This is a genomic window from Kitasatospora sp. NPDC059577 (genome assembly GCF_042735475.1).
Lineage (GTDB): Bacteria > Actinomycetota > Actinomycetes > Streptomycetales > Streptomycetaceae > Kitasatospora.
In genome coordinates, this window is record NZ_JBHWBZ010000005.1 from 87,639 (window position 1) to 199,505 (window position 111,867).

The 111,867-nt window shown below is 73.7% G+C and carries 102 protein-coding genes and 1 pseudogene (1 of these 103 cut by a window edge); 53 read left to right on the forward strand and 50 right to left on the reverse strand.

Annotated elements, in window-relative coordinates:
* Positions 1–121: 121 nt before the first annotated feature.
* The gene (locus ACFV0O_RS06980) at positions 122–1,255 is read right to left on the reverse strand and encodes a hypothetical protein (RefSeq protein ID WP_380337423.1); all 1,134 of its coding nucleotides are present in this window, start codon (positions 1,253–1,255) and stop codon (positions 122–124) included.
* Between the two features lie 628 nt (positions 1,256–1,883).
* Between ACFV0O_RS06980 and ACFV0O_RS06985 the strand changes: the two genes are divergently transcribed.
* From ACFV0O_RS06985 to ACFV0O_RS06995, 3 genes are all read left to right on the forward strand, one after another.
* On the forward strand, positions 1,884–3,122 hold the full coding sequence (locus tag ACFV0O_RS06985) for a cytochrome P450 (protein ID WP_380337426.1): 1,239 nt from the start codon (positions 1,884–1,886) through the stop codon (positions 3,120–3,122).
* A gap of 96 nt (positions 3,123–3,218) precedes the next feature.
* Positions 3,219–3,740, forward strand: coding sequence for a carboxymuconolactone decarboxylase family protein (locus ACFV0O_RS06990; RefSeq protein ID WP_380337429.1), 522 nt, complete (start codon positions 3,219–3,221; stop codon positions 3,738–3,740).
* Between the two features lie 233 nt (positions 3,741–3,973).
* Complete coding sequence (locus tag ACFV0O_RS06995; protein ID WP_380337432.1) at positions 3,974–5,716, forward strand: penicillin-binding transpeptidase domain-containing protein; 1,743 nt, start codon at positions 3,974–3,976, stop codon at positions 5,714–5,716.
* A gap of 77 nt (positions 5,717–5,793) precedes the next feature.
* On the opposite strand, the gene ACFV0O_RS07000 is transcribed toward ACFV0O_RS06995, so the two are convergent.
* On the reverse strand, positions 5,794–6,360 hold the full coding sequence (locus ACFV0O_RS07000) for a hypothetical protein (protein WP_380337435.1): 567 nt from the start codon (positions 6,358–6,360) through the stop codon (positions 5,794–5,796).
* 163 nt (positions 6,361–6,523) lie between these two features.
* Between ACFV0O_RS07000 and ACFV0O_RS07005 the strand changes: the two genes are divergently transcribed.
* Together ACFV0O_RS07005 and ACFV0O_RS07010 are read left to right on the forward strand one after the other, a co-directional pair.
* Complete coding sequence (locus ACFV0O_RS07005) at positions 6,524–7,645, forward strand: hypothetical protein (protein ID WP_380337438.1); 1,122 nt, start codon at positions 6,524–6,526, stop codon at positions 7,643–7,645.
* Between the two features lie 82 nt (positions 7,646–7,727).
* Positions 7,728–8,312 (forward strand): GNAT family N-acetyltransferase, encoded by a 585-nt coding sequence (locus ACFV0O_RS07010; RefSeq protein ID WP_380337440.1) that lies wholly within the window; start codon positions 7,728–7,730, stop codon positions 8,310–8,312.
* 126 nt (positions 8,313–8,438) lie between these two features.
* Here ACFV0O_RS07010 and ACFV0O_RS07015 read toward each other — a convergent pair whose 3' ends face one another.
* Positions 8,439–8,879, reverse strand: coding sequence for a nitroreductase family deazaflavin-dependent oxidoreductase (locus tag ACFV0O_RS07015; RefSeq protein WP_380337827.1), 441 nt, complete (start codon positions 8,877–8,879; stop codon positions 8,439–8,441).
* A gap of 236 nt (positions 8,880–9,115) precedes the next feature.
* Between ACFV0O_RS07015 and ACFV0O_RS07020 the strand changes: the two genes are divergently transcribed.
* Positions 9,116–9,799 carry a TetR/AcrR family transcriptional regulator gene (locus tag ACFV0O_RS07020; RefSeq protein ID WP_380337443.1) on the forward strand — a complete coding sequence of 228 codons (684 nt, stop codon included), beginning with the start codon at positions 9,116–9,118 and terminating at the stop codon, positions 9,797–9,799.
* Positions 9,800–9,905: 106 nt separating this feature from the next.
* Here the strand turns inward: ACFV0O_RS07020 and ACFV0O_RS07025 are convergent, their stop codons facing one another.
* The 3 genes from ACFV0O_RS07025 to ACFV0O_RS07035 form a co-directional block, all read right to left on the reverse strand.
* Positions 9,906–11,177: an RNA polymerase sigma factor gene (locus tag ACFV0O_RS07025; protein ID WP_380337445.1), complete on the reverse strand. Its 1,272-nt coding sequence runs from the start codon at positions 11,175–11,177 to the stop codon at positions 9,906–9,908.
* Entirely contained in the window at positions 11,174–11,545 is a 372-nt protein-coding gene (locus ACFV0O_RS07030; RefSeq protein WP_380337447.1) for a YciI family protein, read from the reverse strand. The genes ACFV0O_RS07025 and ACFV0O_RS07030 overlap by 4 nt, the downstream gene beginning before the upstream one ends.
* A gap of 222 nt (positions 11,546–11,767) precedes the next feature.
* On the reverse strand, positions 11,768–12,142 hold the full coding sequence (locus tag ACFV0O_RS07035) for a DUF6210 family protein (RefSeq protein WP_380337449.1): 375 nt from the start codon (positions 12,140–12,142) through the stop codon (positions 11,768–11,770).
* Between the two features lie 161 nt (positions 12,143–12,303).
* On the opposite strand from ACFV0O_RS07035, the gene ACFV0O_RS07040 reads away from it, so the two are divergent.
* From ACFV0O_RS07040 to ACFV0O_RS07060, 5 genes are all read left to right on the forward strand, one after another.
* Complete coding sequence (locus ACFV0O_RS07040) at positions 12,304–13,932, forward strand: hypothetical protein (protein WP_380337452.1); 1,629 nt, start codon at positions 12,304–12,306, stop codon at positions 13,930–13,932.
* Positions 13,933–13,943: 11 nt separating this feature from the next.
* Positions 13,944–14,351: an Imm7 family immunity protein gene (locus tag ACFV0O_RS07045; protein ID WP_380337454.1), complete on the forward strand. Its 408-nt coding sequence runs from the start codon at positions 13,944–13,946 to the stop codon at positions 14,349–14,351.
* Positions 14,352–14,512: 161 nt separating this feature from the next.
* Positions 14,513–15,238: a DUF2625 family protein gene (locus ACFV0O_RS07050; protein ID WP_380337456.1), complete on the forward strand. Its 726-nt coding sequence runs from the start codon at positions 14,513–14,515 to the stop codon at positions 15,236–15,238.
* 69 nt (positions 15,239–15,307) lie between these two features.
* Positions 15,308–15,877 carry a hypothetical protein gene (locus tag ACFV0O_RS07055; protein WP_380337458.1) on the forward strand — a complete coding sequence of 190 codons (570 nt, stop codon included), beginning with the start codon at positions 15,308–15,310 and terminating at the stop codon, positions 15,875–15,877.
* Positions 15,878–16,118: 241 nt separating this feature from the next.
* Entirely contained in the window at positions 16,119–16,475 is a 357-nt protein-coding gene (locus ACFV0O_RS07060; RefSeq protein ID WP_380337460.1) for a hypothetical protein, read from the forward strand.
* Between the two features lie 129 nt (positions 16,476–16,604).
* Here the strand turns inward: ACFV0O_RS07060 and ACFV0O_RS07065 are convergent, their stop codons facing one another.
* From ACFV0O_RS07065 to ACFV0O_RS07085, 5 genes are all read right to left on the reverse strand, one after another.
* A complete protein-coding gene (locus ACFV0O_RS07065; protein ID WP_380337463.1) occupies positions 16,605–17,324 on the reverse strand; it encodes a hypothetical protein in 720 nt (239 codons plus the stop codon).
* Positions 17,325–17,506: 182 nt separating this feature from the next.
* Positions 17,507–18,637 (reverse strand): nucleotide disphospho-sugar-binding domain-containing protein, encoded by a 1,131-nt coding sequence (locus ACFV0O_RS07070; RefSeq protein ID WP_380337464.1) that lies wholly within the window; start codon positions 18,635–18,637, stop codon positions 17,507–17,509.
* 28 nt (positions 18,638–18,665) lie between these two features.
* Positions 18,666–20,048 (reverse strand): acetyl-CoA carboxylase biotin carboxylase subunit family protein, encoded by a 1,383-nt coding sequence (locus ACFV0O_RS07075; RefSeq protein ID WP_380337466.1) that lies wholly within the window; start codon positions 20,046–20,048, stop codon positions 18,666–18,668.
* A gap of 187 nt (positions 20,049–20,235) precedes the next feature.
* Complete coding sequence (locus tag ACFV0O_RS07080; RefSeq protein WP_380337468.1) at positions 20,236–22,341, reverse strand: PEP/pyruvate-binding domain-containing protein; 2,106 nt, start codon at positions 22,339–22,341, stop codon at positions 20,236–20,238.
* A 334-nt stretch (positions 22,342–22,675) separates the two neighbouring features.
* Positions 22,676–23,167, reverse strand: a complete 492-nt coding sequence (locus ACFV0O_RS07085; protein ID WP_380337470.1) for an FBP domain-containing protein — start codon at positions 23,165–23,167, stop codon at positions 22,676–22,678.
* A gap of 394 nt (positions 23,168–23,561) precedes the next feature.
* On the opposite strand from ACFV0O_RS07085, the gene ACFV0O_RS07090 reads away from it, so the two are divergent.
* From ACFV0O_RS07090 to ACFV0O_RS07100, 3 genes are all read left to right on the forward strand, one after another.
* Positions 23,562–24,365: a glycerophosphodiester phosphodiesterase gene (locus ACFV0O_RS07090; protein WP_380337472.1), complete on the forward strand. Its 804-nt coding sequence runs from the start codon at positions 23,562–23,564 to the stop codon at positions 24,363–24,365.
* Between the two features lie 107 nt (positions 24,366–24,472).
* Entirely contained in the window at positions 24,473–25,786 is a 1,314-nt protein-coding gene (locus tag ACFV0O_RS07095; RefSeq protein ID WP_360252432.1) for an MFS transporter, read from the forward strand.
* Positions 25,787–26,033: 247 nt separating this feature from the next.
* Positions 26,034–27,422, forward strand: coding sequence for an NUDIX domain-containing protein (locus ACFV0O_RS07100; protein WP_380337475.1), 1,389 nt, complete (start codon positions 26,034–26,036; stop codon positions 27,420–27,422).
* A 66-nt stretch (positions 27,423–27,488) separates the two neighbouring features.
* Here ACFV0O_RS07100 and ACFV0O_RS07105 read toward each other — a convergent pair whose 3' ends face one another.
* Positions 27,489–27,854: a hypothetical protein gene (locus tag ACFV0O_RS07105; protein WP_380337477.1), complete on the reverse strand. Its 366-nt coding sequence runs from the start codon at positions 27,852–27,854 to the stop codon at positions 27,489–27,491.
* Positions 27,855–28,290: 436 nt separating this feature from the next.
* Positions 28,291–28,875 carry a CGNR zinc finger domain-containing protein gene (locus ACFV0O_RS07110; RefSeq protein ID WP_380337479.1) on the reverse strand — a complete coding sequence of 195 codons (585 nt, stop codon included), beginning with the start codon at positions 28,873–28,875 and terminating at the stop codon, positions 28,291–28,293.
* Between the two features lie 80 nt (positions 28,876–28,955).
* On the opposite strand from ACFV0O_RS07110, the gene ACFV0O_RS07115 reads away from it, so the two are divergent.
* A complete protein-coding gene (locus ACFV0O_RS07115; RefSeq protein WP_380337481.1) occupies positions 28,956–30,623 on the forward strand; it encodes an FAD-dependent monooxygenase in 1,668 nt (555 codons plus the stop codon).
* 48 nt (positions 30,624–30,671) lie between these two features.
* Here the strand turns inward: ACFV0O_RS07115 and ACFV0O_RS07120 are convergent, their stop codons facing one another.
* From ACFV0O_RS07120 to ACFV0O_RS07140, 5 genes are all read right to left on the reverse strand, one after another.
* Positions 30,672–31,310 (reverse strand): response regulator, encoded by a 639-nt coding sequence (locus tag ACFV0O_RS07120; RefSeq protein WP_380337484.1) that lies wholly within the window; start codon positions 31,308–31,310, stop codon positions 30,672–30,674.
* The gene (locus ACFV0O_RS07125) at positions 31,307–32,611 is read right to left on the reverse strand and encodes a sensor histidine kinase (protein WP_380337487.1); all 1,305 of its coding nucleotides are present in this window, start codon (positions 32,609–32,611) and stop codon (positions 31,307–31,309) included. The genes ACFV0O_RS07120 and ACFV0O_RS07125 overlap by 4 nt, the downstream gene beginning before the upstream one ends.
* 81 nt (positions 32,612–32,692) lie before the next feature.
* On the reverse strand, positions 32,693–33,421 hold the full coding sequence (locus tag ACFV0O_RS07130) for an ABC transporter permease (protein WP_380337831.1): 729 nt from the start codon (positions 33,419–33,421) through the stop codon (positions 32,693–32,695).
* Between the two features lie 53 nt (positions 33,422–33,474).
* Complete coding sequence (locus ACFV0O_RS07135) at positions 33,475–34,377, reverse strand: ABC transporter ATP-binding protein (protein WP_380337490.1); 903 nt, start codon at positions 34,375–34,377, stop codon at positions 33,475–33,477.
* Between the two features lie 524 nt (positions 34,378–34,901).
* Positions 34,902–35,651 carry a hypothetical protein gene (locus ACFV0O_RS07140; protein WP_380337493.1) on the reverse strand — a complete coding sequence of 250 codons (750 nt, stop codon included), beginning with the start codon at positions 35,649–35,651 and terminating at the stop codon, positions 34,902–34,904.
* A 179-nt stretch (positions 35,652–35,830) separates the two neighbouring features.
* Here ACFV0O_RS07140 and ACFV0O_RS07145 point away from each other — a divergent pair, with 179 nt between their 5' ends.
* Entirely contained in the window at positions 35,831–36,478 is a 648-nt protein-coding gene (locus ACFV0O_RS07145; RefSeq protein WP_380337496.1) for a DUF6368 family protein, read from the forward strand.
* 72 nt (positions 36,479–36,550) lie between these two features.
* Here ACFV0O_RS07145 and ACFV0O_RS07150 read toward each other — a convergent pair whose 3' ends face one another.
* Positions 36,551–37,060 (reverse strand): ATP-binding protein, encoded by a 510-nt coding sequence (locus ACFV0O_RS07150; RefSeq protein ID WP_380337499.1) that lies wholly within the window; start codon positions 37,058–37,060, stop codon positions 36,551–36,553.
* Between the two features lie 548 nt (positions 37,061–37,608).
* On the opposite strand from ACFV0O_RS07150, the gene ACFV0O_RS07155 reads away from it, so the two are divergent.
* Positions 37,609–38,529, forward strand: a complete 921-nt coding sequence (locus ACFV0O_RS07155) for a transcriptional regulator (RefSeq protein WP_380337501.1) — start codon at positions 37,609–37,611, stop codon at positions 38,527–38,529.
* Here the strand turns inward: ACFV0O_RS07155 and ACFV0O_RS07160 are convergent.
* The 5 genes from ACFV0O_RS07160 to ACFV0O_RS07180 form a co-directional block, all read right to left on the reverse strand.
* On the reverse strand, positions 38,510–39,169 hold the full coding sequence (locus ACFV0O_RS07160) for an HAD family hydrolase (RefSeq protein WP_380337504.1): 660 nt from the start codon (positions 39,167–39,169) through the stop codon (positions 38,510–38,512). The two genes, ACFV0O_RS07155 and ACFV0O_RS07160, sit on opposite strands and share 20 nt — an antisense overlap.
* Before the next feature lie 35 nt (positions 39,170–39,204).
* Complete coding sequence (locus ACFV0O_RS07165; protein ID WP_380337507.1) at positions 39,205–39,900, reverse strand: hypothetical protein; 696 nt, start codon at positions 39,898–39,900, stop codon at positions 39,205–39,207.
* Entirely contained in the window at positions 39,897–44,186 is a 4,290-nt protein-coding gene (locus tag ACFV0O_RS07170) for an NEW3 domain-containing protein (protein ID WP_380337510.1), read from the reverse strand. The genes ACFV0O_RS07165 and ACFV0O_RS07170 overlap by 4 nt, the downstream gene beginning before the upstream one ends.
* Before the next feature lie 37 nt (positions 44,187–44,223).
* Complete coding sequence (locus ACFV0O_RS07175) at positions 44,224–46,689, reverse strand: discoidin domain-containing protein (protein WP_380337512.1); 2,466 nt, start codon at positions 46,687–46,689, stop codon at positions 44,224–44,226.
* 260 nt (positions 46,690–46,949) lie between these two features.
* A complete protein-coding gene (locus tag ACFV0O_RS07180) occupies positions 46,950–48,062 on the reverse strand; it encodes a LacI family DNA-binding transcriptional regulator (protein WP_380337515.1) in 1,113 nt (370 codons plus the stop codon).
* 256 nt (positions 48,063–48,318) lie between these two features.
* On the opposite strand from ACFV0O_RS07180, the gene ACFV0O_RS07185 reads away from it, so the two are divergent.
* The 7 genes from ACFV0O_RS07185 to manA all read left to right on the forward strand — a co-directional run bounded on the left by ACFV0O_RS07185 (position 48,319) and on the right by manA (position 58,462).
* Positions 48,319–49,608, forward strand: a complete 1,290-nt coding sequence (locus ACFV0O_RS07185; protein ID WP_380337518.1) for an ABC transporter substrate-binding protein — start codon at positions 48,319–48,321, stop codon at positions 49,606–49,608.
* Positions 49,609–49,720: 112 nt separating this feature from the next.
* Positions 49,721–50,593, forward strand: a complete 873-nt coding sequence (locus ACFV0O_RS07190; RefSeq protein WP_360251971.1) for a sugar ABC transporter permease — start codon at positions 49,721–49,723, stop codon at positions 50,591–50,593.
* A 4-nt stretch (positions 50,594–50,597) separates the two neighbouring features.
* The gene (locus ACFV0O_RS07195; protein WP_380337522.1) at positions 50,598–51,542 is read left to right on the forward strand and encodes a carbohydrate ABC transporter permease; all 945 of its coding nucleotides are present in this window, start codon (positions 50,598–50,600) and stop codon (positions 51,540–51,542) included.
* A 41-nt stretch (positions 51,543–51,583) separates the two neighbouring features.
* Positions 51,584–52,840, forward strand: a complete 1,257-nt coding sequence (locus ACFV0O_RS07200) for a glycosyl hydrolase (protein ID WP_380337525.1) — start codon at positions 51,584–51,586, stop codon at positions 52,838–52,840.
* 120 nt (positions 52,841–52,960) lie between these two features.
* Positions 52,961–56,002, forward strand: a complete 3,042-nt coding sequence (locus ACFV0O_RS07205; protein ID WP_380337528.1) for an alpha-mannosidase — start codon at positions 52,961–52,963, stop codon at positions 56,000–56,002.
* A 137-nt stretch (positions 56,003–56,139) separates the two neighbouring features.
* On the forward strand, positions 56,140–57,072 hold the full coding sequence (locus ACFV0O_RS07210) for an ROK family protein (protein WP_380337530.1): 933 nt from the start codon (positions 56,140–56,142) through the stop codon (positions 57,070–57,072).
* 19 nt (positions 57,073–57,091) lie between these two features.
* The gene (gene manA / locus ACFV0O_RS07215; RefSeq protein ID WP_380337533.1) at positions 57,092–58,462 is read left to right on the forward strand and encodes a mannose-6-phosphate isomerase, class I; all 1,371 of its coding nucleotides are present in this window, start codon (positions 57,092–57,094) and stop codon (positions 58,460–58,462) included.
* Positions 58,463–58,501: 39 nt separating this feature from the next.
* Here the strand turns inward: manA and ACFV0O_RS07220 are convergent, their stop codons facing one another.
* From ACFV0O_RS07220 to ACFV0O_RS07250, 7 genes are all read right to left on the reverse strand, one after another.
* Positions 58,502–58,897, reverse strand: a complete 396-nt coding sequence (locus tag ACFV0O_RS07220; RefSeq protein ID WP_380337536.1) for a DUF2267 domain-containing protein — start codon at positions 58,895–58,897, stop codon at positions 58,502–58,504.
* Between the two features lie 320 nt (positions 58,898–59,217).
* Positions 59,218–59,772, reverse strand: coding sequence for an acyl-CoA thioesterase (locus tag ACFV0O_RS07225; protein WP_380337539.1), 555 nt, complete (start codon positions 59,770–59,772; stop codon positions 59,218–59,220).
* Entirely contained in the window at positions 59,769–60,080 is a 312-nt protein-coding gene (locus ACFV0O_RS07230; RefSeq protein WP_380337542.1) for a hypothetical protein, read from the reverse strand. The genes ACFV0O_RS07225 and ACFV0O_RS07230 overlap by 4 nt, the downstream gene beginning before the upstream one ends.
* A gap of 264 nt (positions 60,081–60,344) precedes the next feature.
* Positions 60,345–61,304: a DUF6528 family protein gene (locus ACFV0O_RS07235; protein ID WP_380337834.1), complete on the reverse strand. Its 960-nt coding sequence runs from the start codon at positions 61,302–61,304 to the stop codon at positions 60,345–60,347.
* Positions 61,305–61,481: 177 nt separating this feature from the next.
* Positions 61,482–62,870, reverse strand: coding sequence for an NAD(P)/FAD-dependent oxidoreductase (locus tag ACFV0O_RS07240; protein WP_380337544.1), 1,389 nt, complete (start codon positions 62,868–62,870; stop codon positions 61,482–61,484).
* Positions 62,871–62,976: 106 nt separating this feature from the next.
* Positions 62,977–63,468 carry a flavoprotein gene (locus ACFV0O_RS07245; RefSeq protein ID WP_380337547.1) on the reverse strand — a complete coding sequence of 164 codons (492 nt, stop codon included), beginning with the start codon at positions 63,466–63,468 and terminating at the stop codon, positions 62,977–62,979.
* Positions 63,469–63,483: 15 nt separating this feature from the next.
* Positions 63,484–63,933, reverse strand: a complete 450-nt coding sequence (locus ACFV0O_RS07250) for an ATP-binding protein (protein WP_380337549.1) — start codon at positions 63,931–63,933, stop codon at positions 63,484–63,486.
* A gap of 180 nt (positions 63,934–64,113) precedes the next feature.
* Between ACFV0O_RS07250 and ACFV0O_RS07255 the strand changes: the two genes are divergently transcribed.
* Together ACFV0O_RS07255 and ACFV0O_RS07260 are read left to right on the forward strand one after the other, a co-directional pair.
* Positions 64,114–65,358 (forward strand): helix-turn-helix domain-containing protein, encoded by a 1,245-nt coding sequence (locus ACFV0O_RS07255; RefSeq protein WP_380337552.1) that lies wholly within the window; start codon positions 64,114–64,116, stop codon positions 65,356–65,358.
* Between the two features lie 15 nt (positions 65,359–65,373).
* Positions 65,374–65,730, forward strand: a complete 357-nt coding sequence (locus tag ACFV0O_RS07260; protein WP_380337555.1) for a hypothetical protein — start codon at positions 65,374–65,376, stop codon at positions 65,728–65,730.
* A gap of 35 nt (positions 65,731–65,765) precedes the next feature.
* Here ACFV0O_RS07260 and ACFV0O_RS07265 read toward each other — a convergent pair whose 3' ends face one another.
* Positions 65,766–68,015 (reverse strand): FUSC family protein, encoded by a 2,250-nt coding sequence (locus ACFV0O_RS07265; RefSeq protein ID WP_380337558.1) that lies wholly within the window; start codon positions 68,013–68,015, stop codon positions 65,766–65,768.
* A gap of 256 nt (positions 68,016–68,271) precedes the next feature.
* Here ACFV0O_RS07265 and ACFV0O_RS07270 point away from each other — a divergent pair, with 256 nt between their 5' ends.
* Positions 68,272–69,495: a GNAT family N-acetyltransferase gene (locus ACFV0O_RS07270; RefSeq protein WP_380337561.1), complete on the forward strand. Its 1,224-nt coding sequence runs from the start codon at positions 68,272–68,274 to the stop codon at positions 69,493–69,495.
* Positions 69,496–69,655: 160 nt separating this feature from the next.
* Here the strand turns inward: ACFV0O_RS07270 and ACFV0O_RS07275 are convergent, their stop codons facing one another.
* Positions 69,656–70,396, reverse strand: a complete 741-nt coding sequence (locus tag ACFV0O_RS07275; RefSeq protein ID WP_380337564.1) for a hypothetical protein — start codon at positions 70,394–70,396, stop codon at positions 69,656–69,658.
* A 275-nt stretch (positions 70,397–70,671) separates the two neighbouring features.
* A complete protein-coding gene (locus tag ACFV0O_RS07280) occupies positions 70,672–71,157 on the reverse strand; it encodes a cysteine/serine endopeptidase inhibitor (protein ID WP_380337567.1) in 486 nt (161 codons plus the stop codon).
* 298 nt (positions 71,158–71,455) lie between these two features.
* On the opposite strand from ACFV0O_RS07280, the gene ACFV0O_RS07285 reads away from it, so the two are divergent.
* The 3 genes from ACFV0O_RS07285 (at position 71,456) to ACFV0O_RS07295 (ending at position 73,124) form a co-directional block, all read left to right on the forward strand.
* Positions 71,456–71,650 carry a hypothetical protein gene (locus tag ACFV0O_RS07285; RefSeq protein ID WP_380337570.1) on the forward strand — a complete coding sequence of 65 codons (195 nt, stop codon included), beginning with the start codon at positions 71,456–71,458 and terminating at the stop codon, positions 71,648–71,650.
* 315 nt (positions 71,651–71,965) lie between these two features.
* Positions 71,966–72,619, forward strand: a complete 654-nt coding sequence (locus ACFV0O_RS07290; protein WP_380337572.1) for a 4'-phosphopantetheinyl transferase — start codon at positions 71,966–71,968, stop codon at positions 72,617–72,619.
* A gap of 121 nt (positions 72,620–72,740) precedes the next feature.
* A complete protein-coding gene (locus tag ACFV0O_RS07295) occupies positions 72,741–73,124 on the forward strand; it encodes a barstar family protein (RefSeq protein ID WP_360252022.1) in 384 nt (127 codons plus the stop codon).
* 176 nt (positions 73,125–73,300) lie between these two features.
* Here ACFV0O_RS07295 and ACFV0O_RS07300 read toward each other — a convergent pair whose 3' ends face one another.
* Positions 73,301–74,077, reverse strand: coding sequence for a polysaccharide deacetylase family protein (locus tag ACFV0O_RS07300; protein WP_380337576.1), 777 nt, complete (start codon positions 74,075–74,077; stop codon positions 73,301–73,303).
* 383 nt (positions 74,078–74,460) lie between these two features.
* On the opposite strand from ACFV0O_RS07300, the gene ACFV0O_RS07305 reads away from it, so the two are divergent.
* A complete protein-coding gene (locus ACFV0O_RS07305; RefSeq protein ID WP_380337578.1) occupies positions 74,461–76,128 on the forward strand; it encodes a CehA/McbA family metallohydrolase in 1,668 nt (555 codons plus the stop codon).
* A gap of 264 nt (positions 76,129–76,392) precedes the next feature.
* On the forward strand, positions 76,393–76,887 hold the full coding sequence (locus ACFV0O_RS07310) for an ATP-binding protein (RefSeq protein ID WP_360252031.1): 495 nt from the start codon (positions 76,393–76,395) through the stop codon (positions 76,885–76,887).
* Between the two features lie 65 nt (positions 76,888–76,952).
* On the opposite strand, the gene ACFV0O_RS07315 is transcribed toward ACFV0O_RS07310, so the two are convergent.
* Positions 76,953–77,411 (reverse strand): DinB family protein, encoded by a 459-nt coding sequence (locus ACFV0O_RS07315; RefSeq protein ID WP_380337837.1) that lies wholly within the window; start codon positions 77,409–77,411, stop codon positions 76,953–76,955.
* A gap of 222 nt (positions 77,412–77,633) precedes the next feature.
* On the opposite strand from ACFV0O_RS07315, the gene ACFV0O_RS07320 reads away from it, so the two are divergent.
* Entirely contained in the window at positions 77,634–78,206 is a 573-nt protein-coding gene (locus tag ACFV0O_RS07320) for a carboxymuconolactone decarboxylase family protein (RefSeq protein ID WP_380337582.1), read from the forward strand.
* A gap of 188 nt (positions 78,207–78,394) precedes the next feature.
* Positions 78,395–79,270, forward strand: coding sequence for a class I SAM-dependent methyltransferase (locus ACFV0O_RS07325; protein ID WP_380337584.1), 876 nt, complete (start codon positions 78,395–78,397; stop codon positions 79,268–79,270).
* 121 nt (positions 79,271–79,391) lie between these two features.
* Here the strand turns inward: ACFV0O_RS07325 and ACFV0O_RS07330 are convergent, their stop codons facing one another.
* On the reverse strand, positions 79,392–80,657 hold the full coding sequence (locus ACFV0O_RS07330) for an alpha/beta hydrolase (RefSeq protein ID WP_380337587.1): 1,266 nt from the start codon (positions 80,655–80,657) through the stop codon (positions 79,392–79,394).
* Positions 80,658–80,784: 127 nt separating this feature from the next.
* On the opposite strand from ACFV0O_RS07330, the gene ACFV0O_RS07335 reads away from it, so the two are divergent.
* Positions 80,785–81,243 (forward strand): MarR family transcriptional regulator, encoded by a 459-nt coding sequence (locus ACFV0O_RS07335; protein WP_360252043.1) that lies wholly within the window; start codon positions 80,785–80,787, stop codon positions 81,241–81,243.
* A gap of 385 nt (positions 81,244–81,628) precedes the next feature.
* Here ACFV0O_RS07335 and ACFV0O_RS07340 read toward each other — a convergent pair whose 3' ends face one another.
* Entirely contained in the window at positions 81,629–82,948 is a 1,320-nt protein-coding gene (locus ACFV0O_RS07340; RefSeq protein ID WP_380337591.1) for an MFS transporter, read from the reverse strand.
* Positions 82,949–83,198: 250 nt separating this feature from the next.
* On the opposite strand from ACFV0O_RS07340, the gene ACFV0O_RS07345 reads away from it, so the two are divergent.
* The 4 genes from ACFV0O_RS07345 (at position 83,199) to ACFV0O_RS07360 (ending at position 87,896) form a co-directional block, all read left to right on the forward strand.
* A complete protein-coding gene (locus ACFV0O_RS07345; RefSeq protein WP_380337594.1) occupies positions 83,199–84,677 on the forward strand; it encodes a non-ribosomal peptide synthetase condensation domain protein in 1,479 nt (492 codons plus the stop codon).
* A 34-nt stretch (positions 84,678–84,711) separates the two neighbouring features.
* Positions 84,712–85,881 carry an alkene reductase gene (locus ACFV0O_RS07350; protein ID WP_380337597.1) on the forward strand — a complete coding sequence of 390 codons (1,170 nt, stop codon included), beginning with the start codon at positions 84,712–84,714 and terminating at the stop codon, positions 85,879–85,881.
* Between the two features lie 21 nt (positions 85,882–85,902).
* A complete protein-coding gene (locus ACFV0O_RS07355; RefSeq protein ID WP_380337599.1) occupies positions 85,903–86,871 on the forward strand; it encodes an NAD-dependent epimerase/dehydratase family protein in 969 nt (322 codons plus the stop codon).
* 185 nt (positions 86,872–87,056) lie between these two features.
* Positions 87,057–87,896 (forward strand): aminoglycoside N(3)-acetyltransferase, encoded by an 840-nt coding sequence (locus ACFV0O_RS07360; RefSeq protein WP_380337601.1) that lies wholly within the window; start codon positions 87,057–87,059, stop codon positions 87,894–87,896.
* Between the two features lie 81 nt (positions 87,897–87,977).
* Here ACFV0O_RS07360 and ACFV0O_RS07365 read toward each other — a convergent pair whose 3' ends face one another.
* The 6 genes and pseudogenes from ACFV0O_RS07365 to ACFV0O_RS07390 all read right to left on the reverse strand — a co-directional run bounded on the left by ACFV0O_RS07365 (position 87,978) and on the right by ACFV0O_RS07390 (position 93,052).
* Positions 87,978–89,504 (reverse strand): M1 family metallopeptidase, encoded by a 1,527-nt coding sequence (locus ACFV0O_RS07365; RefSeq protein WP_380337604.1) that lies wholly within the window; start codon positions 89,502–89,504, stop codon positions 87,978–87,980.
* Positions 89,505–89,691: 187 nt separating this feature from the next.
* Entirely contained in the window at positions 89,692–90,564 is an 873-nt protein-coding gene (locus tag ACFV0O_RS07370; RefSeq protein WP_380337607.1) for a sulfurtransferase, read from the reverse strand.
* A gap of 136 nt (positions 90,565–90,700) precedes the next feature.
* On the reverse strand, positions 90,701–91,570 hold the full coding sequence (locus ACFV0O_RS07375; protein WP_380337840.1) for a class I SAM-dependent methyltransferase: 870 nt from the start codon (positions 91,568–91,570) through the stop codon (positions 90,701–90,703).
* Positions 91,547–91,782: pseudogene (locus ACFV0O_RS07380) on the reverse strand (transcriptional regulator); the annotation flags it as partial. The gene ACFV0O_RS07375 and the pseudogene ACFV0O_RS07380, both read right to left, overlap by 24 nt.
* Before the next feature lie 168 nt (positions 91,783–91,950).
* Positions 91,951–92,274: a hypothetical protein gene (locus ACFV0O_RS07385; protein WP_380337610.1), complete on the reverse strand. Its 324-nt coding sequence runs from the start codon at positions 92,272–92,274 to the stop codon at positions 91,951–91,953.
* A gap of 154 nt (positions 92,275–92,428) precedes the next feature.
* Positions 92,429–93,052: a polysaccharide deacetylase family protein gene (locus ACFV0O_RS07390; protein ID WP_380337613.1), complete on the reverse strand. Its 624-nt coding sequence runs from the start codon at positions 93,050–93,052 to the stop codon at positions 92,429–92,431.
* A 566-nt stretch (positions 93,053–93,618) separates the two neighbouring features.
* Here ACFV0O_RS07390 and ACFV0O_RS07395 point away from each other — a divergent pair.
* On the forward strand, positions 93,619–94,476 hold the full coding sequence (locus ACFV0O_RS07395; RefSeq protein WP_380337616.1) for an SAM-dependent methyltransferase: 858 nt from the start codon (positions 93,619–93,621) through the stop codon (positions 94,474–94,476).
* Positions 94,477–94,581: 105 nt separating this feature from the next.
* Here ACFV0O_RS07395 and ACFV0O_RS07400 read toward each other — a convergent pair whose 3' ends face one another.
* Positions 94,582–95,451 carry an Fpg/Nei family DNA glycosylase gene (locus tag ACFV0O_RS07400; RefSeq protein ID WP_380337619.1) on the reverse strand — a complete coding sequence of 290 codons (870 nt, stop codon included), beginning with the start codon at positions 95,449–95,451 and terminating at the stop codon, positions 94,582–94,584.
* 152 nt (positions 95,452–95,603) lie between these two features.
* Between ACFV0O_RS07400 and ACFV0O_RS07405 the strand changes: the two genes are divergently transcribed.
* The 5 genes from ACFV0O_RS07405 (at position 95,604) to ACFV0O_RS07425 (ending at position 99,138) form a co-directional block, all read left to right on the forward strand.
* Positions 95,604–96,107: an SRPBCC family protein gene (locus ACFV0O_RS07405; protein WP_380337622.1), complete on the forward strand. Its 504-nt coding sequence runs from the start codon at positions 95,604–95,606 to the stop codon at positions 96,105–96,107.
* Between the two features lie 98 nt (positions 96,108–96,205).
* Positions 96,206–96,865 carry a hypothetical protein gene (locus ACFV0O_RS07410; protein WP_380337625.1) on the forward strand — a complete coding sequence of 220 codons (660 nt, stop codon included), beginning with the start codon at positions 96,206–96,208 and terminating at the stop codon, positions 96,863–96,865.
* Between the two features lie 162 nt (positions 96,866–97,027).
* Positions 97,028–97,822, forward strand: a complete 795-nt coding sequence (locus ACFV0O_RS07415) for a DsbA family protein (RefSeq protein ID WP_380337628.1) — start codon at positions 97,028–97,030, stop codon at positions 97,820–97,822.
* Complete coding sequence (locus ACFV0O_RS07420; RefSeq protein ID WP_380337631.1) at positions 97,819–98,475, forward strand: vitamin K epoxide reductase family protein; 657 nt, start codon at positions 97,819–97,821, stop codon at positions 98,473–98,475. Before ACFV0O_RS07415 ends, ACFV0O_RS07420 begins: the two co-directional genes overlap by 4 nt.
* Before the next feature lie 75 nt (positions 98,476–98,550).
* On the forward strand, positions 98,551–99,138 hold the full coding sequence (locus ACFV0O_RS07425) for a dihydrofolate reductase family protein (protein WP_380337634.1): 588 nt from the start codon (positions 98,551–98,553) through the stop codon (positions 99,136–99,138).
* Here the strand turns inward: ACFV0O_RS07425 and ACFV0O_RS07430 are convergent.
* Positions 99,119–100,207 carry a hypothetical protein gene (locus ACFV0O_RS07430; RefSeq protein ID WP_380337637.1) on the reverse strand — a complete coding sequence of 363 codons (1,089 nt, stop codon included), beginning with the start codon at positions 100,205–100,207 and terminating at the stop codon, positions 99,119–99,121. The two genes, ACFV0O_RS07425 and ACFV0O_RS07430, sit on opposite strands and share 20 nt — an antisense overlap.
* A 220-nt stretch (positions 100,208–100,427) precedes the next feature.
* The gene (locus ACFV0O_RS07435) at positions 100,428–101,426 is read right to left on the reverse strand and encodes an adenosine deaminase (RefSeq protein ID WP_380337640.1); all 999 of its coding nucleotides are present in this window, start codon (positions 101,424–101,426) and stop codon (positions 100,428–100,430) included.
* Positions 101,427–101,620: 194 nt separating this feature from the next.
* Here ACFV0O_RS07435 and ACFV0O_RS07440 point away from each other — a divergent pair, with 194 nt between their 5' ends.
* Together ACFV0O_RS07440 and ACFV0O_RS07445 are read left to right on the forward strand one after the other, a co-directional pair.
* Complete coding sequence (locus tag ACFV0O_RS07440) at positions 101,621–101,902, forward strand: DUF6158 family protein (protein ID WP_363567510.1); 282 nt, start codon at positions 101,621–101,623, stop codon at positions 101,900–101,902.
* A gap of 141 nt (positions 101,903–102,043) precedes the next feature.
* The gene (locus tag ACFV0O_RS07445; protein WP_380337644.1) at positions 102,044–103,432 is read left to right on the forward strand and encodes an NADP-dependent succinic semialdehyde dehydrogenase; all 1,389 of its coding nucleotides are present in this window, start codon (positions 102,044–102,046) and stop codon (positions 103,430–103,432) included.
* A gap of 33 nt (positions 103,433–103,465) precedes the next feature.
* Here ACFV0O_RS07445 and ACFV0O_RS07450 read toward each other — a convergent pair whose 3' ends face one another.
* Together ACFV0O_RS07450 and ACFV0O_RS07455 are read right to left on the reverse strand one after the other, a co-directional pair.
* Positions 103,466–103,747: a hypothetical protein gene (locus tag ACFV0O_RS07450; RefSeq protein ID WP_360252109.1), complete on the reverse strand. Its 282-nt coding sequence runs from the start codon at positions 103,745–103,747 to the stop codon at positions 103,466–103,468.
* 50 nt (positions 103,748–103,797) lie between these two features.
* Positions 103,798–104,835, reverse strand: coding sequence for a Ku protein (locus ACFV0O_RS07455; protein WP_380337648.1), 1,038 nt, complete (start codon positions 104,833–104,835; stop codon positions 103,798–103,800).
* A gap of 148 nt (positions 104,836–104,983) precedes the next feature.
* Between ACFV0O_RS07455 and ACFV0O_RS07460 the strand changes: the two genes are divergently transcribed.
* From ACFV0O_RS07460 to ACFV0O_RS07470, 3 genes are all read left to right on the forward strand, one after another.
* Entirely contained in the window at positions 104,984–105,250 is a 267-nt protein-coding gene (locus ACFV0O_RS07460; RefSeq protein WP_360252115.1) for a hypothetical protein, read from the forward strand.
* 230 nt (positions 105,251–105,480) lie between these two features.
* Positions 105,481–106,917 (forward strand): amino acid permease, encoded by a 1,437-nt coding sequence (locus tag ACFV0O_RS07465; protein WP_380337651.1) that lies wholly within the window; start codon positions 105,481–105,483, stop codon positions 106,915–106,917.
* Positions 106,918–107,145: 228 nt separating this feature from the next.
* On the forward strand, positions 107,146–108,351 hold the full coding sequence (locus ACFV0O_RS07470) for a helix-turn-helix domain-containing protein (protein WP_380337654.1): 1,206 nt from the start codon (positions 107,146–107,148) through the stop codon (positions 108,349–108,351).
* Between the two features lie 245 nt (positions 108,352–108,596).
* Here ACFV0O_RS07470 and ACFV0O_RS07475 read toward each other — a convergent pair whose 3' ends face one another.
* Complete coding sequence (locus tag ACFV0O_RS07475) at positions 108,597–109,364, reverse strand: S1 family peptidase (RefSeq protein ID WP_380337657.1); 768 nt, start codon at positions 109,362–109,364, stop codon at positions 108,597–108,599.
* Between the two features lie 162 nt (positions 109,365–109,526).
* On the opposite strand from ACFV0O_RS07475, the gene ACFV0O_RS07480 reads away from it, so the two are divergent.
* The 3 genes from ACFV0O_RS07480 to ACFV0O_RS07490 all read left to right on the forward strand — a co-directional run.
* On the forward strand, positions 109,527–110,363 hold the full coding sequence (locus ACFV0O_RS07480; protein ID WP_380337660.1) for an EI24 domain-containing protein: 837 nt from the start codon (positions 109,527–109,529) through the stop codon (positions 110,361–110,363).
* A 540-nt stretch (positions 110,364–110,903) separates the two neighbouring features.
* Positions 110,904–111,581, forward strand: coding sequence for a transglycosylase SLT domain-containing protein (locus tag ACFV0O_RS07485; RefSeq protein ID WP_380337663.1), 678 nt, complete (start codon positions 110,904–110,906; stop codon positions 111,579–111,581).
* 219 nt (positions 111,582–111,800) lie between these two features.
* On the forward strand, positions 111,801–111,867 hold the start of the coding sequence (locus ACFV0O_RS07490; RefSeq protein ID WP_380337666.1) for a glycosyltransferase family 2 protein. It continues 938 nt past the right edge of the window; the window shows 67 of its 1,005 coding nt (coding positions 1–67); the start codon lies at positions 111,801–111,803; its stop codon lies beyond the right edge, outside the window.

A 111,867-nucleotide genomic window follows, 5' to 3' on the forward strand; every position in this document is an offset into this window, starting at 1 on the left:
GGCGCCCGGCCGGGGGGCCCGGGGGGTCCCGGGTGCCCCCGCCCGCCCCTCTACCGCCGCCGCGCCGGGGCCGGGGGGGGGCGGGCCCCGGGGCGCAGCGGTGCTGTCGGGGGTCGGCTGGTCAGCCCGGGTGGAACGCGACCCGGACGGTGGCGTCGAAGGGGAGGATCAGCCCGTTGCCGCTCTCCCAGGTCCAGTCGCGCGGGACGAGGAACATCCGGCCGCCGGAGTGGGCCAGCAGCCGCAGGCCCTCGTAGCGGTACCGGAACCTCGCCCCCTCCTCCACGTCGGGCAGCACCGTCTCCCGCACCCCCGCCCACCCCAGGTGGAGCCGCTCCGAGGTGTCCAGGACGACCGCCGGACGCCGGTAGAGGTGGTGGGCGAGCTGCTCGGCGTCGGCCGTCCCCTTCTGCTGGGCGTAGCCGCCGACCGCCCAGTACGAGCAGAGCACGATGATCGCCACGCTGATGCCCAGCGCCGCGCGCTCCCCGGTGAGCGGGTAGTCCGCGCCGGTGCTGCGCACGTACATCAGGCGGGCCAGCACCGCGAGCAGTAGCGCGCCGCCGATCAGCAACGGGGTGCCCATCGGGCCGGCGTCGACCACCTCGAAGCCGGCCAGGAAGCCGACCACCAGCAGCGGGAGCACCAGCACGGTGACGGCCAGGCACATCCACCGGACGGTCCGGGCGCCGCTTTTGCCGTCTCCGGCCGCCCTGGTCGCGAGGTGGTAGCCCAGTGCGCCGACCAGCGCACCGACCAGCGCCACCCCGGCCGGGACGTAGAGCGCGGGCGAGCTGCGGATCAGCAGGTCCTGGGTGGTGAAGCCGATCGTGCCGGCGTCGATGCCGAAGTAGGCGTAGAGCGAGCTGGTGTAGGCGTAGCCGAAGAAGAAGAGCAGCGCGGTGAGGAGGGTGGTCGGGGCGACCCAGGTGGCGAGCTTGGCGATCCAGTCGGTCCAGGGCCGTGCCTCCGGCTGCTTCGGCCCGTCCGGGAGCTCGTGCGGGGGCTCCTCCTCCTCGCCAGAGCTCAGGAGTTGCTCCCGGCGGAGACGCCACCGTATGACGGGCTCGCCCCGCCACCGGGGGTGGAGCCGTTGCCGGAGGTGGAGCCGCTGTCGGGGGTGCTGTTGTTGTCGGGGGTGCTGTTGTTGTCGGGGGTGATGATCTCCACGGCACCCTCGGCCTGGACCGACTTGCTGGCCCCGTCGACCGTCACCGTCAGGCAGATCGTGCGGCTCGTGGTGCCCGGCTTCCACTGCGGAAGGGTGAACCCGACCCGCTCGGTCTCGCCGTCGACCACCTGGACCGTTTGCGAGGTGGGGGTCGCGAACGCCGTGGTGTGGCAGTCGGCGACCTTGCTGATCGTGGCCTTGAAGCTGGTCTTGGACGTGAAGGACAGCTTGATCAGGGCGGCGTTGTCGGTGCCCTGGACGTTCGCCGACGGCTCGCCGGCGGTCCGGAACCCGCCCTGGTTCCCGGAGTCCTGGGTCCGCTGGTCCCCGGTCTGCCCGCCGTTGCCGTTCTGGCCGTTGTCGCTCTGGCCGTTGCCGTTCTGACCGCTGTCGCTCCGCTGGGCCGAGGCGGAGTCGCCGCCACCGCCGCCGCAGGCCACCAGGGCCGGTACGAGCATGGCGACCGCCAGCCATCGGGCCTCTCGGCCGGACCTGCCGCCTCCGATGTGCCGGGTCCCGGGCATGCGTTCTCCCATCCGCGCAGCGAGCGGGGCCGGTCGGCCCCGCCGCACGGTACCCGTTCGCACACGGCGGGACCGGGCACCGCGCGGGCCCCGGCCCGGCCCGCCACCCGCCCGGCGCAGCCTCCCCGGCACGCGACGGCATAGAGTCACAGCGGACGTACCGTCAGCAGCCCGGAAGGACCACACCCGTGAGCACGGACACCCGCCCGGTACCGGAACTGGACCCCGCGGCCGTCGAGCAGTGGCGGGCCGAAGGGGCCGAGCTCGTCGAGCTGCTGGCCCGGGCGCAGCGCGCCGTCGGCGGGCTCGCCGCGGTCCGGCTCGGCCCGACGCCGACCGTGCTGGTCACCGACCCGGAGGCGGTGCAGCACGTCCTGGGCCGCCACCCGGACCGGTACGTCAAGCGCTCCCACCGCGCCCGGATGCTCGTCGGGGACGGCGTGCTGTCCGCCACCGGGGACGCCTGGAAGCGCCAACGGCGGCTGCTGCAAGCGCAGTTCACAGGACCGGGGATGCGCAGGTACGAGCAGCGGATCGCGGCGGCCGCGCGCCGGACCGCCGACCGCTGGGAGGGGTACCGGCGCAGCGGGGAGGTCTTCGACGTCGGCGAGGAGATGCGCCGCTTCGCCCTGGACACCGTCTGGCGGGCACTCACCGGGCTGCCGCTGGACGACCGGACGGACCACGAACTCCGCTCGGTGGAACGGGTGGTGGCCGCCATGCCGAAACTGCCGAGCAACGCGGCGGACGCCCGCGACGCGGTCGCCGGGGACCTGGCCCGGGTCGACGCGGTGGCGCACGCCGCGATCGAGGCGGCGCGGTCGGCCGGCCCGGTGGCGGAGCCGGGGGTGCTCCGGGTCCTGCTGGAGGCGGGCGACCGGTTCCCCGAGTACACCGACACCCTGATCCGCGACGAACTCGTCACCCTGCTCGTCGCCGGGCACGAGACCACCGCCACCACGCTGACCTGGCTCTTCCTCCTGCTCGACCGCCACCCCGGGGCCCGGACCGCCGACCCGCAGGCGCTGGTGAGCGAGACCCTGCGGCTCTACCCCTCCGCCTGGCTGCTCCCCCGGCACGCCGTCGAGGACGACGTCGTCGCCGGCCACCGCATCGCCGCCGGAACGGACGTGCTGGTCTGCCCGTACCTCACCCACCGCGACCCGGCCCTGTGGCCCGACCCCGAGCACTTCGACCCGGCCCGGTTCGCCCCCGGCTCGGAACGCCCCGGCCACCTCGGCGCCTACATCCCCTTCGGCCTCGGCGCCCGGGCCTGCCTGGGCACCCAGTTCGCCCTGCGGGAGACCACGGCGCTGCTCGAACTCCTGCTGCCGACGGGCACGGTGGAGTTCCGCGCCAGGCCGACGGGCGCCGCCTACAGCATCACCGTGCGGCCGGACGGACCGACGCCCGCGGTCCTGCGCTGAGGAACGGGTGGGTCCGCGGTGTCACACCACCGCGCCGGGATCCGTCGGACCGGTGACGGCACCCGCCGATCACCCGATCCCGAGAGGACCGCACCGATGACCGACCGAACGATCACCGACCGACCGATCACCACCGAGATCCCGCTGCGCCCCCGCATGGCGCAGGACCCGGTGCGGCTCGTACCCGAACTCGCCGAGGTCTCGGCCGCGTTGTTCAGGGCCACCGGCAACCGCTCGGTGTCCCGCGGCACCATCGGCCTGGTCCAGCTGCGGGCCGGTCAGCTCGCCGGGAGCACCTACCTGACCGTCCTGCACACGGGTCTCCTCCGCAAGGCCGACGAGAGCGAGGAGCGGATCGCCTCGGTGGCCACCTGGCAGGACTCGCCGTACTTCACCGCCGCCGAGCGGGCCGCGCTCGCCCTGACCGAAGCCGCCCTCCGGCCCGCCGGGCAGGGGGAGCGGGTCAGCGACGCGCTGTACGCCGAGGTCGCCGGGCACTACGACGAGAAGGCCCTGGCCACCCTGATGATCGCCATCGGCCAGGTCAACTTCTTCACGCCCGTCGCCCTGATCGCCAAGCCCGTCCCGGGCCGCGCGTTCACCGACCCCTGGGCCTGACGGTCCCGGTGGCCCTGGTGGCCGGTTCCGTCCGGCCCACCGGGGCCGCTCCGCCCGGCGGGCCGTCCCACTGTCGCGATCACCCGCCCCCGCATAGGCTGGTCCGCGCCCGAACGGATGCGCGACCAGCCGTCCGGGCCGCGGGCCGGGACGCCGGAGGGGGCAGGTCCGCACGACACGCGGCACCGCGCGCCACCGCGGGGTGCCACGAAGGACACAGGGGGGACGAGGAAATGCGAGAGGACCGCGAACCCGACGGGTACGCCGGATACGCCGAGCTCGACGACCACGACGTCGAGTCCGAGGAGGAGGGGGCGCAGGCCCCGCGCCGCTCGGGCGGGCGCCGGGCCGTCCTGGTGGCGGTGGGCGGGGTGTTCGCCGCGCTGCTCGCCGTCGGCGGGTACGGCGCCTACACCATCGTGGACGCCGTCTCGAACGGCAGCGGCTCCCCGGGCGGCAGTGGCGGCCAGGGGTCCGAGACCGCGGCGAAGGGCCCGCAGGAGCCGCCGACCGCCCAACAGGCCGAGGCGGCGGGGAAGGAATTCCTGGCGGCCTGGGGCCGCGGGGACGTGACCGCCGCTTCCGCGCTGACGGACCGGCCGGAGACCGCGCGCGCCGCGCTGACCGCGTTCCGCGAGAACGTCCCGACGCGCGCGTTCGCGCTGACCGGGACGGGCCCCGCGGCGTCCGGCACGCCGGCCGAGCCGGCCCTCGGCTTCCGGGTGAAGGCCGAGTTCGAGGGCGCGACGGGCGCCTGGGAGTACGACAGCGCGCTCAGCGTGATCCGGGCCCAGGACGGCCGGGCCGTCGTGCACTGGGTGCCGACCGTGATCCACCCGCAGCTCGGCCCGGGCCGGACGATCGCCGTGAAGGCCCTGCCGGACCCGGTGTCGAAGCCGGCCGACCGCAACGGCAAGCCGCTCGAAGGCTTCCCGTCGCTGAGCGCCGTGCTGCCCCAGATCGCGCCCGCCGACGGCGCGGCCGTCGTCACCGGGCGGGCCGTGACGGTCTCGGGCGGCTCCGGGAAGGAACCCGAGCAGCTGTTCGTGCTGACCCCGCCGAGCGCGCCGCAGGTCAAGCTCACGCTGGACGCCGACCTCCAGCAGGTCGCCGAGGAGGCGGTCAAGCAGCAGTCGGCGGGCGGCAAGCCGGCCTCGCTGGTGGCGGTCCAGCCGAGCACCGGCGACATCCTCGCGATGGCCTACTCGCCGAGCGGGTTCAACCGCGCGGTCGCGGGCGGGCAGCCGCCCGGCTCCACCATGAAGGTGATCACCTCCGCCGCGCTGCTGGAGGCCGGGGTGACCCCGGACACCGTGGTGCCCTGCAAGGACACCACCTACTCCCCGCGCCCCTGGCGCAACGACGACCCCGGCGACTTCCCCGCGTACACGCTCACCGACGACTTCACCCACTCCTGCAACACCGGCTTCATCGACAAGGGCCTGGAGAAGCTGCAGCCCGGCACGCTGGCCACGGTGGCCCGCGAGCAGTTCGGCCTCGGCCTGGAGTGGCACATCGGCATCCCGAGCCGGGACGCCACCATCCCGCTGCCGGGCACCAAGGACGAGGCCGCCGCCGCGTACATCGGCCAGGGCCGGGTCCAGGTCAACTCGCTGCTGATGGCCTCGGTCGCGGCCACCGTGCAGAGTGGAACGTTCCGCCAGCCCGTCCTGCGGGAGGACGCCAAGCGCGTGTCGGCGCCCGGGAAACTGCCCGCCGACGTCGCCCGGAACCTGCGCGCGATGATGGCGAAGACCGCCACCCAGGGCACCGCCCGTGCCCCGATGTCCGGCCTGTCCGGACAGATCGGCGCCAAGACCGGCACCGTCGAGGCCGGCGGCAAGGCCACCAACAGCTGGTTCATCGCCTACCGCGGCGACCTCGCCGTCGCCGCCGAGGTCGAGGGCGGCGGCCACGGCAACAGCGCGGCCGGCGTGGCCGCCGCCCAGGTCCTGAAGGCGGGCGGCAAGGGCTGACGCCCACCCCCGCGCGACCGCGGCCCCGGCGCGACCGCCGGAACCCGTGCTGCGGTCGCGCGGGGCCGACCGCCGGGCTACCGCGCCCCGGATCGCCAGCGGGGCGCCTCGTCGTCCGGGGTGTCCGGGCTGGCGAAGTGGAACGGGACGGACAGGTGCTCGGCCAGGGCCCGGCCGGCCCGCTCGGCGGCCTCGGCGGCGGCGAGGCGTCCGGTGGTGACGCCCTCCCGGTCCAGCCAGCGCCTGCCCGAGGTGGTGGTGACGGTCGCCAGCGACCGTTCCTCCGCCGGGTCCTCGGTGACCGCCACCAGGACGGTGAACCAGTCGTGGACGGTGTCGCCGTCCCAGATCACCTCGACCGCCACGATCCGGCTGCCGGACCCGGCGGCGCGGCGGGCCAGCGACTCCAGGTCGAGCGGGCTGTCCGGCCTGTGGGCGACCCGATCCCCGTAGTGCTGGTAGCGGTCGCCGGCGATCATCTGGGCGGTCCCCACGCCGATGCCGTCGGACCGGAAGCCGATGTCGGTGATGACCCGTACGGCACCGAGCAGGGCGTCCTGGAGGACGTACCCGTCGATCTCGTCGCGGATCCCCTGCGGCAGTCCCTCGAACCACGCTTCCCTGGCCGCCTGGTGCATGGCCATCCCCGGCCCCCTTCCCCCCAGCCCCACAGCAGGGCGCCCACGGTGGGGCACCCACGGCAGGGCCCCGCGCCACTGTAGCCGGACCGGAAAACCGCTTGCGCAGGCGGAGTTCGGGTGCCACCATCGGCGCCATGATCACGAGAATCGAGCCCCTCACCCGCTGGTGAGCGCGACCTCCGGGCCCCCGTCGCCCGAACTCCGACCCAGCCTGTACGAGCACGCCGTGCGCCTGCACCGGCTCACACCGGACGGCCCGCTCCCCCGCGACGGGGAGCCGTACCCGGACGACGATCGGCCGCGCCCCGAGGCGCCCGAGGACCGGCGGCAGGCGGGCGTCCCGGTCGCCCGCGTGCTGGACGAGCACTTCGCGAAGCCGTCCGGGCCTCAGCCGCTGGCCGACGCCGTCCGGGACCTCGACGTCCCGATCCACCCCAACGACGACATCGCCGCGGCCGCCCGCCGGGCCGACGCCGAACGCGTCCGGCATACAGGGCGGTGGCTGGTGCGCCACGGGACCTCCGAGGGCACCGTCACCGTCGGGCTCGCCCTGCTCGCCGAGGCCGGCACGACGGACGACGCCCCACTGATCCGGACCATCGGACTGCTGTCCAACACCTTCGGGCCGCTCGCGGCCCGCGCCCTCGAACGCCTCGACGGCGGTACGGAGCAGCTGCTCTGGCTGGCCGACCGGGTCACCGGCTGGGGACGGGTCAGCGTCGTCGAGGCGCTCTGCCGGCTCGACGACCCGGCCGCCCGCCCCTGGCTGCTGCGCAGGGCGATCGACGGCGATTTCCTCAACGGCTACTTCGCGGGCAAGGTCGCCATCGCGGCCCGACTGCACGAAGCGGTCACGGAGTTGGGGCGGGACGTCGAACTCCTCGACCACACCGGACGCCTCCTGTCCATGCTGACGCACAGCTCGGGCATGGGGATGACCCTGCGTCACTACCCTTACGCCGCCGCCGTCCTGGAGGCTCACGCCCACCACGCCGGCGGCGCGCCGCCGACCGTGCGGCGCTTCGGCGTCGTCGCCACACTGGCACTGCACCTGGCCACCGAACCGGTCGAGGACTCCGGCTGCACCGAGGCCCGGCGCGACGCGCTCCTCGCCTCGTACTGCGCGCTCCTCGACCGCGAGGACTGGTGCGGGACGGCCCGCGCCGCCCTGGCCGCGGGCGACGACTGGCTCCACTGGTTCGCGGGCCACAGCGCGTCCCGGCTGCCCCTGCGGGCCTTCGAGGGCCGGCGGACGGCCACCGACGACCCCGGGGAGGAGAACCGATGACCCGGACGACCCGCACGCACTCGGCGGCGGAGGCGGTGCGCCCACCCGGCGAACCCCACGCCGCCCGGCCGGAGCTGCGACCGTGACCGCGGCCGTGACCGCGGCCGGCGGAACGCCGCCGCCCGCCGCCGCACTCCGCCCGGCCCCCGCACTGGTCGACCCGACCGCCCGGCTGCGGAGGTCCTTCCTGGCGGCGGTGGCCGAGTACCGGGCCGACCCCGGCCGCCCCGTCCCCTGGTTCGTCACCGACGTCGACCCGCCGGCGCTGACCGACGCCGCCGCCTTCGACGCGTACGTCACCCGGCTGCTCGCCGAGCGCACCGAGGCGGGCGCACGCCCGGACGCGGCCGTGCCGATGACGACGCTGTGGTGGGCCGACGGCGACGACCTGCTCGGCAGGATCGCGGTCCGGCACCGCCTGACCCCGCGACTGGCACGGATCGGCGGGCACATCGGCTACGACGTACGGCCGGGCGCCCGACGCCGGGGGCACGCGACGGCGATGCTCGCCGCCGCCCTGCCGGTCGCCGCCGCGCTCGGCATCGCGGAGGCGCTGCTGACCTGCGACGAGACGAACACCGCGTCCCGGCAGGTGATCGAGGCCAACGGGGGCCGGCTCACCGGCTCGGATGCCGGCAAGCTCCGCTACCTGCTGCCGACGGCCTGAGGGCACTCGGCCGCGCCCGGAACGGCCGGCAGTCGGCAGTCGGCCGCCGGTCACCGGTCACCGGTCACCGGTCGCCGGTCGCCGGTCGCCGGTCGCCGGCAGTCGGCCGCCGGTCGAGTGGCCCGTTCAGTGGCGGGTGAGCCGGAAGACCGGGTATCCGGGGGCGACCCGGAGCAGGTCCTCGGCCGGGGCGTCCGGGCCGATCCCATCGAAGAAGTAGCCGACCTCCCACTTCCAGTGGCGCAGGTAGGCGCGCAGCACCTCCGGCTTGTCGGCGTCCGGGAGTTCGACGGCGTGGAAGGCCTCGGTGCGGCGCCCGACGCGCAGTTCGCCGGTGCCGGCGACCCGGAGGTTGCGGACCCACTGGGTGTGGCCGCGCGGGGCGACCAGGTAGCGCTCACCGTCGTGGGTGAGCAGGTTGACCGGGTTGGTGCGCCACTCGCCGCTCTTGCGGCCGCGCACGGCGAGCACCCGGGAGCCCCAGAGGCTGATGCCGGCCCGGGTGAGCGCGGCGACCGCGTCGTTGAGCAGCCGGAGGGCGACGGCGCCGAGGCGGCTGGCCGGCATCACCACCCGGGTGGCGGGGTCGGCCGGCTGCCGCTTCTTCTCCGGGTTCTCGTTCCGGGTCATCGGTGTCCCTCGATTCCGTGAGGCTGTGCGATTCCGCGAGGCGCGCGACTGCTGATCCTTTTCGAGAGCACTGCTCTCGCTTCGACGTCTCCAGCATGACACCGGCGGGCGATCCGGGCAAGAGCAGTGCTCTCACTTGTGTGCACCGATCCACCCTGTGGCAGGCTGTTCCCATGCCAGCGATCCGGACCGCCCGCGAACGGGCCCGCGAGGAACTCACCCGCGAGATCAAGCAGGAAGCGCGCCGCCAACTCGCCTCCGTCGGCGCCCAGCAGCTGTCGCTCCGGGCCGTCGCCCGCGAGCTGGGCATGGCCTCCTCCGCGCTGTACCGCTACTTCGCCGGCCGGGACGAGCTGCTCACCGCGCTGATCATCGACGCGTACGACGAACTCGGCGACGTCGCCGACCGCACCCTGGCCGGGGCCGCGCAGGACACCCCGCGCGACCGCTGGTGCGCCCTGTGGTCCGCCACCCGCGACTGGGCCCGCGCCAACCCGCACGAGTTCGCCCTGGTCTACGGCACCCCCGTACCCGGCTACTCCGCGCCCCGCGCCACCGTCGAACCCGCCGCCCGGCTGCCCCTCGCCCTGCTCGGCGTCGTCCGTGACGCCCCCCTGCGGCCCACCCCGCCCGGCCCGCCGCCACGGGGCGCCCTGCCCGACCAGCTCAGCGCGCTCGCCGCCGCCCTCGCCCCCGGCCTCCCCCCGCACGTCCTCGCCCGCGCCGTGTCGGCCTGGGTCCAGCTCGTCGGCCTGATCGGCTTCGAACTCCACGGCCACCTGGTCGGCTCGCTCGACCCGGCAGGCGACCTGGTCGCCTGGACCGCCGAGCAGACCGCCGACGCCCTGGGCCTCTGACACCCGCCGGCGCGCCGTCGGCACCCTCGGCCTCTGACACCCGCCGGCGCCGCCGGCACCCGCCCGGACCGCGACCACGGACCCGGCCCGGCCACGGGCGCAGGCCTCAGCGCGGCCGCACCCGCCCCGCCCGGCCCTCCAGGTACCGCTGCTCGGCGAGACTGGGCGTGGCCCGGGCGGCACGGCGGTAGTGCTCGTACGCCCCGGCCGGGTCGCCGCCCTTCTCCAACAGGTGCGCCCGGACCGACAGCAGCCGGTGGTGCCCGGCCATCCGGGCGTCCGCATCCAGGGTCGCCAGGAGCGCCAGCCCGGCCTGCGGGCCCTCGACCTCGGCCAGTGCGACGGCCCGGTTCAGGGTGACCACCGGATTGGGCGCGACCCGCTCCAGGATCAGGTAGAGCCCGTGCACCTGCCGCCAGTCGGTGTCCCCGGCGGAGGCCGCGTCGGCGTGCGTGGCCGCGATCGCGGCCTGCAGCCGGTACGGCCCCAGCGACGGCACGGCCAGCGCCTCCTTGGCCAGCGCGGTGCCCTCGTCGATCAGCGCGCGGTCCCACGCCGTACGGTCCTGCTCCTCCAGCGGGACCAGATCACCGGCGGCCGTCGTCCGGGCCGGCCTACGGGCGTGGGTCAGCAGCATCAGCGCGAGCAGCCCGGCCACCTCGCCGTCCCCGGGCAGCTGCGCGTACACCGACCGGGTCAGCCGGATCGCCTCGCGCGCAAGGTCGGCGCGGTCCAGCTCGCCGCCCGACGACGCGGTGTACCCCTCGTTGAAGATCAGGTAGAGCACGTGCAGGACGACCCGCAGCCGCTCCTCGCGGTCGGCGTCCCCGGGCAGGACGAACGAACTGCCCGCGGCCCTGATCCGCTGCTTGGCCCGGCTGATCCGGGCCGCCATCGTCGCCTCCGGGACCAGGAAGGCGCGGGCGATCTCCGCCGTGGTCAGCCCGCCGACCGCCCGCAGCGTCAGGGCGGTCTGCGAGGCGGCGGTCAGCGCCGGGTGGCAGCACAGGAACAGCAGCAGGAGCGTGTCGTCGGTGTCCGGCACCTCCTCCGGCACCACCTCGGCGGCTGCCGTCGCCGACTCCCGCTCGCGCCGCGCGCGGTCGCTGCGCACCTGGTCGACCAGCCGCCGGGAGGCGACCGTCACCAGCCAGCCCCGCGGATTGTCCGGCACTCCCTCGGACGGCCACTGCACGGCAGCGGCGAGGACCGCTTCCTGGACCGCGTCCTCGCACCCCTCGAACCGGCCGTACTTCCGCACCAGCGTGCCGAGGACCTGCGGCGTGAGCCCACGCAGCAGGTCCTCGATGCCCGGTCCTCGCCCTGGTGCCGGCGGGATGGGTGGTGCCGGTGTCGGTGGTGGTGTCGGTGCTGTCATGCCTCCAAGTTTCCGTCGGAGAACATCACCTGTCGCACCTCGACACCCAGGCCCTCGATCCGGGTGTCCGGGATCCGGGCCGCCAGCTCGACCGCCCGGTCCTTGTCCTCGCAGTCGATCAGGTAGAAGCCGCCCAGGAACTCCTTCGCCTCCAGGAACGGCCCGTCGGTCACCACCGGCTGCCCGTTGCGGACCGTCACCACGGCGGCCTGCGACGGATCGACCAGCGCCTGCGTCAGGATCAGCTCACCCGACTCCTTCAACTCCTCGATGAACCGGCCGTGCCCGACGCCGATCGCCTCCTTCTCCTCGTCGGTCAGCGCGTCCAGCACGGCCGGGTTGATGTGCAGGCTGATCAGGAACTTCATCTCGTGACTCCCTCGGGTGTACGGGCCTCGGCAGGGCCCTCCGGACCGTGGTCGGAGCCGACGCCGCAGTCTTGACGTCCTCCTTGACATCCTCCTCGACGTCCTCCGCCGGAGAGCCCTGCACGGATTCTCCCGCGGCCGGCCGGGAGCGCCCCGGCGGGCCCGACACGTCGCCGTCCGTGAACTCGCCCCCGCCGTAGGTGGGTTCCCGCAACGGGCCGGTCAGTCGGAGTTCTCCCAGATCAGGACGCCCGGGCCGTCGGGAGTGACCACCGGGACCCAGGCCTCGGCCGGCTCCGCGAGCCTGGACTCGTCCAGCACGAGGGAGGGCGGGTACGGCTCGTCGTACCGATCCGCACCGTAGATGCCCAAGTCGTCCACGAGGGAGCGCAGTCGGGCCAGTTCGTCGGGCTGCCACGCCCGGCCGCGGGTGCCGTAGCCCTTCAGCTCGCCGACGAAGAACGCCTTCAGGTCCGTGTCCGGGTCCGTCCCGTAGTGCGGGGACAGGTAACCCTCCTGCTCGTACTGCGCGCAGGCGTAGCCCCCGCACTGGGTCCGGTAGACGACACCCGTGGGCGCCGCCACGATGACGGACACCCGGCCCCCGCCGCAGCCGTCGGGGTCGAGGTGGACGTGACGTTTCGGAGGGCCGCTCCGGTCCGGGTCCGTCATCGGGTCTGCCGTCCCGTCCGCCGTCCGGTCCGTCCTCGGGTCACTCTCCGATGTGGGTCGGTGCCGGTCACTGAAAGAATGCCCCAATGCCTTCCTCCCCCCGTACGGATTCCGCTCCCTCGGGCTCCCCGCTGGTCGAAGCCCGGCTGCGCGGCGTCGCTGCCAACCCCGGCGCGCCGTCCGGGGTCCTCCTGCGCCTGCTGGCCCCGTCGGCACGCCCGGCGTGGCCGACCCTGTGCGAAGGGCGCGCCCTTCCGGCGGAGGTCGTCGAGGCGGTGCTCGCCCACCCGGACCGCGCGGTGCGCGGCGCGTTCGCCCGCAACCGGTACGTGCCGCCCGAGCAGCGCGGCCGGCTGGTCGACGACCCCGACGCCCTGGTCCGGGCCCGGCTGGCGGGCGGACCGCGTCCACGCTTCGGCACCGTCGAAGCGCTGCCCCCCGACGTGCTGGAAACCCTGATGACCGCGCGGGACGGCGAGCACCCGGACGGGCTGCTGACCGCCGCCGAGATCGCCTCCGAGCTGGACTTCTCCCAGCAGATCCCGCACGAGTTCCACCGCCGGATGCTCCACCACCCGAACCCCGGGCTGCGGGCGAAGGCCGCGGGCCAGTGGCTGTGGCTCACCGCCGCGCAGCGCGAGGCACTGCTCGCCGACCCCGAGCCCGCGGTGGCCGAGGCGGCGCGGCGGCACAGGCGGCACCTGGACCCGGCGGCGATGGAGGCCGACCTGCCGGAGCAGGACTGCCACGCCCGGAACCTCCTGCTGATCAACTACGCCGTCTCCCCCGCCGTGGCGCAGCGCTGCCTCACGGACGGCCGCGACCTGTCGTCGCTGGCCCGGAACCCGCACACGCCCCGCGAGTTCCTCACCCGCCTCGCCCGCGACCCCGACCCTGACGTGCGCGAACGCGTCGCCGCCCGAGCCGACGCGGACCCGGCGCTGCTCGCCGAACTGGCCCGGGACCCGGTGGCGGCCGTACGGACCCGGGCCCTGCTGCACCCCCTCCCCCGCACCCGGCCGGAACAGCGGGCCATCGACCGGATCATCGGACTGCCGGCCGAACGGGTCGGCCCCGTCGGCGAGATGTTCGTCGAACCGGAGCCGGGCTGGTACGAGGCGTGCGCGTCCTCCCCGGAGCCCGTCCTGCGCCGGGTCGCCGCGACCTGCTCCCGGCTGCCACGGGACGTGGTGCAGCGCCTGGCCGAGGACCCGGACGAGGACGTGCGGCACATCCTCGCCTACAACCACCCGCTGGCCCCGCCCGCGATCGTCCTCGACGCCTTCCTCGCCACGCCCGGACAGCGCCCCTACCTGCTCACCCTGGCCCGGCTCCCCCGCACCGGGCTGGGCCCCCTCCTCGACCACGAGGACCCCGAGGTGCGCGCCCTGGCCGCCGCCGACACCGGCCTCGCGGGGCCACCCGTCCGGGAACTGACCGACCCGGACCCGCGGGTCCGACGGGCCGCGGCGGCGAACCCGCTGCTGCCCCTCGACCTGCTCGAACGCCTCCTGTCCTCCCCGCCCCTCCTGTCCGGCCCGCCCCTCCCGGACGGATCGCCGCCGGCCTCGATCCCCGCCCCGGTCTCCGCCGACCCGGCCCTCGTCGAGGGCGCGGCCGCCAACCCGGCCCTGTCCGCCGAACGCCTCCACGCCCTGCTGGACGGCAGCGGGCTGCCCACCGGCGGGAGCCGGCCGGTGGACACCGATCGGTAGGCTCCGGTGCCATGTTCGAGTACCACGGGTGGATCAACGTCCTGGAAACCGCCGAAGCCGAGGACGACGACATCCGCGTCGTCGAAGCCCGACTGCGGGAGATCGCGGACGGCATCCGGCGGCGGATCGACGACCTCGCCTCCCCGTACCTGCTCGACCTGCGGTGGATGAACGGGTCGCTCTTCCTCCACCTCGGCGGCCAAGCGAACCACCGGGCCCCGTCGCTCCTCGACCTCTTCCGCGAGGTCGGCGAGCGCGCGCCCGGCTCGTACGGCCTGCTGCACGTGCGCGACGACGAGGACGGCGCGCACGGGAACGACGTCCGGGTCCTCCGGATGGTCCGGGGCCGGGTCACCGAGCACACCGAGGCGCTGCTGTCGCCGTGCACCCCGGTGCTGGAGGACCCCTTCGCGGGCTGAGCGCACGCCGGTCCCGGCCGGCGGACCGCCCGGGACGCCCCCGGCTGCCGGTCCGTCAGTAGTCGGGCAGGTCGAAGGCGGTGGCGTCCTCGCGGCGCCGGTGGCGATCAGGGCGTGACCCCGCCCGCCGCAACACCCCGGCGCGGTGCGATCATCCTCGGATGCGCGCGATCGACGAACTGACCCAGGTGGACGATCCGGCGTGGCCGGAGCTGCAGGCGGCGCTCGCGGGGAGTCCGGTGCCCGCCCGGGTGCTGCCCGCGGACCGCGAGGAGGGGCGCCGCTGCCTGCTGCAGCTGCAGGTCACCGCCCGTTCCGTGCTCGGCTCCCTGGTGCTGAACACCGGCGGATTGCTCCTGGACCACGGCTGGGTGCGCGTCTTCGGCGGCGGCCCGGCCGCGGCGGGCGGCCTGCCGAGCCTGGGGCAGGTCAACGGGTTCCCCGCCGCGTTCGACCCGGCCTGGCACCCGGCGACCGGTCTGGTGGTCGGCCACGACGCCGTGGGCGGCGTCTTCACGCTCAACGGCCACGACCCCGCGGCGGCGGGCCGTCCGGGCGTGCCGGGGCAGATGACCTACTTCGCCCCCGACACGCTGGAGTGGGAGGCCCTGGACATGGGCCACTCCGCCTGGGTGTCCTGGCTCCTCTCGGGCGGCCCGGAGGCGTTCTACGAGGGGCTGCGCTGGCCCGGCTGGCGTACCGAGGCCGGGGAGCTCGCCCCCTCGCAGGGCATCACCGTCTACCCGTTCCTGTGGTCCGAGGAGGCGCAGGCGGACCTCTCCGCCACGACCCGGCGGGCCGTGCCGATGCGCGAAGTCCTCGGGGTCGCGGCCGAGTTCGCGGGACGGCTGGGGCCGGGCGACCCGGGCTTCCTCGGCGCCGTGTAGGGCGGGCCGCGGCATCGGATGGCGTAGTACTTCTCGCGCCGCCCATGGGGGTTGAGAAGACTGACCAGCGTGTCCTCCACCGTGAACGCCGGAACCTCCCGCCACGAGCGGGTCCTTGTCGACGCGCTGCGGGCTGCGGCCTCACGCGGCGCGCTGACCGCCGAGGCCGTGGTCCTCGCCCAGGGGCTGCTGCAGAGCCCGTCCCCCTGGCCGGCCGGCATGCCCCGCCGGGGCAACGGCGGCGCCAGCTTCCGCAACGCCTGGCGCATCGCGCGCAGGTCGCCCGCCCTGGCGTACGTCGAGGGCTACGTGATCGAGGGCGACGGCGCCGTGACCCACCACGCCTGGTGCGTGGACGGCGACGGCCACGCCCTCGACCCGACCTGGCCCGACGGTCGCGCCCGCGCCTACGCGGGCATCGGCATGGCCCTGCCGTGGGTCGCGGCCGTCCAACTGCGCACCTGCACCCGGACCCGGTTCCCCGGCGTCCTGGACCCGGCGGTCCAGCACACCCGGGACGCGGACCGCGTCCTGACGTACGGCGTTCCGGTGGAGGCGCTGCTCCGGCTCGGTCGGGAGCTGCCGGCCGGATCGGTGTCCCGCCCGCCGGGGGCCCGGCTGCCCGACCTGGTCGCCTGAGCCGACGGTCGCCCGCCGGGGTGAACGGGCAGGGCGAACCGGCGGGGCCAACAGGCGAGGTGGACGGGCGGAGTGGACGGGGCCGGAACCTGAGCGGACGTACGGGCGGGCCGCCGGGCACCTCCGGGCCGTACCCCGGCGGGTCGCGGGTCGGACCCCGCTCCACCGCACGGCACCGACAACTCGCCTCCCCCGCAGTAGGCTTCCGCGGGAGTGCCGTCGACGGGGAGGGGTCGGAATCATGCTCGGCTGGTGGATCGGCGTGACGGAACTGGCCCCCGAGGAGATCGACCGGGCCGGCCGCGAGCAGCTCCGGGCGGCGCTCCTCGCGACGTGGGAAGTCGGCGTCAGCGGGATCGGCTGGGTCGAGGAACTGGTGGCCGCGGGCAAGGCCGAACAGCTGCTGCACGGCGGCTACCCGAACCGCTACACGGCCCGCGCGGAGCACGTCCTGCCGCTGTTCGCCGCCGGCGCGGTGCCGGGTGCCGGTTCCGGGCCGTTCTCCCGGGTGATCCGCGCGATGGAGTCGGATCCGGAGCGGATCGCCGCGTGTCCGGCCGACCGGCTGTTGACGATCCAGGCCTGGGACCTGTCCTGAGCTCGCCGGGGTAGGTGACGGCGGGCACGGGCGCCTCGGGTGTTCGGCGCTCCGGGCTCAGCGCTCCGGGCCTTCGGCGTGCCGGGGCTTCGGCGTGCCGGGCTCAGCGCCCGTGCCCCGAGCCGGAGTTCACGTCCAGACATCGGGATCGGCGAGACGGGACGGCGGCCTGGCCCCACCGGCGACCGGCGGTGCCCAGGGCCCGGCAGCGGTCGTCGCCGACGGCGGTGGCGGTGGCGCCCAGGCCGTCGGCTCGGGCAGGAATTCGAACGGGTGGCCGCCCCGGTCGATGACGACCGTGCCGCTGCGCCCGGCGCTCGTCCAGTCGAGTTCGAGGTGCCAGTCGACCTCGGACGACGAGCGAGGTGTGATCGCGAACAGCTCCGGGTCACCGTTGGTGACCGTGTAGGGGAAGTCGGGAACCCCCGGAGATGCCACGACGAGCAGCGGGGGTTCGGCGTCCAGGTCGACCTCGAAGCCCCGCTCCCCGAAGGACTCGCCGATCCCGGCGGTGAGGGCAGCCGGACGCGCCGGCCTGCGCGCGTCGATGACGGGCCGCAGCCCGCGCAGCACGACCGCCTGCGCCGTGAGCCCCTCGACCAGCACCTTCACCCCGACGCAGACGTTCCTCAACCCTCGGTCGTCGGCCTCGTAGGAGACGCAGTTGCTGCTGGTGCCGAACAGCTCGACGGAGACCACCGGCGCCACACCCGGGTGCCGAACGCCGTCGGACGCCACGTGGATGTCACCGATGATCATGTCCGCCTGGATCACCGGGCCGTTGACCTCACCGCTGATCCGGTTGACGGTTCGGAAGCCGCGCGAGTGCTCCGGGTCCTGCTCGGGCATGTCTGGTTCCTCCCCCGTCCGACGGCCGGACCGCTTCGGCCGGACCGCTCGGTCGGCAGCCTCGCACAGGGACGGCCCGACCGGAAGTGGCCCCGCCGGGAGGCCCGGAGTGGCCCACGGGGCCCGGTCGGCGGGGATCCCGGCCCCCGCCGACCGGCCTCGGCCCGGCTGTCCCGGCGGCCTCAGCCGGCGAGGCCCGCGAGGCGTTCCGCCACCTCCACCGGGCCCGGCATCGCCGCGATCTCGGCGCTGACCTCGCGGGCCGTCCCGGCCAGGGCCGCGTCGGTGAGCAGGCGGTCGAGAAGTTCCGGGCCGATCTCCTCGGCGCCCGCACTGAGACCGGCGCCGCGGTCGCGGACCGCCTCGGCGTTGATGAAGCGGTCGGAGCCGTCGGGCAGGGCGAGTTGCGGGACGCCCGCGTCGAGGGCGGCGAGCGCGGTGCCGCTGCCGCCGTGGTGGATCGCGGCGGCGCTGGTGCCCAGCAGGGCCCGCCAGGGCACCCAGCCGTAGGCGTGGACGTTGTCGGGCAGGGTGCCGAGCGTGGCGAGGTCGAGTTCGCCGGTGGCCAGGACGAAGTCGGCGTCGACCTCGGCGGCGGCCGCGATCACCCGCTCGATCCTGGTCAGGCCGTCGGTCTTGGGCGGTACGGTGCCGAGCGTGACCGCCACCCGCGGGCGGTGGGCGGTTGCGGCCAGGGGCTCGGGGAGGGCGCCTTCGCCGTTGTAGGCGACGGGCCGCAGCGTGCAGCCGTACCGTTCGGCCCCGGCCATGCTCGGCGGGGCGAGGTCGACGGTGGTGGCCGGTTCGGGCAGCGGGTCGATCCCGTGTCGGGCGAAGGTGTCGGCCATCTCCGTGAGCATCAGCGCGCGCAGCCCGGGGGTGCGGACGAACCCGAGGTCGTGCTGGACGGCGGGCACGCCCAGGGCGGTCGCCGCGAGGAGGGCGACCGGGAACAGGTACTCGTGGACCACCAGGTCGGGCCGCCACCGCGCGGCGAGGTCGACGGTCGCGTCGGCCACCCTGCTGTTGACGTGGGCGGCCAGCGGGACGAAGGCCTCGCGGTCGGCCGCGTTGGTCTCGACGACCCGCCGCATCAGGTCGGGCCGCTCGGTGCGGCCGGCCTCCCGGATCTCCCGGCGCCAGTCGACGCCGGGGGCGAGCGGCAGGTAGGGCAGCCCGGACTCGGCGACCGGCTCGCCGCCGTCCATCGAGGCCACCGCGACCTCGTGGCCGAGTTCGCGCATCGCCCGGGCCAGCGGGACCAGCGGGAAGAGATGGCCGACGCCGGGCGCGCCGGCGAACAGTACACGCATCGGATTCCTCAGCAGGGGACGGACGGGATCAGCGGTCGGCGGCCGGGTCGGCGGCCTCGGCGGCGGCGCGGTGCAGGGCCGCTTCCAGGCCGTTCAGCACCGCGTTGCAGTCGCGCTGCAGGGTCTCGGCGTCGACGGCGCTGAGCAGGTAGACCCCGAGCCAGTTGCGCGAACCCGCGGAGGGGTCGAAGGCGGGCACCGGCTGCCCGGCCGGCATGGCGAAGCCGGGGACGGCCTCGATGGTGCTGCCCGGGGACAGCAGGCTCGACCAGTCCACGGCCCGGGGGTTCCACACCGGCCGGGTGCGCCAGGGCAGGCCGAACGCGTCGGCCGGGACGACGGCGACCGAGGCGGCGGCCCGGACCCCCTCGGTGAGCATGGCCTCGGGGTAGTCGACCGGCTCGCCGAGCAGCTGGCGGACGAGCATCCCGATCGGGTCGAGTCCGAACACCTCGTGGACCTGCCGGGTCGTCAGCAGGCCGCCGAAGCGGGCCGCGGTCTCGATGACCACCAGCTCGCCGTCCTTCATCAGCTTGAGCTCGGTGTGGGTGCCGCAGTTCTCCAGGCCGAGCGCGTCGACGGCCTGCCGCGAGACCTCCTCGATCCGGCGCTGCAGCGGCACCGCCATGACGGAGGGCGAGGTACTGGCCACCTCGACGAAGGACGGCACGGTCGGCAGTTTGGCGGTGATGGCCAGCGGACGGTACACGCCGTCCGCGACGATCCCCTCCACGCTCACGTAGTCGCCGTAGCCGGGCTCCTCGTACCAGCCCTCGGTGGATCCCTGGGCGATCTCCTCGACCAGTCGGTCCCGGTCGGTGTCCGGGGCGTAGAGCTCGTTCATGCCGACCCGGCTGCCGGCCTGCAGTCCGCGCTCGATCTCGCCCCACGCCGGGGCGGCGTCCGCGGCGGAGTCGAGCACGATCTGGGCGACCGAACCGGCGCCCCAGGCGGGCTTGAGCAGCAGCGGGGGCGTGAACTCGGCCAGCGCGGCGTCCAGGTCCGCGAGGCTGTCGACCCGGCGGAACCCGGGGATCGGCACCCCTGCGGCGGCCCAGGCCTCCCGCATCAGCCGCTTGTCACGGGCCCGGACGATCCCCTCGCCCGGTCCGGCCAGGCCGAGCCGGCTCGCGGCGTGCGCGACGGCCAGCACCGCGAACTCCGAGAGCGTCAGCACCGCGTCGGCGCCGATGGACTCGGCGTGCTCCACGATCAGGTCGACCAGGGCGTCGCCGCGCGGCGCCTCCGGGACCAGCTCGATGCCGGTGCAGCGGGGCCGCCACACCTCCTCGGCGGTGGTGGGCAAAGGCGCCAGCGCGAGGACGTGCAGTTCCCCGCAGTCGGCGATCCGGGGGAAGGCGTACTCGAGCGGGGCTCCGCCCTTGACGTAGACGTACAGGATCCGTTTCACGGTGCTTTCTCCTGAAGGAAGTTCACTCGGCCCGGGGCACGGTCGGCCCCGGGCCCGGTCGGCCGGTGCGGCCGCGGGTGATGCGGTTGCGGGCGGTGCGCTCGCGGGCGGCGGCGGGCGCACGGCCGGGCGGGGGCCACCGCCCGGCCGTGGGTCGGCCGGCCGTGGCGGCGCGCCCGGCCCGGGGTCAGCCGGCGGTGCGGAAAGGCCGCAGCTGCAGCAGGTTGACCCGGTCGCCCTCGATCGCCCACTCGATGTCGATCGGGGCGGAGTGGCTCTCGTCTGGCGAGAAGTGCGACTGCAGCAGCCGGCTGATCAGGGCGAGCCGGCCCACGACCTCCTTGGTCGCGGTGTCCAGGTCGGCGGCGGCGGTGCCCAGCGAGACGGTGCGGCTGCCGCCCTCCATGGTGTTGCAGAGGTACTGGAGCGGGGCTCCCTCGCCGGTGACCACCTCGGTCACCGAGCGCGGCGAGATGTTGAGGTAGACGCTGCGGAAGTCCTGCGGGCTCAGCGGGTTGCAGGTGACCAGGACGCCGCCGACGGTGGCGCCGACCTGTTCCTGGACGACCACGCCCATGCGGCAGTGGTCCAGCGGGATGCCGGCCTGGTGCCGCAGCCGTACGGCGCGCGGCGACAGCAGCGAGGCCCACACCTCCCGGACCGCGTCGGCGACCGCGTCCGTGCCGCTGACGTGCGCCACCGACTCGTAGAGTCCGGCGGCCGAGAAGCCGGCCAGGTCCTCGGCGTTGGAGGAGCTCCGGACGACCAGGACGGGCGCGCCGTACAGGTGCCGGTCGAGTGCCCGGTCGATCTCGGTGCGGACCGGGTCGGGCAGCGGGGTGGTGCGGATCAGCCGCTGCGCGTCGAGGCAGAGTCCGTCGACGCCCGCCGTCCCGTCCCGGGGCGCGGGATCGTCCCCGAGCGCGGAGCCGCCCCCGAGCACGGAGTCGTCCCCGGGCGCGGAGTCGTCCCGGAGCGCGGAGTCGAGCCGGTCGAGGGCCTCGCGCAGTTCCGGCGAGGAGTCCAGGAAGCGTTGCTGGAGGGAGAACGGCAGCACGATCCCGCGCGGCACGTGGGCGTACTCCTTCACCAGGCGCTGCGCGGCGCAGTCCAGCTCGGCGGCGTCCGCGTCCTCCGGGAGGCCGAGTTGCCGGGCGAGGTAGCGCAGCAGGTTGTCGCGGGGCGGCCGCGGGACGCGGTAGAACCCGAGCCAGCGCGGGGAGCCGTGCTGCAGCAGGTGGGTGAGTTCGCCGAGGTTGGCGGCCTTGGTGCCGAAGCGGACGTGGTCGCCGGCCCGCAGTTCGGTGAGCGGGGTGACGGGGGTGGGCGTGAGGTCGGGCAGGTCCACGGTGACCCGTTCCCCCGGTGCCGGTTCCGGCCGGTCGCCGGCCGCACGCGGCGGCGCGGCGTCGAGGTGGAGGTCGGTGGCGTCGGTGTCGACCCGGTAGTGGACCCACCCGCCGGCCAGTCCGGCCCGCTCGATCCGGTCGAGGGCGCCGATGCCGACGGCGTTGGGGATCCGCCACCCGGCGGCCATCACGTTGATGTGGGAGAGCGGGGTGGTGTGTTCGGTGTGGATGATGCCGGACACCCGGGGGACGTCCTCGGGCACCCGGGGCATCACCACGATGTCGTGCCACGCCAGCGGCTCGGGGTCGGCCCGGTACTCCGCCTCGGAGCGGAACACCCGCAGCCGCCCGTGGGCCTGCCCGGGGTTCAGCGGCACGAACGCGGCCGTGGAGTAGAGCTCGTGGGACAGGACACGCGGTATCTCGCTCTCCGGGATCGCGGCGACGTAGCCCTCCTGCCGGTGGTTGGCCGGCTTGAGGACCAGCGGCAGCGACGGGTCGATGTGCTCGCGGACCCGGTGGTAGAAGGAGCGCAGCAGGTCCGCGGACATGGTGTCGACGTCGACGGTCTCCAGCGAGAGGAAGGCGTCGGCCGCCCGGCCGTCGTCCGTTTCCGCGGCCGAACCGCCCCGGGTGTGCAGGGCGAGGGTGCCGAGTTGGAAACGGCGGTCGGGATTCCGGTAGACATCGTCATTGAACGAATCAAGCCGACCGGCGAGTTCGTCGATCGTCATGCCGAGGATCTCGCACGCGATGTAGCGGACGTGGAGTGTGCCGTCCGCGCCGTCGATGAAGTGCAGCACCGACTCGGCGCGGTCGAGCACGATTTTCACATAGGGGTAGCCGCCGACGTTGCCGGCGAGCTCGGAGAACTCCTGGAGGGTGAGACTTCCGCCGGTCAGGCGGGGCCGCGTGGTCGCTTCGTTGCGATCCGAACGGGTCATGCGCACAGTTCAGCCATTCGTCATCGTGTACACGATCGGTGTGCACCAGGTCAGAAGGTGGTACGGCTACACACACACTGCCATCAAATCCGAACTTCTGACGAATAGTCAGGTGACATCAAGCCACTGCGCAGCATTTCGGCCATGAAATCGGCCACTGTCGAAAAGCGCGACGGGTATTCCCGCTGTGGCCGAGGTCACAAGATAAAGACACCCGAGCGATCGCGGGGTGCGAAATGCCCCCGAAATGTTGATTCCTGCACGACCCCTGGCATGGAAGTCCGCCCCGCCTGAAACTGTGTCATGTCCAGTATCAGAAGAAATCATGCACGGGTCATGCCGTGACCTTCGCGATGAACGCGGCGAGATTGGCGACGGATCGCCGGACCTTCTCCTCCCGCGTGAGCGACTCGTGTACGACCACGCCCGCGCCGGCATCCTTCAGCCCCCGGACGTACAGCGGGCAGGCGAGGTCGCTGCAGATGTAGGCCCCCACGGAGTTGCCCTGCTGCCCGGCCCTGCCCGCCTTCGCGGCGACCATCAGCGAGACCCCGCCGGTGTGGGTGGTCACGCAGATCGAGCACATGCTGCGCCGCGCCTGCCAGGAGGCCGCGGCGGGGCTGCGCAGCGCGACGGCCACCGGACGGCCGTCCAACTCGGTGGCGAGGTAGGCCCGGTCGGGGGCCTGCGGGTCCCGCCAGCCGAGGAAGTCGAGATCCTCCCAGGGGCGTTCGGCCAGGTCGCGGGGGACGTGCAGGCGCTTGGCCTCGCCCTTGGTGCAGTTCAGGAACGCGGCTCGGATCTCGGCTTCGGTCAGCGGCTTCATATGCGTCAGGCTAGTTTGCCTAAATGGTTTAGGCAAACGCATAATCACCGTCGGAGAGGCGTGGCGACGCCACGCAAGGACGCGCAAGGAGGGCCTTCACGCCTCAAGGGGGCGCGGCAACACCCCGACCGGCGGCCCGGGGCCGGAGCGGAGGCGTCCACGGTCGGAGCGGACCGTCGTCGACGCGAACGCACGCAGACGCACGGACGCGGACCCGGACTCACGGGACGCGCGCGCAGGGGCGCGGGCGCGCACGCAGGGGCACCGTCGCGGCAGGGGCGGCGAGGACACGCATTACCGCTTGACAGAGTGCGTAATACTGTAACGCGCGCGCTCCGGGACGGCGGCGGAGCGGACGACGCGGCCTCCCCTTTCCTGCAGCTCGGAGCACCACATGCACGCCTTCCTCGACCATCCGGGGCCGCTGGCCTTCGCGCACCGGGGCGGCGACCTCGGGCATCCCGAGAACTCGCTGGCGGCGTTCGAGGCCGCCGTCGCGCTCGGGTACCGCTACCTGGAGACGGACGTGCACGCCACCCGCGACGGCGTGCTGGTGGCGTTCCACGACTCCCGTCTCGACCGGGTCACCGACCGCGCCGGAACGGTGGCGGAGCTGCCCTGGGAGACCGTCAGGCAGGCCCGGATCGGCGGCACCGAACCGGTGCCGCTGCTGGAGGACCTGCTCGACGCGTTCCCCGGGACCCGCTTCAACATCGACGTCAAGGCGGCACCGGCCGTCGCCCCGCTGGTCGAGGCGGTCCGCCGGACCGGCGCCTGGGACCGGGTCTGCGTCGGCGGCTTCTCCGACAGCCGGCTGGCCGCCGTCCGCGCCGCCGCCGGCCCCCGGCTCGCCACCTCGCTCGGCCCGCGCGAGGTGGCCCGGCTGCGGCTGCGCTCGCTGGCCGGGCCGCTGCTGCCCGGGCGCGGGGCGCCGTACGCCGGGATCTGCGCGCAGGTGCCGGAGCGGCACCGGGGCGTACGGGTCGTCGACCGGGCCTTCGTCCGGGCCGCCCACCGCCTCGGCCTGCAGGTCCACGTCTGGACTGTGGACGATCCCACACGGATCAGGGCTCTCCTCGACCTCGGTGTGGATGGCATCATGGCCGATCGCATCGACGTCCTCCGGGACGTCCTCGGCGAGCGCGGCTGCTGGACGGACGGCAGTACCGGCTCCAGCACGGTGATGGGGAACCCATGAGCACCACGAATTCGGCGACGCACCTGCCGGACGATCCACCGGCCGGCCCGGCAGCCGACCCGGCGACCACCCCGGCGGACGACGCCGACGGCCGGGCCCTGCGCCGGATGCAGTTCGGTTGGTACATCAACGACTGGGCGAACGCCGCCTTCTCCGCCACCGTCCTGACGGTGTTCCTCGGGCCGTACCTGACCTCGGTGGCCAAGAACGCCGCCGACGCCTCCGGGGACGTGCACCCGCTCGGGCTGTCGATCCGCGCAGGATCGTTCTTCCCGTACACGGTCTCCTTCTCCGTGCTGGTCTCGGTCGCGGTGATGCTGCTGACCGGCACCGTCGCCGACCGCACCGGGCGGCACAAGGAACTGATGTGCGGTTTCGCGTACGTCGGGGCGCTCGCCACGGTGGGGATGTTCTTCCTCGACGGCGACCGCTACCTCCTCGGCGGCGCACTGCTGGTGGTCGCCAACATCGCGTACGCGGTGTCGGTCGCGCTGTCCTACGCCTACCTCCCCGGCCTGGCCGCGCCCGACGAGCGGGACGCCGTCTCCTCCAAGGGCTGGGCCTACGGCTACGCGGGCGGCGGACTGCTGCTGATCGCCAACCTGGCGCTGTTCGAGGGCCACGACGCGCTCGGCGTCTCCTCCGGCACCGCCGTGCGGATCTGCCTGGCCTCGGCCGGGCTGTGGTGGGCCCTGTTCACGATCGTCCCCATGCTGCGGCTGCCCTCCCGGGCCGGCCTCACGCCCGAGCGGGCCGCGGCCAAGGCCGACCAGCCCGCCGCCGGGAGCCTGCGCGAACTCGGCCGCACCCTGAAGGGCATGCGCAAGCACCCGCTCACGCTGCTCTACCTCGCCGCCTTCCTCTGCTACAACGACGGCATCCAGACCGTCGTCTCCCAGGCCTCGCTCTACGGCAGCGAGGAACTCGGCATGGAGCAGACCTCCCTGGTCACCGCCGTCCTCCTGGTCCAGGTGGTGGCGATCGGCGGCGCCCTGCTGCTCGGCCGGATCGCCCAGCGGCACGGCGCCAAGCGGACCATCCTGGGCTCGCTGGTCGGCTGGGTGATCACCCTCGCCCTCGGCTACTTCATGCCCGCCCACCAGCCCGCCTGGTTCTACGCGCTGGCCTGCATGATCGGCCTGGTCCTCGGCGGCAGCCAGGCGCTCTCGCGCTCGCTGTTCTCCCACCTCATCCCGGCCGGCCGGGAGGCCGAGTACTTCAGCCTCTACAAGGTCAGCGACCGCGGCACCAGCTGGATGGGCCCGCTGGTGTTCGGCCTCGCGTACCAGATCACCGGCAGCTACCGCTCGGCGATCATCTCGCTGCTGGTGTTCTTCGTGATCGGCTTCGCGGTGCTCGTGAAGGTCCCGCTCCGCCGCGCCATCGAGGCGGTCGGCAACCCGGTGCCTGAACGGCTCTGACGGGCGGTCGCCGGGATTCCCCGGCCATCCGGTTCTCCGGTCATCCGGTCCTTCGGCCATCCGGAGGGCCGGATTTCCTTTTCCCGGTCAGGAGCGCGGCCGGGCCCGGTTCCACCCGGGCGGCACCGGGGTCGTCGCGGCCGCCGCCCCTGCCGGCGACCGGCGGGCCGGGCGCGGCACCCGTTGCGGCCGCCGGCGGGGTGGGTAGGGCACCGGCTGGAAACGACCCTACGGAAGGCGGCACACCGTGATCGACTACGACCTCCTGGCCCGACGGGCGCTCGCCCTGGGATTCGATCGACTGACCGTCGGCGTGGTCGTCCTCGACGCCTCCGGACGGGTGCTGGTGCTGCGCCGCCGCGCCGACGACGCGCTCCCCGGGTTCTGGGACTACCCGGCCGGCGGCCTGGAACCCGGCGAGGCCGTACGGGCCGGCGCGCTGCGCGAGCTGGTCGAGGAAACCGGCATCACGGCCGGCCCCGAGGACCTGGAGTACCTGCGGACGCTGGACTTCACCGACGCCGGGGGCCGCAGGTTCCGCCAGTTCGTCTTCACCACCACCGTGCCCGACGGCACCCCGGTGACCCTCACCGAGCACGACCGCTTCGCCTGGGCCGACCTCGCCGACCCGCCGCCGACCAGCGACGGCTACCGCGACGTCCTCGCCTTCGTGCACCGACACCGGGCACAGCCCGGCTGGCGGCCGATCAGCCGGTACGTGCGCGACATCGCCCTGTCCAACCTGTACGGGTCGTTCTACGTCACCGACTCCGCCGGGCGGGCACTGTGCCTGCGCAACGCCCTCGACCCGGACCGCTGGCAGTTCCCCGGCGGCGACACCGACCCCGGCGAATCCCCGTGGGACACCGCGCTGCGCGAGGCCCGGGAGGAACTCGGCCTCGACCTCGCGGCCGAGAACCCCGAGGTCGTCGCCCGCCAACAGCTGCTCGCCGTGGTGCACTTCTCCCCCGGCGCCTACTGGCCGCTGCACCAGACCGGCCACGTCTTCTGGGGCGGACGGCTCGACGACGAGCAGCTGCGCCGGATCCGGCTCTCCCACGAGCACACCGAATGGGCCACCCGGAGCCTGCACGACTGGCACTCCGTCATGCGGCCGGCCGACTACCGCCGGCTGCTGCTGGTCGACCGCGCCCGCCGCTCCGACCTCACCCTCTACGGCGAGCGCCCGGCGACCGGCGCCGTCGACCGGCACGGCGTCGCACGGGACTTCGAGGGCGTCGTCGTGTTCGTGACCGGCCCGGACGGCGGACGCCTCCTGCTGAACCTGCGCGACGACGGGCCGGGCACCGCCCACCCCGGCCTGTGGACCCCGATCGGCGGTCGGCGCGAGGGCCGGGAGACCGCGTACGAGACCGGCGCGCGGGAGGTGCTGGAGCAGGCCGGCGTCCGGGTCGACGGGCTGCGTGCCCTCCCCGGCCCCCGGCACCCCGACCTCCACGAGTCCACCGTCGTGCTCCACGGGACGTACGCCGGGCCGGAGTCCGGCCTGGTCCTCGGCGGGGGCCGGGCCGTCCGCCCGGTCCCCCTCGACGAGCTGCGCGGGCTGCGGACCCCGGCGTACCTGGCGCACTACCTCCCGCAACTCGCCCGGCCCGCCCGGCCCGCCGGCCGGTAGCGGTGGCCCTGGCCGGAGAGGGTCCGGGGCGGGCCGCCCCCCGAAGAGGCCCGCCCCGGACCTCCGTCAGCAGCCGATGTAGCGCATGGTGACGCCGGTGAAGTGCGTCCCCGACGGGGCGTAGAGCGTGATGGCGCGGGACTTCCCCTTGCCGCCCGCCCAATCGCTGTCCACGTAGCCCCCGTTGGAGAGGTTGCCGCGCACGAACGGACAGCGGCCGTCCGCCTTGGTGTCGTGCACCGTCCCGACGACCTTGGTGTTGTCGTTGCACCACTTCCCGTTCGCGTAGCCCTCGGCGGAGCCGATGCTCCAGTTCTGGGTGCAGGAGTCGGCGGCCGGGGCGGCGTGGGCGCCCGCGACCGGGAACAGCAGGGAGGCGAGGGTCAGGGCGGCGACGGCGGTTCCGGGCGCGACGAGGCGGCGCATGGACATGGCGGTACCTCCAGGCAGGGAGTGCGGTGGACGACCCGGCCGGGAGCGACATCCGGACACGCGGTACGACCGACGCGCCGCCCGCCCCCGACGGTCCACCGAGCCTGACGTACCCGAACGACCACCGTCAACGGCGCCGCCCGGCGCACGGGCCGCGCACCCCGCCCCGACCGCCCCGGAACGCCCCTCACACCCCACCGGCTCGCCCCGCACCGACGCAACCGCACCCGGCGGTCGGCCTGTTGTACGACAGCGGGCCGTGAGTTCGACACCCACGCCCGGACAGGGCTCAGCCGGCGGGGACCGACGGGTCGTCCGGAGTGTCGGCGGTGGGTTCGGTGCCGGTCCAGCGCGAGATCCTGCAGCACTGACGCACCGACGGACCCTGACTCCCGGCCCCGGACGCCCGCACCCCCGCAGGGCGGCCGGGGCCGGGTCATGCGCCGCCGGGCCCCGGCGTCGAGTCCGCCGCCCGCTGGGCCCGGTGGGCGGCGACGCGGACGCGGGTGGCGCAGCGGGGGCTGCAGTAGCGCTGCGGGGTGCGGCGACCGGTGTCGATGAAGTGACGCCCGCAGCCGGGGGCGGCGCACCGTCCCCAGGCGCAGGTGCCGCGCTCGCTGAGCCAGAGGCCGAGGGCGAGGGCGGCGGTGGAGAGCAGCCAGTGGGTGAGGCCGGCGTCGGCGGGGGCCCGGGTGTGCATCGACCAGGGGCGGCCGGGCAGGCGGACGAGGCGGGGGCGGGCCGGGTGGCGGTCGAGCAGGTCGTTGATCGCCTCGGCGGCCCGGTCGGGGTCGTCGGTGTCGAGGACGGCGATCACCTCGGCGGTGGCCTCGCGCAGTTCGCGGGCGTCGGCGTCGGTGAGCCGGAAGGGCGGGCCGCCGTGGCGTTCCAGGAGTGCCCGGAGGTCGGCGGCGCTCGTGTCGGGGTCCTCGCGGACGGTGTTGGCGAGGTCGGTGAGGAAGTGGAGGCCGCGGGGGTTGCCGTCCTCGGGGTCCTGGGGCTCGGGCCGGGTCTGCGCCATGGGGTCGCCTTCGTCTCGGGTGGTCGCCTCTCCACCATGGTAACGTCAAATTGAATCAATGAGCGTTACGGAGGGGTGGCATGCGAAACCCGGCGGTGTTCCCGGAGAAAACGTCCGTCCTCGTCGTCGGCGGGGGCCCGGTCGGGCTGACCCTGTCGGTCCTGCTGTCCGGGTACGGCGTGCCACACCTGCTGGCCGAGGCCCACCCGGGCACCTCGCGCCACCCCAAGGCCCGTGGGGTGTCGGCGCGTTCGATGGAGCTGTTCCGGCGGTGCGGTCTGGAGGAGGAGGTCCGGCGGGCCGGGCTCCCGGCGGAGCAGGTGTCCTTCTACCGCGGCCGCGACCTGGTCGACCCGGACTTCGTCCGCACCGGCGTCACGGCGGCGGACGGGAGCCCCGCACGCACCCCCTCCCCCGGGCTGATCTGCTCCCAGGACGCGCTGGAGCCCGTCCTGCTCCGACGCGCCCGCGAACTCTCCCCGGACGCCGTACGGTTCGACACCCGGCTGGTGTCCTTCACCGAGCAGGACGACGGCGTGCACGCGATCCTGGAGGACCGCGCCACCGGCGACCGGCACACCGTGCGCGCGGACTGGCTGGTCGGCTGCGACGGCGCGGCGAGCACCGTCCGTGAGACAGCCGGGATCCCGATGGAGGGGCCGACCGGCCTCGGCCACTACCTCAGCGTCCGCTTCGAAGCCCCGCTCGGCGAGGTCGTCGCGGACCGCGCCAGCGCCTCGTACTTCCTCACCGCGCCGGGCCGCGGCGGCTTCCTCGCCGTCGACAACGACCGGCACTGGATCTACCAACACCCCTACGACCCCGAGGACGAGGACGCCACGGCGCTCCCGACCGACCACCGCCGCCTGGCCGCACTCGTCCGGGACGCCGCCGGACTGCCGGACCTGCCGGTCGCCGTCCGCGACACCATGACCTGGCGCATGGACGCCCGGCTCGCCGCGGCCTACCGCCACTCCCGGGTCCTGCTCGCGGGCGACGCCGCCCACGTGGTGCCCCCGACCGGTGGGCACGGCATGAACACCGGCCTCGGCGACGCGGACAACCTGGCCTGGAAGCTCGCGGCGGTCGTCGCCGGAACGGCGGGCGAGGCGCTGCTGGACACGTACGAGGCCGAGCGCCGCCCGGTGGCCCAGCAGGTCATCGACATCTCGCTCGCCAACTCCCGTGCACGGACGAGCTACCGGATCGACGACGAGCTGCTGCTGACGGCCGCCTACCGCTCCACCGCGGTCCTGTCCGACCCACAGGACCCCGCCCTGCCGCCACTGGACCCGGACCGCGCACGGCCCGACGGCGAAGACCCCAACGGCACGCACCTCGACGGCGTGCCCGGCACCCGGCTCCCCCACCTGCGGCTGACCGACCCGCCCGGGCCCGCGTCCACCCTGGACCTGGTCGGGCCCGCGTCCACCCTGGACCTGGTCGGGCCCGCGTCCACCCTGGACCCGGTCGGGCCCGGGTTCACCCTGGACCCGCTCGGGCCCGGGTTCACCCTGCTGGCACCCGCCGGGGAGGCCGCCTGGCAGCGGCAGGCGGACGCCGCCGCCGCGGCCGGTCTGCCCGTCGCGGTCCGTCCACTGCCGACGGCGTTCGTCTCGCGGTGCGCAGCGCTCCTCGTCCGCCCCGACGGCCACATCGCCTGGCGGGCCCCGCACCCGCCCGCCGACGACGCGCTCCTGCTCACCGTCCTGCGAGGAATCCTGTCCGCGGGGGAAGGCCACTCGTGAGACCGGGCCCTGACGCCGGGGCGGCCCGGCGTCCGGGCCGCCCCGGCGTCAGGTCACCAGCCCGCGCCGGAACGCCTCGCCGACGGCGCCCGCCCGGTCGCGCACGCCGAGCTTGTCGTAGATGCGCAGCAGGTGCGTCTTGACGCTGGCCTCGCTGACGAACAGGTCGTTCGCCACCTCCTTGTTGGAGGCCCCGTGCGCGACCAGGCGCAGCACGTCGAGCTCGCGCGCGCTGAGCACGCCGCTGCCCGGTCGCCGCACCCGGTCCATCAGGCGCTTGGTGATGGCCGGGGACAGCACCGCCTCGCCGCGCGCGGCCACCCGGGCGGCGCGCAGGAGTTCCTCGGTGGGCGCGTCCTTGAGCAGGTAGCTGGTGGCGCCGGCCTCGATGGCGGGCAGCACGTCGTTGTCGGTGTCGAAGGTGGTGAGCACCAGGACGCGGACGTCCGGTGCCGTCCGGCCGAGCCGCCGGATGGCGGTGACGCCGTCCATCACGGGCATCCGCAGGTCCATCAGGACCAGGTCGGGCCTCAGCTCCGGGACGAGGTCGAGGGCTTCCGCGCCGTTGCCGGCCTCGCCGACCACCTCGAACTCGGGGCTCCCGGTGAACGCGCCGCGCAGGCCGTCCCGCACGATCGGATGGTCGTCGACGATCAACAGCCGTATCGGTGGGGGCTGTTCGTTCATTCGCCCGCTCCCCGCCGGATCGCGGGCACGCTCGCGTTGACGGCGGTGCCCGCGCCCGGTGCGCTCTCCACGGTCAGCGTCCCCAGCACCCGCTCCAGCCGCTGCCGCAGGCCGGGGAGACCGTAGCCGGAGCCGAAGCCGGAGTCGCCGGGTGGCGGGTCCGCCTGGCCGGTCACGGCGAGCACGTCGAATCCGACCCCGTCGTCGCGGACGTCCAGCATGACGGTGTCCTCCAGGTAGGAAATGGTCAGCCCGACCCTACTGGCCGCGGCGTGCTTGGCGACGTTGGTGAGCGCCTCCTGCGCCACCCGGAAGAGCGCCACCTCGATCTCGGTCAGCAAGGGCACCGGGTCCCCGGTGACCTCGACCGACGCGGGGACGCCGTGCAGGGCCGACCAGCGCCGGGCGAGGTCGTGGACGGCGCCGGGCAGATGGGCCTCGTCCAGTTCCACCGGCCGCAGCGCCGCCACCGACCGGCGGGCCGCCGCGAGGCCCTCCCGGGCCAGTGTCCGGGCCTGCTCCAGGTGCCAGTCCCGCCGGTCGGGCCGCTCCCGGGCCCGGTCGGCGGCCTGGAGCTGGGTGACGATGCCCGCCAGACCCTGGGCGATGGTGTCGTGGATCTCCCGGGCCATCCGCTGCCGCTCGTCCTGGACACCGGCCTCCCGGGCCTGGGTGAGCAGTTGGGCGTGCAGGCCGTTGTTCTCCGCGATGACGCTCTTCAGCCGGGCGACCAGCCGACGACGCTCCTCGCTGCGCTCGTTGAAACGGTACGAGAGGTTGCCGAACACGCCGATCAGCAGCGTCTGCAGGCACACCGAGGCGGCGGCGACCGCGATCCGCTTCGAGGTGTCGGGGATCCCGCCGGGAATCAGGTTGACCATCAACGAGGTGGCACCGACGCTGACGAAGGCCCACTGCGGCGGCAGCAGGTCGTACGCCTGGACGAAGCCGATCACGGCGAACACGAAGAAGATCGGGTGCTGCGTCATCAGCACCGCGGCCAGGACCTGCTGGACCGCCACGTACGTCAGCATCGGCCCGGTGCGGGCGCTCCACTCCCGCGGGCGCAGGGTGTACATGGCCAGCGTCCACACCGTGGTCACCGCCACCAGGGGGACGACCGTCAGCCGCGCGTTCGCCGCGCCCTCCTCGGGCTGCAGGAAGCTCAGCACGGTGGCCACGGCCAGCAGTACCAAGGGCAGCGGGGCGAGGTAGCGGCGGACCCCGGCCAGGTCGATCGGTTCGTCGCTCGTCGCGGTCGTCGCGGTCGTCGCGGTCGTCGCGGTCGTCGCGGTCGTCATGATCCTCCCCCAGCCCCTCGTGCCCTGCGACCCTACGTGACCCTGCCGGCCCACCGGCCCCACCGGCTGACCGGCCCTCACCTACTCCCAGCGGAAGAGCCGGGCCGCCGCGACCCCGAGCACCACCGCGTACGCGGCCAGGACCAGCAGGGCCGCCGGGGCCGGCCAGTCGCCCCTCGCCGCATCGCCGAACGCCACCACCGAGGCGCCCAGCGGCGTGTAGTCCCCGATCCGGTTGACCGCCTCCGGCATCTGCTCGCGCGGCACGTAGAGCCCGGCGAAGAACATCAGCGGGAAGAAGAGCATGCTGCCCGCGCCGGTGGCGGCCCTCCCCGTGCGGATCACCGCGGCCAGGAACAGCCCGATGGCGAGGACCGCCGGCCCGGAGAACACGAAGGCCAGCAGGAACCCCCCCGGATTGGCGGGCAGTCGGACGTCCCAGAGCAGCGCCGCGGTGCCGAGCACCGCGGCGGTGGCGGTGGCCACGACCGTCGCCTGGACCACGAGTTGGGCGACCAGGACGCGCGCCGGGCCCACCGGCGTGGTCGACAGCCGCCGCAGCACGCCCTTCTCCCGGTAGCCCACCAGGTACGTCGGGGTGATGAACAGTCCGGTCAGCGCGAAGGACAGCACCACCAGGACGGGCGTGAAGTAGTCGATGCCGCGCCGCCCTAGTTCCGCACCGACCTCGTGGGAGGACGGGACGCTGCCGATGATCACCACCAGGGCGACCGGGAAGAGCAGCGTCCAGAAGTACGCGGCCGGATCGCGCAGGAAGAGCTTGAACTCCACGAGGGTGAGCCGCTTCATCGCCCGCACCGGGCCTCCTTCGGTCGTTTCGAGGTGCTCATGGAGTCACCCGGCTACCGGGCCGGGGGGCGGAGCGGCGTCCGGCCGGAGCGGCGTCCGGTCAGGGCGAGGAAGGCGTCCTCCAGCCCAGCCGGTTCGGCCCGCAGGTCCGCCGCCACGATCCCGCGCCGCGCCAGGGCCGAGGCCACCGCGTACACCAGGTTGCCGGTGCCGGTGACCACCACCTGCGCGCCGTGCCGCTGCACCGAGGTCACCTCCGGCAGTGCGGCGAGGAGTCCGTCGTCGAGCGTGCTGGTGGGCCGGAAGCGCACCCGCTGCTCGGCGTTCACGGCGGCGACCAGGCCGGCCGGGGTGTCCAGCGCCACGATCCGGCCGCGGTCGACGACGGCGAGCCGGTCGCAGAGCCGCTCCGCCTCCTCCAGGAAGTGCGTGACCAGAATGACGGTGATGCCCCGGTCACGGACCCGCTCGACCAGCTCCCAGGTGTCCCGCCGGGCCGACGGGTCCAGCCCCGTGGTCAGCTCGTCCAGCACCGCGACCTTCGGGTCGCCGACCAGCGCCAGCCCGATCGACAACCGCTGCCGCTGCCCGCCGGACAGCCGGCCGAACGGGCTGTCCGCCTCCTCCGTCAGGTCCAGCAGGTCGAGCAGCTCACGCCAGTCGGCGGGCTCCTCGTAGAAGGAGGCGTACAGCTCCATCGCCTCGGCGACCCGCAGCTTCTCCGGCAGCTCACTGCTCTGCAACTGCACGCCCAGGACCCGGCGCAGCCCGGCCGCGTCCCGCCACGGGTCCAGCCCGAGCACCGAAACGCTGCCGCCGTCCGGCACCCGCAGACCGGCGACGCACTCCACCGTCGTGGTCTTCCCGGCGCCGTTCGGGCCGAGGACACCGAAGATCTCGCCCTCCCCGACCTCGAAGGAGATGCCGTCCACGACGGTCTTCCGGCCGTACCGCACCCGCAGCTCCGACACCACGACCGCCGGCCCGCCACCGGGCGCCCCCGGCCTCACCGGTTCCGCCCGGCGTCCGCCCGGTGCCGGTTCCACCCGGTGTCCGGCCCCCGCCGGTTCGGTGTCACCCTGGTCCGTCCGGTCCGTCCGGTCCGTCCGGTCCATCTGGTCCGCCTGGTCCGCCTGGCTCGCACGGCCCTCGCCTCCCCGCGTCCTCCGCTTTCCGCCCAGTCTCCGGCGCCCGCCGCAGCCCGCGGATCCACCGTCCGACAACCGAACGGTGGAACCTCCGACGATCGAACGGTGGACACCGGGAGTCGGACGGCGGGCTGCTCCGGGCCGGCGGGGCGGCTCCGGGCCGGCGGGCCCTCCTCCGTGAACGACACCGGGGCCTCCCGGCGGCGGGAGGACAGGGGCGCACCCCCGAGCCGCCGAGAGGCCCTGCCCTCACGCGCGGACGGCCGGAAGGTCACCCGGTGGGGCGGCCTGCCGGAACCGACACGTTCCGGGTTCGTCGAGGGTCAGGCCGGTCAGGCCTTCCTGATGGTGTAGACGACGCCGCTGCCGACGCAACTGCTGCTGCTGTACTGGCTCGCGACGACCCAACCCGCCGGAATGGGGGAGAAGGAACACACGGTGGCGTACGTCTGCGTGGTGATCTTGCCGATGGCGTAGGCGACACCGGTGCCACGGCAGCCGCTGCTGCTGTACGAGCTGGTGACGACCCAGCCCGACGGGATCGGCGACATCGAACACACCGTCGCGGACGTCTGGTTGGCCGTGTTACCGATCGAGTACGCCACCCCCGTACCCGCACAACCACTGCTGCTGTACGAACTCGTGATCACCCAGCCCGTCGGGATCGGCGACATCGAACACACCGTCGCAGAGGTGTGGTTGGCCGTGTTGCCGATCGAATAGGCCACACCCGTACCGGCGCAGCCGCTACTGCTGTACGAACTGGTGATCACCCAGCCCGTCGGGATCGGCGACATCGAACACACCGTCGCGGACGTCTGGTTGGTGACATCGGCGATGGAGTAGGCGACACCGGTGCCGGGGCAGCCACTGCTGCCGTACGAGCTCGTGATCACCCACCCGGCCGGGATCGGCGAGTTGGAGCATATGGTCGCGCTGCCGGTGAGCCGCTGCGGAGCGGCCTGCGCCTGCGCGGTTGCGGCGGTCATCATGCCCAGCAGCATCAGCACAACCGTCACCAGGTTCGGGACGTGGTTCCGTAAGGTCTTCAATTCCGGCCTCAGATCTTCTCGACGCTCCATGAGTGCACTGTTGTGCAGACGAGGTGAACGATTGGCACACTGCCTCTTCACCTCGGCCGACATGGTGCCAGAGTCGCCCCAGTGGCACCAGAGTGCTCCGGGGACCGCCCACCTCGCCGGAGGCCGCCGTTCCGACCCTGGTGACCAGCAGTTCCACGGCCACCCCTAGACTCCCCCGCATGTCCGGTCCGACCTTGGTCATCGATCTCGCCGAGCCCCTCTCCCCCGCCTCCGTGCTGGAGCTGCGGGAGCTGATGGTGGGACTCTCCCGCTCCTGCCGCTTCGAGGAGAAGCGCCCCGGGCACTACGACGTCAATGTGCCCGCGGAACGGCTGGGCATCGAGGACACCAGCGACCCGGACCCGCGGCGACCGTACCCGCTCCCGCTGCTCGCCGGACAGGCGACCGACGCGAGCCTCGCCGCACTGGTGGGATTCGACCCCCGACGCGAGGACCCGCGCAGACCGTTCAGCGTCTACCTGATGGGCTCCGGCGCCGGCGACGACCACATCTTCGAGGCGGAGCACGCGGACGAGGACACGGACGCCATCGAGGCCGTGCTCGGCGGCCGGCCCGTCCAGGCCGTCAACGTCAGCGCCGGCTGCAACGGGCAGATCGACCACATCGCCACGGCCCTGCTGACCGCCGCCGTGCTGGACGTCATCGGCGGCGTCGGCAAGGCCGAACTGGCGGACGGCCAGGAAGCCGTGATCGCCGGCCTCCCCGGACTGCTCGGGATCACCGACGACGGCTGGGACACCGCCCTCGTCACCGCCGAGTTCCTGCGGGCCTGGGCCGAGCGGCCGGGGTTCCGGCTGCTCAAGTGACAGCGCAGGCACCGACCGGCCCCACCGTGTCCCGGCCCTGAGAACTCCCGCCGCGGTTCGGCGGTGCGGGCGTCACACCACCGCCAGAACCGAGCAGAACTCCCCTGCCACGCCCCAGCCGTGGACAGTGACGGCGCCCGGCGCCTCGCCGGGTTCCAGGAATTCGAACCACACGACCTTGCCCGCCCCGGCCCGGTGCCAGCCCCACGAGTGGGCCAGCGCCTCGACGAGGACCAGCCCCCGCCCGCTGGTCGCGTCGGGGCCCGTGGCGCAGCGCTCGAAGGCCGGTTCGGGATCCGACACCTCGACCCGCAGCCGCCCGCCCGACCGGCGGACGGTCACCGCACAGCGGGCCTTGGCGTGCTCCATCGCGTTCGCGATCAACTCGCTCGCACACAACTCCAGCTCGCGTAGCGATGCTTTGGGAAGGGGTACGCCCCAGGCCCGGACGATGTCCAGCACCAACCTGCGCGCAGGCGGAACCGCCTCGCCGTCCGGCGGGGCGTCCCATTCCAGGGGCACCGGAAACCGGGCGTTCCTCAGCGGGCTGACGACAAGCCCTGAGCCCGACAGTTCGAACATGCGGCCCCACAGTCAGTAGCCATTCGCCACCAGGCGGTGACGAAAGAATCGTCGACCCCTGGCAGTGCGATATGAACCCCTCAGATGGGACGTTCAGGGGACTTTTCGCAGCCTCTTGACGCCTCCGAACCCGGCAACCCGAAGAGAAACGTCGCTATCGGACGTACTGTTGAGGCAGTATCAGAAGTCCGGAGGACAGCATGTCCCGATCCATCGGCAACACCGCGCTCAAAGCGGCTCGACAGGCTCGCGGCCTCTCCAGCCAACAGGCGCTCGCAGTCGCTATGCACGACGCGGCCCGCCACCTCGGCTTGGGAGAAGTCATCGTGAGCCGCAAGCAGATCGGCCGCTGGGAGTCCCCCAACCCGCCCTGGCCGCGAGATGACCATCAGCAACTGCTCACCTACGTCCTGCGGCTACCGATCGAAGACCTCGGATTCCGCGCACCGTGGGACGACGGCATCCGACCGGTCCCCGACCGGGCGGCCGTGTCCGGCCGCCGTTTCTCAGCTCCTCCTGTGCTTCCGAAGCCAGTGGCGGGAGCCACCATGCAACCCGCCACCGTGGGGGCGGACTTCGCAACGATCACGGAGGCACATAGACGCCTCTACTGGAGCGTCGCGCCCGCTGTCCTGCACCAGGCGGTTGCCGAGCACGCCAACCTGGGCTCGGCCCTGCTGGCCGACACAGACGGAATCGCCAGAAGGGTGATCGCATCCGCCCTTGCAGAGAGCCTGCTGCTCGCGGGCCGGATCCAGTTCTTCGACCTCCGCCGGCCGGAGGCCGCCGACGCCACGTTCGTTCGCGCTCTGCAGGCCGCCGGCGAGGCCGATGACTCCCTCCTCGGCGCCGCCGTGCTCGGGCACTCCGCATTCGTCCCGGGGTGGGCAGGGCAGCGCGAGAACGCAGCCGAGCGGATGCGAGCCGCCCGCACGTACGCCCGGCGAGGGGCGTGCCCGGCGGAGCTGCTCGCGTGGCTCCACGCCGTGGAGGCGGAATGCCTGACCCGCTGCGGCGACCACCGCCAAGCCCTCTCGATCCTGCGTCAGGCCGAGGACACCCTCGCCGTCGGCTCCGAGCACCCCCGCCCGGAGTGGTTCACCTGGTTCTCGGCCACCCGGCTCGCCGCTTTCAAGGGAAACACGGAGCTGGCAGCCGGCCTGATCCCTCAGGCGCGAACCACTCTTGAGGCCGTGCTCACCGACCTCCCGGAGACCGACGGCAAGCAGCGAGTCGTCGTCCTCGGCGACCTCGCGGCCGTCGAAGCCGCCGCTGGACGACCGGACTCGGCGTGTGCCCTGCTGGAGCAGGCACTCGACCAGCTGAGCGTGACGTGGTACGCCACCGGCATGGAGCGCATCCGCGAGGCCCGCCGGGCACTCGCCCCCTGGCAGGAATCGGACGCCGTCCGCAGGATCGACGACCGCCTCTACTCCTGGTCGGCCACGCTCAGCTCCCTTCAGCGTTAGCCCGTGCGATCAGGTCCGGCAACTCGCCGAGCGAATCGATCCGAAAGGTCGCGCGGTCGGCTACGGGGTCGTGCTGCTGGATCCAGCCCCACGGCCCCCGGCGGATCAGCGCGGTCTGCATTCCGGCGTGGGCCGCGGGGAGAACGTCGTTGTCGAGGCGGTCGCCGACGTAGAGGATCTCATCCGGCTGCGCCGGCACTGCTTCTGCCACCCGTTCGAAGAACGCCGGGTCAGGCTTGCTCGCCTGCCAGTCGTCGGAGGTGCCGATGAGGTCGACGTCACCGGAGAACAGTCGGCGGAGGATCGCCCCGGACCGCACGGTCTGGTTTCCGGCGATGGCCAGCCACAGGCCGTCCGCCCTGAGACGCGCAAGTGCCGGACGGACGTCCCGGTAAAGGTCCTCCTCCCCGTACACCTCGGGGCAGCCGGCCGCCGCCCTCCTCTCACGCTCCAGGTACAGGTCGAAGCCGGGCCGGAAGATCCGGAAGGTGTCACGGTAGTCGCGGCCTTGAGCGATCACCGCCCCGAGCTGGGCGACAAAGGTGTGTCGAGGGACGCCGAGCCAGTCCGCCCAGGTGCCGTACTCCCGGGTCTCGTCCACCAGGCACTCGCCGACATCGAACACCACTGCACGGATCATGGCCCCAGCCTAGCCAGATGGCCGGACCGGTGGCCTCAGTGGCGGTGGTGGTTGTCGGGTTGGGCGGGGTCGCCGGGGTGTTCCAGTCCCTCGACCAGGGTGAGGCGGCGGGCTCGCTCCCGGTCCAGCCAGCGGACGAAGGCGGCCCGGCGGGCGGCCTCGCGCAGGGTGGGGGTGGGGTCGGGGTCCCGGGGGATGACGAGGGTGGCGAGAATCGCCGCCTTCCAGGGGCCGACGGTGACCCACTCGCCCGGCGGTGCCGCGCGGAGGGCTTCGGCGAGGGCGGCGGGAAGGGTGTCGGGGTCGGCTTCGAAGCCGCCGTCGGGGACGGCGATGTGCCAGCGGGTGGCCGGAGTTCGGGCGGTCAGGGCCCGGTAGTGGGCGACCTCGGCGGGTGCGGGCTCGATGTCGGCCGTCACGGATGCGTAGACGGCGCGGACGGCCGGGCTGCCCTCGTAGGCGGCGGCCGTGATGGAGCCGAGTTCGACGGCGGCCTGCTGGTCGAGGTGGGCGGTGCCGGAGGAGGCGACGGCAAGACCGCGTTCGGCGGCGACCGCTTCGCACAGGGCTTCGGTGAGGAGCACCTGGGCGACCCAGCGGGTGAGCTGGCGGTCCTCCGAACTTCCTTCCTGCGGCAGGGCGGTGGCGCGTGGGCCGGTGCGGAGGGCGGCGAGGCGGTGGTCGAGGGCCGCCCGTGGGACGGGGTGTCCGTCGAGGAGGCCGAGGGTCATGCCTCCACCACCAGGGCGACGGTCGGGGCGTACTGGCAGCGGCCGAACCACATGATTTTGGCGAGGGCCCAGTACGAGCCCGGGTCGGTGGATGCGGGGGCGGCGACGGCGATGTCGACCACCGTGGCGGCCCCGGCCGGGACGGTGAAGCCCCGGACGGGGTCGGGGAGCGCCTGCCAGGTGCCCCAGGGCGAGACCAGTTGCAGCTCGCCCCGGATCTCGCCGCGCGTGCGGTTGGTGAGGGTGAGACTCAGTGTGTCTCGGCCGCCGGGGCGCACGCACACGGTCTCGTGGGAGACCTCGACGTCCAGGCCGGTGTCCCGGCCGGTGGCCGCCTTGGTGCCCTGGGCGGCCGTCCAGTCCTCGGGGGTGTCGCCGGCGACGGGCAGCAGGGACGGGAGGTCGCCGACGGCGATGGTGACGACGTCCTCAATCTGCTGCCCGTCGTGCTCGATCCGGACGGCGGCGAAGTGCAGCCCGGGTTCGGCGTCGGCGGGTGGGGTGAGGGTGACCGGGAAGCGCAGGGCCCCGCCGGGTTCGAGCCGGTACGGGCGGCTGCCGAGGGTGGTGTCCCAGCCTTCGGGTGGCAGCACGACGGCCGTTCCCTCGACCGCCGTGTCCCGCAGGTGGGAGGAGAGGGCGACGGACAGCGTGACCGCTTCGCCCGCTGTCCGCAGCAGCCCGGGCGAGGCGCCGACGGACACCGGCAGGTAGCCGAGCGGTGCCGGGCCGCGGTTGTGCAGCCAGTAGCGGGCGTGGACGGGCTGGGCGGGTTCGGCGACCGGGCCGAGGACGGGGCCGTCGGCCGGGGCGGTGACGGCGGGGGTGGCCAGCAGGGTGGCGATCCGGGAGCCGGGGAGGTCCGGTTGTGCGGTGGCGGGGCCGAGCGGGCGTTCCAGCAGGTCGGCAAGGCGTGCGTCGCCGAGTCCGAGTGCGCCGCTGAGTCGTGCCGTCCGTCCGAGCCCGGTGGATTCGACCAGCCGGAGGGTGAGTTCGGGTCCGGTATCCCGTGCCGAGCCGTGCGCGATGGGGTTCCCGGCCGGTTTGAGCGCGCCGAGCAGGACTTCGCGCTGCGGTTCGACCCGCAGCCAGGAGAGGGTGGCCGGCAGCGGGCCGTCCTGGGCCGGGACGATCCGGGCGTACAGCGGGTGGTTGAACTCCTGGCCCTGTGCGGGCAGCGTCCGGTCCCGCCAGTCGCCGTTCCCGGCGACCAGGGCGTAGGTGAACTCGTGTGTCCAGTGCTGGAGTTGGAAGGACGCTCCGTCGGGCAGGGTGCGCCGGGGCGGGTCGATCCAAACGCCGGAGGGCCAGCCGGTGCAGGAGCGCATCAGGGACAGGTGCAGGGCGCCGGTGGTGTCGACGGCGAATCCGGGCAGGCCGAAGCTGAGCAACGCCACGGTGTGGTCGGCGAGTTCGTCGGTGACCGCCGTCGGGCAGACGGCGGTGATCCGGGCGTCGGCCAGGTCGTCGGCCAGCGCCGCGGGGTCGGTGACGATCAGCGCGGGCAGGGCCCGCAGGTCGCGCAGGTCGGCGTCGGGCCGCCAGACCTCGGCGAGTGGGGTCAGGGCGGGCACCCAGACGGCGCCGTGTGCCTTCAGGACGGCGGCGTACTCCTCGCCGGCCCGCTCGATCAACTCCCGTGCCGCGTCGTTGACGTCGGGCGTGCCGATGACGATCCGGAAGTCGGGCAGGTTGGAGTCGACGTCCAGCCAGCCGTACCGCGCCCAGTCCGCGCCCGAGGTGGTGGCGGTGACTCCGACCCGGGCGAGCGCGACGACCAGGGGCCGGGCGTCGGCGGCGTCGTCCAGCGTCGGGACGACGACTTCCGCCACACCGAGGGCGCGGGAACCGGTGGCCGCCCCGGAGGGGTCGGTGAGGTCGGCCCGCGCGGTGGCGCCGAGCCCGAACCAGGTGTTGGCCGGGTTGTCCAGGGTCCACGGTGCTTCGGCCGCGTCCACGTCCGGCATCGCGAAGCCGCGTCCGATGACCGCGCCGGCGACTTCGCTGACGGGCAGCCCGCCGGGGACGTCCACGGGGAAGCGCAGCCGCCACAGCCGGTCGGCGCCGGAGTGGTCCACGACCCGGGTCCGGCAGTCGACCCGGTCGAGCCCGCGCCACAGGGTGACGGTCTGCCGGTACCGGACGGAGTCGACCGTGCCGTCGATCACCAGTCGCTCGCCGAGCGGTCCGGTCTCCCGGCGGACCGAGGCGGCGCCGTCGCCGGAGCCGACGACCGGTCCGCTGGGGACGAGGTGCCAGGGGCCCTCACCGAAGTCGGGGTGCTGCGGGTACTCCTCGTACACGCGCAGTTCGTTGCCGATCCGGCCGTCCTGGATCAGCTCGCGTCGGTGCCGCAGGTCCCGGACGGAGGTGAGGCCGCCGCCGCGTGCCGGGTCGGCCGTGACCCGGTACCGGCCGTTGGCGATCGCGCAGCCCTCGGCCGGCGTCCACGGCTCGACCGGGTCGCCCTCCGCCAGCCGCCAGGTGCGCCAGCCCAGCGCGGGCACGTCGGCGGCGAGGAACCGCAGTGTTCCCCGGTCGACGGAGCTCGGCACCGCCTCGCCACGGTCGTCCACCACCCGGACCGCGCCGGTGCCGTCCGGCAGTTCGACCGAGACGAGGTCGGTCCGGTCGAAGGACAGCGTGTTGGTGACCACCACGGCGGGGGCGTCTCCCGCTGAGCCGTCCCGGGCCGAACCGCCCGGGACCGGACCGTCCTGCGCCGGACTTTGCTGCGACGAACCGTCCGGGACCGAGCCGTCCTGCGGCGGGCCGTCCCCGGCCGTGGCGATCCGGCCCGTGAGCGCGTCGAGCGCCGCGTCCCGGACGGCGGTGGCCAGGTCGTACGCCTCCCGCCAGCCGCCCAGCAGGTCGAGGTACACCTGGTCGGATTCGGAGCCGGTGATCGCGTCGTGGTGGGCGCCGTAGGCGAGGTGGCGCCAGACCTTGTCCAGCGCGGCGGCCGGGTACCGGCCGAGGCCGTGGACGGCGGCGAGCGTGGCGAGCTTCTCGGCGTCCACGGCGGCGACCTCGCCGGCCCGTTGGGCCTGTTTGGTGTCGATGTACGAGACGTCCTTGCCGGTGTACACCGGGTTCATGTCGCGGGTCTGCGGGCTGGGCCGCCGTCCGGTGGCGGCGAGTTCGGCCCGGACGGCGTCGAGGAAGTCGCGCGGGGTGGCGCAGACGAACCGGGGCCAGAGGTACTTGGCGGCCCAGGAGCGGTGGATCTCGGTGACCCACTTGTTCGGCGGCGTGTAGTCCGTCCCGACGGGCAGCAGCAGGTTCTTGGTCGCGCCGACCGGCTTGAGCTTGCGGTACAGCTCGTGGACGGCCCGTTCGGCGGTGGCGAGGTCGGGCGAGGAGTCCATCCACCAGCCGGCCGAGTAGTGGTGCGGCATGTAGTGGGTGAGCACACCGTCGCCGCCGGGGGCGATCCACTCGAACTCGCTGGGGAACTGCATCACCCGGGCGTCGTCCTTGGCCTCGCGGAAGTTCTTCTGGATCGGTCCCCACTGGTGGAAGGGGCCGCGGGCCCAGGCGCTGCCGGTGAGGCCGGCCGCGGCGAGGTGGCCGGGGAACTGCGGGTCGTGTCCGAACACGTCGAGCTGCCAGGCGGTCCGGGGGTCCCCGCCGAGGATGTCGCGCTGGTAGCCGATGCCGTGGACGATGTTGCGGATGGTGGTCTCGGCGCCGGTCAGGTTGGTGTTGGGCTCGTTGTACGTGCCGCCGACGAGTTCGACCTGTCCGCGTTCCAGCAGCAGTCGCAGCGTCTCGCGGCGTTCCGGGTGCTGGTCGAAGTACGGCTTCAGGTAGTCGACTTCGGCGAGGACGAACTTGTACACCGGGTCCCGGAGGGCGAGGTCCAGGTGCGCGTCGACGAGTGCGAAGCCGTTGCGCTCCCAGAGCGGACGGGTGGTGGCGTCGGCGGACAGCAGTTCCCACGGGGAGGTGTAGGCGGCCTGGGTGTTCCACCAGACCGGGTCGTAGTGGAAGTGCGAGACCAGGAACATCGTCCAGCCCGGTTCGGCGACCTCCAGCAGGGCTTCGGCGCGGGCGCCCCCGGCCGCCACGGTGACCGGGATCCGGTCCCCGGGCCGGGCGTCGGAGGTGATCTCCAGCGGGACCTCGACCGGCCCCGTGCCGGTCGCCTCGCCGTGGACGCCGGGGCCGCTGACGGCGATCCGGGCGGCCGGGCCCCCGGTCGTCACCCGCAGGATCTGGCGCGGAGCGTCCTCGGGGCCGACGAACAGGTCGGTGTTCTCGACGGCGGTGATGGTGACCGGCACGGGATGGTTCCTTTCCGGGGGTCCGATCGGGCGGGCGCTACGCGCCCCAGGCCTCGAACTCGTAGATGCGGGCGGCCGGGTCGGTGGTCTGGGTGGGTTTGGTGACCACCAGGCGGACGTAGCGGGCGGTCGTGCTCACCGGGTGGGTGGTGGTGCCGGACGTGTTGCCGGCGACGTCGGCGACCGTCGTCCAGGGGTCGGTGGTGGTGGACCGGACCTGGATGGAGAAGTCGCGGGTGTTGTACGAGGAGTTCTCGCCGCCCGCCGCGGCGTGCTTGACCACGAACCTGGACAGCTGCTTCGCCGAACCGAGGTCCACCTCAAGCCACTTGGCGGAGCTCAGGGTGCACCACTTGTCGCCGTTGCCGCCGCTGACGCTGCCGTTGACGGCCTTGGCCGGGCCCTCGTCGGCGTTGCACCGGCCGGAGGCGGTGGCCGGGCGGTTCAGCGCCAGGTTGGTCGAGGTCGGCGGGGTGCTGCTCCAACTCACGCTCGTGGACGCGGCGCCGGACCGGCCGAAGGTGGTGGACACCGCCTCGACGTCCAACGTGGTGGCGCTCTCGCCGCCGGCCCGGTCGAGGCGTCCGACGAAGTACGCGTCGTTGGGCGTCGCACCGAGGAAGGTCCGGCTGCCGTCCGCGTTGCGCCGGTACACCTCGTAGTGGTGGACGTTGCCGCCGGGCGCCGCCGTCCAGGACAGCCGCAGCGACTGCGCGATGCCCGGCGTCACGTCGCTCGCGCCGAGCACGGTGAGCCCGGACGGCGCCGCCGGCTTCTCCACCGCTCCGTCGTAGAGCGCGAGTTGGCCGACCCGCAGGTCGTACGAGGGGTCGGAGCCCTCGACCCGCAGCGCCAGCTGGGCGATGGTGCGGCCCGCGTACGGAGAGAGGTCGAGGGTGTGGCGCTCCCACCCGGTGCCGGCGTCGGCGCCGACGTCGATCGTGGTGAAGCTGTTCGGCGCGTCGGTGAAGGCGATGGCGGCCTTGAGCTTGGTGGGCCCGGCCGCCGGGGTCTTGACCACCAGGTCGAGCTTGGTGGTCGCCGCGACCGGCAGCCTGGTCTGGTACAGCCGGACGGTGTTGGCGGCGTCGAGGGTGCCGGTCAGTCGGAGCGAGGATCCGCCCTGGTAGGCGTCGGTGAAGTCGACGGAGGGGGTGAGCCTGCTGCCGGCCGAGTCGACCACCCAGCGGTAGGTGGGCGGCACGTCCTGGAGCGAGAGGTTGTTCCAGCCGCCGGTGGCGACCCGGGTGCCGCCCGCGTTGTAGAAGTCGCCCTGCCCGGTGTCGAAGGTGGTGCTGAAGGGCTTGGCGGTGATCGGCGAGGATTCGGCCACGTAGCCGGCCAGGCCGGGCCAGCTCGCCGAGGTGTCGATCCGGGAGGGGTCGCCGGCGGCGCCGACCCAGTAGCGGGAGTCCTTGGCGTAGAAGTCGGCGCGGTCGGTGGCCGACTTCCAGGTCCACTCGGGGCGGTAGAGGCCGAGCGAGGTGGTGTGCGGCTTGCCGGCCGGGAAGAGGGTGTTCCAGTCCACCCCGGTGTTGTAGCCGTTGGCCTCGGTGTCGATGCCGGAGTAGAGGTCGTACTCGTTGCGGCCGAGCTGCCGGGCCAGGCTCCGGGAGGAGTCCAGGCCGCTCGCCGACCAGTCGAAGTTCAGGAACATCGAGTCCGAAGTACGCTTCGAACCGTCCTGGAGGAAGGGCGAGTTGGCGGAGGTGAGGGCGTTCTGCCAGTTCACGGCGCCGGAGGTGGTCATCGCGTCGTACCACATGAACTCGGTGCCGCTCTGCGCCTTGGTGTACTGCATCAGGTTGCGCAGCTCGCCGGCGAGGGCCGAATCGCCGCCGCCGGTCTCCTGGTTGATGAACCAGCCGTCGAAGCCGTAGTACTGCGCGGCCTGCACGAGCTTGTCGGCAACGGGGTAGCGGCTGCCGGACTTCTGGACGAAGTCGCGCACCCACTGGAGCTGGCCGCCGTACGCGCCGGGCGGGAAGAAGACGGTGCCGTAGACCTTGACGCCGTTGCGGTGGGCCGCGTCGATGACGGTCGGGTTGGGGGCGAGGATCAGGCCCTCGCCGGCCGATCCGCCCCAGAACACCAGCTTGTCGACGTACTGCCAGTAGCCGAAGGCGTAGTAGTCGGTGCCGGCGGAGCCCTGCGAAGGGTTGTCGGACGTGGGGCCGAAGGAGACCAGCGAGGCGATCTTCCCTTCGCCGGCACGGGCGTTGGGGTTGGCCTTGAGCGCCGGGTCGCTGGTGCGCGGCTGCAGCGGGACGCGGGAGCGGTTGAAGCGGGCGTCCGGGTCGGTGGCCGGGTCCCAGGTCAGGATGCTGTTGGGGTACCAGTACGAGGCGAAGGGCTGGTTGCCATGGCCGGCGGCTGCGGGTGCCGCCACCGGACCGGCGGCGGGCCCTGCGACGGGTCTCGGCCCGGCCCAGGCCGAGGGGGTGGAGGTCAGTGCGGCCGTCGCGAGGACGGCGCTGAGCAGCAGGGGGAGGCGTCGTGACATGCGGTGGCTCCGATCGAGCGGAGTGGGTGGGGGCGGGCCCCGTCTCGTACGGGGGTCCGGGTGCATGCGGGCGGTGCCGGTGCTGGTGCTGGTGCCGGAACGAGTCGGTCCGGAACGACTGGGTCCGGGCCGGGTGCGTCCGGACCGGGCGTGGGTCGTCGCTCCTCGCCGCTGCGGCGGTTCCTCGACGTACGGGCACAACGGGAGCCGGACGGAGAGCGGCGGAGCGCGCCGAGCGGGGGCCGCTCGGCGCTGCGAGGCTAAACCGGTTCAGAACCGCTGTCAACGACTCGCGCAGCAACCACCCCGAGGGGTGAGCCGGCGCCGGAGCGGACGGCGGAATCCGCCGGCCCGGGCACGCCGGGCGGCGAGGTGGACTCCCGCACGGTGAGCCGCGGCGTGGGCATCTGCAGGTCCCGCCCGGGCCCTGCCCCGTCCAGGGCCTCCAGCAGGCTGCGGGCGACCTGCTCGCCGAGCGCGAACGTGTCCCGGCTGAGCGCGGTCAGCGGCGGGTGGACGATCCGGGCGAGCACCGAGTCGTCGAAGGAGACGATGGACAGCTCGCCGGGCACCGCGACGCCCATCTCCCCCGCCACGCCGAGCCCGGCGACGGCCATCACGTCGCTGTCGTACACGATCGCGGTCGGCCGCCCGGCCCGGGAGAGCAGGGTGCGGGTGGCGGCCGCGCCCTCGGCGTCGCTGAAGTCGGTGGGCACCGACACGGCCTCCTCCAGGCCGAGCCGGCGCGAGGCGTCGCGCAGCGCGCGGATCCGCCGCTGGGTGTGCTGGAAGTGCGGCAGCCCGGCGAGGTGGGCGATCCGGCGGTGCCCGATGGCGGCCAGGTAGTCGACGATCGAGAGCATGGCCTCCCGGTCGTCGGCCCAGATCCGCAGCTGGTTGCCGCCCTTGCCGGGCCCGCCCAGCACGACGGCGGGCAGCCCGAGTTCGTCCAGCACCGGCAGCCGCGGGTCCTTGACCTGGAGGTCGACCACGATGAAGCCGTCGACCCGGTGCTCGGAGGCCCAGCGGCGGTAGACCTCCGTCTCGGCGGCGGTGTCCTCGACCACCATCAGGTGCAGCGCGACGGAGCTGGCCGAGAGCACCGCCTGCAGTCCGGAGAGCAGCTGGCTGAAGAACGGCTCGACGCCGATGGTCCTGGCCGGGCGGGCGATCACCAGGCCGACGGCGTCGGCCCGGGCACCGCCGAGGGCGCGCGCGGCGCTGTGCGGCCGCCAGTTCATCTCCTCCGCGACCCGCAGGATCCGGTCCCTGGTCGCCTCGCTCACGCCCGGCCGGCCGTTGAGCGCGAAGGACACCGCGCCCTTGGAGACACCGGCCTGGCGGGCGATGTCGGCGATCGTCGGTCTGCCCACAGAACCCGAACTCCTCTCTTGACATCCAAGTTTAGGCGGGAGCATAGTCCCTGCCATAGCTAGACCGGTTTAGTTGATTAGCCAGTTAGCCAGGTTCCGGAAGCCGGCACAACCCCCGTCGACATCGATCACTCCGAAACCCCGAAACCCCGGGACTCCGGGGGCCCAGGACTCCCAGGTCCTGCGGCCTCCGGGGCCACGAGAACCCCCGAGCTCAGCACGATCCCCCACCCACCCCCAGGACCGGGAGACCCTCATGCGAAGAATCTGGGCGGCACTGACGACAACGGCCTTCACCGCCGCCGCACTCACCGGCTGCGGCCTCGGCTCCGGCGACACCAAGGACAGCGACAGCGTGGCGAGTGCGGCCGCCACCGGCCAGGTCAAGGGCAAGGTCTCCCTGCAGACCTGGGCGCTCAAGCCGAAGTTCACCGACTACGTGCAGGGCGTCATCGACGGCTTCAAGAAGAAGTACCCCGGCGTCGAGGTCGAGTGGCTCGACCAGCCCGGCGAGGGCTACTCCGACAAGGTGCTCAGCCAGGCCGCCGCCGGCACCCTGCCCGACGTGGTCAACCTCCCGCCCGACTTCGCCCTCCCGCTCGCGAAGAAGGACCTCCTGCTGGACGTCGCCAAGGCCGACCCGAAGCTGGCCGACGAGTACGTCGCCGGCGGCGTCGAGGCCTACCGCTTCACCGGCTTCCAGGGCACCTTCGGCTACCCCTGGTACCTCAACACCGATGTGAACTACTGGAGTTCGGAACTCCTCACGAAGAACGGACTGGACCCGAAGAAGCCCCCGGCCACCCTGGACGAACTCATCGCCCAGGCCCGGGTGATGAAGGAGAAGTCCGGCGGCCAGACCTACCTGATGAGCCGCAAGCCCGGCCTCGGCGACCTCTACAACGCCGGCGTGAAGCTCATGTCCGACGACGGCAAGTCCTTCACCTTCAACACCCCCGAGGCCGCCGCGCTGCTCGACAAGTACCGCGACGCCTTCAAGGAGGGCCTGCTCCCCAAGGACGTCCTCAGCAACACCTACGCCGGCAACACCAAGCTGTTCAACGCCGGCACCGCCGCCTGGACCACCTCCGGCGCCAACTACATCACCAGTCTCGCCACCGACAACCCGACGCTCGCCCCGAAGGTCGTGCCCTCCCCCGCGCTGGCCACCCCGCCGATGTACGTCCAGGGGCTGTCCATCCCGAAGAGCACCAAGAACCCGGCCGCCGCGGTCGCCCTCGCCCGCTGGGTCACCAACGCCGAGAACCAGGCCGCCTTCGCCCACCTGACCAGCATCTTCCCGTCCACCAAAGCCTCCGCCGACGACCCGTTCTTCAGCAAGAGCGACGGCACCAACGCGGGCGACGCCAAGGTGATCGCGTTCACCTCGCTGGCCAAGGCCAAGCTCATCCAACCCGTGCAGGTCGACGACGCGATGAGCACGATCATCAACCAGCAGATCGCGCTGGCCATCAGCGGCGACGCGAGCTCCAAGCAGGCGCTGGACACCGCCGTGGAACAGTGCAACAAGCTGCTCAAGGGCTGACCTCGGCACGAGTGTCCGCCGAACCCGGTACCGGCGACGCGGCGGGGTCCCCCACACCCGCCGCTCCCGGGAATGACCCGCACCACCCCCCAGGCCCCAGGAAGGCAACCGCATGACCCACCGGCGCTGGTTCACCCCCTGGCTGCTCGCCGGGCCCGCGATCGTCTGGCTGGCCGTCTTCAACCTCTGGCCGGCCGTCAACACGGTGATCCTGTCGTTCACCAATGCCAAGCCGCTGGGCGGCGGACAGTTCACCGGCCTGGAGAACTACGGCCGCCTGCTGGACGACGAGCAGCTCGCCGACGCCCTGCTCAACAGCATCGTCTTCATGCTGGTCTGCCTGCCCCTGCTGACCGTCCTACCGCTGCTGCTCGCGCTCCTCGTCCAGCGCAGGATCCCCGGCATCACCTTCTTCCGCACCGCCTTCTACACCCCGGTGATCGCCTCCGCCGTCGTGGTGGCGCTGATCTGGGGCTGGGTGCTGGACGACCGCGGCCTGGCCAACGGCCTGCTCCGGCAGAGCGGGCTGACCGACTCCCCGGTCTCCTTCCTGACCGACCGCTGGCTGCTGCTGTTCAGCGCGATCGCCCTGACCGTCTGGAAGGGCCTCGGCTACTACATGGTCATCTACCTGTCCGCCCTCGCCAACGTCCCGCGCGAACTGCACGAGGCCGCGGCGGTCGACGGCGCCGGGCCGCTGAGCCGGTTCTGGCACGTCACCCTGCCCGGGGTGCGGCCGACCATGGTCCTGATCTCCGCGCTGATCTCGGTGAGCTCGCTGCGCGTGTTCTCCGAGCTGTACGTGCTCTCCAACGGCCAGGGCGGCCCCGGGGGGCGCGACATGTCGGTGGTGATGCTGATCCAGATGTACAGCCGCGGCTTCAACGGCCACCTCGGCTACGCGTCGGCGCTCAGCCTGCTGCTGTTCGTCGTCACCCTCGGCCCGATGCTGTTCCTGATGCGCCTGAACCGGAAGGCGGCCTGAACCCGTGACCACCAGCCCGCCGAAGACCGCCGGGGCCGGCAACGACCCCCAGGACGCCCGGGGCGCCCGGAACACCCGGGGCGCCCGGACCAGCACGGCCTCCCGGGGCTCCCGGGGCTTCAACACCCCCTCCCCCGGCCGGACGGCCGCCCGCTACCTGCTCCTGGTGCTCGTCCTGCTCCTGGTCATCGGTCCCTTCCTGTGGCAACTGTCCACCTCCCTCAAGGGCCCGGCCGAGGACGTCTACACCCGCACCCCGGTCTTCCTGCCCGACCAGCCCACCCTCGGCAACTACGGCAAGGTCGCCGACACCATCCCGGTGTGGACCTACGCGTTCAACTCGGTGATCGTCGCCGCGGTCTGCATCACCGGCAACGTGGTCGGCTGCACCCTGGCCGGCTACGCCCTCGCCCGGCTGCGCTTCCGCGGCGCCCGGCTCGTCCTCGGCCTCTTCCTCGCCACGCTCGTCCTCCCCGGCGAGGTCACCATCGTCTCCCAGTACGTGCTGGTGCGCGGCCTCGGCCTGGCCGACACCCTGGCCGGCGTCGCCCTGCCGGGCTCGATCGCCATGCTGAACGTGCTGCTGATGCGCACCGCCTTCGCCACCGTCCCGGTCGAACTGGACCAGGCCGCGCTGGTGGACGGTGCCACCGTGTGGCAGCGGCTGTGGCACATCGGCCTGCCGAACGTGCGCGGCATGATCAGCGTGATCGTCATCTTCACCTTCATCGGTGCCTGGGACGACTTCCTCTGGCCGCTGATCGTGCTCAACGACCCGCAGAAGTACACCCTCACCGTCGGGCTGCAGTACCTCAACGGCACCTTCTCCGCCAACCCCCGGCTGATCGCCGCCGGCACCATGATCGCCTTCCTGCCGATCGTCGTGGTGTTCGGCATCTGCCAGCGCTTCTTCTTCAAGGGCGTCGAGGAGGGAGCCGTCAAGGGCTAGCCCACCGTCCGTACGCCCCACCGAGTCGAGGAAGCTCTCCGATGACCACCGCCCCCCGTTTCGGCGTCAACTACACCCCCAGCGTCGGCTGGTTCCACCACTGGCTCGACTTCGACCTCGACGCCGTGCGCGCCGACTTCGACTCCATCGCCGCCCTCGGCCTGGACCACGTGCGGGTCTTCCCGCTCTGGCCGCTGTTCCAGCCCAACCGCGCCCTGGTCCGCCCGCGCGCCGTCGAGCAGCTGACGGCCCTGGTCGACGCGGCCGGCGAGCGCGGGCTGGACGTCGCCGTGGACGGCCTGCAGGGCCACCTGTCGAGCTTCGACTTCCTGCCCTCCTGGACCCGCACCTGGCACCGGCGCAACCTCTTCACCGACCCCGAGGTCATCGACGGCCAGGCCGCCTACCTGCGCACCCTCGCCGGGGCGCTGCGCGAGCGGCCCAACTTCCTCGGGATGACGCTCGGCAACGAGATCAACCAGTTCTCCGGCGACCCTCACCCCGACCCGGACCGGGCCACCCCCGACGAGGCCGGGGCCTGGCTCCGCCGGATGCTCGAAGCCTGCGAGCAGGGCGCCCCCGGCCGCCTCCACCTGCACGCCTCCTACGACGCCGCCTGGTACCTGGACGAGCACCCCTTCACGCCCTGGCACTCGGCCCGGATCGGCGCCGCCACCGCCGTGCACTCCTGGGTGTTCAACGGCACCGCCCAGCGCTACGGCGCCCACTCCACCGCCACCGCGCAGCACGCCGCCTACCTGGTCGAGCTGTCCAAGGCCTGGGCGGACGACCCGGCCCGCCCGGTCTGGCTGCAGGAGGTCGGCGCGCCCGCCCCGCACATCGCCCCCGAGGACGCGGCCCGCTTCACCGGCGCCACCGTCGAGGCGGTGCTGGACTGCCCGGACCTGTGGGGCGTGACCTGGTGGTGCTCGCACGACGTGGACCGCTCGCTCGCCGACTTCCCCGAACTGGAGTACAGCCTCGGCCTGTTGACCACCGACCGGAGGGTCAAGCCGGCCGGCGCCCGGCTCGCCGAGGCGGCCGCCGAGGCCCGCCGCTCCTGGCAGCCGCCGAAGCCGCGCAGCACCGCCGTGGTCGTCGCCACCGGCGACGAGACCACCTCCCCGAAGCGCTCGGTCTGCGGCCCCGGCGGCGCGGTGTACGAGGCGTTCATGCACCTCGCCGAGGCGGGCGCCCGCCCGACCACGGTGCTCGCCGAACGCGCCGGGGACCGGATGCACCTGGCCGCGCGCGGGATCACCGACGTGGTCCACCCCGACGACGTACGGTCCTCGTAGCCCTTCCGCACCGCGTACGCCCGGGGCTCAGCCGAACCCCGCACGCCCGAACCCGCACACCCGAAGCTCAGCCGCACCCCTCAGCCCGCACCCCTCAGCCACCCAACGGAGCCCGCTGACATGCACGATGACCGCACCCTGGTGGAGTCCCGCCTCAAGCGCGTCCTGGACGAGCGCATCCGCCCGGCCGTCTACCCCGAGTCCGTCCCGCTGGAGGTCGGCATCTGGACGGCGCCCGGCGAGCCCGTCCCGGTGGCCGAGGGCCTGGCCGCGCCCCGCACCCCGATCGCGGTCGGTGACGCCTGGGGCGCGCCCTGGGGAACCAGTTGGATCACCGTGACCGGTACGGTGCCCGAGGCCTGGGCCGGCCGCACCGTCGAGGCGCTGATCGACCTGGGTTTCGACGCCAACATGCCCGGCTTCCAGTGCGAGGGCCTGGTCTACCGCCCGGACGGCACCCCGGTGAAGGGCCTCAACCCGCAGAACCAGTGGGTGCGGATCGCCTCCCCGGCAGCCGGCGGCGAGCAGGTGCTGCTGCACGTCGAGGCCGCCGCCAACCCGGTCATCCTGGACTACCACCCCTTCCTGCCGACCGAGTTGGGTGACAAGGAGACGGCCGGCGACCGGCCGCAGTACAAGCTGGCCCGGATGGACCTCGCCGTCTTCGACGAGACGGTCTGGCAGCTGGTGCTGGACCTGGAGGTGCTCGGCGAGCTGATGGCCGAGCTGCCGGTGGAGGGCGCCCGCCGCTGGGAGCTGCTGCGCGCGATCGAACGGGCGCTCGACGCGGTCGACCTGCAGGACGTCAACGGCACCTCCGCGCGGGCCCGTTCGGAGCTGGCCGGGGTGCTGGCCGCACCCGCGGTGCCGTCCGCGCACCGGATCAGCGCGATCGGCCACGCGCACATCGACTCGGCGTGGCTGTGGCCGCTGCGCGAGACCGTCCGCAAGGTGGCCCGCACCACCGCCAACATGACCGCGCTGCTGGAGGACGAGCCGGACTTCCTCTACACCATGTCCCAGGCCCAGCAGTTCGCCTGGATCAAGGAGCACCGCCCCGAGGTGTACGCCCGGGTCCGCAAGGCGGTGGCCGAGGGCCGGTTCGTCCCGGCCGGCGGCATGTGGGTCGAGTCCGACACCAACATGCCGAGCTCGGAGGCGATGGCCCGACAGTTCGTGCACGGCAAGCGGTTCTTCCTGGACGAGTTCGGGGTGGAGAACCACGAGGCCTGGCTGCCGGACACCTTCGGCTTCACCGGCGGCCTGCCCCAGATCATCCGCAACGCGGGCTCCAAGTGGCTGCTGACGCAGAAGATCTCGTGGAGCCAGGTGAACAGGTTCCCGCACCACACCTTCCTGTGGGAGGGCATCGACGGCACCCGGATCTTCACCCACTTCCCGCCCGTGGACACCTACAACTGCTCCATGAAGGGCAGCGAGATCGCCCACGCGGCACGGAACTTCAAGGACAAGGGGGTGGCCCGGCACTCGCTCGCCCCGACCGGCTGGGGCGACGGCGGCGGCGGCACGACCCGCGAGATGGTCGCCAAGGCCGCCCGGATGAAGGACCTGGAGGGCTCGGCCACCGTCCGCTGGGAGAAGCCCGCCGAGTTCTTCGCCAAGGCCGAGGCCGAGTACCCGGACCCGCCGGTCTGGGTCGGCGAGCTCTACCTGGAGCTGCACCGGGCCACCCTGACCAGCCAGGCAAAGACCAAGCAGGGCAACCGGCGCAGCGAGAACCTGCTCCGCGAGGCCGAACTCTGGTGCACCACCGCCACGTTGCGCACCGGCGCGGCCTACCCGTACGAGCAGCTGGACCGGATCTGGAAGACCGTCCTGCTGCACCAGTTCCATGACATCCTGCCCGGCTCGTCCATCGCCTGGGTGCACCGCGAGGCCGAGGCCACGTACGCGGCACTGGCCGGAGAGCTGGAGGAGCTGATCGGAGCGGCCCAGCGGGCCCTCGCCGGGGACGCCGCGGGCGGGCGCGAGCTGGTGTTCAACGGGGCGCCGCACCCCCGCTCGGCGGTGCCCGCGGGCGGGGCCGCGCCGGCCGCGGCGAACGGTGCGCCCTGCACGGCGGTCGAGCGGCCCGGGGGCGGCTACACGCTGCACAACGGCCTGCTGGAGGTCGCGGTGGACGCGGACGGCCTGATCGCCTCCGTGGTCGAGGTCGCGAGCGGCCGGGAGACCGTCGCCCCCGGCAGCCGTGCCAACCTGCTGCAACTGCACCCGGACTTCCCCAACATGTGGGACGCCTGGGACGTCGACCAGTTCTACCGCAACACCGTCACCGACCTGACCGGCGTGGACTCGCTCACCGCCACGACCGGCGCCGAGCAGGCCTCGGTGCGGATCGCCCGCTCCTTCGGCTCCTCCACCGTGGTGCAGACGCTCACCCTGCGGGCCGGCGAGCAGCGCGTCGACATCGACACCGAGGTCGACTGGCACGAGACCGAGAAGTTCCTCAAGGCCGCGTTCCCGCTGGACGTCCACACCGACCGCTACGCCGCCGAGACCCAGTTCGGCCACCTCTACCGCCCCACCCACACCAACACCAGCTGGGACGCCGCCAAGTTCGAGGCCTGCAACCACCGCTTCGTCCACCTCGACGAACCCGGCTGGGGCGTCGCCCTGGTCACCGCCTCCACCTACGGCCACGACGTCACCCGCACGGTGCGCGACACCGACGGCGGCACCACCACCACGGTCCGCTTCTCGCTGCTGCGCGCCCCGCGTTTCCCCGACCCCAAGACCGACCAGGGCGTGCACCGCTTCCGGCACGCCCTCGTCCCGGGCGCGGCGATCGGCGACGCCGTCCGCGAGGGCTACCGGATCGGCCTGCCCGAGCGGCGGGTCACCGGCAGCGCCGAGCGGGTCGCGCCGCTGGTGGAGCTCGACCACGACGCGCTCGTGGTGAGCGCCGTCAAGCTCGCCGACGACCGCAGCGGGGACCTGATCGTCCGCGTCTACGAGGCGGGCGGCGGCCGCGTCCGGGGCCGGCTGACCACCTCCTTCGCGCTGGCCGACGCCGTCCCCTGCGACCTGCTGGAGCGGCCCTGGGACGGCACCCGCGGCGAGGTGACGGTGGAGGACGGCGCGGTGCGCCTCGCACTGCGCCCGTTCGAGCTGGTCACCCTGCGGCTGCGGGCCGCCGGCTAGCCGACCAGGGATCCCAGGTCCTGGCCCTGATCCTGGTCCCGTTCCCCGTCCGCGCCGGACGGCTGCTCTACGCTGTGCGGCGCCCCGACCCTCACCGGACGGGGCGCCGCGCCCCCTGAGACCTCCTGGAGCCCGCCGTGCCTTCCACCCCGCTGTTCGCCGCCCTCGACATCGGCGGCACCAAGATCGCCGGAGCGCTGGTCGACGGCGCCGGACGGCTGCGGCACCGGCTCCAGCTGCCCACCCCGGCGACCGAACCGGGCGCGGCCGTGCTCGCCGTCGTCCACAAGGTGCTGGACCAGCTCTCCGGCACGACCGACTGGGCCACCGTGACGGCCGTCGGGATCGGCAGCGCCGGCCCGGTCGACCTCGCCGACGGCACCGTCAGCCCGGTCAACATCCGCGGCTGGCGCGACTTCCCGCTGGTCGCCGAGGTCGCCGCGCACCCGGCCGTGGCCGCCCGCGCACTGCCCGTCCGCCTGGCCGGGGACGGAGTCGCGATGGCCGCCGCCGAACACTGGCAGGGCGCGGCCCAGGGGGCCACCGACGCACTCTGCCTGGTGGTGTCGACCGGCGTCGGCGCCGGGCTGGTGCTCGACGGCGCGGTGCGGCCCGGCCCCAGCGGCAACGCCGGCCACCTCGGCCACATCACCGTCGACCTGGACGGCGAGCCCTGCCCGTGCGGCTCCCGCGGCTGCCTGGAAGGCCTCGCCAGCGGCACCGCCATCGCCCGCCGCGCGCTCGCCGACGGCTGGCGGCCCGACGGCGAGGACCGCTCGGCCCGCGCCGTCGCCACCTCCGCCGCCGCGGGCGACCCGGTCGCGCTCGCCTCCTTCGACCGCGCCGCCCAGGCCCTGGCCGCCGGCATCGCCGCCACGGCCGCCCTGGTCGACCTCGACCGGGTCGTCGTCGGCGGCGGCGTCGCCACCGCCGGGGACGTGCTGTTCGCCCCGCTCGCCCGGCACCTGGACCGCTACGCCGCCCTCTCCTACATCCGCGGCCTCGACCTGCGCCGCGCCGAACTCGGCACCGACGCCGGGCTGATCGGCGCGGCCGCGCTCTGCCGCTGAGCCACCCCGGAGCACCCGCATGCCGCCCTTCGTCCTGCTGCACAACCCGGTCCGCCGGTACGCCTGGGGCTCGCCCACCGCCATCCCCGCGCTCACCGGCACCGAGCCGGACGGCACCCCGCAAGCCGAGCTGTGGATGGGCGCACACCCGTCGGCGCCGTCGTCCGTCCCCGGCCCCGACGGCCCGCGGCGGCTGGACGAGCTGATCGACGCCGACCCGGCGGGCCTGCTCGGTCCGGACACCGTCCGGCGGTTCGGCGCGGAGCTGCCGTTCCTGTTCAAGGTGTTGGCCGCCGACCGGGCGCTCTCCCTGCAGGTCCACCCGACCCGTGCCCAGGCCGAGGCCGGGTACGCGGCGGAGGACGCTCGGGGAGTCCCGTCGGACGCGCCGGAGCGGGTGTTCAGGGACCGCGGACACAAGCCGGAACTCCTCTGCGCACTGGGCGACTTCGAAGCGCTGTGCGGCTTCCGCCCGGCCGCCGACGCGGCCGGGCTGCTGGAACTGCTCGACGTGCCCCTGCTGGCGCCGTGGGCGGCGGCGCTGCGCTCACGGCCCGCCGCCGAGGTGCTGCCGGCGCTGCTGCGGAGCGCGCTCGCCACCGACCGTCCCTCTCCGGCCGAACTGTCCCTCGTGGAACGGGCGTTGGACCGCGCCGCGGGCGCCGGAGGCCGGTACGCGCAGGCCTGTGCCGCCTACGCCCGCGCCGCCGGCCAGTACCCGGGCGACCCCGGACTGATCGCGGCGCTGCTGCTCAACCACGTCCGGCTCACCGCCGGGCAGGCGCTGTACCTGGACGCCGGGGTGCCGCACGCCTATCTGCGGGGCCTCGGGGTGGAGTTGATGGCCAACTCGGACAACGTGCTGCGCTGCGGACTCACCCCGAAGCACGTCGACGTCGACGGCCTGCTCGCGATCACGTCCTTCCGGCCCGGCGTGCCCGACGTGCTCACCCCGCACCCGATCGACGGCATCGCGGGCGCCGGTACCGACGGGGGCACCGGCCCCGAGACCGACACCGAGGCCGGCGCCGATGTCTGCCCCGACGTCTGCCCCGACGTCTGCCCCGACGTCTGCCCCGATGAGGAATTCCCCTCCCCCGCCGAGGAGTTCCGGCTCTCCCGGCCGCGTCCCGGCGCCACCCCGGCCCGGATCGACCTCCCCACCCCGCAGATCCTGCTCTGCGTGTCGGGGCACGCCCGGCTGCACGCTTCGGACGGGGCCGAACTCGCACTCCCCGCCGGGGCGTCCGCCTACCTGCGCCCGGGCGCCGGACCGGTCGGACTGACCGGCCCGGGCGCGGAGCTGTTCCGGGCCACCACCGGACGGCCGCCCACCTCCCGACGCGGCCGGCCGGACCGCCCGGCAACGCCGGACCGAACCGCCCGGTAGCGGCGGACCGCACCGTCCGGTCGCCGCGGACCGCACCGCTCAAGCCGACGCGGGATGCCCGAACAGCAGGTCGTAGCCGTCCGGGAGCTGCTCGACCACCCGGTCGATCAGCTCGGCGGGAACCTGGTCGGACATCGTGCTGAGCACCGCTCCGATGTCCCACTGCGCCGTCGCGGGGGTCGCCCCGTCGATCCACCCGACCACGCCCTGGACGAAGCGCTCGGCGGTCAGCGGTTCGGCCGCGGGCTCGGCGTCGCGCAGCAGTGAGGCGTACGTCGCAGGCAGTGCCCCGGCGAGCTCGATCCGCGCCGACCCCACCAGGTGCTCGCCGAGCAGGGCGAGCACGATCCGCGTGGCATGGTCCGCCTCCGCCTCCCCCCGGTACTCACCGCGTTCCACGACGCGGGCGAGAAAGTCCTCCCAGGAGATGGTCATCGCGTCCTCCTTCCGGTCGGCGGGATCCGGCAGGACCGACGGCGCTCTGCGCCCGGGTCGGGGGAGGTGACTCGCAACCCGTGATCACCGTGGGAGGTACCGGTGCCCGTGGTGCTCAGCGTAACCCGGCCCGGCGCTCCGGGAACCGGCCCGCTGTCATCGGGTCCGGCCGGGCGCCGGGAATCCGGCCCGGCGGATCGACGCCGTTGTCGATCGCGCCGTCGGCCCGGGGCTGCGTCCCGGAGGTGAGCATCGGCCGGGCGCCGGTCGAACCGACCTGGCGCCGCACGGCGAGCCCCGGCCCGCCCGTCCGCCCGGTCTCAGCCGGCCGAGGCGCGGCACCGCCGACGCGGCCGGCGCGCGGACGGGACCCCGCTGCCCGTGGCCCCCGGCGACACCCGCTGCGCCGGCGTCGTCGCCGTCGCGGTGGCCAGGGCGCCCTCGGCGCGCGCCGCGTCCGGCATAAACGCCGCGAGAAAGCGCCGCTCGTTCGGGCTCAGGGTGCGCGAGCGACCGGATTCGCGGTCCCGCGCGACCACCACGGTCCGCGCCCGCATAAAGGTGAGCAGGTCGCGGCAGACATTCACCTCGACATGTGCGGAACTCCGCCCGAGACGTTCCACGGTGAGTCTCACGGACAATGGCTCGGGCCGGTGGTGCAACTGCTCCAGATAATCGATCTCATGCCGCGCGATAATGAATCCGGACGGGAACAGCGATTCCCGGACGGCGGTCGCGTGGTGGCAGAAAAGGTCGTAAATCCCCTCCTGGATGTAGCCGACCAGCCGGGCGTTGTTGATGTGCCCGTTCTCGTCGACGTCGCTCCACCGGGTGGGGCAGGCCAGGACGTGCGCGCCCAGGTGCACCGCGCTCACTGCTGCGTCAGCCCGGCACCGGCGGTGGCGGGGAGCAGCGCACGCTGCAACCTGGCGTAGTACGCGGAGTGTTCGGCCGCCATCCGGGCCGCGGTCCACCCCTCCTCGGCGGCCTCCGCAGCCGCCTGGACGACCAGACTGTCGAGCACCGCGTCGACGGATCGGCACAACTCGGCGACGGCCGCGAGGCGCTCGGTCACGTCGGATCCGCCGGGGGCGTTCCGGGACGGGAACGCGGCCAGCGAGTCCATCGCGAGCTGCAGGTCGTCAAGCGTTTCCGGCAGGTTTTCCGAAGGGGAATTCCGCATGTTTTTCTCCAGGACTCAATCGGCCTTTACGGCCCGGTAACCAGCGTTCGAATACACCGGATCGGTGTCGACCCCCCGACGCCTTCGACGCTATCCCAGTCGACGGGGGTCGGCAGATGGTTTTCGGACCGCGACGGGAAACTGACTTCCATCGGAGTAGTTTGCCGGGGTACACAATATGCCCCGTCAGCCGAACGCTGTCCGCAATTCGGGTGGTATCGCCGACTCGACGCCCAAGATCAACTAGCCGGCGCCGCGGATCTGCTAGTGGCTCCACCACCGCGCCTTGTACAGGTGCGTCCCCCGCAGCACGCGGACCCCCTCCGGCCGGTGCAGGGAGATCACCGAGGTACACCAGTCGCACGGACCGGTGTGCTCGGGGGCCGCGGTGAGCAGACGACCGGTCCGGCCCGGCTCGTCACCGACGCTCTTCACGTCCCGCTCGTCGGCCGGAGCGGCCAGGTGGACCGGGGCGAAACGGTCGGCCGAGGGGTCGTAGCTCCACAGCCCGGCCGACGTGCTGACCCAGAACCGCCCGGGAGCCCCGACCGCGGGCGCCAGGTCATGGCCACCGGCACCGGGCAGCGGGGTGCTCCGGACAGCCGTGAGGGTGGGTGCGGCCGCCGTACCAGCGACCCGCAACGCGACCAGCGCGGAATCGCCGAGCACCCGCAGCAGACCGCTCCGCCCGTCCCACTGCACACCGTGCGCGCCGGCCAGCGGGAACTCCGCGAACGCGGCGGCACGCCGGCCCTGCGAGGCCGCGTACAGCCGGACCCAGCCGCCCGCGCTCGCCACCACGGCGACATTGCCGTCCGGCAGCAGCTCGATGCTGTGAGGATTGACGGCCGGGCCCAGGTCCGCCGCCCAGTGGACCCGGCCGGTGGCCGTGTCCACCACGGCGGCCAGCCCGCCCGAGGCCGTCGTCAGCAGGTAGCGGCGGCCCTCCCGGATCCGGCTCTTCACCTCGTCCGGGTTCGTCCAACTCCGGGCCGGGGCCAGGTCCGCCAACTCCGGCTCCCGGTCCGCACTCCAGCCCCAGACCACCGGCAACCGGTCCGGCCCCCGGTAGGCCATCAGCTCCTCGGCGCTCTGCAGCACCAGCACCCGGCGGGACTCCTGGTCCACGACGGCGACCTGCCCACCCGGCCACCGCGCCTGCGCACGGACCGCGGGCGCGCACACCAGCAGGGCGAGGCACAGCGCCGACAGCGTTCTCCGCATCACGCCCCCACCGTCCGCGCAGCGGACCGGATCCGCTGGACGGCACGTCCGAACGGCCGTCAGCCGGGCGGCCACCGGGCAGGCCCCAGCAGCCACCGCCCCGGGCCGCGACGGCTCGCGGCCGGGCCCCGGCGGCTGACCGGCGGGACCGACGACGGGCGAGCGGGCCTCCGGCGGCTACCGGCCGGACACCAGGTCCGCGACCCGGGCGATCGGCGAGGTCGTCACCCGCCCGCCCGCCTCCTGCCGGTCGGCGGCGTGGTAGGCGGCGTACATCGCGTGCACGCCCAGCCAGCGCAGCGGCTCCGGCTCCCAACGCCGCACCGTGTGCCCCACCCAGGGCAGCCCGGTGAGCTCGGTGTCCCGGCCCAGCACCAGGTCGCGCAGGGTCCGCCCGGCCAGGTTGGTCGTCGTCACCCCACTGCCCACGTACCCGCCCGCCCAGCCGAGCCCGGTCACCCGGTCCAGCTCCACCGTGGCGCACCAGTCCCGGGGCACCCCGAGCACACCCGCCCAGGCGTGGTCGATCCGGGCCTGCGCGGCGGCCGGGAAGAAGCGGTTCAGGATCGCGCGGAGCCCGCCCACCGTCTCCGCCTGGGTGGAACCGTCCGAATCCGTCCGCGAGCCGAACCGGTACGGGACACCGCGACCGCCGAGCGCGATCCGGTCGTCGGCGGTGCGCTGCGCGTACATGTAGGCGTGCGCGAAGTCACCCAGCACCTCCCGGCCCTGCCAGCCCGTCTCCGCCCAGAAGTCGGCGGGCAGCGGCTCCGTCGCGACCATCGCCGAGTTCATCGGCAGCCAGGTACGCCGCTCCCCGCGCAGCCCCGCCGTGAAACCCTCGGTGGCGCGCAGCACGTGATCCGCGGTGACGGTGCCCGACCCGGTGACGGCCCGCGGCTTCCGGTAGGCACTCCCGGGCAGGATCGCGGTCACCGCCGACCCCTCGTACACCTCCACCCCGAGGTCCCGCACCACCCGCGCCAGACCGCGCACGAGCTTCGCCGGCTGGATGCGCGCGCCGAACGGGGACCACGAACCGCCGAGGGCGCCGGCGACATCGACCCGCTCGCCGGCCTCCTTGGCGCTCAGCAGCTCCACGCGGCCCTCCCCGTAGCCGCGCTCACCCTCGACGAAGGCCCTCAGACGCTCCAACTGCGGCTTGCTGCGTGCGACTTCGAGCACGCCACCGCGGACGATGTCCGCCTCGATGCCCTCCGCCGCAGCCACCTCGACCACCTCCCCGACGGCGTCGTCCATCACCCGCTGCATCGCCGCCGCCCGCTGCTGCCCGTACCGCTTCGCGAACGCGCCGCGTCCCGCGAAACCGTTGTACAGCCAGCCGCCGTTGCGCCCGGAGGCGCCGTAGCCGCAGAACCGCTGCTCCAGCAGGGCGATCCGCAAGGACGGGTCCGCCTTCTTCAGGTAGTAGGCCGACCAGAGGCCGGTGTACCCGCCACCGACGACGCACACGTCGACATCCCGGTCCCCCGGCAGCCCGGGGCCGGGCTCCGGCACACCGTCCGCCGCGTACCAGAACGACACCCCGCCGTTGACCGCCGCCACCGGAACCTCCCACACCCTCGCTGACCTGCCCGGACGCTACCTCGGCCCGGCCGACGCCAACCACCCCTCACACTGCCAGGATCACCGCGCCGGGCCAGCCACCCTGTCAGTCCCGCAACAGCTCCAGGGCCCGCGTCCAGTCGTAGGAGCCCGGCACGAAGTCCGCCACCCGCACCCCCATCCGCCGCAGCTTCGCCAGGCTCTCCTCGTACGCGGGGTGAGCCGCCTGCGCGGCGCTCAGACACGGCTGAACGGCTACCGGAACGCCCCAGCCGAACGACTCGCAGAGAATGCCGAGCGCGAGCGTGTCCGAGATGCCCAGGACCCACTTGTTGATCGTGTTGAAGGTGGCCGGCGACACCACGATCGCGTCCGGATCCGGCAGCGGCCGCGGATCCCCCGGCTTGCGCCAGGCGGAACGGATCGGATATCCCGTCTGCGCCACGACCGCGTCCTGATCGATGAACCCCATCGCGGTGGGGGTCGCGACCACCCCCACGTCCCACCCACCGGCCTGAGCCGCCGCGATCAACTCCCCGACCCCACCCGCCACCCCCGCCGCACACACCACGACGTACAGCACCGGCTTCGCCGCCATCCCCGACCCTCCCTCTCATCCCCGCCGCCCCACCACGAGATCGGCATGCACCACCTTCCCAAACGCCTCCACCGCCGCACCCCAACGCCCCTTCGTCAGCTCGTGGACCAACGCCAACCCCCGGTGCCCCTCCTCGTCCTCCCCCGCCACCATCACCACCGGCACCACCGGCACCACCCGCGACCCGTCCCGCACCGCCACCCGCACCGTCCGGTCCGTGATCCGACGGATCGTGACGGTCATCTTCGCCAGGCACCCCGTCTTGACCGCGTTCGTCACCAACTCGCTGACGATCAACTCGGCGGAATCGATCAGCTCCGACAACTCCCACTCGCTCAACTTCTCCCGCACCAGCCGTCGGGCCACAGAAGCCGAGTCGGCCCGGTACGGCAGCATCGCGGTGGCCGGAGCGGGAGCTCGGCCGGTCATCAGAAGCTCACTCATCATCAACAGCCCCTCGGCCATCGGAGTCTCGAACCGAGCGCGGCCGGGCAAAGGTCCACAGATCACCAGCCCGAAGCAGCGCGTGACCAGTGAACGACAATGCGTTACCGTCAACCAGAGCAGAGCTACGGCACTTTCCAGGCGTTTCCCAGGCGTCGCTGGTGCACGGCTGGAACGATGACATTCGTGGAGCGGGGACGGATGAGCGGCAAACGCGGCCTGTTCGCCGGAAGGCGGCGGGAGTTGGGCTACAGTCAGGAGAAGCTTGCTGCCGATCTCGGCGTCGCCACTTCCACTGTCACCCGCTGGGAGTGCGGCCGCGCCGACCCCCACCCCCAACAGAGGGTGAAGCTCGCAGCGCTCCTCAAGGTCACCGCCCCGGAGCTGGACGCTCTCCTGAACCCGTCAGCCAAGGCACCGGTTCGCCAGGCGGCAAGTGCGCTCATCGACGAAAGTGACGACATGAAGCGACGCGAAGCCCTCGGGCTCATTGCGGCAACGGGGGCGCTGATCACACTTCCCTGCGGCGAAGGTACGGCCTCCGCTCCTTCGCCCGCGGCCTTCCGCGACTCGGCGACCCCGGTGAACGCTCACCTGTGGCAGATCTTCTCGGCATCCCGCACCAAGCAAGACATCTACCCGCTGGTCAGGCATCACCTCGGGGTTCTCGCCGCTGAACTCCGATCCGTCACGACCGAGTCCGACCGACAGCGTCTGTGCGGGATCGTGGGCGATCTCTACCAGCTCGCCGGAGAAATCCTCTTCGACGCCAGCCGCTACACCGACGCGGCACACTGCTACACCCTCGCGGCAGCAGCGGCCCGCGAAGCCTCGCACTACGACCTCTGGGCATGCGCGCTGACTCGGCACGCCTTCATCGAGCTCACAGAGCGCAGGTTCGACTCCGCCGAGCAGATCCTCACCGCAGCGGCACGTATCGGTCGCCGAGGCGACGACCAGCTCTCCACCCGCCACTGGGTCGCCGCCGTACAGGCCCAGGCCCTTGCCGGCCTGGGCCGGCTCGAAGCCTGTGACCGAGCACTTGCCGAGGCCGAACAGGTCCGCGAACTCACAGGCACCGTGCAGAACGGCGGCTGGCTGCGATTCGACGGCTCCCGTCTCGCGGAGGAACGTGGAACCTGCTACCTCACCCTCGGACGGCCGGACCTCGCCGAGAAGTCACTGCACAGTGCACTGGAAGTGAGTCTCTCGCCACGGCGCCGTGGAGCCGTACTCGCCGAACTCGCCGCACTCAGTGCCCACAGCGGCGACATCGACCAAGTCGTCCACTTCAGCAAGGCCTCGATGGCACTCGCGGACGAGACCGGATCCGGCTACATCGCCAAAAAACTCGACGGGTTGAGGCCACGTCTTGTACCCCTGATGAAGGACGACCGGATCTCGGAGCTGCACCACCACATCTCAGAGCTCCAGCACGCCGCATGACGAAAGGACCACGACATGACCGAGGACGGCCGGATCTTCCGGGAGGCGTGGATCGCCGGGGTGCGCAAGCACTTCCCCGGCGAGCCGAAGCCCGGCTACGTCGCCCCCTGGGACGACACCCCCGCGTGGGAACGGGCCTGCGCCGCAGCGGTGTTCGGTCAGGTCCGCGACTTCGTCGCGGTCAGCGCGGGCAGCACCGCGAAGCTCACCCGGGAGCAGAAGGGCCGGTTCGTCGCGATCTGCTGGATCGCCCAGATCCACAAGCACGTCGACGCTCCCAAACCCGCCTACGTCGCCGACTGGGACGACCTCCCCGAGTGGCAGCAGGAGACCGACGCCGACATCTTCGAGGCCGTCGAACGCCAGGTCTGAACGGCGTCTCCCGGCCCGGCCGACTGTGAGCGCGGTCAGCCGGGCGGGGGCGGCCGGTCGTCGTGGATCTGTTGGAGGTCGTCGAGCAGCCCGGTGAGCCAGACCGCGACGTCGACCGCGTGCAGCGGGATCCGCCGGTCGCCCCGGGGTTCGGCCGCGCGGTCGAGTTCGGCGGTCAGTGCCGCGCGGGCCCGGGTGAGGGCGGGGTGTGCGGTGCCTGCCGGTTCGCGGGCGCGGAGGGCCGTCGCCTGGCGGCGGAAGGCGGCCGTGACGTCGTCGGCGTGGCGCAGCAGCGCCTTCGCGTCGTCCGGGTGGGTCGCCGCGGTGCCGGGCGGGACGCGGGCCAGGAGCAGTTCGGCGCCGCGGACGGTGTGTTGTCCGGTGAGGAGGGCCGCCTGCCAGTTGGGCCCGTCCTCGGCCGGGTCGTGCCGTTCGCTGCGGTACTGGGCGTACATCGCTTCGGTGAGCAGGGCGGAGCGGCGGGCCCGGTGCAGGGCGTCGGCGGCCGGGCCGGTGCCGGTCACCACGACGACCGTCTCCCGGAGGGCTTCGGCGCTGTCGTCCAGCATTCCGGCGGCGCGGCGCCGCAGGTCCTGGCCGCCGCCGCGCGGCCAGGCGCAGAGGCCTGCCAGGATGCCGATCGTCGCGCCGGCGGCCACGTTGACCAGTCGCGCTTCGGCGAGCCGCCAGCCGGCGGGTGCCAGTTGGGTGAAGACGAGGGCGACCACGACGGTGAACAGTCCCTGGCCCCAGGCCGGACCGAACGCCGGTCCGGCGCTGAAGGCGATCAGCATCATCGGCGGCAGCGCGAGGGCGTAGACCAGCGGGCGTTCGCCCACTCCCAGCAGCAGGGCGGCGGTGGCGGCGGCGCCGACGGTCGTGCCGATGAGTGCGGGGCGCAGCGTCATCCGGGTGTCGGCGGCGCTGGTGCGCATCAGGGTGAGGGTGGCGAGCAGGACCCAGAAGCCGTGTGAGAGGTCGAGGGTGCCGGCGATCAGCCGGGCCGCGCCGAGGGCGAGCGCGGTGCGCAGCGCGTTCTGGAAGGCGACCGAGTGGGGTGTGAGGTTGGCCCGGAACCGGCGCCACCACAGCAGCGGGGCGGGGTCGTAGGCGTACCAGAACGGCCCGGGCCGTTGGTCGGCGGGTGTCTCGTCGGGTGGCAGGGCGGCGTGGCGGCTGACCCTGGCGGCGCGGACGGCGAAGCGGGCGCCTTCGGCGGCGTCCAGGGCGGCGGTGCCGAGCACCGGGCGGGCGAGGTGGGCGGGGCCCTCGGGTGACCGGCCTTCGGGTTCCGAGCCGTCGGCCCCGCCGGCCGCCCGGTCCGCGGCCCGGTCCGCCGCCCGGTCCGCGGCGCGGCCGGTGTCGAAGGCCGTGAGTTCCCGGTCGACCTGCCCGGTCTCGGGGACGGGCCCGGTGCGGAGCACCCCGGCGGCGGCCGCGCGCAGGGCCCGTGCGGTGGCGGCGGTGAGCCGTGCCGCGGCGGGGTGGGGCCGGGCCCGGGCAAGCAGCAGGACGCGGTGCACCTGCGGGCCGGTGTAGCGCAGGGCGACCGCGCAGTGGGTGAGGGCCCGGTCGACGGCGCCGGCCGAGGCGGGCCGTTCCATCAGGGGGACGCGGCTGAAGCGCAGCGCGTCGAGGCGGGTGCGGCACCGGTCGGCGGCTTCGGTGACGGCCCCGGCGGGCGCGGCGCGGCCGGCGCAGGCGTCGGCGGCGAGGTCCGTCAGGTCGGCCAGGGCCGCGGCGGCGCGGGACAGTCTGCTCCGGTAGTCCGGCGGTGCGGGCTCGGGCCACAGCAGCAGTTCCGCGGCGGCGAGCAGCAGCAGGCCGGCGGTGACGCCGAGCAGGCGCTGCGGGAGGGTGTCGGGGCTGTAGGGCGGGAAGCACGGGAGGATGTAGAGCAGTTGCAGCCCGGTGGCCAGGCCCATCAGCCGGGGGCCGCCGACGGTGCCGTAGGACACCGCGAAGCCGACGCCGACCATGCCGAGGGCCGCCGCCCAGTCGCGCACGGCGAGGAGGGTGCCGAGGCAGACGAGGCCCCAGGCGACCGGCAGTGTCCACAGGATCGTCCGGGCCCGGGCGCGGGCGGCGCCCTCGACCCGGGCGAGGGCGCCGAGGGCGACGGCCGCGAACAGCGCGTAGGTGGCCGACACCGGGCGGTGCAGGCCGTAGCGGAAGGTGTAGAACCCCGCGCACGCGGCCAGGGTGACCCGGACGGCGCGGTGGACGACCGCGGCGTCGGGGCGCGTGCGGCGCGGCTGCTCCGCCCGCCCTCGCGATCGGCGCATCGCACCTCGCTCCCGTGGGTGTGCCGCCCCGGCGGGGCGGGGCCGCCGCCGGGCTCGGGCGTGGGGACTCCTTCACGGTAGGACGACATCGGTCCGTCCCGCAGCGGGGACGGCTGCGCCGGGGCGTCCGGGCCTCCGCAGCTGTGACGAGCCCGGCCGCCCCGGCGGTAAATCGTTTGACCCCGGACCGTGACGACGGTGCACTGTGCCGGGGCACCGCAGGGGGCGGTGCCGTGGCCTGGAGGCAGCGGCAGCAATGCAGATCCGTTCCACGACCGACCGGGACCTCAAGGTCTTCGTCGACACGATCCACGCCGCGTTCGCGCGCTTCCCGGAGACTCCGGCCGAGGACGGCAGCGGGGTGTTCTGGTCGGCGTTCGAGATGGACCGCGCCCTGCTGGCCGTCTCGCCGGAGGGGAAGCCCGTGGGCACCGCCGGCGCGTACTCCTTCGAACTCACCCTGCCCGGCGGGGCCGCCGTCCCGGTCGCCGGGGTCACGGCGGTGGGTGTCCTGCCGACGCACCGGCGCCGGGGTGTGCTGACGGCGATGATGCGGCATCAGCTCGCGCAGGTGCGGGAGCGGGGGGAGTTCCTCTCCGTGCTGCTGGCGTCGGAGGCTTCGATCTACGGCCGGTTCGGCTACGGGCCGGCGACGTACACGCGGCGGCTGACGGTGCCGCGCCACCGGGCGGCGCTGGCCGCCCCCCGGGCGCGGGGTGCGGCGGAGGCGTTCGCGGCGGGTTCGGTCGAGGTTCTGCGGCGGGCCGAGTGCGGTGAGCTCCTGGAGGAGGTCTACGACCGGTACCGCCGGGTGCAGCCGGGTGCGTTGTCGCGGCCGCACCGCTGGTGGGCTTCGGGTGCGGGGCAGCCGCCGGTCGCTCCGGCGCCGCGGTACGTCGCCGTGCACCGGGACGCGGACGGTGTCCCGGACGGGTACGCCAGCTACTGGCTGGACGCGCCGGACATCTTGACGGTGGACGAGACGGTCGCCGTCGACGACGCCGTGTTCACGGCCCTCGCCGGGTTCCTGCTCGGCCACGACCTGGTGTCGGAGGTCGTGTTCAAGCACCTCCCGACGGAGCATCCGCTGCGCTGGCAGCTGGTGGACTTCAACGCCGGTCAGCTGAGCAAGAGCACCGACTGGCTCTGGGTGCGGATCCTGGACGTTCCGCGGGCGCTGACCGCACGCGGCTGGTCCGTCGACGGTGAGCTCGTGCTCGACGTCGACGACCCGTTCCTCGGCGAGCGGGGCCGCTACCTGCTGACCGTGCGGGGCGGCGAGGCCGACTGCGTCACGACGGACCGTGAGCCCGATCTGTCGTTGGACGTACGGGACTTGGGCTCGGTGTACCTGGGCGGGACGGCTCCGAGCACGCTGGTGCGCGCCGGCCACGTGCTGGCGCACCGGCCGGGCGCCGCGGCGCTCGCCGACGCCCTCTTCGGTGCCGAGCGTCCCCCGCACTGCCTGCACTGGTTCTGATCCGGCGCGGCCGCACCGGCCCCCGCCCACGGATGGACGGGGGCCACGACGGGGACTCCTGGTCCGCCGTCAGCGGGCGCCGGGGAGGGGCTCACGCGTCGGCCGGGGAAGGGCTCACGCGAGCGCCGGGGAAGGACTCACAAGCGGGCCGGAGAAGGGCTCACGCGTGGGCGCTGATCTGGCCGCCGGCCGAGAGCACGATGTAGACGCCGTTGGCGGAAACGCCGACGTCGTGCCCGTTCGTCTCCAGCGTGCCGTTCACCGCGTTGTCGAGGCCGAGGATGTCGGCGCGGTACTTGAGTTCGCCGCTCTTGGTGACCTTGACCGTCCAGTCGCCCGCGACCTTGAAGGTGCCGGGGCCCTGGTGTCCGCCGCCCATCCAGGCGTGGACCGTGCCGTCCAGCGAGAGCACGATGAACATGTCGTTGGCGTCGAGTCCGGCGTCGGTGTCCTTGGCGTCCAGGGTGGCGAGGACGTCACCGTTGTTGACGATCTTGGCGACGAAGTGCTGGGGGGCGACTTCCCGGATCTCGGCGGTGCTGCCGTCGGGGAGGGTCTGGGTGCGGGCGCCGGGCGCCGGCTTGCCCGGCGGGGCCGGGGTGGTGGTGGCGCCGGTGCCGGGCTTGGCGGCCGTGGTGCCGTTGCCGGGCTTGGCCGGCGGGGCGGCCGGGGTGGTGGGTGCGCCGGACGCCGGGGCCGTGGCGGCCGGTGAGGAGGGGGCGGCCGGGGCGTTGGTGCCGGGGGTTCCGGCCGTGGCGGCCGTGGCGGCGGGGGAGGCCGCGGTCGACGCGCCGGACGTGCTGCTGCAGGCGGTGGCGGCGGGTACCAGCAACGCGACGGTCAGGACGGTGCCGGCGAACGTGCGGGCCGTGGTCGCGCGGCGGGTCGTCTTGAGGGACATGCTGGTTCTCCTGAACTGGGTGCGGGTGAGGACGCGGACGCCGCCCGGTCCGTCTCCCCCGTGGAGGCCGGTGGGTGACGGAGCGGCGTGCACGATCGAAACTAGTCGGGGCAGTCGACGGAATGACGCGTTCCGTGTCACCGGACTGCAACGCTGCGACCCGATCCCGACCGGAGTCTCCGTCAGCACCGGCGCCCCGGAGTCCTCGTGGAAGCGGCCGTGCCCGCCCCTCGTGCGATCCCGGGGCGGGCACGGCCGTGTCACGTCCGTCGGTGTCAGCCGAGGGTGGACCCGGCGATCGGGGCGGAGAGTTCGACGGTCTCGCCCTTCAGGCCGGCCTTGACGAACTGCCAGGTGAGGCCGGTGATGACGCCCTTGCCCAGCGGGGCGAGCTTGGCGAAGGCCGGCTGGCTGAGGTCGATGTGGGTGGAGTCGCAGGAAGGACACTGGTCCTTGACGGGGACGGTGATGGTCTTGCCCTGGTAGGTGACCTTGACCGAAATGCCCTTGCAGACGGGGTCGTTGTTCGGGTTGGCGGTGGTCCACCAGGTGTGCGAGACGGCGACCAGCATCTGCGACGAGGCGTTGATCTGGGTGCCGCAGGCGCCGAAGCCCGAGTCGTTGTAGTAGGTGGCCTTGCCGGTCATGGGCTTGTTGATCGGGATCGCGGCGCTGGCGGTGCCGGCCGTGAAGGCGATGAGAGCGGCTGCGGCGAGCGGGGCGCCCGCGAGGATCCTGAGGTTCTTGCCGATGGCGCGCATGGTTCGTTCCCTCCGGTTGCAGTGCTGGCGGAGCTTGCTAAGCATGGGCATGACAGACACAAGTCGCCACGTCCGCACGGCGGTTCGGCGACTCCGACGGTCATCTCGTGAAGGGAACGTATGCGCTCGTCCTCGATATGGTCCAGACCTCCATGATGTTGGCATGAACACAAGGCAAGGATCTTTACGAATGCCGCCGAAGGGGCGAAGATGCGTGACCGCGCCACCACGGAGGGTGTTGACAGGCCGTCACCCACCTGCCTGTCCCGCACCGACCCGGCCCCGGAGGTCCCGTCACATGCGCACCGCTCTCGCCGCCCTGCTCCTCGGCGCCGCCCTCGTCCCGGCCGCCGCCGCACCCGCGAACGCCGGCTCCGCGCCCCGCGCGGTGAACCAGGGCTACAGCATCCCGGTCGGCGGCGTGACCGACCTCGGCGCACTGCCCGTCCTCGGCAGCCTCGGGCTCGACTTCGCCCGCCTCCTCGGACAGTGACCCGGGTCGGTCACCGAACGTCGCCGGCACGGGCCGCCGCCCTGCCGGCACCCGGACTCCCCCGTTGCCTGCCCCGTCCCTGTCTTCGCCCGCGCTGTTCCCCGCCGTCGCCCGCCCCGCCCCGCCCCCGCCGTCGCCCGCACCGCTGCTGTCCCGACGCGCTCGCGTCCTGACCGTCCGCCGCGCCGGCCCGCCGCCGAGCGGCACGCGACGGATGGTGGCCGCAGTCCCCGTTCCGCCCACCGGGATCGCCCCACCGGGTTACCCTCGTCCCGCGCGGCGACGACTCCGCGCGACCGACCGAAGGGGGAACGGGTGATCGGGGACCTGCTGCCGGACATCGTGGCGACCGAGGTGGCGTACGACGACCCCCCGCAGGCCCGGCTGGAGCCGGCGGAGGAGGCCGTCCTCGCGCGGGCCGTCGACAAGCGGCGCCGCGAGTTCACCACCGTCCGGCACTGCGCCCGCGCCGCCCTCGCCCGGCTCGGCGTCCCCTACCGCCCGCTCGTCCCCGGTCTGCGCGGCGCGCCGAGCTGGCCGGACGGCGTGGTCGGCAGCCTCACCCACTGCGACGGCTTCCGCGCGGCGGCCGTGGCCCGGGCCGGCGCCCTCGCCTCCGTCGGCATCGACGCCGAGCCCGCGCTGGCGCTGCCGGAGGGTGTCCTGGACGTCGTCGCGCTGCCCGTCGAGCAGAAGCGGCTCGCCGACCTGGCCGCCACGCGCCCGGACGTCCCGTGGGACCGCCTGCTGTTCAGCGCCAAGGAGTCGGTGTACAAGGCGTGGTTCCCGCTGACCGGGCTCTTCCTGGAGTTCAGCGAGGCCGAACTGGACCTCTCCCCCGACGGCACCTTCACCGCCCGGCTGCTGGTTCCCGGACCGGTGGTCGGCGGGCGTCGGCTCGACGGCTTCGACGGCCGCTGGGCCGTCCGGGACGGGCTGCTCGCGACCGCCATCGCCGTGGAGCCGTGAGGCCCGTCCGCGACACCCCGGCACGGACTCCGGCCGTGAACTCCGGCCGTGAACTCCGGCCGCCCACCCGCCGCCTGCACCGCCTCCCCCGCCCGGGTGGGGGAGGCATATCCTCGTCCCCGTGACGGTGACCTATGTGATCGACGGCGGCAGGATCGGCACCCTGGAGGACTTCTGGGACGCCGTCGGGCAGGAGATCGGCGTCGACGGCTACTTCGGCCGCAACCTCGACGCCTTCGCCGACTGCCTGCGCGGCGGCTACGGCACGCCCGACGACGGGGACTGGGTCATCGAGTGGCGTGACCACCAGGCCTCCCGGCGCGGGCTCGGCTACCCGGAGACGGTCCGCCAGCTGGAGCTGCGGCTGGGCCGCTGCCACCCCACCAACCGCGAGCACGTCGCCGCCGACCTGGCCGCCGCCCGCGCCGGGAAGGGCCCGACGGTCTTCGACTGGCTCGTCCGGATCATCGAGGACGAGCACCCGGGGGGCCTCCGGCTCGCGTAGCACCGCCGGACGTCCACGCCCCCGGTCCGCGTCGCGGCGTCCGCCCCCGGTCCGCGTCGCGGCCTCCGCCCCGGTCCGCGTCGCAACCTCCGCCCCCGGTCCACATCGCGGCCTCCGCCCCGGTCCGCGTCGCGCCGTCCGGGCCCGGTCCGTGCCACGACCTCCGGGAGCCCGGGCTACAGCACGTCCGAGAGCCGGACGAACCGCCGCCCCGCCGCCAGCATCCCCGGCACCGCCGCCGCCACCCCCGGGGCGGTGCCGCCGCCCGGGTGGTTCATGTGGCCGATCACGATCGCGCCCGACGGGGCCGACCCGACCTCCTGCCGCACCTGGGAGGCGTTGAGCGTCGCACCGCCGTCCCCGTTCACGGTGAAGCCGGCCACCCGCTGGCCCAGGTCGGCGACCACCCGGGTGGCGACGTCGTCGTAGTGCGCGGTGCCGGAGCGGAAGAACCGGGGCGGGTGCCCGAGCAGCCCGGTGAGCTTCCGCGCGTTGGCCGCCACCTCGTCGTAGACCTCGCCGACGTCACCCGTGCCGGCGATGCCGTAGGCGGAGCGGCCGGTGACCGAGAGCGGGCGGTGGACGGTGCCGTGGTTGCCGATCTCGAACAGCGGGTCGCCGGCGAGCTGCTCGAACTCGTCCGGGTTGGCGTCGATCCAGCGGGCGTTCAGGAAGAGCGTGGCCGGGACGGCGTGGGCCCGCAGGAAGTCGATCAGGTCGGCGTCGTAGCCGTTGCCGCCGGGCCCGCCGCAGGCGTCGAAGGTGAGTGCCGTCGCGCGCTCGCCGTCGGGCAGCTCGGTGATCACTCCGGCGACCTCCAGCCCCCAGTCCGTCGGGGCGACGGCTCCGTACCGCTCCACCACTTCGGCCCGGGTCGGCTCCTTCGCCTGGACGGGTGTGGCCGCGGGGGTGGGCTCGGCCGTCGGTGCGGCGGTCGCGGGGTCCGTGGGCACGGCGTCGGCCGCCCCGGATATGCCGGACGTCGTGGCCGCCGCCGTCCCCGTCGCCGTCCCTGCGGCGGGGGCCGAGGACGAGGCCGCCCCGGCGAGCGACGTCGACGCCGCCCGGGTCCCGCACCCCGTCAGCACGCCACCGGCCATTACCACGAGCAGTGCCCGCCGACTCACCGCCACGCCCGCCTCCGATCCATCTGCACTCGAATCAACTGATTACATGACTATGAACCGACCATTCGTCACTCCTCGCAACTCGCCCACCGCCCCGCACCCGGCCCCTCTTCACCGACCCGCCCCGCCGCCGTGGGCCCCTCCTCACCCCCGGTTCACCCGCCCGGGTAGGCACGCGAGCGACCGCCCGCCCCGATCCGGAGGCCCCGATGCCGACCGAACCCAGCACGCCCCGGCCCGGACGACCGGCCCAGCCCGGCACGCCCCAGCCCGGACAACCCGCCCGGCCCGGCCCGACCGACCGGCCGCCGCACCCCGCCCGCCGTGACCTGCTCCGCACCGGCCTGGCCACCGGCGCCGCCGCCGCCCTCGGCCTCGCCGCCACCACCGGCGAAGCCTCGGCGGCCCCCGGCGCGGCCCCCGGCGCGGCCCCCACCGCGACCCCCGACCGCACCCTCACCCTCACCGGCCACCTGCCCACCGGCTCCCCGGACTTCGTCCACCTCCCGGTCGAAGTCCCCGAGGGCGTGCGGGAGATAGCCGTCTCCTACAGCTACGACAAGCCCCCGGTCCCGGCCGGCACCCCGGGCAACTCCTGCGACATCGGCATCTTCGACGAGCGCGGCACCGACCTCGGCGGCCCCGGCTTCCGCGGCTGGTCCGGCGGCTTCCGCACCGAGTTCAGCCTCTCCCGCTCCGCCGCCACCCCCGGCTACCTCCCCGGCCCGGTCAATCCCGGCACCTGGCACGTCGTGCTGGGCCCGTACCAGGTCGCCCCGCAGGGCCTGGACTACCGCGTCCAGGTCACGCTCCGCTTCGGCGCGCCCGGACCGCAGTTCACCCCGCACTACCCGGCGGAACGGGCCCGCGGCCGCGGCCGCGCCTGGTACCGGGGCGACTGCCACCTGCACACCGTCCACTCCGACGGACGGCGCCTCCCCGAGGAGGTCGCGGCCGGGGCCCGCACGGCCGGCCTGGACTTCATCGTCTCCACCGACCACAACACCAGCTCCTCGCACGCCGTCTGGGGCCCGCTGGCCGGCCCGGACCTGCTGATCCTCCCGGGCGAGGAGATCACCACCCGCAACGGCCACTGGCTCGCCCTCGGCCTGGAGGGCGGCCAGTTCGTCGACTGGCGCTACCGCTCGCGCGACGAGGAGTTCCCGCGCTTCGTCCGCCAGGTCCACCGCTCCGGCGGCCTGGTGGTGCCCGCCCACCCGTACTGCCCGTACGTCGCCTGCCAGTGGAAGTTCGGCTACGACCAGGCGGACGCCGTCGAGGTGTGGAACGGCCCGTGGACGTACGACGACGAGTCCGCGGTGGACACCTGGGACGGTCGGCTCGCCGTCGCCCTGCGCGAGGGCCGCTCCTGGCTGCCCGCCCTGGGCAACAGCGACGCGCACAGCGAGCCCCAGGTGATCGGCTCCCCGCACACCGTGGTGCTGGCCGAGGACCTCACCCGCGACGCGGTCCTGGACGGGCTGCGCGACGGGCGCAGCTGGCTCGCCGAATCCAAGTCCGTCCAGCTGGAGTTCAACGTCACCGGGCACGGCCGCCGGGCGGGCATCGGCGAGGAGCTGACCGTCCCGGCCGACGCGCCGCTGGACGTCGAACTCACCGTCTCCGGGGTGCCCGGCGGGACGGTCCGGCTGATCACCGACGAGGGGCAGATGCACCAGGAGTCGCTGCCCGCCGGCGGCTCGGGCACCGTGGTGTGGCGCACGACCGCCGCGCTCGCCGCGTACGTCCGGGCCGAGGTCCGCCACCCGAAGCCGGACGGCACCCCGGGCAGGGGCAACGCGATGGGCCCGGACCTGCCCTGGGGCCCGATGGCGGCACTGACCAACCCCGTCGTCCTGCGCGCCCAGGAGCGGTAGGCGACTCCCGGGAACGGCGGGAGCGGCCACCGGCCGGTCACCGAACGCTCACCGGGCGGTCACCGGCCGGCCGCGGCGCCCTACCCGCCCACCGGGTGGGGGACGACTCGGGGCACCCGTTTGGACTAGGTTGATCCCCGAAACGCATCAGTCGTAGGGACGAGGCGATCGGCTGTCCGGACAGGGGCCGACCAGCCCCTTCGCACTCCGACCGCCTCGCCCCGGCTACCCGACCGTCCCCGGCCCGCGAAGGGATCCGCAGCTGTGAACCGTACGACCGTAGGTGGGCCGGAGCTCGGGGGCGGCCGGGGCGCCGGGGGCGTCCTCGTCCTTGTCGACCCGTCCGGGGCCGGGAACAGCCCGGTCGCGGAGCTGCTCGCCCGGGAGCTGCACCCCAGCGTCCACCTGCGGACGGACGACTTCCTGCGGGTCATCCGCAGCGGCCGGCTCCAGCCCCACCTGCCGGAGGCCGGGCGTCAGAACGCCACCGCCCTGGCCGCCGCCGCACAGGCCGCCTTCGCGTACGCCACCCGCGGCTACCAGGTCGTCGTGGAGAGCCCGGACGTCCCGGCCGGGCTGGACACCTTCCGCCGGGAGAGCCGCACCACCGGTACCGCCCTCCACTACGTCGTCCTCCGCCCCGGCCCGGTCCCGGTCGACGACCGGCACGTCCTCGACACCCGCGACCTCACCCACGAGACCACCGCCAAGTCCGTCCTCGCCGCCCTGACCCGCCGCACCCACCTCCTCGGCTGGTAGCAGCACGGCCGCCCGGGTCCGCCGCGGCCCGGCCGGGCCCTCCGGACAGGTCCTACGGACAGGGCCTACGCCCCCACCACCCCGTCGATCGCCTCGCGGAGGAAGTCGGCGTGCCCGTTGTGCCGGGCGTACTCGTGGATCAGGTGCAGCATCACCAGCCGCAGGGACACCTCGGCGTCCCACCGGGCCTGGTACCCGGTGACGTCGAGGGTCTCGGCGGCGAGCTCGATGCGGCGGGCGTGCTCGACCTCGGTCCGCCAGGCGGCGAAGGCCTCCGCGCGGGTGGCGCCGGTCGCGTCGTACGCGACCTGGTAGTCGCCGTCCGCGGACCAGACCAGCGGGAGGTCCTCGCCGTTGATGACCCGGCGGAACCAGGTGCGCTCCACCTCCGCCATGTGCCGGACCAGCCCGAGCAGGGTGAGCGTGGACGGCGGGCTGGACCGCAGGCGCAGCTGTTCGTCGTCCAGGCCCTCGCACTTCATGGCGAGCGTCGCCCGGTGGAAGTCCAGGAAGCCGCGCAGCATCTCGCGCTCGCCGCCGGTCAGCGGCGGTGCGGGGCGTTCGTCGGGGGCGTTCACGGTGTCGCTCTCCTCACGTGTCGTCCGGATCCCGTCAGGGACTCGGGATCCTCGCGGACTGTAGCGAACGGACCGCCCCGCCCGGCGGCGAATTTTCTCCCGGCTGTCACATCCGCCCGCCCTCCGGTGTCTTCATGCCCGACCGAACCACCGCACGAGGAGGACACCATGGCGCTCCGCCTGCCGAAGGCCCCGCTGCCCGCCGGGCTCGGCGAGAACATGATCACGGCGTTCGGCGCCGTCTTCGAGCCCACCGAGGTGATCTGGCACAACCCCGGGGTCGCCACCGCGAACACCGAGTTCGCGGGCAGGATCGCCGGGTGGGACGCGCTCGACGAGAGCCTGAAGTCCTTCGCCCACATGGCCGTGGCCTCGCTGGTCGGCTGCAGCTGGTGCCTGGACATCAACTACTTCCAGGCGCAGAACAAGGGCCTGGACCTGACCAAGGCCGCCCAGGTGCCGAACTGGCGGGCCTCCGAGGTGTTCGACCCGCTGGAGCGGGAGGTGATGGACTACGCCGAGGCCATGTCCGTGACTCCGCCGACCGTCACCGACGAGCAGTACGGGGGTCTGCTCGACGCCCTGGGCGCGGCGGCGATGGTCGAACTCACCGCCTACGTCGCCTTCGTCAACATGGCCGCCCGGAACAACATCGCCAACGGCGTCTCCTCCCAGGGCTTCTCCGACTCCTGCGAGGTGCCGCTCGCCGGCCGCCCCGCCACGGCAGCGGCACGGGAATGACCCGGTCCGGGGCCGACCACGCGTTCCCCGATCGCCGTCACCCGCCCGGCAACCGACCCGGCGACCGGCCCGCCCGGTAGCCGCCCCCGGTCGCGCGGCGGTGGTCCGAGCCCCCTCGGACCACCGCCGCGCCCCTTTCCCACCGGGCACACCGGCCCATCACGTACCGTGTTCGGACCACCACCGGTTTGGGTACGTACCTCGGCGCGCCCGACGGCCGGGCGCCCACCGAGCAGGAGACCCAGCGGCCCATGGACCACAACCGCATCCCCCCGACCGTACGCCAGACCTACGGCGCCGGCGATCTGTCGAAAGCAGCCAGCTTCGCCGGCGGTTTCATCAACTTCGGTGACTGGCAGGGCATCGACCTGACCGCGCCCACCTCCGACGACCGCGTGCACAGCCAGGAGCAGCTCTACCGGCGGGTGCTGCGGAGCTTCCCCGAACCACGCGAGCACCTGCGGCTGGCCGAGGTCGGCAGCGGCCGCGGCCTCGGCGCCGCCCTGGCCCTGCGCGAATTCCGGTTCGCCGCCGTCACCGGGATCGACATCCACCCCGACCAGGTCGAACGCGCCCGAGCCGTCAACGCCAAGGCCCTGGCCACCTACCCCGACCGCCTCGCCTACACCATCGGCACCGCCGAGCGGCTCCCCTTCGCCGACGCCTCCCTGGACGGCCTCTACTCCGTCGAAGCCGCCCAGCACTTCCGCGAACTCACCGGCTTCGCCCGGGAATCCGCCCGGGTGCTGCGCCCCGGCGGCCGGCTCGCCGTCACCACCTTCTTCACCGCCGAGGGCCCCGAGGTCGCCGAACGCCTGAAGATCCTCCTCGCCAGCTTCGCCGACGGCCTCGACGTCCCCCACCCCCTCGGCCCCTTCACCGAGGACCTCACCGCGGCCGGGTTCGCCGAGGTCACCACCGAGTCCATCGGCGCCGACGTCTGGCCCGGCCTCGACCGCTACCTGGTCGACGCCGTCCCGCCCGGCCACTGGACCCGCAACTTCCTCCCCTCCTGGCGCGACGGCCTCCTCGACTACCACGTCGTCACCGCCGTCCGGGCCTGACCCGCCGGGTCCGCGAACGCGGTGCCCGTCCGCCGGCACGCGCGGACGGGCACGCGACGGACGGGCACGCGACGGGACGGGCGTCCCGACGAGCAGTACCCGACGCGGTTCCGCGCCGCCCTCAGCCCCGCGCGTTCTCCCGGACCTCCACCAGGCGGGTCGGAGCCGCGCCGAGCCACCAGGTGGGGTCGGCACTGCCGTCGGTGGTGCGGCCGTCGCGGTGGACGTAGTGGCGCACGTCGCGGCCGGGCTCGGCGAACCCGCCGTTCAGGGCGCGCTCCAGCCACTCGGCGCCGAACCGGAAGGCCTCGGCCGCCACGCCGCCGAGCGGGTGGAACTCGTCCTCGTAGACCCGCAGTTCCTTCGGCGCCCGGATCCGCTCGAAGCTCTCCAGCGCCTGGCCGAGGTCGGTCAGCTCGTCGAACTCGCCGATGCCGTACAGCACCGGGCAGGCGATGTCGGCCACCAGGTCGCCGAGCGGCATCCGGTCGGCGAGGTCGCGGTCGAAGGCCGCCTCGTCGGTGTACCCGGCCATGTACATGTAGTTGTTCTTGAAGGTCGGCTGGGCGCGCTCGAAGATGGTCGCGAAGTCGCCGGTGACGGCCTCGAACGCGGCCAGCGCGGCCAGGCGCCGGTCGGTGGCGGCCGCGCGGGAGCCCCAGTAGCCGCTCATCGAGATGCCGAACATGCCGATCCGGTCCGCGTCGACCTCCGGCAGCCCGGCCAGGTGGTCGAGGTAACGGCCGATCGCCCGCTCGTAGTTGGACAGGTCGACGGTGAGTCCGCCGGCGCGGCTCTCGCCCTGGCCCGGCCCCTCGACGGACAGCGCGACGATCCCGCGGGAGGTGTAGTACCGCTCGGCCGCCCAGATGTAGTCCTCCTTGATCATGTCCATCCCGGGGCCGAGGATGACGGCCGGCGCGTTCTCGACCCGGCCGGCCGGCAGGTGCAGCAGGGCGTGGATCGTCGAGCCCTCGAAGTCCAGCTCCACCCGGCGCACCCGGCCGTCGCGCAGCGCGCCGAGGCGGGCCACGCAGTGGTTCGCGCGCTCGCGCATGGCCGCCTTGCGCGGGTCGGCCGCGTCGAACACCGAGTACTGGGCGCGGCCCCACATGACCGCGGCCCGCAGGTAGAGGTCGGCGGCGGTCTGCGCGAAACCGCCGCGCTCGTGGTGGGCGGCGCGCTCCTCGGCCTGCCCGGCCACCGTCGCCCACGCCTTGGGCAGCATGGCGCCGCTGCGGACGAGCGCGAAGACCTTGGCGAAGTCGGTGTGGTCGTGGCCGAGCTGCTCCATGGTCCCGACGGCCTCGGGGTGCAGCGCGTCGAATCCGCCCTGCGCGAGGGCGATGTCCAGGGCCCAGCTCTGTCCGGTCGAACGGACGGTCATGGTGGTCTCCTCCGGGGTCGGGGGCAGGGTCGAGCCGCCCCGCGAATCACTGAGCACTTAGAAACTAAGTACTTAGCTATTAAGTACTTAGGCTAGTCTGCTGTCAACCCGCCGAGGAGGACCGACCATGGCCGAGCAGCCGCCCACCCCCGACCGCGCCCAGGCCCTGGACCGCCTGTCCCGCGCCGCCTACCGCCTCAGCGCCGCCGACGCCCGGCTGCGCGGCCGCGCCACCCGCACCCCCGGCGCCCTCTCGCTCACCCACGCCCGCGCCCTGCGCACCCTGGCCGACCAGGGGCCACTGACCATCAGCGGGCTCGCCGCGGGCACCGAGACCACCGGCGCCGCCACCACCCAGCTGGTCAACGGCCTGGTCGCGGCCGGCTACGTCACCCGCACCCGGCCGCCCGAGGACAAGCGCTCCGTCGTGGTCACCCTGACCGACGCCGGACGCGAACGGCACCGGCAGCGCCAGGAGGCGCTCACCGACGCCCTGCACACCGACCTGTCCGACTACGACGCCGAGGCGCTCGACCGCGCCGCCGAGGTCCTGCACCGGCTGTCCGCCGTCTACGACCGGCTCTGAACCCCGCCGCCCGCCCCGTGCGGCCCGGGGCCGGGCCGCACGTCCGGAGGAACTCCGGCACCGCCGGCACCCGGCAGACCGCCGCGTTCGACCGGCCCTCCGGCATCAGCGCCGGCACCTCGCGTGCGGGTCATGGCCGCCCGACCGGGCACCATGCCCGCCGCGTCGGCCGCCCTCGGAGTGCCCGGACCGTGGGCGCCGCCCTGGCGGCCGGTCGGACCGGTGAGCGCCGGGGCCCTCCTCCTCGCGACCTCCTGCGCGGCCCGGCCGCCGCCGGGGCCCTCCGCACCCGCCCCGTCACGACCACCGCCCGCCGGCCCTGCCACCGACGAACCGGCCACCAGGCCACCAGGCCACCAGGCCACCAGGCCACCAGGCCACCAGCTCAACCGACCGCCGCGTCGGCCCGGTTCACCGGATCGGTCCCGGGCGCCTCGGGAGTCTCGGGAGCCTCCGTACCAGCGGGAGCCCCGGGCCCCGCCAGGGCCGCCAGCCGGCGCAGGCTGGCCCGGCGCTGGAGCGCGCCGAGGCCCACGGTGGCCGCGCCGAGGCCCAGCCAGCCGACCGGGCCGGCCGCCATCACCACCCCGGTCAGCAGCAGCGGGCCCACCGACTTCTGCACCGACTGGGACATCCCGGCCACGCCCAGGTACGACGCCTGGGCGCCCGGCGGCGCCAGGACGACCGCCAGCTCCCAGGAGCTCACCGAGCGCATCAGCTCCGCCAGCGTGACCAGCACGGCCGCGGCCAGCAGCGCGATCGACGCCGCCCACGGCCCGCCGCCGGTGGCGAGCACGATCAGCAGGCAGCCGGCGAACAGCGTCACCCCGTACCAGCCCACGGCCGCGGCCGCCCCGCGCGGACCTTCCGCCAACGCCGAGACCCGCAGTTGCAGCAGCACCACCAGCACGGTGTTGAGGACCAGGAAGACCGGGACGACGGCGGGCGGCGCGTCAGTGTGGTGGACGAGCCAGAGCGGCAGGCCGACGTTGAGGATCGAGTCGTCGAGGTTCATCGGCATGTCCAGCAGGACGAACGCCAGGTAGCCGCGATCGCGCCAGGGGCTCGGCACGGCGGTCGCGCCGGCGGCGGGCTCCTGTCCGGCGGCCGTCGCGACCAGGCCGCGGCCGGCCGGCTCCCGGGTGCGCCAGACCAGGACGGCGGCCACGACGAAGGAGACCGCGTTGGCCAGGATCAGCGTGCGGTACGCGGCCGTGGTGCCGACCGCGAGGCCGATCGCCGAGACGCCCGCGCCGAGCGCGTACCCGGCGTTGGCCACGCTGCGGAACAGTGCCTGGTACGTGGCGCGCCGCTCGCCCGCGACGCGGGTGGCGAAGAGCATCTCCAGGGTCTTGGCGGCCCGCTCGGCCAGGCAGGTCAGCGCGACCGCGGGGAGCAGGGCGGCGAAGTCGTCGACCACCAGCAGCAGGCCCATCGTCCCCACCCGCAGCAGGTGGCACCCGATCAGCAGCCATCGCACCGGCACCCGTTCGGCCGCCCGTCCGGCCAGCGGCGACCCGGCGATCCCCGCCACCGCGCCCACCCCGAGGAGCAGGCCGAGCCGCCGGGCGTCCATCCCGCACACGTAGGTGAAGTACAGCACCGAGGCCGCCGCCCACACCCCGGTCCCGGTCCGGTCGACGCACTGGGCCAGCAGCATGATCCGCGCGTCCCGCCCGCCCGGCGGCTTCCGCAGCTGCGCCATCAGTCCGTTCCCCCGCATGGCAGGCCCCCGTTGCATGATCGGCATCAATCTCGACATCAAGATACTTCATATCAAGACACCCATGGAACCCCCGCCCCCGCCATCCCGACCGCCCCGCCCATCCCCGCCACCCCGCCCGACCGGGCCCTCGACGCGCGGCGGGCGGTGCGCCACACTCTCCCCAGCAGCACCCCGCGCTCCCAACGCACCGGCACGACGTCCTGACCACCGCACAACGGAGAGCCTCACGGTGAGCACTCGTCAACTGCTGGAGATCGTCCTCTCGTCCGGCCGGTCCGGGTCCGGCCCGGCCACCTGGGGCCAACGGGCCATCTGGGACGCCGTACGCCGGCTGGCCCCGGCCGACGCGCCGCGCTACAACATCACCACCGCGGCACCACTGGACCCGGGCCTGCCACTGCCTGTCATCCTCGGCGCACTGGAGCACCTGCTGCACCTGCACGACTCCCTGCACACCCGGCTGCTCCCGGGCGAGGACGGCGAGCTGCGCCAAATCGTCGACCCGGAAGGGACGTTGGTCGTCGAGGTGTGGTCCGCCGCCGGGGCCGACGATCCGGCCGGACTCGGCGCCCGGCTGCACGGGGAACTGGCGGCACGCCCCTTCGACACCGCCGCGCAGTGGCCGATCCGGGTCGGCGTGGTGACCGCGGACGGGCTGGCCCGGCACATCAGCCTGGTGCTCTCCCACACGGCGGTCGACGGCTCCGGGATGAACCGGCTGGTCGCCGACCTGACCGCACTCAGCCTCGGCCACTCCCGCGACGAGCTGGCCGGCCTGCGGCAGCCCGCCCAACAGCCCCTGGAGGAAGCCGAGTTCCAGAGTTCGGAGCGGGGCGTCCGACGGGACACGGGCGCCCGCAAGCAGTTCGTGCGGAAGCTGCGACTGGGCCCACCCCGGCTCTTCCCGCCGACCGCCACCGCGGGCCTGACCGCCACAGACCCGACCACCGCGGGCCCGGCCGCCGGAGCCCCCGCACCGTTCCCGAACGCGGTCCTCCGCTCCCCCGCCCTCCCCCGTGCGGTCGAGCAGGTGGCCGCCACCCACCGGGTGAGCACCTCCTCGGTCCTGCTCGCCGCGGCGGCCGCGATGACCGCCGAGCTGGCCGGAAGGACCGAGGCCGTGCTCAACGTCGTCGTCAACAACCGCTTCCTGCCCGAGCTGACCAACGCGGTGAGCGTGGTCGCCGGCGACGGCCTGTTCCATCTCCCGGACGCCACGGCCGAGTTCGGCGACGTGGTGCGCCGCACCCATGCCGCCGCGATCGGCACCTACCGGCACGCCTACTACGACAAGCTCGCGCTGGCCGCCGACATCGAGCGGCTCGCCGCCGAGGGCACCGAACCCGCCGACCGGTCCTGCGTCTTCAACGACACCCGCGAGCTGATCCCCGCCGACACCGATCCCGCCGGCACCGATCCCGCCGACACCGACCCGGGCGACGACCGGACCACCCTCACCTGGCCGGTGGAGTTCGAGCCGCGCCCCGGCCTGACCTACGCACTGGACGCCCTGCAGTCCCCCGCGGCGCTGAGCCTCGCCATGACGGCGGACCCCTCCGTGCTCCCGCGCCCCGCGATGGAGCGATTCCTCTACGGCATCGAGGAGTTGATCCTCACCGAGGCGAGTGCGGCGGCGGCAGCGGCGAGCACCGCGACGGCGGCGGGCACGACGGCGGGCACGACGGCGGGGGCGGCCACCCGCGCTTGAACCTGACACTGATGTCAGGTTCTACCGTACCGGCATGACCACCACCACGGAATCCCTGCTCAGCCCGTACCGCCTCGGCTCGCTCGACCTCCCCAACCGCGTCGTCATGGCCCCCATGACGCGCTACCGGGCCGCCGAGGACGGTACGCCGCTGCCCGTCGTCGCCGAGTACTACGCCCAGCGCGCGAGCGCCGGGCTGATCGTCACCGAGGGCATCTGGCCGAGCAGCCGCGGCCAGTCCGGCTGGCGGCTGCCCGGCCTGGAGACGCCCGCGCACGTGGCCGGCTGGCGCGCGGTGACCGGGGCCGTGCACGCCGCCGGCGGCCGGATCGTCGCCCAGCTGATGCACGGCGGCCGCCAGGGCCACCCGCTCAACCGGCTGCTCGGCGACCTGCCGGCCGGCCCCTCCGCCGTCCCCGCGCCCGGCCCGGTGCACGTCAGGGACGGCGGCAAGGCCGAGGCCGTGACCCCGCGCACGATGACCCGCGAGGAGATCCGCCAGGCGGTCACCGACCACGTCGACGCCGCCCGCAACGCGCTCGCCGCCGGCTTCGACGCCGTCGAACTGCACGGCGCCAACTCCTACCTGATCCACCAGTTCCTGGCCGACAACACCAACCTGCGCACCGACGAGTACGGCCCCCGCACCCTCGCCGGGCGACTGCGCTTCCCGGTCGAGCTGGTCACCGCCGTGGCCGGGGCGATCGGCCCCGACCGCCTCGGCCTGCGGCTGTCCCCCGGCAACCCGCAGTTCGGCATGCACGAGACCGATCCGGCCCCGGTCTACCGGGCCCTGCTCGCCGAACTCGACGGCCTCGGCCTGGCCTACCTCCACCTCACCGACAACGACGACTACCCGGCCCTGGCCGACCTGCGCCCCCGCTGGTCCGGCCCGCTGATCGGCAACGTCGGCGAGAACCGCGAGGCCACCGACCGCGAGCGAGGCGAGGCGGTGCTGGCCGGCGGACTGGCCGACCTGGTCTCCTACGGCCGCGCCTTCATCGCCAACCCCGACCTGCCGGAACGGTTCGCCGCCCGCGCCCCGCTCACCGCCGTCGACCCGACCCACCTCTACGGCCAGACGGCGGCCGGCTTCACCGACTACCCGAGGCTCACCGACGTCACCGCCGACCCGCAGCCCGCCCGCATCCCGCAGCCCGCCGACGACCCGGAGCCCACCGCCGTCCCCCGGCCCAGCCGCTGACCGGGCCCCTACCCTGGGTCCATGCGGATCCTCGTCCTCGGCGGTACCTCCTTCGTCGGCCGCGCGATCGTCGACGACGCCCTTCGCGGCGGCGCCGAGGTCACCCTGTTCAACCGCGGCCGGACCAACCCCGGCCTCTTCCCCGGCGCCGCCCGCCTGATCGGCGACCGCGACACCGACGACCTCACCGCCCTGTGCGAGGGCCGCTGGGACGCCGCGGTGGACGTCAGCGGCTACCGCCCGCACCAGGTCGACCGGGCCACGGCCGTCCTCGGCGACCGGGTCGGCCGCTACCTCTTCGTCTCCAGCCACGCGGTGTACCGGCGGGACGGCCTCGCCCCCGGCTCCGACGAGTCCGCCCCGCGCCGCGCCCCGCTGCGCGACGCCGAGCACCTCACCGAGGAGACCTACGGCCGGCTCAAGGTCGCCTGCGAGGACCACGTCACCGCCCGGTACGGCACCCGGGCGACCGTCGTGCGGCCGGGGAAGGTGGCCGGGCCGCACGACGAGCACCGCGGGCTCACCTACTGGGCGCGACGGGCGGCCCGCGGCGGGCGGATCGCCCTGCCCGGCCGCCCCGAGCAACCGGTCCAGCTGGTCGACGCGCGCGACCTCGCCCGGCTGGTGCTCCGGCTGCTCCAGGACGACCGGCCGGGCGCCTTCCACGCCGTCGGCCCGGCCGAACCGACCACCCTGGGCAGGCTGATCGCCACCTGCGCCGAGGTCGCGGGCACCGAGGCCGAGGTCGTCCCGGTGCCGCCGGAGACCGCCCCGAAGTCGTTCTTCCCCCTGGTCCGGGCCGAGTCGCTCTGGCCGGGCCAGCAGCGCGACCCCGCCAGGGCCCGCGCCGCCGGGCTGCCCGCGACCCCGCTCGCCGCCACCGTCGCCGACGTGCTCGCCTGGGACCGTGAGCGCGGCGCACCGCCGCTCGGACACGGGTTCACGCCCGAGCAGGAGGCCCGGGCCCTCGCCGCTGCGGACGCACGATGACCCTCGCCCCCACCTGCGCCCGTCCCCGCCGACGCCCCGCCCCGTCGTCGCGCTGCGCCACGTCGTCGCGCTAGGCCCCGAGCACGCCGAGCCCGGCCGTGAACCGACGCCGTTCGTGCCTGCCCTGACCGACTGTCAGTGCCACCGGATATGGTCGGGCCCGAACGATCGCACTGGAGGGCACCATGACCGCACCGGGCACCACCACGCTCACCACCGCCGACCTCGTCGAGGGCTGGCGCCGGGTGGGCGTCCGCGAGGGCATGGCGCTGATGGTGCACTCCTCGCTGTCCGGCCTCGGCCGGGTCGAGGGCGGCGCGGCGGCCGTGGTGGCCTCCCTGCACGAGGCGGTCGGGCCCGGCGGCACCGTCGCGGCGCCCACCTTCACCACCGACACGGTCCGCGACCCGGCCCCCGGGCGGGCCGGTCCGCCCACCGCCGAGATCGCCGAACTGCGTTCTGCCGTGCCGCTGTTCCACGCCGGACTCCCCTCCTCCACGGGCGCCGTGGCGGAGGCCCTGCGCGCGCTGCCGGAGAGCCTGCGCAGCACGCACCCCCAGGTGTCGGTCGCCGCCGTCGGGGCGCACGCCCGCGAGGTCACCGCCCGCCGCTCGCTCGGCTTCGCCGTCGGCCGGGAGTCGCCGTTCGGCGCGCTGCACCACCTCGGCGGCCATGTGCTGCTGATCGGCGTCGGGCACAACCGCAACACCGCCCTGCACTACGCCGAGACCTTCGCGCCCAACCGCCGGCTCAAGCTCCGCCGCTTCCCGATGGCGATCCAGGGCGAGCGGGTCTGGATCGAGGCGCCGGACGTGGGCGACGACAACGACACCCACTTCCCCGTCGTCGGGCGGGAGTTCGAGGAGACGGCCGGGATCCGCGAGGTGTCGGTCGGCGCCGCGCCCTGCCGGCTGGTCCCGCTGCGCGGCCTCATACCCTTCGCCGTCCGCCGCCTCACCGAGCTGCTGGCCGCGGACGGCCCGACCACGGCGCAGCCGACCGGCGCACGGCACGACGGGCCGTGACCGGACGGTGCGGCCCGGCCGTCCGCCCGTTCCCGGACGGCCGACCGGGCCACCCCCGTCACCTCACTTCACGCCCGGGCGTCAGTGCCCCGCGTCGTGGAGGGAGTTGGTCTCCTGGATCTTCTTCCAGGACTTCGGCTCCGCCGGCAGCTGCCCGTCGGTCCGGCCCGCTCCGGGCGCCAGCGAGGCGGCCGCCGCGGCTCCCGGTGCCACCGGCCCGGTGGCCGGCTTCGCCGCGGTGAACAGCCAGGTCGTGAAGAGGTCACCGAGCTTCTTGCCGGAGACCTTCTCCGCGTACGCCTGGAACTCGGGGATGGTGGCGTTGCCGTAGCGGCGCTCGGTGGGCCAGCCCTTGAGGATCCGGAAGAACGCCTCGTCCCCGACGGTGTTGCGCAGCGCCTGGATGGCCACCGCGCCCCGGTCGTAGACGGCGCCGGAGAACTGGTTGTCGGCGCCCGGGTCGCCCGGCTTGACGGTCCAGAACGCGTCGTCGGCCGGGTGCGAGGCGTAGACGTAGTCGGCCAGTTCCTGCGCGGTGCCCTCGTTCTCGTGCTCGGACCAGAGGAACTGCGAGTACCGGGCGAAGCCCTCGTTCAGCCAGATGTCGCTCCAGCGCGAGAGCGAGACGCTGTCGCCGTACCACTGGTGGGCCAGCTCGTGGACGACCACCGAGGTGTTGGCGCCGCGCGAGAACTGCCGGGGGCTGTAGAAGACCCGGGTCTGGGTCTCCAGCGCGAAACCGGTCGGGACGTTGGGGACGTAGCCGCCGACGGAGCTGAACGGGTAGTCGCCGAAGTAGCCGCTCAGCCAGTCGACGAGTTCGCCGGTGCGCTCGACGCTCGCCCTGGCCGCGTCCGCGTTGTCGCCGAGGTCCTTGCTGTACGCGTTGTAGACCGGCAGCCCGCCGGGCGTGGTGTCGGTCGTGACGTCGAACTTGCCGACCGCGAGCGTGGCCAGATACGTCGCCTGGGGCTTGTTCTCCCGCCAGCTGTAGCGGGTCCACCCGGCCTGGGAGGAGGTTCCGGTCAGGATGCCGTTGCTGATCACCTGGTTGCCGTCCGGCACCAGTACCGAGACGTCGAAGGTGGCCTTGTCGCTCGGGTGGTCGTTGCTCGGGAACCACCACCACGCCGACTCGGGCTCGCCGGCCGCCACCGCGCCGTCCGGCGTGCGCAGCCAGGCGGTGAAGCCGTACTTCTTCACGGTGGACGGCACGCCCTTGTAGCGGACCACCACGGTGGCCTGGCTGCCCTTGGCGAGCGGCCGGGCGGGGGTGACCTCCAGTTCCTGCTCACCGCTGGTCGTGAAGGCCGCGGGCCTCCCGTTGACCCGGACCTCGGCGACGTTCAGTGCGAAGTCGAGGTTGAACCGGGAGAGGTCCTGGGTGGCGGTGGCCAGGATCGTGGTGGTGCCTTCGAGTTCGTCGGTGGCGGGCTGGTACTTCAGCCGGATGTCGTAGTGCGAGACGTTGTATCCGCCGTTGCCGTAGGTCGGGTAGTAGGAGTCGCCGACCCCGGCCGCGCCGGGTTGGAAATCGGATGCCGAGGCGGGAACGGCCAGGAACAGGCTCAGGGCGCTGGCAGCGGAGACGATCAGCCTCTTGCGCACGTGGTCCTCCAGGGATCACCGGAACGATGGGTCGGATCGATCCATGTCCCGGTGATCCCTGCTCCACTCCCCAATCGTGAGATGTTCATGAAAAGAAACGCGCCGAAATGACACCGTCGCAGCAACGCCGCGACGGCGTCACGTCACCACACCGGCCCCGCCCGCAGCCCTGGGCCCCACCCGCCACTCAGGACCCGAGCGTCACCGGAGCCCGCACCAGCGAGCCGTACTCCGTCCACGAGCCGTCGTAGTTCTTCACGTGCGGGTAGCCGAGCAGCTCGGTGAGCGCGAACCACGTGTGCGCCGACCGCTCGCCGATCCTGCAGTAGGCGATCACCTCGCGCTCCGTCGACACCCCCCTGCCCGCGTACAGCGCCCGCAGCTCCTCCGCCGACCGGAACGAACCGTCGTCGTTGGCCGCCTGCGACCACGGGATGTTGACCGCGCCGGGGATGTGCCCGGGCACCTGGGCCTGTTCCTGCGGCAGGTGCGGCGGTGCGATCAGCTCGCCCCGGAACTCGGCCGGCGAGCGGACGTCCACCAACACCGCGTCCGCCCCCGGCTTGGCGAACACGTCGGCCTTGGCCAGCACCTCGTCCCGCAGGGCCCGCAGCTCCGGCCGCTCGGGGCCGGTCAGCCGGTAGCCGGTGTGCTGGTAGTCCATCACCTCGGGGGTGAGTTCGCGGCCCTCCAGCTCCCACTTCTTGCGCCCGCCGTCCAGCAGCCGCACCGGCCCGAAGCCGCGCAACCGCAACAGCCAGTAGGCGTACGCGGCGAACCAGTTGTTGTTGCCGCCGTACAGCACCACGGTGGTGTCCTCCTCGACCCCGGCCGCCCGGAGCAGGTGCTGGACGCCGTCGCGGTCGGCGTAGTCGCGGCCGACCCGGCTGTGCAGGTCGGTGGTCCAGTTCCAGCCGACCGCGCCGGGGATGTGGTCCCGGTCGTACGCGGCGCTGTCCTCGTCCACCTCGACGACCCGGATCGTCCCGTCGTCCAGGTGGTGGGCCAGCCATTCGGTGTCGACCAGCGCCTCGGGGTGTGCGTAACCGTTGCCGGTCATCCCGGGCCCTCCTTGCCTGCCGTGGGCGTGCCGCGTCGCCGTGCGCGTGCGCTCGGGCGTGCGCGCGGGGCACCGGCGACCGGGCCGGACCCTTCGAACGTACGCCGCCCGCCCGGTCCGGGCCACCCCGGCCGGGTCAGGCGGCGGCCGCCCCGTCCCGCCGCGCCACGTAGTAGAGGTTCAGGATGTCCCCCTCGACCCGTTCCACCTCCACCGACCCGAACCCGGCCTCGGCCAGCATCCGCCGCGCGGCCTGCTCGCCCCACACCGTCCCGAGCCCCTCCCCGCCCTCGCCGAGCGAGACGGTCATGCAGTAGAAGGTCGAGAAGGTGTACAGCGCCGGCGCCAGCGGGTGCTCCACGTTCTCCTCCAACTTGCTGCTGGCCGCGACGTCACCCATCAGGAAGACCCCGTCGGGCCGCAGCGCCCCGGCGACGGCGGCCAGCGTCCGGGTCGGCCGGGCGAGGTCGTGGATCACGTCGAAGGCGGTGACCAGGTCGTACGATCCGTCGATCCCGGCCGAGTCGGCGATCTCGAACCGGGCGTTGTCCAGCCCGAGTTCGGCCGCCGAGGCGCGGGCCGCGGCGATGCCGTTCTCGGCGATGTCGATCCCGGTGACCCGGCTGGCCGGGAAGGCCTTCGCCAGCACCGTGACGGCGTGCCCCTGCCCGGTGCCGACGTCCAGGACGTCGATGCCGGCCCGCAGCCGCTCGGTCAGTCCGGGGACCAGCGGCACGATCGCGTCCACCAGCGCCAGGTCGTACACCCGCGCGCTCTCCTCGGCCTGCAGCTGCTGGAAGCGCGGGTAGGCCGAGTACGGCATCCCGCCGCCGGTGTGGAAGTGGCCGAGCAGTTCCTGCTCGACCTCGCCCATCATCGCCAGGAAGGGCATCATGCCGGCCAGGTTGTCCGGCCCGGCCGCCCTGGTCAGTGACGCCGCGTGCTCGGGCGGCAGCGCGTAGGTGCGCCGCTCGGGGTCGTACGCGACGAAGCCGGCGACGACCATGCCGCCCAGCCATTCGCGCACGTAGCGCTCGTTCAGCCCGGCACCCCGCGCGATCTCCTCGCTGGTCGCGGATCCAGTCCGGCCATCAGGTCGAACAGCCCGGTCTGGTGGCCGAGGCTGGTCATCAGCCCCAGACAGGCGTCGTTCAGGACGCCGACCACGCGTCCGGCGAAGGCCTCCTGCTTCTCCGCGTCCAGTTCCCGTACGGACATGGCTTCCTCCTCCGCGGCCGGAACGGCGCCCCTCTCCTGTCACGCTACGCCGTTCACCCGAACGGCCCCACCGGTGCTACCGATGGGGCCGGGTGGAGGAGGGAGGACGGTCCGGCGGCACCCTGCCTGCCGCCGGGCCGTCCGGATCCGCGGTGATCGTCCTCTGCCTCAGGAGAAGACGACGGAGCGGAACTTCAGCCGGTCGCCGAGCCTCTTGCCCGGGTTCATCACGTAGAAGACGTCGCCGTCGCAGTGCTCCTCGAGGAACACCGTGGCCGTCGAGGTGGTGAGGTTCTCCGGCGCGAAGGCCGGCTCCGTGCCGATGTCCGGGACGTCGATGCACACGCCGCTCTGCGGGTCGAAGATGCCGGTCGGGACGCCCGGTCCGACCTTGTAGAGGAAGTCGCCGGTGGCGGCGTTGGCGGAGGTCGGCACGGCGAGGGCGAGGGCGGCGGCGCTGACGGCAGCGAGAACGGCGTTGCGGAGTCGCATGGGTGATGGCCTTTCAGGCGGTACGCGGCGGTACCGGATTCATTGGTGCGTTATCACCCTAGAGGCCCAAAATGCGCAGAAACGGTTCTCCCAATCCACCCGTTCGAGTGGTTTCGCCGGAAAGGCCGCTACCCCACCACCCCCGGCAGTGCTCTCAGTTGGGCGGCGCGGTGAAGAAGTACCCCGAGTCGACCAGCACCGGCAGGTACGCCTTCAGTGCCGCCACCGTCTGCGAACGGTCACCGCCGCCGTCGTGGTTGAGCACGATCGACCCGGACCGGACGTCCTTGAGGATGGTGTCGATGATCGCCGAGGTCCCCGGCCGGGACCAGTCCCTCGGGTCCACCGACCAGGCCATGTTCCGCATCCCGAGGTCGGCCGCGACCTTCAGTGACGCCGGGGACCAGTCCCCGCCCGGTGCGCGGAACCAGGTGGGCTGCCGGCCGGTGGTCTTGTACAGCAGGTCGGAGGTGCGCTGCAGCTCGTCCCGCACCTTGGCGTCGGAAAGGTTCCGCAGGTCGGGGTGGGTCCAGGTGTGGTTGGCGATGTGGTGGCCGCGGTCCGCGATCTCCCGCACCAGCTCCGGATGCTCGACGGCGCTCTCGCCGATCAGGAAGAACGTCGCCCGGATCCCGTACTGCTGGAGCAGCGCCAGCACGGTGGGGGTGTACCGGGGGTCGGGGCCGTCGTCGATGGTGAGCGCCACCACCTTCCGCGCCGCGTCCAGCTCGTACACCGGCTTGGTCTCGGCCTCGGTGAGCGCCTTGCGTACGGGCATCACGCTCGGCACCGCCGAGGGCGAGGGGGACGACGCGGCCGAGGGAACCGCCGGGGGCGTGACCGGTAGAGCGCCCGGCGACCCCCCGGCTCCGGCCACCACCACCGGGAGCGCACTCTCGTCCACGCCCACTTCGGCCGCCGTCCCGCCCTCCCCGCCGCTCCAGGGGCTCCGGCAGCCGGAAGCGGCCCCCAGGAGGGACATCCCGGCCGTGGCCAGCAGCAATCTTCGCGAAATAATCTGACGATCTGACAGCATTCTGAATGCTTCCCCCGGGCGTCACCGCCGCTCCCCGGAGGCGCCCCCTACGGCCCCGATCACCACCCGGACGGCCCAAGAACGACCCCGGCGCAACCCCGTGGAGACTCCGGCGCGACCCTGCGAAGACCCCGGCGCGACCCCGCGAAGACCCCGGCGCGGCCCCGGGCAGGCCCCTGGAGCACCGGAGTGCACGCCCCGCCCCCGACCCCTTCGGCCGTTCTTCCCCGACCCGCCACCCGGCCCCTCACCCGAGCCGCTACGCTGTGCCTCCCCAGTGTGATGATCTGCCATCAGAGGACGTGGCCATGACGACAAGTCAGGACTTCCCCCAGCAGGGCCCGCAGGACGACGCCGCCGAGCTGAGCCAGTGGGAACGTTTCGGCGTCGACACCACCACTCCGCACTCCGCACGCGTGTACGACTACTGGCTGGGCGGCAAGACCAACTTCCCGCCGGACCGCGCCATGGGCCAGGCCATCGAACAGGCCGTGCCGAGCGTCAAGGAGATGGCCAAGGCCAACCGCGCCTTCCAGGGCCGGGCCGTCCGCTACCTGGCCCAGGAGCACGGCATCCGCCAGTTCCTCGACCTCGGCACCGGCATCCCCACCTCTCCCAACACCCACGAGATCGCCGAGGCGGTCAGCCCCGGCACCCGGGTGGTCTACGTCGACAACGACCCGATCGTGCTCGCCCACGCCCGCGCGCTGATGGTCTCCAGCCCGGCCAGCCGCACCACCTACATCCACGCCGACCTGCGCAAGCCCGAGGAGCTGTTCGCCGATCCGGCGCTCACCTCCACCCTCGACCTCACCCGGCCGGTCGGCCTGCTGATGATCGCCGTGCTGATGCTGATCGCCGACGAGGACGACCCGTGGGGCCGGGTCGCCGCGCTGCGCGACGCCCTGCCCGCCGGCAGCTGCATCGCCCTCACCACCCCCACCCAGGACTTCGACCCGGAGGCGGTCGGCAAGGTCGCCGAGGCCGCCCGGGCCGGCGGGATGACCCTGGTGCCGCGCTCCTACGACGACGTGGTCCGCTTCTTCGACGGCTGGGAGCTGATCGAGCCGGGCGTCGCCCCGGTCCTGGCCTGGCGCCCGGACGGCGAGCCCCCGGCCGACCCGAAGGCCGCGTACTACTGGGGCGGCGTCGCCATCAAGCGCTGACCGGACCGCTGCCGGCCGAGGCGGGGCCCGTCCGCGCCCCGCCTCACCCCAGCCGCCCGCCTCACCCCAGCAGCCCCGCCCCCGCCTCACCTCAGCAGCCCCGCCTCACTTCAGCAGCCGCGACATCCGCCGGTCCGCCAGCGGCTTGCCCCCGGTCTGGCAGGTCGGGCAGTACTGCAGCGAGGAGTCCGCGAAGGACACCTCCCGCACGGTGTCCCCGCACACCGGGCAGGGCAGGCCGGCCCGGCCGTGCACCCGCAGCCCGAGCTTCTTCTCCGCCTTCAGCTTCCCCGCCGCGAGCCCGCGCGAGCGCTCCACCGCCTCGCGCAGCGTGCCGCCGAGCGCCTCGTACAGCCGCGCCGTCTCCTCCTCGGTCAGACTGCCCGCGATCTTGTACGGCGACATCCGGGCCGCGTGCAGCACCTCGTCCGAGTAGGCGTTGCCCACGCCCGCCAGCACGCTCTGGTCCCGCAGCAGGCCCTTGATCCGGTGCCGGTCGCCCCGCAGCAGTGCGGCGAAGTCCTCCAGGGTGAAGCCCGGGTCGAGCGGGTCCGGGCCGAGCCTGGCGACGCCCGGCACCTCGGCCGGGTCGTTCACCACGTAGACCGCGAGCCCCTTCTTCGTCCCGGCCTCGGTGAGGTCGAACCCGTCCCCGGCCTCGCCCTCCAGGCGCAGCCGCAGCGCCAGCGGGTTCTTCGGGCCGGGCCGGGGCGGCTCGGCGGGCAGGCTGTCCTTCCAGCGCAGCCAGCCGGCCCGGGCCAGGTGCACCACCAGGTGCAGCCCGCCGGCCTCGATGTCCAGGAACTTGCCGTGCCGGCCCACGGCGCCGACGGTCCGTCCCTCCAGCGCCGTCACCGGCGGGTCGTACGTCTTCAGTGCGCTGATCGCCACCGGCTGCACCCGGGCGATCACGCGCCCGGTCAGCCGCTCGGACAGGAAGGCGCTCAGCGCCTCGACCTCGGGCAGCTCCGGCATGCGCCCAGTCTCCCCCGGCGCACCGCCCGGCGCGCGCCCTGCCCGGTGCCCCTCCCCTTCGCCCCTTCGCCCCCCGCTGTTTCGCCCTTTCGCCCCTTTGCCCACCCCCACCCCGAAGCGCAGGCTGGAACGGAGGGAGGTGCCTCGCGACCATGAGCACCCTTGAGGAACAGATCGACATCGCCGCCCCCGTCCTCGCCGCCTGGGAGCAGTTGCACCGGGTGCACGAGTACCCGCAGTTCGTCGACGGCGTGCGCAGCGCGCATCCGCACGGGCGCAACCTCGCGCACCTCGGGGTGGCGGTCGGCGGTGCCGAGCACGCGGTCGACACCGAGATCACCGACCGCGGCCGGGGCCGGGTGATGGCCTGGCGAACGCTGGAACCCCTCCGGCTGAGCGGGGCGTTCGCCCTGCTGCCGCTCGACGCCCGGCACACCCGGATGCAGATCCGGGTGGAGTACGACCCGGAGGCCGTGCACCGGACGTTCGGCGGGCCGCGCGGCTTCGCCCAGGCCGGGGCGATCGAGCGGACGGTCCGCGAGGACCTGGAACACTTCCGGGAGCTGGTCGAGGCCCGGGTCAGCGCCGCCGATGACCGGACGAGCAGTGACGACGACCGGCCGAGCGCCGCCGACGACCGGCCGCAGGCGCCGTAAGAAGCGCATAAGCCCAGCTCAGCACGGGTGGTGAGGCTCTTCACAGGATCCCGGCGGCCCGGCCGTTCCGCGTCCGACCTGTGGCAGACTCGGATGCCATGGACATCGGCCCGGTCACCAGGACGCTCCGCGCGGCGGTCTTCGCCGCGCTGGTCGTGCTGCTCGCCGGGCTCGGCCAGGTGCTGGTCACCGGCCGCGCGCTGGCGGTCGGCCCGATGCTCCTGGCCTCGGTCGCCGTCTTCGCGGTGGCCTTCGCCCTCGCCGGCCGTGAGCGGGGCTTCCCGGCGGTCGCCGCGGTGTTCCTGCCGCTGGAACTGGGCGTCAGCGCCCTGTTCGACGTCGCCCAGACGAGTTGCCCGTCCCTGCCGCCCGGCGCCGGGCACGGCCTGCAGCCGCTGCTCTGCGGCGGCGGTTCGCTGGGCGGCTTCCTGCTCGGCCACGGCGTCTCCGAGCGGACCGGCGTGCTGCTGCTGGTGCTGGTGCACACGGTGATCGCACTGGCCGGCGCGTACTGGCTGCGTCGCGCGGACGCCGCGCTGGCGGGCCTCGCCCGGACCGCCCGGATGCTGGGCGAGTTCCTGCACCGGCACCTCCCGGCCGCCGCCCGCTGGCTGCTGCTGCTCACCGCGCCCGTCCCGGCCCGTCCGGTGGCGCGGGTGCCGTTCCCCCCGGCCAGCCGCGCGCTGGTCCCCGCCGAGGACGTCGTCGTCCGTCCGGCCGTCCGGCGCGGTCCGCCGGTGTTCGCCCCGGCCGTCTGAGCCCCCCGCCAGGCCCGAGCCCCGCTCCGCCTGAGCCCTTTCGTCCGGGCCGAGCCCTCCGCTCGCCCCGGCCGGCCCGCTCACCCGGCCGTCTCTCCCCGCGCAGGCCCCCGACCGGCCGCGCCCGCACCCCGCACGCCCGAGAGCACAGGACGACACCCCATGAGCAACAGCCGCAAGACCGACAAGGCCTCCGCCACCGACCGCATGCGCGCCGCCCGCGCCCAGGCCGAGCGCTCCGACCGGATCCGCCGCCGGGTGGTGGTCGGCGCCGCCTCCGCCGCCGTGCTCGCCCTCGCCGCGGGCGTCGCCTTCGCCGTCGGCGGCGGCTCCTCCGGCTCCGGTTCGGACGCCGCCGCGAACGGCCCGCTGGTCGTCCCCGCGAACGCGACCGGCGACGGCGGCACGGTGATCACCTACGGCAAGGCCGACGCCCCGCACACCCTGTCGGTCTACGAGGACTTCCGCTGCCCGTTCTGCGAGCAGCTGGAGACCACCACCGGCAAGACCGTCCAGCAGCTCGCCGACGCCGGCACCTACAAGGTCGAGTACCACCTGGCGACGTTCCTGGACAAGAACCTCGGCGGCAAGGGCTCGCGCACCGCGCTGGCCGCCGCCGGCGCCGCGCTGAACGAGGGCGTGGACAAGTTCAAGCAGTTCCACGACGTGCTGTACGCCAACCAGCCGGACGAACGCAGCGACGCCTTCGGCGACGTCAACCACATCCTGGACCTGGCCGGCCAGGTGCCCGGGCTGAAGACGGACGCGTTCGTCAAGGCCGTCCAGGACGGCACCTACGCGCCCTGGGCCGCCAAGGTCAACGAGGAGTTCAACAAGAGCGACGTCACCGGCACGCCGACCGTCAAGCTGGACGGCCAGAAGCTGGACGTCCTCAGCAACGGCAAGGCCGTCTCCCCCGAGCAGTTCACCGCCATGGTCAAGCAGGTGACCGGGTGACGCCCGCCGCCCCGGCCACCCCCGAGACCCCGGCCGCCCCCGCCGCCCCGGCCGCACGGACGGCCTACGGCGCGAGCCGCCCGTTCGCCTGGCTGCTGGTGATCGGCGGCGCGATCGGCCTGTTCGCCTCGGCGGTCCTCACCCTGGACAAGATCCGGCTGCTGAAGGACCCCTCGTACGTCCCCAGCTGCAACATCAACCCGATCATCAGTTGCGGCTCGATCATGCGCAGCGCGCAGGCCGAGGCCTTCGGCTTCCCCAACTCGCTGATCGGACTGGTGGCCTTCGGCGTCGTCGTGGCGGTCGGCGCGGGGCTGCTCGCCGGTGCGACGTACCGGCGCTGGTTCTGGCTCGGGCTGCAGGCCGGGACGGTCTTCGGGATCGGCTTCGTGACCTGGCTGACGTACCAGGCGCTCTACCGGATCGGCGCGCTCTGCCCGTACTGCATGGTGGTGTGGGCCGCCGTGATCCCGCTGTTCTGGTACACCACGCTGCACAACCTGCGTTCCGGTGTGATCCCGGTGGGCCCCCGCCTGCGGGTGGTGGTCCGGGAGGCGGCCCGCTACCACTGGGTCGTACCGGCCCTGTGGTACGCGGTGATCGCGCTGCTGGTCCTCAACCGGTTCTGGTACTACTGGAGCACCCTGATCTGATCCCGTCCGCCGCCCTCCCGCCCCGTCGTCCGGAGCGGGAGGGCCGGCGGACCACTCCTCCTCGTTGGGGGCGCCATGCGACGCAGGATCGTTCTCTTCGTCTCCGTCTCGGTGGACGGCTACTTCGAGGGCCCGGACCACGACCTCTCCTGGAACCTCGTCGACGACGAGGTGCACACCCACTTCAACCGGGAACTCGCCCGGATGGGTGCTTTCCTCTCCGGCCGGGTGACGCACGAGCTGATGGCCTCGTACTGGCCGACCGCCGACCAGGACCCGGACGCCGACGCCCCGATGATCGAGTTCGCGGGCATCTGGCGTGCGATGCCGAAGGTCGTCTTCTCCCGCACCCTCGACCACGCCGACTGGAACACCACGGTCGTCCGCGAGGTCACCCCGGAGTCGATCGCCGCCCTCACCGCCGGCCCCGGCGGCGACCTCTGCCTCAGCGGCGCGAACCTGGCCGAGTCCTTCCTCGCCCAGGACCTGATCGACGAGTTCCGGCTCTACGTCCACCCCGTCGTCCTCGGCCGCGGCACCCTGTTCTTCCGCCCGACCGACCGCCCCGCCCCGCTCACCCTGAAGGACACCCACCGCTTCACCAACGGCGTCACCCTGCTCCACTACGCCCGGGAGCGCGGGGCTACGTCGGCAGCCCGGTGAGCTCGGTGAAGGCGGCCGTGCCCGAGTAGCCGATCAGGAAGCCGACCAGCACACCGCCCCAGAAGTCCTCGACGGTGACGAACGACGGCGCCTCCGACTTCCGCGCGGCGAAGACGATCGCCGCCCCGCTCAGGATGACCGCCAGCACGAGCGAGCCGAGCGTGGTCCCCAGGGGCTGGTCGGCGAGCGCACCCAGGCTCTGCGCCTCCTGCAGCGACCGTCCGAGGCTGCCGGCCAGGCCGCCCGCCACCCCGCCGGTCATCACGTTCCACAGCGCGGCCTTGAGCGGGACGGTCAGTGCCGTGGTGTTGGCGAAGACCCTGCGGCGCTCGGCTCCCGGCGCCCCGGCCCCCGGCAGCGCGCCCTCGGTCTGCTCCGGCGCCAGCCCGTAGACCACGTTGAGCTGCAGGCGGTAGCTCGCGGGCACGAAGAACGGGTTCCGCGGAGTGCCGAGGCGGATCGTCCAGACGTCGGTCGACCCGGGTTCCAGCGCGACGCCCCGGGGCAGGGAGCCGATCAGCGGCACGCGTTCGCGCTCGGCCGGCCGGTCGGCGAAGACGGTCACGCTCGACTCGTCGTACGCGTGGACGTGGGTCTGCCGGGCCCGCCCGTGCAGGGACACCGACGACTCTCCGTAGGCGTGGAGGTGGAGCTGGTCGTCCGCGCCGTCCAGGCGCGCCCGGTCCCGCGAGTTCGCCCGGGCCAGCCGGGCCATCTCCTCCTCGATCCCCCGCGCCTGCTCGGCACGGTCCGGCGGGAGTGCGGCCAGGTCCGCCTCCAGCCGCCGGATCCGGGCCTGCCGCTCCTCGACGGCTGCCGCCAGCCGTTCGACGTCGGCCTCCGGGAGGGCCGGTTCCGCCGCCGGATCCGGCTGCTCGGGCCTCCGCCAGAACAGCTGGGTCGGCAGGCTCATGTCCACCTTGTCGATCCACACCGGCACCGAGAAGGGGTTCTTGATGTGCAGGTAGACCGTGAAGTCCGTGCCCGAGTACACCTGCGGGACGGAGAGGTCGACCGAGAGGTCGAGCAGGCCCAGCTGGGCCGGGGGCTCCGGTGGCGGGGAGGTCACCCGGACAGGCTAGCCAGGCCGGCCCGTCCGGGTGGCGGGTTAGGGCTTGTCTGACAATTCCCGCCGCGCGCACGACGCCGGGCATCCCGGCTGGACGCACCGCCGAATCGTCCAAGTACGTCCAGTACGAGGACGCTCCGGCGGCACGCCCAGCCGGGCGCCCAACGCCGCGCGCTGATGCGACGCGAATTGTCAGACAAGCCCTAGCCCGAACCGCCCGTCAGTCCTCGATCGCGCCGAAGTCGAACGCCTCGACCTCGGCCAGGAGTTCGGCCCGGCGGTCGTCGTCGATGAACGAGGCGCGGAAGGAGTTGGCGGCCAGCCGGCGCAGGGTCTCCCGCTCCAGGCCCAGGGCCTCGTGGACGGCGCGGAAGTTGTCCTCGACGTAGCCGCCGAAGTACGCCGGGTCGTCGGAGTTCACGGTGACCAGCAGGCCGGCCTCCAGCATCTCGCGCAGCGGGTGGTCGGCGATCGTGTCGATGCAGCGCAGGCGGACGTTGGACAGCGGGCACAGGGTCAGCGGGATCTGCTCGCGGACCAGGCGGGCGACAAGTTCACCGTCCTCCAGGCAGCGCAGCCCGTGGTCGATCCGCTCGACGCCGAGGACGTCCAGTGCCTCGGTGATGTACGAGGCCGGGCCCTCCTCGCCCGCGTGGGCGACGCGCCGCAGCCCTGCCTCGGCGGCCCGCCGGTACACCTCGCGGAACTTCGCCGGCGGGTTGCCGACCTCGGCCGAGTCCAGGCCGATGCCCGCGATCCGGTCGAAGTACGGGCGGGCCGCCTCGAAGGTCTCCAGCGCGGAGTCGGCGGACTCGTCCCGCAGGAAACACATGATCAGCCGGGTGCTGATCCCGTACCGCTCCTCGCTGCGCGACAACGCCAGGGTCAGTCCGTCCACCACCACGCCCAGCGGCACCCCGCGCGCGGTGTGCGCCTGCGGGTCGAAGAAGATCTCCGCGTGCCGCACGCCCTGCTCGGCGGCCCGCGTCAGGTAGGCGTCGGCGAGGTCGGCGAAGTCGTCCTCGGTGCGCAGCACGGCCATCAGCGCGTAGTACAGGTCCAGGAAGGACTGCAGGTCGCTGAAGGAGTACGCGGTGCGCAGCTTCTCGGTGTCGGCGTACGGCAGCTCGACCCCGTTGCGGGCGGCGAGTTCGAAGGCGAGCTCGGGCTCCAGGGTGCCTTCGATGTGCAGGTGGAGTTCGGCCTTGGGAAGGGGCATCAGCGATCTGTCCGAGCGGTAGGGGATGGACCTGAAGGTACGAATGAATTCATCCTACGATCCAGGCGATCACCGCCCCGGCTCCGCCGCTCCGCAGGTCGCGAACGGCGCCCGGCCGCCCCGATCGAACGGGTGTACCGGCGAGGGCCACCGGGCACCCCGTAGGAGGGGACTTCCGCCGAGGAGGTACCGAGATGCGGCACGCCGACGCCACCCACATCCGGCCCGAGGGCATCTCCCCGCACGCTCTGGGCAACGACACGCTCCTGCACGAGCTGGAGCAGCTGCACCGCACGCGCCACGAGACCTTCCTGTACGGCTCGGAGGAGGCGCTGAAGCGGCACACGCTGCGCACCGGGCAGCTGGAGGCCGAGTACCTGCACCGCTTCCCCAACCGGCTGGTGACCGCCGGGCGGACGCGGGCCGGCGCCCGGGCCCGGGGGGCGGCGGCCCGGGTGGAGTCGCTGCCGGAGTGACGGGGACGGGCCGGATACCCGGCGGGACACGCCGGGCGCGCCGTGGCGTGCCCGGAGCCGGACCGTCGGGGAGGGTGTGAGGGCAGACGCACCGGCCCCGGCCCCGCACCGGGCCCGGGCCCAGACCCTTCGGGAGCCCGCATGCCCATCGCCAGCGTCAACCCCGCGACCGGCGAGACCCTGGAGACCTTCGAACCGCTCGACGCGGCCGGCATCGAACAGCGGCTCGCCCGCGCCGAGACCACCTTCCACAGCTACCGCACCAGCCCGTTCGCCGCCCGCAAGGAGCTGATGCACCACGCCGCCGACCTGCTGGACCAGGACGGGGAGGCGGTCGCCCGGACCATGACCGAGGAGATGGGCAAGCCGCTGGCCGCCTCGCGGGCGGAGGCCGCCAAGTGCGCGAAGGCGATGCGCTGGTACGCGGACAACGCCGAGGCGCTGCTGGCCGACGAGCACCCGGCCCGGGCCGACGTCGCCGACTCCGGCGCCTCCCGCGCCTACGTCCGCTACCGCCCGCTCGGGCCGGTGCTGGCCGTGATGCCGTGGAACTTCCCGTTCTGGCAGGTGATCCGGTTCGCCGCGCCGGCCCTGATGGCGGGCAACGTCGGCCTGCTCAAGCACGCGTCCAACGTGCCGCGCACGGCGCTGGCGATCGAGGAGCTGTTCCGGCGGGCCGGTTTCCCCGAGGGCTGCTTCCAGACGCTGCTGATCGGTTCGGGCGCGGTCGAGGGCGTGGTCCGGGACCCGAGGGTCGCCGCGGTCACCCTCACCGGCAGCGAGCCGGCCGGGCGGGCCGTCGCGTCCGCGGCGGCGGACGAGGTCAAGAAGGCGGTGCTGGAACTCGGCGGCAGCGACCCGTTCGTCGTCCTGCCGAGCGCCGACGTGGACACGGCGGTGGCGACCGCCGTCCGGGCCCGGGTGCAGAACAACGGCCAGTCCTGCATCGCCGCCAAGCGGTTCATCGTCCACACCGACGTCTACGACCGCTTCACCGCCGGGTTCACCGCGGCGATGCGCGCGCTGCGGGTCGGCGACCCGATGGACGAGACCACCGACGTCGGCCCGCTGGCCAGCCGCCAGGGCCGGGACGACCTGGAGGAGCTGGTCGAGGACGCCCGCACCCACGGCGCCCGGGTGGAGTGCGGCGGCGGGCGGCCGGAGGGCTGGGACACCGGCTGGTTCTACGAGCCGACGGTGCTGACCGGCATCACCCCGGCGATGCGGATCCACCAGGAGGAGACCTTCGGCCCGGTCGCCACCGTCTACCGGGTGGCCGACCTGGACGAGGCCGTCGCGCTCGCCAACGACACCCCGTTCGGCCTGAGCTCCAACGTCTGGACCACGGACGGGGCCGAGCAGGAGCGCTTCGTCCGCGACGTCCAGGCCGGCGGGGTGTTCTTCAACGGGATGACGGCCTCCCACCCGGCGCTGCCGTTCGGCGGGGTCAAGCGCTCCGGGTTCGGGCGGGAGCTGTCCGGGCACGGGATCCGGGAGTTCTGCAACGTCACCACGGTGTGGATCGGCTGAGCCCTCCCGGACCCCCGCTCACCCCGGGCCGGGTCAGGCCGCCGCCCGGTGCCGGCCCGGGCCGGGTGTCATCCAGCGGGCGAGCACGCCGATCATGGCGATCACCGTGAGGCCCCAGAAGATCGCCATCGGCACCAGCACCGCCAGCAGGCTGATCTGGGCGGCGGCCATGCCCATGCCGACCGACAGCGTGATCATGAGCGTCACCACGGTGGGGCTGAGGGTGAGCAGCCAGTTCCAGGCCCGGTGCCCGAAGCCCTGGTTCTTCCGGGCCTCGGGGCCGGTTTCGACTTCCTTGTAGGTCAGCAGGTCCATCGGGATCGCCTCCGATACGGGACGGGAGGAAAGTGCCTGGCCCGGGGGGGTCAGGAGGCCTTGCGCGGGGCCGTGGACTTCCGGCTCCCGGTCTTCTTCGCCGCCGGGGTACGCCCGGCGGCGTCGCCCTTCGAAGCGGTCCGGTCGGCGGCGGACTTCCCTGCGGCGGCCTTCGCGGCCGGCTTCCTCGCGGCGGGCTTCCTCGCGGGGGGCTCGGCGTTCTTCTTCGCCGGCGCGCGTCTGCGCGGCGCGGGCTCCGCCTCCGCCTCCGCCTCCGCCGACCCGACGTCCGACCCGCCGCCCGACCGGCGTCCGCCCTTGGCCTGCTTGAGGCTGCTGCGCAGCGCCTCCATCAGGTCGATCACGTTGTCCGGTGCCTCGCCGCCGTCCTCCTCGTGCGGGATCTCGACGCCCTCCAGCCGCGCGCTGATCACCTGCTGCAACGCCTGCTGGTAGTCGTCGTGCAGCCGGGACAGGTCGAAGTCCTCGGAGAGGGTGTCCATCAGCGACCGCGCCATCTTGAGCTCCTGCGGCCGGACGGTGACGTCCTCCTCGGGCGCGATCCCGGCCGCCGGGCGGACCTCGTCGGGCCAGATGCAGGTCTGCAGCACGAGCGTGTTGTCGTGCACCCGAAGCACCGCGGGCGACTCCCGGGTGCGCAGCGCGATCTTGGTGACGGCGATCTGCCCGGACTCGGTGAGCGCGTCGCGCAGCAGCGCGTACGGTTTGGCGGCCGCCTTGTCGGCCACGCCGACGTAGTAGGCCTTGGAGAACATCAGCGGATCGATCTCGCCCTCGTCGACGAAGGCCAGCACGTCGATGATCTTCTTGCTGGGGAGCGGCAGGTCGGCGAGGTCCGCGTCGCTGAGCGTGACGGTCCGCCCGTCGGGGGATTCGTAGCCCTTGGCGATCTCCGCGTACGGGACTTCCTTCTCCTCCCGCTCGCAGTACCGCTTCATCCGCACCCGGCCGCCGTCCGTGGCGTGCACCTGGTGCAGCGGGACGTCGTGCTCCTGCGTCGCGGAGTAGAGGTGGACGGGGATGCTGACCAGCCCGAAGCTGATCGTCCCCTTCCAGGTGGTCTGCATGGGGTCGCTCCTGTCCGGCGCCGGGAACCGACGGGCGCCGAGGACGCTCGGGGACTGCTCCGACGAATGCCCCGAGAAGTCCCACTCTGCCCGCGTTCGGGCCGATCGGCCACACCGCGCGGACAATGGGCCGAGGAGGGCGATGCGGATGACCGCCACACACCGACCCGGCCACGCTCCGCCACCGGACCGGACGACGTACCGGGTGACCTACACCGTGTTCGGCGAGGTCCGCCGGGACGAGGTCACCGTGGTGCCCGGGTACTCCCGGGAGGACGACATCCCGCGCATCCTCGCGGCCCGGCTCGCCGGGCGGCCCTCCGACCGCCCGGGGCTGCGGCCGGGGCCGCCGTCGGAGCGGACACAGCCGGAGCGGACGCCCGAGGTCGTCGTGCTCGACTTGAGGGAGATCTGACCTCGCCGGACCCCCGCAAGCCTGACCATGCGTCAGATCTGAGCTTTCCGGACACCCTTCGCACCCAGCCTGACCTGGGCTTTTATGTCCGGTAAGCGAACAGTTATCAATGCCTTGTTCCGATACTCGGGCGTAGAAGTTAGGTTGCACCGCAATGCGCGGGTCTGTCCCCCCACCCTGTGGCGACGAGCCGAGGGTCGCCGCGCTGGAAAGGCACAGGGCACCCCTAGATGAGTGCGAACACCACCAAGCCGGCAGCCGCCCAGGTCCCCCACCAGGCGGGACCGGACGGGCACGGCGGCGACGGCCACCTGAAGGCCGGGCTCAAGAACCGCCACCTGTCGATGATCGCCATCGGCGGTGTGATCGGCGCCGGCTTGTTCGTCGGCTCCGGCGCGGGCATCGCGTCCACCGGCCCCGGCATCCTGCTCTCCTACGCACTGGCCGGCGCGCTGGTCGTGCTGGTGATGCGGATGCTCGGCGAGATGGCCGCGGCCGACCCGCAGAGCGGCTCCTTCTCGGCGTACGCGGACCGCGCGCTGGGCCGCTGGGCCGGCTTCTCCATCGGCTGGCTGTACTGGTTCTTCTGGGTCGTGGTGCTCGCGGTCGAGGCGACGGCCGGCGCGAAGATCCTCAACCAGTGGGTGCCCGGCGTACCGCAGTGGGGCTGGGCACTGATCGTCATGGCGGTGCTGACCGCCACCAACCTGTTCTCGGTCGCCTCCTACGGCGAGTTCGAGTTCTGGTTCGCCGGGATCAAGGTCGTCGCGATCGCCGCCTTCCTGGTGATCGGCGTCCTCGCCGCCTTCGGCCTGCTGCCCGGCACCCACGCGGTCGGCGCCAGCAACCTGACCGGCCACGGCGGCTTCCTGCCGCACGGGGTGGGCGCGGTCTTCACCGGCATGCTGACCGTGGTCTTCGCCTTCATGGGCAGCGAGATCGTCACCCTGGCCGCCGGCGAGTCGGAGGACCCGCAGAAGGCGGTGACCAAGGCCACCAACAGTGTGATCTGGCGCATCGGCATCTTCTACCTGGGCTCGATCCTGCTCGTGGTCACCCTGCTGCCCTGGGACTCGGCCGAGGTCAAGGCCAGCCCGTACGTGGCGGTGCTGGACCACATCGGCATCCCGGGCGCCGGCCAGGTGATGGACGTGATCGTGCTGACCGCGGTGCTGTCCTGCCTGAACTCCGGGATGTACACGGCCTCCCGGATGGCCTTCTCGCTCGGCCAGCGCGGCGACGCCCCGAAGGCCTTCGCCAAGGTGACCGATCGCGGCGTGCCGCGGGTGGCCATCCTCTCCTCGGTGGTCTTCGGCTTCGTCGCGGTGTTCTTCAACTACACCTCGCCGGACACCGTGTTCGCCTTCCTCCTCAACTCCTCCGGCGCGGTCGCGCTCTTCGTCTGGCTGGTGATCTGTGCCACCCAGCTGCGGATGCGCAAGATCATCGAGCGCGAGATGCCCGAGCGGCACACCGTCCGGATGTGGCTGTACCCGTACCTGACCTGGACCGCGATGGGCATGATCGGGTTCGTCATGGCGTACATGTTCACCGACGCCGACGGGCGCAAGCAGATGTACCTGTCGCTGGTCGCCGCGGCGATCGTGCTCGCGGCCTCGGCCGTGGTGGGCCGACGGCGACGGGCCGCGGTGGCGGCGGGCTCCTGACCCGTCCGCGCCGCGCGTGAAACGCCGGGCCCGGGAGCCGTTGCGGAGGCTCCCGGGCCCGGTGCCGTTCTCCGGGCCGCCGACCCGCCGCCCTGGCACCGGTGCCGGCACCGGCACCGGCACCGGCACCGGCACCGGCACGCGACAGTTTGACCAAGGCACGTCAAGGGGGATATCTCGGCATGGCGCTCCCCCACGAGCGCTCCCCCACCCCCTCCGGGAGACCCCGTGCCGCCCCTGCCCTCCCCCACGCCGTCCTCGACGCCCTCGCCACCCCCGCCGCGCGCCGAACCCGAGTCCGCGCGCCTGCGCTTCGGCCGCCGGTTACGCCACTGGCGCGAGGCCCGCGGCCTCAGCCAGACCGAACTCGGCCGGCTGCTCGGCTACCACAACTCGCTGATCAGCCGGGTGGAGAACGCCCGCCGCTGGCCACCGCCGGGAATGCCCGCCCGGGCCGACGAACTCCTGCTCGCCTGCGGCGAGTTGGCAGACCTGTGGCAGACCGTCCGGCAGGAGCGCGAACGCCTCGGCGACCTCGCCGCCGCCACCCGGCCGCCACTCGCCACCGGCGCCGCCCCACCGGACGCCGCCACCGTCGAGGTGCTCGCCCACCTGCTCGCCGGCTACCGCGCGGCCGCCGGCCGGATCGGCGGCGAGGAACTGGCCGCCGTCCTGGAGCACCACGCCCGCACCCTGGCCGGCCGGCCCCACGCCGCGCCACAGGAGAGCCCCGCCGCCGCCCGCTCGCTCGCCGCCCAGTACGCCGAACTCGCCGGCTGGGCCCACTTCGAGGGCGAACGCCGCACCCGGGCACTCAGCTGGTACGCCACCGGGCTGGAATGGGCACGCGCGACCGGCGACCAGGCCACCGCGGCCGCACTGCTCACCCGCCAGAGCACCCTGCACTGGTGGCGCGGCGACCCGGCCACCGCGCTCGCCCTCGCCGAGGCCGCCCGGACCGCCGCCCCGCCCCTGGCCGGACTGCGGGCCTGGGTCGCCGTCGCCCTGGCCCACGCCCACGCGCTGGCCGGCGAGACGCCGCAGGTGCGCCGGACCCTGGCGGACGCCCGACGGCTGACCGCGGCCGCGCTGCGCTCGGGCGATCCGACGCCCTGGTCGGCGCGCGCCGACCTGGTCCTGGCGGTCGCGCACGGCACCTGCCACCGGGACCTCGCCGTCCGCACCGGCGGCACCGCGCGTTCCCGCACCGCCCACGCCCACACCGCGGCGGCCCGGCTGGAGGCCGCCCTACGGCTCCTCGACCCGGCCGCCCACCCGCGCGACCACGCCCTGGTCAGCGCCCGCCTCGCCGGTGCCCACGCCCTCGCCGGCCGCCCGGACGCCGCCCGCGCCCTGCTCGCCCGGCTGCCCCCGCACACCACGGGCCGCACCGCCCGTGAGCGGCGGCGGGCCGAGGAGTGGCTGAACAGCTGACCGCCCGGGCAGTCCGACACCCGCCCGCGAGCGGCGGAGGATCCGGTCCGCGGCCGGACGGCGCCGCCCGGCCCGGCGACGAGCGGCGGGCCCGGCGGCGAGGCACCGAGCCGGCGGAGCGGCGGGCTCCGACGAGGCAGCGGGCCCCACGGAGAACGGCGGGGCCGGCCACCACCTGCGGGAGTGGTGGCCGGCCCCGCCGGGCCGGTTCGAGCGGTTCTACCGGTCCGTCCGGCCCTACCGGCTCAGAGGCCGGCCGCCGCCGCGGCGATGTCGGCCGCGTAGGTGCTCACCTGGGTGTAGATGCCCGGGTAGCCCGCGCGGGCGCAGCCTTCGCCCCAGCTGACGATGCCGACCTGGACCCAGCGACCCGCCGCGTCCTTGCGGACCATCGGGCCGCCGGAGTCACCCTGGCAGGTGTCGACCCCGCCCCGGTCGACGTAGCCCGCGCAGAGCGACCCGGCGGTGTTCAGGCCCGGGTAGGCGCCGGCGCAGGTCGCGTCGTCGACGAACGGCACGGTGGCCTTGAGCAGGTACCGCTGCTGGGCCCCGCCCTCGCGTGCGGCGCCCCAGCCCATGATGGTGAAGGTGCCGTTGTCGTAGGCGGTGGAGGTGGCGATCGGCAGGGTGCTGACCTGGCTGCTGTTCACCGGCGAGGCCAGCTTGATCAGCGCCCAGTCGTCGCCGTTCTCGGCGCCGGTGAAGGCGGGCGACTGGTAGACGTACGAGGAGCGGACCGTGATCGCGCTGCCGCTGCGCAGGTCGACCGCGCCGAAGGTGGCGGTGATGCTGCTGTCGGCGCCGGTGCCGTCGACGCAGTGGGCGGCGGTCAGCACGATCTGCGGGGTGTAGAGCGCGCCGCCGCAGCCCATCGAGAGCCGCGCCATGAAGGGGAACTCGCCCTGCGCGGCCCGCGTGCCGCCGACCACGGTCGGCGACGGCGCGGGCGAGGCCGCGGCGGGCAGTACGAGCAGGCCGGCGCCGAACACCAGCCCGGCCAACAGGCTTACCATTCTGCTGAATTGACGCTTCATCAGTCTCCTCCTTGCAGGTGGGGGAGAACCGAGAGTGGCCCGGTGGGCGGCGCCGCAGGAGGGGCCCGGCATTGCCGGTCGAATCTGGCAGGAACACGGCAATGCAGGGTTCCGCGTGCGGAGGCCCTAGGGTGATCGCCCATGCGGGATCTTGCGGCGGGGATGAAGTACCTGATCGAGGGCCAGAAGTGGGTGGGCCGGCACGGCCGCTGGTGGGGCTTCGGGATGCTTCCGGCCCTGCTCGCCCTGATCGGCTACGCGGTCGCGCTCACCTTCCTCGCCGCCCGGTCCGTGGACCTCGCGGGCTGGGCCACGCCGTTCGCCGACCACTGGGGCTCGCCCTGGCAGGCCCTGCTGCGCGACGCGCTCGCGGCAGCCGTCTTCGGCGGCGGCCTGCTGTTCGCCCTGCTCACCTTCACCGCCGTCACCCTGCTGGTCGGCCAGCCCTTCTACGAGGCGCTCTGCGCCGAGGTCGACGAGACCGAGGGCGGCGCCCCGACCCCACCGGACACCCCGCTCTGGCGCGAGCTGCTGGTCGCCGTGCGCGACAGCGCGTACGTGCTGGTGCGGGTGGCGGCGTTCGGCGTGGTGCTGTTCGCCTGCGGGTTCATCCCGCTGGTCGGCCAGACGGTGGTCCCGGCGCTCGGCTTCCTGGTGTCCGGCTTCTTCCTGACCGTCGAGCTGACGGCCGTCGCCCTGCAGCGGCGCCGGGTGCCGCAGCCGGAACGGATCCGACTGCTGCGGGCCCGGCTCGGGCTGGCACTGGGGTTCGGCACGCCGTTGGTGCTGGCGTTCCTGGTGCCACTGGTGACGGTCCTCGCCATGCCGGGTGCCGTCGCGGGTGCCACCCTGCTGGCCCGCGACCTCGTCCCGGCCGGGGACGAGGCAGGAGGAGAGGGAGAGGAGGGGGTCTCGGCCCCGGCCGTTCCCGCACCCGCCGCCCGGCCCGGCCCGGGAAACCCGTCCACGACCCCGTGAAGGGGTGAGCACCCGGTCACTCCGCGTCGAACCCGCGTCGGCACACGTGTGACGCCTCCCACAGGCGGTCCGGCATCTACGATCCCCACTAGTGGACGGCTGCCGCGCGGGCCCCGACCGGGCATCGACGCCGGGCCCGCCCCGGTCCGGGACCGACGGAGTCCGGCCTGAAGAACGCAGGCCACCGCGACTGTCACCCTTGCGTTCCTTCGATGCCACGGGTGACATGACCCCCCGGTCCACAATTCGGGCAAATCACCACAAAGGCACCGACCGGCCCCGCCCGGCCCCGCCCGCAACCACGATGCGGCGTAGTAGTGGGCGCCTTTGCGAGCCGTCACGGGCCCTGCCAAGAATGGCCTGTCGCCACGGCGGCGCGGCCGGTCCGATCCGCCGCGCAGCCCGCCCGCCCCGCCGTTCCCGCCGGGGCGCCACGGCCGTCCCCGACGGCCGCGCGGGCCCCGCTCCCCCGGAGCCCGCGCGATGCCCCGTGCCCGGCACCCCCGGCACGGCCCCCGACGGAGAAGGAACGCCCGCTTCATGCAGCTCAGCCATGCCCGCCGCAACTCCCTGATCACCGGCGTCGCCACCCTCGTGGTCGCGAGCGCCGCCACCGCCGCGCTCGCCATCCCGCAGGCCGGGAACACCGCCGAGGCCGCCGCCCCCGTGGCCGCCGTCTCGGTGGACGGCAAGCCGGTCATCGACCAGGCCCAGGCTGACACCGCTGCCGCTGCCCAGCAGGCCGCCCAGGAGGCCCAGGCCGCGCAGGCCAAGGCCGCGGCGGACGCCGCCGCCCAGGCCCAGGCACAGGCCCAGGCACAGGCCGACGCGCAGGCCCAGGCCCAGGCCCAGGCGGACGCCAAGGCCAAGGCCGACGCCGAGGCCGCCGCCTCCCGCTCCCAGGAGCGCCAGAACCTCGCCACGACCTACTCCGGCACCCCGCAGCAGATCGCCGCGCAGATCGTCCCGGCCGGCCAGCTGCAGTGCTTCAGCAACATCGTGTTCCGCGAGAGCAGCTGGAACCCGCTGGCCGTCAACGCCTCCTCCGGCGCCTACGGCCTGGTCCAGGCCCTGCCCGGCTCCAAGATGGCCTCCGCGGGCGCCGACTGGCGCACCAACCCGGCCACCCAGATCAAGTGGGGCCTCACCTACATGAACACCCGCTACGGCAGCCCGTGCGGCGCCTGGTCGTTCTGGCAGGCGCACCACTGGTACTGAGCCGACCCCTCCACTCGGCGCACCCGGCCCGCGACGCACCTGCGTCGCGGGCCGCGCGGCGTTTCACCCGCACCCCGCCGCACCGCCGTCTGTCGTGGACGCGTCCGGAAGGCCACGTGAAGATATGGCGCACGGTCGTACGATTTGCCGCTAATTGATCTGAATTACACACCGTCAGAGCTTTGCCACAGTTCGCGCGCCCTCTTACGCTCCGGCGTCATGCCCTCACCCCTGATCAGCGTCGTGCTCCCCGCCTACGACCAGCACGAACAGCTCGCCGACTGCC

What these genes read in the sequence shown, in the direction of transcription:
- ACFV0O_RS07125 (WP_380337487.1), bottom strand. Translation starts at nt 32,611, where the DNA reads ATGACGACCGCGACGACCGCGACGACCGCGACGACCGCGACGACCGCG.
- ACFV0O_RS07150 (WP_380337499.1), bottom strand. Translation starts at nt 37,060, where the DNA reads ATGTTCGAACTGTCGGGCTCAGGGCTTGTCGTCAGCCCGCTGAGGAAC.
- ACFV0O_RS07090 (WP_380337472.1), top strand. Translation starts at nt 23,562, where the DNA reads ATGCACGCCTTCCTCGACCATCCGGGGCCGCTGGCCTTCGCGCACCGG.
- ACFV0O_RS07020 (WP_380337443.1), top strand. Translation starts at nt 9,116, where the DNA reads ATGCCAGCGATCCGGACCGCCCGCGAACGGGCCCGCGAGGAACTCACC.
- ACFV0O_RS07185 (WP_380337518.1), top strand. Translation starts at nt 48,319, where the DNA reads ATGCGAAGAATCTGGGCGGCACTGACGACAACGGCCTTCACCGCCGCC.
- ACFV0O_RS07000 (WP_380337435.1), bottom strand. Translation starts at nt 6,360, where the DNA reads ATGGCCATGCACCAGGCGGCCAGGGAAGCGTGGTTCGAGGGACTGCCG.
- ACFV0O_RS07255 (WP_380337552.1), top strand. Translation starts at nt 64,114, where the DNA reads ATGAGCGGCAAACGCGGCCTGTTCGCCGGAAGGCGGCGGGAGTTGGGC.
- ACFV0O_RS07260 (WP_380337555.1), top strand. Translation starts at nt 65,374, where the DNA reads ATGACCGAGGACGGCCGGATCTTCCGGGAGGCGTGGATCGCCGGGGTG.
- ACFV0O_RS07440 (WP_363567510.1), top strand. Translation starts at nt 101,621, where the DNA reads ATGCGGCACGCCGACGCCACCCACATCCGGCCCGAGGGCATCTCCCCG.
- ACFV0O_RS07370 (WP_380337607.1), bottom strand. Translation starts at nt 90,564, where the DNA reads ATGACCGGCAACGGTTACGCACACCCCGAGGCGCTGGTCGACACCGAA.
- ACFV0O_RS07050 (WP_380337456.1), top strand. Translation starts at nt 14,513, where the DNA reads ATGCGCGCGATCGACGAACTGACCCAGGTGGACGATCCGGCGTGGCCG.
- ACFV0O_RS07280 (WP_380337567.1), bottom strand. Translation starts at nt 71,157, where the DNA reads ATGCGCGCCATCGGCAAGAACCTCAGGATCCTCGCGGGCGCCCCGCTC.
- ACFV0O_RS07395 (WP_380337616.1), top strand. Translation starts at nt 93,619, where the DNA reads ATGACGACAAGTCAGGACTTCCCCCAGCAGGGCCCGCAGGACGACGCC.
- ACFV0O_RS07065 (WP_380337463.1), bottom strand. Translation starts at nt 17,324, where the DNA reads ATGCCCGAGCAGGACCCGGAGCACTCGCGCGGCTTCCGAACCGTCAAC.
- ACFV0O_RS07340 (WP_380337591.1), bottom strand. Translation starts at nt 82,948, where the DNA reads ATGGCGCAGCTGCGGAAGCCGCCGGGCGGGCGGGACGCGCGGATCATG.
- ACFV0O_RS07415 (WP_380337628.1), top strand. Translation starts at nt 97,028, where the DNA reads ATGAGCAACAGCCGCAAGACCGACAAGGCCTCCGCCACCGACCGCATG.
- ACFV0O_RS07460 (WP_360252115.1), top strand. Translation starts at nt 104,984, where the DNA reads ATGACCGCCACACACCGACCCGGCCACGCTCCGCCACCGGACCGGACG.
- ACFV0O_RS07475 (WP_380337657.1), bottom strand. Translation starts at nt 109,364, where the DNA reads ATGGTAAGCCTGTTGGCCGGGCTGGTGTTCGGCGCCGGCCTGCTCGTA.
- ACFV0O_RS07220 (WP_380337536.1), bottom strand. Translation starts at nt 58,897, where the DNA reads ATGACCATCTCCTGGGAGGACTTTCTCGCCCGCGTCGTGGAACGCGGT.
- ACFV0O_RS07160 (WP_380337504.1), bottom strand. Translation starts at nt 39,169, where the DNA reads ATGATCCGTGCAGTGGTGTTCGATGTCGGCGAGTGCCTGGTGGACGAG.
- ACFV0O_RS07155 (WP_380337501.1), top strand. Translation starts at nt 37,609, where the DNA reads ATGCAACCCGCCACCGTGGGGGCGGACTTCGCAACGATCACGGAGGCA.
- ACFV0O_RS06995 (WP_380337432.1), top strand. Translation starts at nt 3,974, where the DNA reads ATGCGAGAGGACCGCGAACCCGACGGGTACGCCGGATACGCCGAGCTC.
- ACFV0O_RS07120 (WP_380337484.1), bottom strand. Translation starts at nt 31,310, where the DNA reads ATGAACGAACAGCCCCCACCGATACGGCTGTTGATCGTCGACGACCAT.
- ACFV0O_RS07270 (WP_380337561.1), top strand. Translation starts at nt 68,272, where the DNA reads ATGCAGATCCGTTCCACGACCGACCGGGACCTCAAGGTCTTCGTCGAC.
- ACFV0O_RS07200 (WP_380337525.1), top strand. Translation starts at nt 51,584, where the DNA reads ATGACCACCGCCCCCCGTTTCGGCGTCAACTACACCCCCAGCGTCGGC.
- ACFV0O_RS07190 (WP_360251971.1), top strand. Translation starts at nt 49,721, where the DNA reads ATGACCCACCGGCGCTGGTTCACCCCCTGGCTGCTCGCCGGGCCCGCG.
- ACFV0O_RS07140 (WP_380337493.1), bottom strand. Translation starts at nt 35,651, where the DNA reads ATGGAGCGTCGAGAAGATCTGAGGCCGGAATTGAAGACCTTACGGAAC.
- ACFV0O_RS07425 (WP_380337634.1), top strand. Translation starts at nt 98,551, where the DNA reads ATGCGACGCAGGATCGTTCTCTTCGTCTCCGTCTCGGTGGACGGCTAC.
- ACFV0O_RS07070 (WP_380337464.1), bottom strand. Translation starts at nt 18,637, where the DNA reads ATGCGTGTACTGTTCGCCGGCGCGCCCGGCGTCGGCCATCTCTTCCCG.
- ACFV0O_RS07040 (WP_380337452.1), top strand. Translation starts at nt 12,304, where the DNA reads ATGCCTTCCTCCCCCCGTACGGATTCCGCTCCCTCGGGCTCCCCGCTG.
- ACFV0O_RS07410 (WP_380337625.1), top strand. Translation starts at nt 96,206, where the DNA reads ATGGACATCGGCCCGGTCACCAGGACGCTCCGCGCGGCGGTCTTCGCC.
- ACFV0O_RS07080 (WP_380337468.1), bottom strand. Translation starts at nt 22,341, where the DNA reads ATGACCCGTTCGGATCGCAACGAAGCGACCACGCGGCCCCGCCTGACC.
- ACFV0O_RS07015 (WP_380337827.1), bottom strand. Translation starts at nt 8,879, where the DNA reads ATGCCGGCCAGCCGCCTCGGCGCCGTCGCCCTCCGGCTGCTCAACGAC.
- ACFV0O_RS07175 (WP_380337512.1), bottom strand. Translation starts at nt 46,689, where the DNA reads ATGTCACGACGCCTCCCCCTGCTGCTCAGCGCCGTCCTCGCGACGGCC.
- ACFV0O_RS07400 (WP_380337619.1), bottom strand. Translation starts at nt 95,451, where the DNA reads ATGCCGGAGCTGCCCGAGGTCGAGGCGCTGAGCGCCTTCCTGTCCGAG.
- ACFV0O_RS07045 (WP_380337454.1), top strand. Translation starts at nt 13,944, where the DNA reads ATGTTCGAGTACCACGGGTGGATCAACGTCCTGGAAACCGCCGAAGCC.
- ACFV0O_RS07315 (WP_380337837.1), bottom strand. Translation starts at nt 77,411, where the DNA reads ATGCTGCGCGGCTTCCTGGACTTCCACCGGGCGACGCTCGCCATGAAG.
- ACFV0O_RS07030 (WP_380337447.1), bottom strand. Translation starts at nt 11,545, where the DNA reads ATGAAGTTCCTGATCAGCCTGCACATCAACCCGGCCGTGCTGGACGCG.
- ACFV0O_RS07025 (WP_380337445.1), bottom strand. Translation starts at nt 11,177, where the DNA reads ATGACAGCACCGACACCACCACCGACACCGGCACCACCCATCCCGCCG.
- ACFV0O_RS07320 (WP_380337582.1), top strand. Translation starts at nt 77,634, where the DNA reads ATGGCGCTCCGCCTGCCGAAGGCCCCGCTGCCCGCCGGGCTCGGCGAG.
- ACFV0O_RS07205 (WP_380337528.1), top strand. Translation starts at nt 52,961, where the DNA reads ATGCACGATGACCGCACCCTGGTGGAGTCCCGCCTCAAGCGCGTCCTG.
- ACFV0O_RS07110 (WP_380337479.1), bottom strand. Translation starts at nt 28,875, where the DNA reads ATGGCGCAGACCCGGCCCGAGCCCCAGGACCCCGAGGACGGCAACCCC.
- ACFV0O_RS07235 (WP_380337834.1), bottom strand. Translation starts at nt 61,304, where the DNA reads ATGCGGAGAACGCTGTCGGCGCTGTGCCTCGCCCTGCTGGTGTGCGCG.
- ACFV0O_RS06990 (WP_380337429.1), top strand. Translation starts at nt 3,219, where the DNA reads ATGACCGACCGAACGATCACCGACCGACCGATCACCACCGAGATCCCG.
- ACFV0O_RS07245 (WP_380337547.1), bottom strand. Translation starts at nt 63,468, where the DNA reads ATGGCGGCGAAGCCGGTGCTGTACGTCGTGGTGTGTGCGGCGGGGGTG.
- ACFV0O_RS07435 (WP_380337640.1), bottom strand. Translation starts at nt 101,426, where the DNA reads ATGCCCCTTCCCAAGGCCGAACTCCACCTGCACATCGAAGGCACCCTG.
- ACFV0O_RS07085 (WP_380337470.1), bottom strand. Translation starts at nt 23,167, where the DNA reads ATGAAGCCGCTGACCGAAGCCGAGATCCGAGCCGCGTTCCTGAACTGC.
- ACFV0O_RS07095 (WP_360252432.1), top strand. Translation starts at nt 24,473, where the DNA reads ATGCAGTTCGGTTGGTACATCAACGACTGGGCGAACGCCGCCTTCTCC.
- ACFV0O_RS07305 (WP_380337578.1), top strand. Translation starts at nt 74,461, where the DNA reads ATGCCGACCGAACCCAGCACGCCCCGGCCCGGACGACCGGCCCAGCCC.
- ACFV0O_RS07115 (WP_380337481.1), top strand. Translation starts at nt 28,956, where the DNA reads ATGCGAAACCCGGCGGTGTTCCCGGAGAAAACGTCCGTCCTCGTCGTC.
- ACFV0O_RS07285 (WP_380337570.1), top strand. Translation starts at nt 71,456, where the DNA reads ATGCGCACCGCTCTCGCCGCCCTGCTCCTCGGCGCCGCCCTCGTCCCG.
- ACFV0O_RS07385 (WP_380337610.1), bottom strand. Translation starts at nt 92,274, where the DNA reads ATGCGACTCCGCAACGCCGTTCTCGCTGCCGTCAGCGCCGCCGCCCTC.
- ACFV0O_RS07485 (WP_380337663.1), top strand. Translation starts at nt 110,904, where the DNA reads ATGCAGCTCAGCCATGCCCGCCGCAACTCCCTGATCACCGGCGTCGCC.
- ACFV0O_RS07330 (WP_380337587.1), bottom strand. Translation starts at nt 80,657, where the DNA reads ATGACCGTCCGTTCGACCGGACAGAGCTGGGCCCTGGACATCGCCCTC.
- ACFV0O_RS07130 (WP_380337831.1), bottom strand. Translation starts at nt 33,421, where the DNA reads ATGAAGCGGCTCACCCTCGTGGAGTTCAAGCTCTTCCTGCGCGATCCG.
- ACFV0O_RS07335 (WP_360252043.1), top strand. Translation starts at nt 80,785, where the DNA reads ATGGCCGAGCAGCCGCCCACCCCCGACCGCGCCCAGGCCCTGGACCGC.
- ACFV0O_RS07350 (WP_380337597.1), top strand. Translation starts at nt 84,712, where the DNA reads ATGACCACCACCACGGAATCCCTGCTCAGCCCGTACCGCCTCGGCTCG.
- ACFV0O_RS07145 (WP_380337496.1), top strand. Translation starts at nt 35,831, where the DNA reads ATGTCCGGTCCGACCTTGGTCATCGATCTCGCCGAGCCCCTCTCCCCC.
- ACFV0O_RS07390 (WP_380337613.1), bottom strand. Translation starts at nt 93,052, where the DNA reads ATGCCCGTACGCAAGGCGCTCACCGAGGCCGAGACCAAGCCGGTGTAC.
- ACFV0O_RS07455 (WP_380337648.1), bottom strand. Translation starts at nt 104,835, where the DNA reads ATGCAGACCACCTGGAAGGGGACGATCAGCTTCGGGCTGGTCAGCATC.
- ACFV0O_RS07375 (WP_380337840.1), bottom strand. Translation starts at nt 91,570, where the DNA reads ATGGTCGTCGCCGGCTTCGTCGCGTACGACCCCGAGCGGCGCACCTAC.
- ACFV0O_RS07480 (WP_380337660.1), top strand. Translation starts at nt 109,527, where the DNA reads ATGCGGGATCTTGCGGCGGGGATGAAGTACCTGATCGAGGGCCAGAAG.
- ACFV0O_RS07060 (WP_380337460.1), top strand. Translation starts at nt 16,119, where the DNA reads ATGCTCGGCTGGTGGATCGGCGTGACGGAACTGGCCCCCGAGGAGATC.
- ACFV0O_RS07275 (WP_380337564.1), bottom strand. Translation starts at nt 70,396, where the DNA reads ATGTCCCTCAAGACGACCCGCCGCGCGACCACGGCCCGCACGTTCGCC.
- ACFV0O_RS07355 (WP_380337599.1), top strand. Translation starts at nt 85,903, where the DNA reads ATGCGGATCCTCGTCCTCGGCGGTACCTCCTTCGTCGGCCGCGCGATC.
- manA (WP_380337533.1), top strand. Translation starts at nt 57,092, where the DNA reads ATGCCGCCCTTCGTCCTGCTGCACAACCCGGTCCGCCGGTACGCCTGG.
- ACFV0O_RS07265 (WP_380337558.1), bottom strand. Translation starts at nt 68,015, where the DNA reads ATGCGCCGATCGCGAGGGCGGGCGGAGCAGCCGCGCCGCACGCGCCCC.
- ACFV0O_RS07465 (WP_380337651.1), top strand. Translation starts at nt 105,481, where the DNA reads ATGAGTGCGAACACCACCAAGCCGGCAGCCGCCCAGGTCCCCCACCAG.
- ACFV0O_RS07445 (WP_380337644.1), top strand. Translation starts at nt 102,044, where the DNA reads ATGCCCATCGCCAGCGTCAACCCCGCGACCGGCGAGACCCTGGAGACC.
- ACFV0O_RS07230 (WP_380337542.1), bottom strand. Translation starts at nt 60,080, where the DNA reads ATGCGGAATTCCCCTTCGGAAAACCTGCCGGAAACGCTTGACGACCTG.
- ACFV0O_RS07450 (WP_360252109.1), bottom strand. Translation starts at nt 103,747, where the DNA reads ATGGACCTGCTGACCTACAAGGAAGTCGAAACCGGCCCCGAGGCCCGG.
- ACFV0O_RS07165 (WP_380337507.1), bottom strand. Translation starts at nt 39,900, where the DNA reads ATGACCCTCGGCCTCCTCGACGGACACCCCGTCCCACGGGCGGCCCTC.
- ACFV0O_RS07405 (WP_380337622.1), top strand. Translation starts at nt 95,604, where the DNA reads ATGAGCACCCTTGAGGAACAGATCGACATCGCCGCCCCCGTCCTCGCC.
- ACFV0O_RS07360 (WP_380337601.1), top strand. Translation starts at nt 87,057, where the DNA reads ATGACCGCACCGGGCACCACCACGCTCACCACCGCCGACCTCGTCGAG.
- ACFV0O_RS07250 (WP_380337549.1), bottom strand. Translation starts at nt 63,933, where the DNA reads ATGGCCGAGGGGCTGTTGATGATGAGTGAGCTTCTGATGACCGGCCGA.
- ACFV0O_RS07105 (WP_380337477.1), bottom strand. Translation starts at nt 27,854, where the DNA reads ATGTCCATGCGCCGCCTCGTCGCGCCCGGAACCGCCGTCGCCGCCCTG.